General features: G+C 58.7%; 104 protein-coding genes and 1 riboswitch (1 of these 105 running past the window's edge). Of the genes, 57 read left to right on the forward strand and 47 right to left on the reverse strand.

Annotation, left to right across the window (positions count from 1 at the left end):
• Positions 1-223 precede the first annotated feature (223 nt).
• The 9 genes from FHT85_RS19880 to FHT85_RS19920 form a co-directional block, all read right to left on the reverse strand.
• A complete protein-coding gene (locus FHT85_RS19880) occupies positions 224-1,093 on the reverse strand; it encodes a shikimate dehydrogenase (protein WP_112339738.1) in 870 nt (289 codons plus the stop codon).
• A 142-nt stretch (positions 1,094-1,235) separates the two neighbouring features.
• Positions 1,236-1,907: a TetR family transcriptional regulator gene (locus FHT85_RS19885; RefSeq protein ID WP_112339739.1), complete on the reverse strand. Its 672-nt coding sequence runs from the start codon at positions 1,905-1,907 to the stop codon at positions 1,236-1,238.
• An 83-nt stretch (positions 1,908-1,990) separates the two neighbouring features.
• A complete protein-coding gene (locus tag FHT85_RS19890) occupies positions 1,991-3,877 on the reverse strand; it encodes a bifunctional sugar phosphate isomerase/epimerase/4-hydroxyphenylpyruvate dioxygenase family protein (protein WP_112413211.1) in 1,887 nt (628 codons plus the stop codon).
• An 82-nt stretch (positions 3,878-3,959) separates the two neighbouring features.
• Positions 3,960-5,300, reverse strand: a complete 1,341-nt coding sequence (locus tag FHT85_RS19895; protein ID WP_112413210.1) for an MFS transporter — start codon at positions 5,298-5,300, stop codon at positions 3,960-3,962.
• Between the two features lie 227 nt (positions 5,301-5,527).
• Positions 5,528-6,832 carry a hemolysin family protein gene (locus FHT85_RS19900; protein WP_183774244.1) on the reverse strand — a complete coding sequence of 435 codons (1,305 nt, stop codon included), beginning with the start codon at positions 6,830-6,832 and terminating at the stop codon, positions 5,528-5,530.
• A 108-nt stretch (positions 6,833-6,940) separates the two neighbouring features.
• Positions 6,941-7,849 carry a TIGR03571 family LLM class oxidoreductase gene (locus FHT85_RS19905; RefSeq protein WP_112413208.1) on the reverse strand — a complete coding sequence of 303 codons (909 nt, stop codon included), beginning with the start codon at positions 7,847-7,849 and terminating at the stop codon, positions 6,941-6,943.
• A gap of 169 nt (positions 7,850-8,018) precedes the next feature.
• Positions 8,019-8,381 carry a PsiF family protein gene (locus FHT85_RS19910; RefSeq protein WP_112413212.1) on the reverse strand — a complete coding sequence of 121 codons (363 nt, stop codon included), beginning with the start codon at positions 8,379-8,381 and terminating at the stop codon, positions 8,019-8,021.
• Positions 8,382-8,521: 140 nt separating this feature from the next.
• The gene (locus FHT85_RS19915; RefSeq protein WP_183774247.1) at positions 8,522-9,649 is read right to left on the reverse strand and encodes an S-(hydroxymethyl)glutathione dehydrogenase/class III alcohol dehydrogenase; all 1,128 of its coding nucleotides are present in this window, start codon (positions 9,647-9,649) and stop codon (positions 8,522-8,524) included.
• Between the two features lie 51 nt (positions 9,650-9,700).
• The gene (locus tag FHT85_RS19920; protein ID WP_112411404.1) at positions 9,701-10,534 is read right to left on the reverse strand and encodes a sugar phosphate isomerase/epimerase family protein; all 834 of its coding nucleotides are present in this window, start codon (positions 10,532-10,534) and stop codon (positions 9,701-9,703) included.
• A gap of 300 nt (positions 10,535-10,834) precedes the next feature.
• Between FHT85_RS19920 and FHT85_RS19925 the strand changes: the two genes are divergently transcribed.
• The 4 genes from FHT85_RS19925 (at position 10,835) to FHT85_RS19940 (ending at position 14,404) form a co-directional block, all read left to right on the forward strand.
• A complete protein-coding gene (locus tag FHT85_RS19925) occupies positions 10,835-11,869 on the forward strand; it encodes a sterol desaturase family protein (protein WP_112411403.1) in 1,035 nt (344 codons plus the stop codon).
• A gap of 357 nt (positions 11,870-12,226) precedes the next feature.
• Complete coding sequence (locus FHT85_RS19930) at positions 12,227-12,544, forward strand: MocE family 2Fe-2S type ferredoxin (protein WP_112339297.1); 318 nt, start codon at positions 12,227-12,229, stop codon at positions 12,542-12,544.
• The gene (locus FHT85_RS19935) at positions 12,541-13,782 is read left to right on the forward strand and encodes an NAD(P)/FAD-dependent oxidoreductase (protein ID WP_183774250.1); all 1,242 of its coding nucleotides are present in this window, start codon (positions 12,541-12,543) and stop codon (positions 13,780-13,782) included. The genes FHT85_RS19930 and FHT85_RS19935 overlap by 4 nt, the downstream gene beginning before the upstream one ends.
• 235 nt (positions 13,783-14,017) lie before the next feature.
• Positions 14,018-14,404, forward strand: a complete 387-nt coding sequence (locus tag FHT85_RS19940) for a hypothetical protein (protein WP_112411402.1) — start codon at positions 14,018-14,020, stop codon at positions 14,402-14,404.
• Between the two features lie 247 nt (positions 14,405-14,651).
• Here FHT85_RS19940 and FHT85_RS19945 read toward each other — a convergent pair whose 3' ends face one another.
• Complete coding sequence (locus FHT85_RS19945) at positions 14,652-15,572, reverse strand: sugar-binding transcriptional regulator (RefSeq protein ID WP_183774253.1); 921 nt, start codon at positions 15,570-15,572, stop codon at positions 14,652-14,654.
• A gap of 228 nt (positions 15,573-15,800) precedes the next feature.
• Here FHT85_RS19945 and FHT85_RS19950 point away from each other — a divergent pair, with 228 nt between their 5' ends.
• From FHT85_RS19950 to FHT85_RS19985, 8 genes are all read left to right on the forward strand, one after another.
• Positions 15,801-16,742, forward strand: a complete 942-nt coding sequence (locus tag FHT85_RS19950; protein ID WP_112411401.1) for a tagatose-bisphosphate aldolase — start codon at positions 15,801-15,803, stop codon at positions 16,740-16,742.
• Positions 16,735-18,162 carry an ROK family protein gene (locus FHT85_RS19955; protein WP_112411400.1) on the forward strand — a complete coding sequence of 476 codons (1,428 nt, stop codon included), beginning with the start codon at positions 16,735-16,737 and terminating at the stop codon, positions 18,160-18,162. Before FHT85_RS19950 ends, FHT85_RS19955 begins: the two co-directional genes overlap by 8 nt.
• Before the next feature lie 227 nt (positions 18,163-18,389).
• The gene (locus FHT85_RS19960) at positions 18,390-19,379 is read left to right on the forward strand and encodes a substrate-binding domain-containing protein (protein WP_112411399.1); all 990 of its coding nucleotides are present in this window, start codon (positions 18,390-18,392) and stop codon (positions 19,377-19,379) included.
• A gap of 109 nt (positions 19,380-19,488) precedes the next feature.
• Positions 19,489-20,553: an ABC transporter permease subunit gene (locus FHT85_RS19965; RefSeq protein WP_112339292.1), complete on the forward strand. Its 1,065-nt coding sequence runs from the start codon at positions 19,489-19,491 to the stop codon at positions 20,551-20,553.
• Entirely contained in the window at positions 20,546-21,292 is a 747-nt protein-coding gene (locus tag FHT85_RS19970; RefSeq protein WP_112339291.1) for an ATP-binding cassette domain-containing protein, read from the forward strand. The genes FHT85_RS19965 and FHT85_RS19970 overlap by 8 nt, the downstream gene beginning before the upstream one ends.
• 293 nt (positions 21,293-21,585) lie before the next feature.
• Positions 21,586-23,115 (forward strand): histidine ammonia-lyase, encoded by a 1,530-nt coding sequence (gene hutH, locus FHT85_RS19975; RefSeq protein ID WP_112411398.1) that lies wholly within the window; start codon positions 21,586-21,588, stop codon positions 23,113-23,115.
• Positions 23,115-24,119 carry an ornithine cyclodeaminase family protein gene (locus FHT85_RS19980; protein ID WP_112339289.1) on the forward strand — a complete coding sequence of 335 codons (1,005 nt, stop codon included), beginning with the start codon at positions 23,115-23,117 and terminating at the stop codon, positions 24,117-24,119. Before hutH ends, FHT85_RS19980 begins: the two co-directional genes overlap by 1 nt.
• Positions 24,120-24,125: 6 nt before the next feature.
• Positions 24,126-24,935, forward strand: coding sequence for a phosphate/phosphite/phosphonate ABC transporter substrate-binding protein (locus tag FHT85_RS19985; protein WP_246780039.1), 810 nt, complete (start codon positions 24,126-24,128; stop codon positions 24,933-24,935).
• Between the two features lie 26 nt (positions 24,936-24,961).
• Here FHT85_RS19985 and FHT85_RS19990 read toward each other — a convergent pair whose 3' ends face one another.
• The gene (locus FHT85_RS19990; RefSeq protein WP_112339287.1) at positions 24,962-25,546 is read right to left on the reverse strand and encodes a nucleoside 2-deoxyribosyltransferase; all 585 of its coding nucleotides are present in this window, start codon (positions 25,544-25,546) and stop codon (positions 24,962-24,964) included.
• Between the two features lie 222 nt (positions 25,547-25,768).
• Between FHT85_RS19990 and FHT85_RS19995 the strand changes: the two genes are divergently transcribed.
• The 4 genes from FHT85_RS19995 (at position 25,769) to FHT85_RS20010 (ending at position 30,340) form a co-directional block, all read left to right on the forward strand.
• Positions 25,769-27,031: an adenylate/guanylate cyclase domain-containing protein gene (locus FHT85_RS19995; RefSeq protein ID WP_112339286.1), complete on the forward strand. Its 1,263-nt coding sequence runs from the start codon at positions 25,769-25,771 to the stop codon at positions 27,029-27,031.
• 237 nt (positions 27,032-27,268) lie between these two features.
• Positions 27,269-27,790 carry a DUF992 domain-containing protein gene (locus tag FHT85_RS20000; RefSeq protein WP_015343059.1) on the forward strand — a complete coding sequence of 174 codons (522 nt, stop codon included), beginning with the start codon at positions 27,269-27,271 and terminating at the stop codon, positions 27,788-27,790.
• A 185-nt stretch (positions 27,791-27,975) separates the two neighbouring features.
• Positions 27,976-29,208, forward strand: coding sequence for a peptidase T (gene pepT, locus FHT85_RS20005; RefSeq protein WP_183774256.1), 1,233 nt, complete (start codon positions 27,976-27,978; stop codon positions 29,206-29,208).
• A 274-nt stretch (positions 29,209-29,482) separates the two neighbouring features.
• Positions 29,483-30,340 (forward strand): hypothetical protein, encoded by an 858-nt coding sequence (locus FHT85_RS20010; protein WP_112411396.1) that lies wholly within the window; start codon positions 29,483-29,485, stop codon positions 30,338-30,340.
• A 100-nt stretch (positions 30,341-30,440) separates the two neighbouring features.
• Here the strand turns inward: FHT85_RS20010 and FHT85_RS20015 are convergent, their stop codons facing one another.
• On the reverse strand, positions 30,441-31,055 hold the full coding sequence (locus FHT85_RS20015) for a hypothetical protein (RefSeq protein ID WP_112411395.1): 615 nt from the start codon (positions 31,053-31,055) through the stop codon (positions 30,441-30,443).
• A gap of 371 nt (positions 31,056-31,426) precedes the next feature.
• On the opposite strand from FHT85_RS20015, the gene FHT85_RS20020 reads away from it, so the two are divergent.
• The 7 genes from FHT85_RS20020 (at position 31,427) to FHT85_RS20050 (ending at position 38,656) form a co-directional block, all read left to right on the forward strand.
• On the forward strand, positions 31,427-31,924 hold the full coding sequence (locus FHT85_RS20020) for a spore coat U domain-containing protein (protein WP_112339282.1): 498 nt from the start codon (positions 31,427-31,429) through the stop codon (positions 31,922-31,924).
• A 25-nt stretch (positions 31,925-31,949) separates the two neighbouring features.
• Positions 31,950-32,669 carry a molecular chaperone gene (locus FHT85_RS20025; RefSeq protein WP_112411394.1) on the forward strand — a complete coding sequence of 240 codons (720 nt, stop codon included), beginning with the start codon at positions 31,950-31,952 and terminating at the stop codon, positions 32,667-32,669.
• A gap of 22 nt (positions 32,670-32,691) precedes the next feature.
• A complete protein-coding gene (locus tag FHT85_RS20030; protein ID WP_112411393.1) occupies positions 32,692-35,052 on the forward strand; it encodes a fimbria/pilus outer membrane usher protein in 2,361 nt (786 codons plus the stop codon).
• A 14-nt stretch (positions 35,053-35,066) separates the two neighbouring features.
• Complete coding sequence (locus FHT85_RS20035) at positions 35,067-36,026, forward strand: spore coat protein U domain-containing protein (RefSeq protein ID WP_112400358.1); 960 nt, start codon at positions 35,067-35,069, stop codon at positions 36,024-36,026.
• 261 nt (positions 36,027-36,287) lie between these two features.
• Complete coding sequence (locus tag FHT85_RS20040) at positions 36,288-36,887, forward strand: GNAT family N-acetyltransferase (RefSeq protein ID WP_246780040.1); 600 nt, start codon at positions 36,288-36,290, stop codon at positions 36,885-36,887.
• Between the two features lie 84 nt (positions 36,888-36,971).
• Positions 36,972-37,931, forward strand: a complete 960-nt coding sequence (locus tag FHT85_RS20045) for an acetylxylan esterase (RefSeq protein ID WP_112411391.1) — start codon at positions 36,972-36,974, stop codon at positions 37,929-37,931.
• Positions 37,928-38,656, forward strand: a complete 729-nt coding sequence (locus FHT85_RS20050) for an esterase family protein (protein ID WP_112411390.1) — start codon at positions 37,928-37,930, stop codon at positions 38,654-38,656. Before FHT85_RS20045 ends, FHT85_RS20050 begins: the two co-directional genes overlap by 4 nt.
• Before the next feature lie 24 nt (positions 38,657-38,680).
• Here FHT85_RS20050 and FHT85_RS20055 read toward each other — a convergent pair whose 3' ends face one another.
• Complete coding sequence (locus tag FHT85_RS20055) at positions 38,681-38,869, reverse strand: hypothetical protein (RefSeq protein ID WP_112339276.1); 189 nt, start codon at positions 38,867-38,869, stop codon at positions 38,681-38,683.
• Between the two features lie 357 nt (positions 38,870-39,226).
• Here FHT85_RS20055 and FHT85_RS20060 point away from each other — a divergent pair, with 357 nt between their 5' ends.
• Positions 39,227-41,563: a glucose/quinate/shikimate family membrane-bound PQQ-dependent dehydrogenase gene (locus tag FHT85_RS20060; protein ID WP_183774259.1), complete on the forward strand. Its 2,337-nt coding sequence runs from the start codon at positions 39,227-39,229 to the stop codon at positions 41,561-41,563.
• Positions 41,564-41,610: 47 nt separating this feature from the next.
• Here the strand turns inward: FHT85_RS20060 and FHT85_RS20065 are convergent, their stop codons facing one another.
• The 6 genes from FHT85_RS20065 to FHT85_RS20090 all read right to left on the reverse strand — a co-directional run bounded on the left by FHT85_RS20065 (position 41,611) and on the right by FHT85_RS20090 (position 47,974).
• Positions 41,611-42,897 (reverse strand): DUF763 domain-containing protein, encoded by a 1,287-nt coding sequence (locus FHT85_RS20065; protein ID WP_112411388.1) that lies wholly within the window; start codon positions 42,895-42,897, stop codon positions 41,611-41,613.
• A gap of 108 nt (positions 42,898-43,005) precedes the next feature.
• Positions 43,006-43,749, reverse strand: coding sequence for an aspartate/glutamate racemase family protein (locus FHT85_RS20070; RefSeq protein ID WP_112411387.1), 744 nt, complete (start codon positions 43,747-43,749; stop codon positions 43,006-43,008).
• A gap of 4 nt (positions 43,750-43,753) precedes the next feature.
• A complete protein-coding gene (locus FHT85_RS20075; RefSeq protein ID WP_112400363.1) occupies positions 43,754-44,575 on the reverse strand; it encodes an ABC transporter permease in 822 nt (273 codons plus the stop codon).
• Between the two features lies 1 nt (position 44,576).
• Complete coding sequence (locus FHT85_RS20080) at positions 44,577-45,488, reverse strand: ABC transporter permease (RefSeq protein WP_112400364.1); 912 nt, start codon at positions 45,486-45,488, stop codon at positions 44,577-44,579.
• 69 nt (positions 45,489-45,557) lie between these two features.
• Positions 45,558-46,856, reverse strand: coding sequence for a PotD/PotF family extracellular solute-binding protein (locus FHT85_RS20085; RefSeq protein ID WP_112400365.1), 1,299 nt, complete (start codon positions 46,854-46,856; stop codon positions 45,558-45,560).
• A 29-nt stretch (positions 46,857-46,885) separates the two neighbouring features.
• The gene (locus FHT85_RS20090; protein ID WP_112400366.1) at positions 46,886-47,974 is read right to left on the reverse strand and encodes an ABC transporter ATP-binding protein; all 1,089 of its coding nucleotides are present in this window, start codon (positions 47,972-47,974) and stop codon (positions 46,886-46,888) included.
• A gap of 266 nt (positions 47,975-48,240) precedes the next feature.
• On the opposite strand from FHT85_RS20090, the gene FHT85_RS20095 reads away from it, so the two are divergent.
• A complete protein-coding gene (locus FHT85_RS20095; RefSeq protein WP_112411386.1) occupies positions 48,241-48,954 on the forward strand; it encodes a GntR family transcriptional regulator in 714 nt (237 codons plus the stop codon).
• 60 nt (positions 48,955-49,014) lie between these two features.
• A complete protein-coding gene (locus tag FHT85_RS20100; protein ID WP_112411385.1) occupies positions 49,015-50,217 on the forward strand; it encodes an amidohydrolase family protein in 1,203 nt (400 codons plus the stop codon).
• Between the two features lie 33 nt (positions 50,218-50,250).
• Here FHT85_RS20100 and FHT85_RS30845 read toward each other — a convergent pair whose 3' ends face one another.
• Positions 50,251-50,385 (reverse strand): hypothetical protein, encoded by a 135-nt coding sequence (locus tag FHT85_RS30845; RefSeq protein WP_015343038.1) that lies wholly within the window; start codon positions 50,383-50,385, stop codon positions 50,251-50,253.
• A 370-nt stretch (positions 50,386-50,755) separates the two neighbouring features.
• Positions 50,756-51,010 (reverse strand): hypothetical protein, encoded by a 255-nt coding sequence (locus FHT85_RS20105; RefSeq protein ID WP_112339266.1) that lies wholly within the window; start codon positions 51,008-51,010, stop codon positions 50,756-50,758.
• A 193-nt stretch (positions 51,011-51,203) separates the two neighbouring features.
• Here FHT85_RS20105 and FHT85_RS20110 point away from each other — a divergent pair, with 193 nt between their 5' ends.
• From FHT85_RS20110 to FHT85_RS20135, 6 genes are all read left to right on the forward strand, one after another.
• Positions 51,204-51,899: a FadR/GntR family transcriptional regulator gene (locus FHT85_RS20110; RefSeq protein ID WP_112411428.1), complete on the forward strand. Its 696-nt coding sequence runs from the start codon at positions 51,204-51,206 to the stop codon at positions 51,897-51,899.
• Positions 51,896-53,062 carry a PLP-dependent transferase gene (locus FHT85_RS20115; protein ID WP_112411384.1) on the forward strand — a complete coding sequence of 389 codons (1,167 nt, stop codon included), beginning with the start codon at positions 51,896-51,898 and terminating at the stop codon, positions 53,060-53,062. Before FHT85_RS20110 ends, FHT85_RS20115 begins: the two co-directional genes overlap by 4 nt.
• Before the next feature lie 41 nt (positions 53,063-53,103).
• On the forward strand, positions 53,104-54,363 hold the full coding sequence (locus FHT85_RS20120; protein ID WP_112339263.1) for an ABC transporter substrate-binding protein: 1,260 nt from the start codon (positions 53,104-53,106) through the stop codon (positions 54,361-54,363).
• Between the two features lie 90 nt (positions 54,364-54,453).
• Positions 54,454-55,389: a carbohydrate ABC transporter permease gene (locus tag FHT85_RS20125; RefSeq protein WP_112411427.1), complete on the forward strand. Its 936-nt coding sequence runs from the start codon at positions 54,454-54,456 to the stop codon at positions 55,387-55,389.
• 3 nt (positions 55,390-55,392) lie between these two features.
• Entirely contained in the window at positions 55,393-56,223 is an 831-nt protein-coding gene (locus tag FHT85_RS20130) for a carbohydrate ABC transporter permease (RefSeq protein WP_112411383.1), read from the forward strand.
• A 4-nt stretch (positions 56,224-56,227) separates the two neighbouring features.
• On the forward strand, positions 56,228-57,286 hold the full coding sequence (locus tag FHT85_RS20135; protein WP_112411382.1) for an ABC transporter ATP-binding protein: 1,059 nt from the start codon (positions 56,228-56,230) through the stop codon (positions 57,284-57,286).
• 19 nt (positions 57,287-57,305) lie between these two features.
• On the opposite strand, the gene FHT85_RS20140 is transcribed toward FHT85_RS20135, so the two are convergent.
• Positions 57,306-58,451: a M24 family metallopeptidase gene (locus FHT85_RS20140; RefSeq protein ID WP_112411381.1), complete on the reverse strand. Its 1,146-nt coding sequence runs from the start codon at positions 58,449-58,451 to the stop codon at positions 57,306-57,308.
• Between the two features lie 219 nt (positions 58,452-58,670).
• Between FHT85_RS20140 and FHT85_RS20145 the strand changes: the two genes are divergently transcribed.
• The 4 genes from FHT85_RS20145 (at position 58,671) to FHT85_RS20160 (ending at position 60,940) form a co-directional block, all read left to right on the forward strand.
• On the forward strand, positions 58,671-58,898 hold the full coding sequence (locus FHT85_RS20145; protein WP_112411380.1) for a DUF1127 domain-containing protein: 228 nt from the start codon (positions 58,671-58,673) through the stop codon (positions 58,896-58,898).
• A 70-nt stretch (positions 58,899-58,968) separates the two neighbouring features.
• Positions 58,969-59,820 carry a helix-turn-helix transcriptional regulator gene (locus FHT85_RS20150; protein ID WP_112411379.1) on the forward strand — a complete coding sequence of 284 codons (852 nt, stop codon included), beginning with the start codon at positions 58,969-58,971 and terminating at the stop codon, positions 59,818-59,820.
• A gap of 82 nt (positions 59,821-59,902) precedes the next feature.
• The gene (locus FHT85_RS20155; protein ID WP_181476469.1) at positions 59,903-60,064 is read left to right on the forward strand and encodes a hypothetical protein; all 162 of its coding nucleotides are present in this window, start codon (positions 59,903-59,905) and stop codon (positions 60,062-60,064) included.
• Positions 60,065-60,325: 261 nt separating this feature from the next.
• A complete protein-coding gene (locus FHT85_RS20160) occupies positions 60,326-60,940 on the forward strand; it encodes a hypothetical protein (RefSeq protein ID WP_112411378.1) in 615 nt (204 codons plus the stop codon).
• A gap of 771 nt (positions 60,941-61,711) precedes the next feature.
• Here the strand turns inward: FHT85_RS20160 and FHT85_RS20165 are convergent.
• The 9 genes from FHT85_RS20165 to FHT85_RS20205 form a co-directional block, all read right to left on the reverse strand.
• Entirely contained in the window at positions 61,712-62,977 is a 1,266-nt protein-coding gene (locus FHT85_RS20165) for an ATP-binding protein (RefSeq protein WP_112414975.1), read from the reverse strand.
• Positions 62,974-63,705, reverse strand: coding sequence for a response regulator (locus FHT85_RS20170; protein ID WP_112411426.1), 732 nt, complete (start codon positions 63,703-63,705; stop codon positions 62,974-62,976). The genes FHT85_RS20165 and FHT85_RS20170 overlap by 4 nt, the downstream gene beginning before the upstream one ends.
• A 225-nt stretch (positions 63,706-63,930) precedes the next feature.
• The gene (locus FHT85_RS20175; protein WP_112337150.1) at positions 63,931-64,980 is read right to left on the reverse strand and encodes a hypothetical protein; all 1,050 of its coding nucleotides are present in this window, start codon (positions 64,978-64,980) and stop codon (positions 63,931-63,933) included.
• 18 nt (positions 64,981-64,998) lie between these two features.
• The gene (locus FHT85_RS20180) at positions 64,999-66,324 is read right to left on the reverse strand and encodes a glycosyltransferase family 4 protein (RefSeq protein WP_112337151.1); all 1,326 of its coding nucleotides are present in this window, start codon (positions 66,322-66,324) and stop codon (positions 64,999-65,001) included.
• A gap of 43 nt (positions 66,325-66,367) precedes the next feature.
• Entirely contained in the window at positions 66,368-67,231 is an 864-nt protein-coding gene (locus FHT85_RS20185; RefSeq protein WP_246780041.1) for an FkbM family methyltransferase, read from the reverse strand.
• Between the two features lie 122 nt (positions 67,232-67,353).
• Complete coding sequence (locus FHT85_RS20190; RefSeq protein ID WP_112411375.1) at positions 67,354-68,526, reverse strand: polysaccharide biosynthesis/export family protein; 1,173 nt, start codon at positions 68,524-68,526, stop codon at positions 67,354-67,356.
• Positions 68,527-68,583: 57 nt separating this feature from the next.
• Positions 68,584-69,597, reverse strand: a complete 1,014-nt coding sequence (locus tag FHT85_RS20195; RefSeq protein WP_183774265.1) for a helix-turn-helix transcriptional regulator — start codon at positions 69,595-69,597, stop codon at positions 68,584-68,586.
• A 651-nt stretch (positions 69,598-70,248) separates the two neighbouring features.
• Positions 70,249-70,983 (reverse strand): ABC transporter ATP-binding protein, encoded by a 735-nt coding sequence (locus FHT85_RS20200; RefSeq protein ID WP_112411374.1) that lies wholly within the window; start codon positions 70,981-70,983, stop codon positions 70,249-70,251.
• The gene (locus FHT85_RS20205; RefSeq protein WP_112411373.1) at positions 70,980-72,185 is read right to left on the reverse strand and encodes a capsule biosynthesis protein; all 1,206 of its coding nucleotides are present in this window, start codon (positions 72,183-72,185) and stop codon (positions 70,980-70,982) included. The genes FHT85_RS20200 and FHT85_RS20205 overlap by 4 nt, the downstream gene beginning before the upstream one ends.
• Positions 72,186-72,539: 354 nt before the next feature.
• Here FHT85_RS20205 and FHT85_RS20210 point away from each other — a divergent pair, with 354 nt between their 5' ends.
• The 5 genes from FHT85_RS20210 to FHT85_RS20230 all read left to right on the forward strand — a co-directional run bounded on the left by FHT85_RS20210 (position 72,540) and on the right by FHT85_RS20230 (position 78,618).
• Positions 72,540-72,800: a hypothetical protein gene (locus FHT85_RS20210; RefSeq protein ID WP_112411372.1), complete on the forward strand. Its 261-nt coding sequence runs from the start codon at positions 72,540-72,542 to the stop codon at positions 72,798-72,800.
• A gap of 21 nt (positions 72,801-72,821) precedes the next feature.
• Complete coding sequence (locus tag FHT85_RS20215; RefSeq protein WP_112411371.1) at positions 72,822-74,942, forward strand: capsular polysaccharide biosynthesis protein; 2,121 nt, start codon at positions 72,822-72,824, stop codon at positions 74,940-74,942.
• Positions 74,939-76,306, forward strand: a complete 1,368-nt coding sequence (locus FHT85_RS20220; RefSeq protein WP_112411370.1) for a glycosyltransferase family 4 protein — start codon at positions 74,939-74,941, stop codon at positions 76,304-76,306. Before FHT85_RS20215 ends, FHT85_RS20220 begins: the two co-directional genes overlap by 4 nt.
• A gap of 69 nt (positions 76,307-76,375) precedes the next feature.
• Positions 76,376-77,428, forward strand: a complete 1,053-nt coding sequence (locus tag FHT85_RS20225) for an FkbM family methyltransferase (RefSeq protein WP_112411369.1) — start codon at positions 76,376-76,378, stop codon at positions 77,426-77,428.
• 71 nt (positions 77,429-77,499) lie between these two features.
• A complete protein-coding gene (locus FHT85_RS20230) occupies positions 77,500-78,618 on the forward strand; it encodes a DUF6270 domain-containing protein (protein WP_112337161.1) in 1,119 nt (372 codons plus the stop codon).
• Positions 78,619-78,646: 28 nt separating this feature from the next.
• On the opposite strand, the gene FHT85_RS20235 is transcribed toward FHT85_RS20230, so the two are convergent.
• Entirely contained in the window at positions 78,647-79,456 is an 810-nt protein-coding gene (locus tag FHT85_RS20235; protein WP_112337162.1) for an ABC transporter permease, read from the reverse strand.
• Positions 79,457-79,755: 299 nt separating this feature from the next.
• Here FHT85_RS20235 and FHT85_RS20240 point away from each other — a divergent pair, with 299 nt between their 5' ends.
• Positions 79,756-80,832, forward strand: a complete 1,077-nt coding sequence (locus FHT85_RS20240) for a capsule biosynthesis protein (RefSeq protein ID WP_246780042.1) — start codon at positions 79,756-79,758, stop codon at positions 80,830-80,832.
• An 8-nt stretch (positions 80,833-80,840) separates the two neighbouring features.
• Here the strand turns inward: FHT85_RS20240 and FHT85_RS20245 are convergent, their stop codons facing one another.
• From FHT85_RS20245 to FHT85_RS20285, 9 genes are all read right to left on the reverse strand, one after another.
• Positions 80,841-81,686 carry a tetratricopeptide repeat protein gene (locus FHT85_RS20245; protein ID WP_112411367.1) on the reverse strand — a complete coding sequence of 282 codons (846 nt, stop codon included), beginning with the start codon at positions 81,684-81,686 and terminating at the stop codon, positions 80,841-80,843.
• Positions 81,683-82,474, reverse strand: coding sequence for a hypothetical protein (locus FHT85_RS20250; protein WP_310234364.1), 792 nt, complete (start codon positions 82,472-82,474; stop codon positions 81,683-81,685). Before FHT85_RS20250 ends, FHT85_RS20245 begins: the two co-directional genes overlap by 4 nt.
• 163 nt (positions 82,475-82,637) lie before the next feature.
• Positions 82,638-84,956 (reverse strand): glycosyltransferase family 4 protein, encoded by a 2,319-nt coding sequence (locus tag FHT85_RS20255; protein ID WP_112411366.1) that lies wholly within the window; start codon positions 84,954-84,956, stop codon positions 82,638-82,640.
• A gap of 161 nt (positions 84,957-85,117) precedes the next feature.
• The gene (locus tag FHT85_RS20260; RefSeq protein WP_112337167.1) at positions 85,118-86,308 is read right to left on the reverse strand and encodes a Hint domain-containing protein; all 1,191 of its coding nucleotides are present in this window, start codon (positions 86,306-86,308) and stop codon (positions 85,118-85,120) included.
• Between the two features lie 53 nt (positions 86,309-86,361).
• Positions 86,362-87,054: an outer membrane protein gene (locus tag FHT85_RS20265; protein ID WP_112411365.1), complete on the reverse strand. Its 693-nt coding sequence runs from the start codon at positions 87,052-87,054 to the stop codon at positions 86,362-86,364.
• Between the two features lie 899 nt (positions 87,055-87,953).
• A complete protein-coding gene (locus FHT85_RS30570) occupies positions 87,954-88,541 on the reverse strand; it encodes a DUF982 domain-containing protein (protein ID WP_246780044.1) in 588 nt (195 codons plus the stop codon).
• A 347-nt stretch (positions 88,542-88,888) separates the two neighbouring features.
• Positions 88,889-89,134: a helix-turn-helix domain-containing protein gene (locus FHT85_RS20275; protein ID WP_112411363.1), complete on the reverse strand. Its 246-nt coding sequence runs from the start codon at positions 89,132-89,134 to the stop codon at positions 88,889-88,891.
• Positions 89,135-89,437: 303 nt separating this feature from the next.
• Positions 89,438-89,971 carry an NUDIX hydrolase gene (locus FHT85_RS20280; protein ID WP_112337171.1) on the reverse strand — a complete coding sequence of 178 codons (534 nt, stop codon included), beginning with the start codon at positions 89,969-89,971 and terminating at the stop codon, positions 89,438-89,440.
• A gap of 297 nt (positions 89,972-90,268) precedes the next feature.
• A complete protein-coding gene (locus tag FHT85_RS20285) occupies positions 90,269-91,597 on the reverse strand; it encodes a dicarboxylate/amino acid:cation symporter (RefSeq protein ID WP_112337172.1) in 1,329 nt (442 codons plus the stop codon).
• 218 nt (positions 91,598-91,815) lie between these two features.
• Here FHT85_RS20285 and FHT85_RS20290 point away from each other — a divergent pair, with 218 nt between their 5' ends.
• Positions 91,816-93,693: a sensor histidine kinase gene (locus FHT85_RS20290; protein WP_162709684.1), complete on the forward strand. Its 1,878-nt coding sequence runs from the start codon at positions 91,816-91,818 to the stop codon at positions 93,691-93,693.
• On the forward strand, positions 93,690-95,066 hold the full coding sequence (locus FHT85_RS20295; RefSeq protein ID WP_112411362.1) for a sigma-54-dependent transcriptional regulator: 1,377 nt from the start codon (positions 93,690-93,692) through the stop codon (positions 95,064-95,066). The genes FHT85_RS20290 and FHT85_RS20295 overlap by 4 nt, the downstream gene beginning before the upstream one ends.
• A gap of 47 nt (positions 95,067-95,113) precedes the next feature.
• Here FHT85_RS20295 and FHT85_RS20300 read toward each other — a convergent pair whose 3' ends face one another.
• The 3 genes from FHT85_RS20300 to FHT85_RS20310 all read right to left on the reverse strand — a co-directional run bounded on the left by FHT85_RS20300 (position 95,114) and on the right by FHT85_RS20310 (position 98,536).
• Positions 95,114-96,721 (reverse strand): hypothetical protein, encoded by a 1,608-nt coding sequence (locus tag FHT85_RS20300; RefSeq protein ID WP_112411361.1) that lies wholly within the window; start codon positions 96,719-96,721, stop codon positions 95,114-95,116.
• A 212-nt stretch (positions 96,722-96,933) separates the two neighbouring features.
• Positions 96,934-97,809, reverse strand: coding sequence for a glutathione-dependent disulfide-bond oxidoreductase (gene yghU, locus FHT85_RS20305; protein WP_112411360.1), 876 nt, complete (start codon positions 97,807-97,809; stop codon positions 96,934-96,936).
• Positions 97,810-98,389: 580 nt separating this feature from the next.
• Complete coding sequence (locus FHT85_RS20310; RefSeq protein ID WP_015342994.1) at positions 98,390-98,536, reverse strand: DUF1127 domain-containing protein; 147 nt, start codon at positions 98,534-98,536, stop codon at positions 98,390-98,392.
• Between the two features lie 233 nt (positions 98,537-98,769).
• Positions 98,770-98,866: riboswitch (TPP riboswitch) on the forward strand.
• 50 nt (positions 98,867-98,916) lie between these two features.
• Between FHT85_RS20310 and thiM the strand changes: the two genes are divergently transcribed.
• From thiM to thiD, 3 genes are read left to right on the forward strand one after another with little or no spacing between them, the layout of a single operon-like run.
• Positions 98,917-99,720 (forward strand): hydroxyethylthiazole kinase, encoded by an 804-nt coding sequence (thiM, locus tag FHT85_RS20315; RefSeq protein ID WP_112411359.1) that lies wholly within the window; start codon positions 98,917-98,919, stop codon positions 99,718-99,720.
• Positions 99,717-100,355, forward strand: coding sequence for a thiamine phosphate synthase (gene thiE / locus FHT85_RS20320; RefSeq protein ID WP_183774268.1), 639 nt, complete (start codon positions 99,717-99,719; stop codon positions 100,353-100,355). Before thiM ends, thiE begins: the two co-directional genes overlap by 4 nt.
• Positions 100,352-101,164, forward strand: a complete 813-nt coding sequence (gene thiD, locus FHT85_RS20325) for a bifunctional hydroxymethylpyrimidine kinase/phosphomethylpyrimidine kinase (protein WP_112411357.1) — start codon at positions 100,352-100,354, stop codon at positions 101,162-101,164. The genes thiE and thiD overlap by 4 nt, the downstream gene beginning before the upstream one ends.
• Before the next feature lie 125 nt (positions 101,165-101,289).
• On the opposite strand, the gene FHT85_RS20330 is transcribed toward thiD, so the two are convergent.
• The 3 genes from FHT85_RS20330 to FHT85_RS20340 form a co-directional block, all read right to left on the reverse strand.
• Complete coding sequence (locus FHT85_RS20330; RefSeq protein ID WP_112411356.1) at positions 101,290-102,162, reverse strand: undecaprenyl-diphosphate phosphatase; 873 nt, start codon at positions 102,160-102,162, stop codon at positions 101,290-101,292.
• A gap of 199 nt (positions 102,163-102,361) precedes the next feature.
• Positions 102,362-102,574, reverse strand: a complete 213-nt coding sequence (locus FHT85_RS20335) for a hypothetical protein (RefSeq protein ID WP_112337180.1) — start codon at positions 102,572-102,574, stop codon at positions 102,362-102,364.
• Positions 102,575-102,677: 103 nt separating this feature from the next.
• Positions 102,678-103,382, reverse strand: coding sequence for a transcriptional regulator NanR (locus FHT85_RS20340; protein ID WP_015342988.1), 705 nt, complete (start codon positions 103,380-103,382; stop codon positions 102,678-102,680).
• Between the two features lie 177 nt (positions 103,383-103,559).
• On the opposite strand from FHT85_RS20340, the gene oiaX reads away from it, so the two are divergent.
• The 10 genes from oiaX to FHT85_RS20390 form a co-directional block, all read left to right on the forward strand.
• On the forward strand, positions 103,560-104,819 hold the full coding sequence (gene oiaX / locus FHT85_RS20345) for a 3-oxo-isoapionate-4-phosphate decarboxylase OiaX (RefSeq protein WP_112411355.1): 1,260 nt from the start codon (positions 103,560-103,562) through the stop codon (positions 104,817-104,819).
• 23 nt (positions 104,820-104,842) lie between these two features.
• Positions 104,843-106,177, forward strand: coding sequence for a four-carbon acid sugar kinase family protein (locus FHT85_RS20350; RefSeq protein ID WP_112411354.1), 1,335 nt, complete (start codon positions 104,843-104,845; stop codon positions 106,175-106,177).
• Between the two features lie 89 nt (positions 106,178-106,266).
• Positions 106,267-107,094 (forward strand): phosphogluconate dehydrogenase C-terminal domain-containing protein, encoded by an 828-nt coding sequence (locus FHT85_RS20355; protein ID WP_112398559.1) that lies wholly within the window; start codon positions 106,267-106,269, stop codon positions 107,092-107,094.
• A gap of 79 nt (positions 107,095-107,173) precedes the next feature.
• On the forward strand, positions 107,174-108,115 hold the full coding sequence (locus FHT85_RS20360) for a D-ribose ABC transporter substrate-binding protein (RefSeq protein WP_112337184.1): 942 nt from the start codon (positions 107,174-107,176) through the stop codon (positions 108,113-108,115).
• A gap of 76 nt (positions 108,116-108,191) precedes the next feature.
• A complete protein-coding gene (locus FHT85_RS20365; protein ID WP_112337377.1) occupies positions 108,192-108,836 on the forward strand; it encodes a DUF2291 family protein in 645 nt (214 codons plus the stop codon).
• On the forward strand, positions 108,833-110,386 hold the full coding sequence (locus FHT85_RS20370) for a sugar ABC transporter ATP-binding protein (RefSeq protein ID WP_112398558.1): 1,554 nt from the start codon (positions 108,833-108,835) through the stop codon (positions 110,384-110,386). The genes FHT85_RS20365 and FHT85_RS20370 overlap by 4 nt, the downstream gene beginning before the upstream one ends.
• Positions 110,383-111,447, forward strand: a complete 1,065-nt coding sequence (locus FHT85_RS20375; RefSeq protein ID WP_112337186.1) for an ABC transporter permease — start codon at positions 110,383-110,385, stop codon at positions 111,445-111,447. Before FHT85_RS20370 ends, FHT85_RS20375 begins: the two co-directional genes overlap by 4 nt.
• Position 111,448: 1 nt before the next feature.
• Positions 111,449-112,483, forward strand: coding sequence for a Gfo/Idh/MocA family protein (locus FHT85_RS20380; protein WP_112411353.1), 1,035 nt, complete (start codon positions 111,449-111,451; stop codon positions 112,481-112,483).
• Entirely contained in the window at positions 112,480-114,363 is a 1,884-nt protein-coding gene (locus tag FHT85_RS20385; protein WP_112411352.1) for a hypothetical protein, read from the forward strand. The genes FHT85_RS20380 and FHT85_RS20385 overlap by 4 nt, the downstream gene beginning before the upstream one ends.
• Positions 114,364-114,420: 57 nt before the next feature.
• Positions 114,421-115,343: the 5' portion of a dihydroxyacetone kinase subunit DhaK gene (locus FHT85_RS20390; RefSeq protein WP_112411351.1), read on the forward strand. Its footprint extends 97 nt past the window's final position; 923 of the gene's 1,020 nt are visible here — the first part of the coding sequence; its start codon is at positions 114,421-114,423; its stop codon lies beyond the right edge, outside the window.

The following is a 115,343-nucleotide window of genomic DNA, read 5'->3' on the forward strand; positions in this document are numbered from 1 at the left end:
GCTCCCCAATGCTGACGTTCGACCAGCATCCCGAGAGGCGACGACTGTCGCATCTCTAACTGGCCTATGTGTCGCATCTCTAAAATGCCGCTACAGGTAGATATCAGATAATCTATCTTATGGAACTTAAAGTCGCAGTCATTTGCATGATCTCCATGCTCTGAAATGCAAATGATGATCCATCGGTGCGAAAAGCAGCTTGATGCGGATAAACGGGCTTTTCTCAGGAGCGCAGCGAATTGAAGTGCTGCATCATACGGTTCGCATCCGGACGCATGCCCGTGAATAGTTCGAAAGCCTTTACGGCCTGAAATACCGCCATGCCACCGCCGTCGAGTACGCGGCATCCTGCCTGCTTGGCGCGCTTCACCAATTCGGTTTCTATCGGGAAGTAAACGATTTCGGCAACCCAAAGGCGCTCCGTTAAAAGCCGTCCGTCGAGCGGCAGGCCCGGATGCGCATCCATACCGGTTGGGGTTGCGTGGACCAGGCCATCCGCGGCATCAAGCGCGGCGACAAGAGCATGACCGATCGAGAAACGACAGGCATCGTGTGCCGGCTGAAGCTGCTCCACGAGAGCCTGTGCACGCTTGGGATCCAGATCGAATATCTCTATGGAGCGCGCGCCCATCTCGGCCGTTGCATGCGCGACGGCAACACCTGCGCCACCTGCTCCTAGCTGTACGACATGACCAAGCGCAACGCCGGCCAGCCCGCGGCGGAAGCTTTCAGCAAAGCCCCACCAATCGGTGTTATGGCCGATCCTGCTCTTTCCATGAAAGGTGATCGTATTGATGGATCCCAGCGTCTGGGCATCAGGCGATAGCTCATCCACGAGTGCAACAGCCGCCTGTTTGCAAGGATGCGTGATATTAAGACCGGCAAAACCCAGCGCTTCGGCTTCATCAATAAGTGCAGGCAAATCCGAGACCGATAGACCGCGGGCATCCAGGTCGATGAGATCGTAGCGATAGGACAGTCCGCAATGCTCGCCTTCGCGCATATGCATGGCCGGCGTGAGCGACCGGCCAATGCCGGCGCCGATTAATCCGACGCGAAGCTGACGCGGAACGATTGCGGTTTGGGTGTTCAATTCTTCCTCCCGAGCAGCGAAATAAGGTTATGCCACGTGGCTTTGCGACAAAATGTACGAACTAGTACGTAAAGTCAACGTAAGGCGCAGTTTTGCATGCCGGCTGGAGCCGCCGACGGAACTCAAACAGTTTGACGCGAGTTCAGATCAAGTCGGGAGACGGATTTTTCAGAAAGGCAAGAATGGCATCTATTATCAAAGATTTGTGCCGTTTCTTCAATTCTTCTGATGAAAGGTCGCGCTCGAAGATCGCTCCGAAAGTATGCCGATTGGAAACGCGAAAAAAGCACTGCGCGCTGATCATCATGTGTAAATCGACGGGATCGACGCGGCGCACGAAGCTGCCATCGGCATAACCCCTTTCGAGAATTTGTGAGATGATGTCGATGACTGCGATATTCATTTGCGACAGGACGACCGAACGTTTCATATGCTCCGCGCGATGAATGTTCTCGATGCTGACCAGGCGGACGAAATCCGGATTTTGATCATCGTGATCAAAGGTGCTTGCAATCAATTGCGCCATGGCCTGAACGGGCGGCATGTTTTCGAGATCGAGTTCGCTCTCGAGCGTGCGGATCTTCGTGTAAGCCTGCTCCAGGACAGCGAGATAGAGCCCTTCCTTGCTACCGAAATAGTAGTAAATCATGCGCTTGGACGTCTTGGTGCGCTCGGCAATCTCGTCGACGCGCGCCCCGGAAAAGCCGGCCGCGACGAATTCCTCGGTTGCGATCTTGAGGATATTTTCTTTGGTCGCGTCTGGATCGTTCTTTCGCGCAATACGCTCTATCTTCGCCGCTTGCGATTTGGTCATGCCCTCTGCCCGTCTTCCTGGGCGCTCCGGCCCATCATTGAAGATCAAAGCTTTAACATAGGCTTCGCGCTGATGGGGAGAGCCTAAAGTTTCGGTACACCAATTGGCCGCAGATGCCGCCGGAGCGCCGCAATGCGAAAGATGGCGTTTGCCGCACCATAGCCGCGATAGCCGCTGCGCTGAACAATTTCGAAGAAGAAACCTTCGCCATAGGTCGGGCTATAGAGCTGGAAATATTCGCCGTAATCGTCTCGATCGTAGAGAATATTATGTGCCTTCAGACGATCGGTGAAGGTCGGCTCCAGGCCGAATCTCGCCTCGAGATCGTCGTAATAATTGGGCGAGATCATCAACGTCGCAAAACCATTTTTCGATAAAGCTACCGCTGTCGCGAAAATATCGTCGGTAGAAAAGGCCAGGTGTTGAATCCCGGAGCCGAAAGTCTCGGCAATGAAATGCCCCGCTAAGGTATTGCGATTTTCCGCACCGTTCAAAGTAATACGCAGAGTTCCCGGCTCGTTTTCGACCACCTGGCTGCGGACGACTCCAGCGGGATCGATAATGTCGACCATTGGTGTCTTATGCGCCTTCAAGATCGCGGTGTAAAAGAGCAGCCAAGTCAGCAATTCCTCGTATTTCATCGTTTGCGCGACGTGATCGATTCCAGTCAATCCGACGGGACCCAGATCGGTATCGTCGTCGATCGGATCGAATTCGGTCTCCCATATGCGAGCGAGCGCGCTCCCCCGATCCAGGAAATAAAGGATGCCGCCGCCGACGCCTCTTATGGCCGGCATTTTTATTTCACCAGGCTTCAGGGGCTGCTCAAAGCGTTCGGCGCCGAGGGCGACAGCCCGTGCGACCGCAGCCTCAGCATCATCCACCCACAATCCCATCGCATAGGCCGACTGCCCATGCAGGGCATAGGACACGCCGGCAAACCCATCCGGATCGGTATTGACGACGAGATTGATATTGCCTTGCCGGAAGACGTCGACACGCTTGCTCTTATGGTGCCCGACATGGCGAAAGCCCAGGGCACGCAACCGATCCGAGAGGGCGGATGTCTCCGCTTCATCGACGGTAAATTCGATAAAGGCAACGCCCTCCACCTCGGCACGCGCCGGCATCGGCGGCAGGGTAAGGCTGCTGCTTTCCGCGCGGCGCACCTGGTCGCCGAGATAAATGAGCGAACGCCGGCCATCGACGGCAATGGCGGTCGGCGAGCCGCCACGAAACTGGTCGTTGAAAATTTCGAGAGAGAGATAGCCGTCATAGCCTGTCGCCGCGACGGCTTTCATGAAGTCAAGCACGGGAAGGTCGCCCTCGCCCGGCATATTGCGGAAATGACGGCTCCAATAGAGGAGATCCATGTCGATCAACGGCGCATCGGCAAGCTGGATGATGAAGATCTTCTCTTTCGGTATTGACCGGATCGAATTGACATCGATCTTGCGCGAGAGCGTATGGAAGCTGTCGAGAATGAGGCCGATATTCGGATGATCGGCCCGACGGACGATTTCCCAGGCGTCGCGATGGTCGTGAATGTGCCGGCCCCAGGCAAGTGCTTCATAGCCAACGCGCAAGCCGCGCTTAGCCGCCCTCTCCCCGAGTTCGTAGAAGTCGGCCGCTGCTCGATCGATACCCCCCATCGCGACCGACGAAACATTCGAGCAGACAAGCACGAGATCCGTGCCCATCTCCTGCATCAGATCGAACTTGCGTTCGGCGCGGTCGAAGGTCCGGCTGCGCAAGGGCTCCGGCATGCCTTCAAAATCTCTGAAGGGCTGAAAGAGCGTGATCTCCAGCCCATGGTCGCGGACCATTTGACCGACCTGGCGTGGCGATTCATCGAAAGCGAGGAAATCGTTCTCGAAGATCTCGACACCATCGAAACCAGCCTTGGCGATGGCGTGAAGCTTTTCCTTTAGGTCTCCGCTGATCGAAACGGTCGCAATCGAGGTTTTCATTGTTTCATCCCATTCACGTGGTGGTTTTCAACAAGCTTGTCCGCGATCGCGACACGTCATCGTCCAGATCGGATTCTGACGTCTAGACCGTCCGATCGGCGTGGTTCATCGAGCCTGCGAAGCGCCGCGCATCCTTGCCGAGTTGATCGATCGGCGTTTTATAAGTCTCCGTCGCGGTTGCGGCGGAAATGGCGGCAATCAAGGCTGTGATCGAGGTAAACAAGGCAACCGGCACCCATCCCATGGGACCGCTGCCCATAAGGGCGGCGCTGATCGTCGGAGCAAAGCCGCCAAGCGCAAAACCGATCTGGGTGCCGACGGCCATGCCGGACAGACGCACGCGGGTGTCGAACATTTCCGCATAGAGCGCCGGCCAGATGCCGTTGGATGCGCTGTAAACAACACCCGAGAGCAGAATGCCGAGGATGAAGATGAGCGCGAGGTTATTCTGGCTGATTGCCCAGATATAGGGCCATATCAAAAGCGCGCAGCCGATGGCACCGAAGATGAAGACCGGTTTGCGGCCGATCCGATCCGCCAGAATGGCCCAAGCCGGAATGGCGCCAAGCGCCACGATGTTGGCGAGCACCAGAACGGTCAGCATCGTCGAGCGATCGATATGCATGGTGTTGACAGCATAGGAGAGCGTGAAGACGCTGAAAATCGTGCTGACGACGGAAATCAAGGCGGCAAAGATGATGCGCAGCACATCGGCCCAATAGTTGGCAAACAGCGAGACCAGCGGCAGCCTGACCACATCGCCTTTCTTCGTCTCCTCAATGAAAGCGGGCGTTTCCGCGAGCGTTCGACGAACCCAGAAGCCGACGATAACGACAGCGAAACTCAGGAAAAATGGGATGCGCCAGCCCCATGAGAGCAAAGCGGCTTCGTCCAGCGTTCCCAACGGAATGAAGACGAGGGTCGCAAGGATCAGGCCCGCTTGTGTCCCGCTCAGCGTAAAGCTTGTAAAGAAGGCCCGGCGGTTCTCGGGAGCATGCTCGAGGGTCATCGAGCTTGCTCCGGCCTGCTCTCCCGCAGCCGAAATGCCCTGCAGCAATCGCGCGAAAACCAGGAGGATCGGAGCCAGGATGCCAGCCTGGCCATAGGTCGGCAGGCAACCGATAATAAAGGTCGAGAATCCCATGAGAAGCAGCGTGAAGGTCAGCACTTTTTTGCGACCGAACTTGTCGCCGATGTGACCCAGGATCACCGCACCCAATGGCCGCATGATGTAGGCCACGCCGAAGGTCGCAAAAGAAGCGATTGCCGCTGTCTGTGGATCTTCCGCTGAAAAGAATATTTTCGGAAAGATCAGCGCCGCGGCCGTTCCATAGACAAAGAAATCGTAATATTCGACGGCACTTCCCAGCCAGCTGGCAAAAGCGGCGCGCCTAGGCGTCTTATGATCAGTTGATATCGTCATCGTTGTTCCTCCCCAGACAATTCCAATTTCAAGGAAATGCAGCGAGCGGCAACGCCGAATCTACCTTCCGCGCGCCCTTCGCATGGCATTCAAGCCGATCTTGGCAGTCACCGTGCAGCTTCGGGCAGCAGGTACTCCTCCTCTGAGGAAATAATGTACGAACTAGTTCGTTTTGTAAAGAGACGTGCTTAGATGATCATGGCGTGTCATGCATCTCAATCCAGCTGTCAAAGGCTACTATCGCTGCTGCCGTTTTCCGAGCTCACCAGCAGCTTGTCGATCCGGCGGCCGTCGAGATCCACGACCTCGAAGCGCCAGCCGTTTTTCGTGAAGCTTTCGCCCACATCCGGAAGATGGCGCAGCTCCTGCAGCACGAAGCCTGCAACCGTTTGGTAGTCGCGATCGTCTTCGATCTGGAGGTTCATGAAATCGGCGAACTCGTCGATGGGCATCCAACCGGACACGAGATAGCTGCCGTCGTGGCGACGGACGATTGCCTGTTCGCCGCCGGCGTCGGCTTCTTCCTGAACGGCTCCCAAGATGGCCTCCAGGATATCGCCCGAGGTAATGACGCCTTCGAAGTGCCCATATTCGTCATAGACGAGCACCATGTGCCAAGAGGAGCGACGCAAAGCCTTGACGACATCAAGGGCGCTTGAAAGATCCGAAACGATCGGCACCTGCTTGGCGAGCTTCAGAATGTCAGGCTGACCGCCGGAAGCCAGTGCGTCGAAGAAATCCCTTGTTGTCAGCACCCCAACGATCTCGTCGGAGCTGTCCTTGCGTAACGGCAAACGCGCTTTTTCGGTGCGGCGAATCTGCTCGCGAACCTCGCCGAAGCTATCTTCGATATCGATAACCTCCACGTCGCGGCGCGGCGTCATCAATGCCCTTGCGGTTCGGTCGGCCAATCGCATGACGCCCGAGATCATCGCCTGCTCTTCTGTTGCGATGACGCCGGCGCTCTGTGCCTCCGCCAGAACCGTCTTGATTTCCTCGTCGCTGACGCCATCGGCAACCTTGCCGGATTGACCAAGCGCCCTCAGAACCAGCCGTCCCGAGAGGTCGAGCAACCAGACGAGAGGGGCTGCAGCTCGGGAAAGGAACACCATGGCCGGCGCGACTTTGCTGGCGACCAATTCCGGCGCGCGGAGAGCAACCTGCTTCGGTACGAGTTCGCCGATAATCAACGATAGATAGGTGATGGCCATTACAACGGAACCAACGCCGATGGCATCGGCGGCTGCGACCGAAAGACCTTGCGCGGCAAGCCAGCCCGACAGCCGAGCGCCGAGTGTGGCGCCCGAAAAGGCGCCCGACAGGACGCCGACGAGCGTGATGCCGATCTGTACCGTTGAGAGGAAGCGGCCCGGTTCCTCGGCCAACCTTATCGCCATGGCCGCGCCTCTGCTGCCTTGATCCGATAGCACTTTCAGACGGGCAGGACGGGATGAGACGATCGCCAATTCCGACATGGCAAGCACGCCGTTCAGGAGGATGAGGACGATGACGATAGAAATTTCGAGAAGCAAAATCGGCCCTTTGTGGTTGCAGCGGAAAGATAGGTGGCAAGGGCTGCAAAAGCCAGGGTCACAGGGATAGGATTTCCACGACGCTACCATCGAGGGCAATTGGCGAGGCTACCGCATAGCCGGCAAAATATCCGCTGCGATCTCTTCCAAGACATCGCCGGCCGGTCTGCCCTGGGTAACCAGATTGAAGGCGACGTGAAGAATGCCGGCTTCACGCATTGCCGACAAGGCGTCGATAAGCCCTCGCCTGCCGGTTCTGCCGCCAAGATTGAGCTCCTCATAAGAGGCCTGCGGGTTGTCGAGCAATTCCAGCACCATGGACTGGCCGAAGCCGCGAAAATCCGTGTTTACCTTGGCTTGGGCATTATGCCAAAGCGCCAACCGGTCTTTCTGAACGGGTAGCGGCCGGTAATAAGTCATCCAGGCTGTTGCGTGGCGGGCAATCCATTCGAGCGATTGCGACGATGAACCGACCGCCACCAGGGGAATGGAGGGTTGTTGCAGCGCGGGCCTGATGGCGAACTCGTTTCGCACGCGACCGCCTTCATCGACGACCTTCTGATCCGGGCTAAGTGCAACGGCGAGCCGCTCCCAATGCGATTGAAAGAGCACCTTACGGTTCTCGATATCCTCTCCGAAAACGTCATATTCGCTCGGCCGGTCTCCAGAGCCGAGACCGAGGACGAGCCGGCCTTTCGAAAGGGAGGCGACGGACAGCGCGGCCTTGGCGATATGGAGCGGATGCCGCAAAGGCAGGACGATTGCGCCGGTCGCCAGATGGATATTAGAGGTGACAGCCGCCAAAGCTCCCAGAAAAACCCAGGGATCGGCATGTCCGATCGGGTCGGGGTAGCTTTCGCTATTGAGGGGAACATCCCTCACCCACAGCGCATCGAGACCCAATTTGTCGGCTTGGATTGCTATGCTGAGCTGAGTAGCGAACTGAATGTCGGCCGCAGTTCGCGGCTGCGCCGGCAGCACTATGCCGAATGAAAGTCGGTCTGTATGGAAAAGCACGCCACGCCCTGAAGTTTATGTCCTCGCGTAAGGAGATAAGAAGGCTTGCCCACGGGGAAAAGGGGCGATGTATCATGTGCGATGGTTGCGCGAGGTAGTCGTCCGCCCCCGTGAAGCGGACTGTTACGATGAGCAGTTCCGGCGAGAGGCCGCGATTGCAGATCGCTGTTCAGCTCGCGGTAATGCACTGCTTGACGTAATCGTGCAGCGCCTTCTTCTGCAAGCCTTTACCCGTACCTTCGTCATGGCAGGTCTTGCGTTTTGCCAGGACTGGATACTTTTGCTGCAGGCAGCTTTTGACTGCGTCCTTGCGTGCCTGACCCTTGAGGCCCTGCCCTGTCGCATCCTGCCGGCAGGCTTGCCGCGCCGTCTTGATCTCATCCTTCGAGGGCATGGTGGACGATGGCGCCGATGTGGAAGACGTCGTGGCGGGAGCTGGCGTCGCAGGTGCCGTCGTTTGGGCGAAGACGACGGTTGCGGAAGATAGAGCGAAGAGAGCGGCGGCGGTCGCACCTAGCAACTTGCTGGTCATGGGCATATCCTTTTGCCTGAAGGTCATTCATGTTCAAACCGCCGACCCCATCACGAAGGCCGGCGTTCTTCTTGAACGATGGCGATCGGCTTATCCGTCGCTTGGATCGCCAGAAACTTCCGGCGAGGGCGCCTGTGCCGTCAGTAGATGACGACGCCGCGAACACTCTTTCCCGAATGCATGAGCTCGAAGCCCTTGTTGATGTCGTCGAGCGGCATGGTGTGGGTGATCATCGGATCGATCTGGATCTTGCCCTCCATGTACCAGTCGACGATCTTCGGGACATCGGTGCGGCCGCGCGCGCCGCCGAAGGCCGTGCCCATCCACGAGCGGCCCGTCACCAGCTGGAACGGACGCGTCGAGATCTCCTGGCCGGCGCCGGCAACGCCGATGACCACCGACTTGCCCCAGCCGCGATGGCTGGCTTCCAGCGCCTGGCGCATCACCTTGGTGTTGCCGGTGCAGTCGAAGGTATAGTCGGCACCGCCGATCTGGTCGGCCCCGCGCTTCGTCATGTTGACGAGATAGGGCACGATGTCGTCGCCGACTTCCTTCGGATTGACGAAATGCGTCATGCCGAAGCGCTCGCCCCAGGCCTTCTTGTCATTGTTGAGATCGACACCGATGATCATGTCGGCACCGGCAAGCCTCAAGCCCTGGATGACATTGAGGCCGATGCCACCGAGACCGAAGACGATCGCCGTTGCCCCCATCTCCACCTTGGCGGTGTTAATGACCGCACCGATGCCTGTGGTCACGCCGCAGCCGATATAGCAGATCTTGTCGAAGGGAGCGTCGGGATTGACCTTGGCGACGGCAATCTCCGGCAGCACGGTGTAATTGGCGAAGGTCGAGCAGCCCATATAGTGATGGATCTTGTCCTTGCCGATCGAGAAGCGCGAGGTGCCGTCCGGCATCAGACCCTGGCCCTGGGTCGAGCGGATCGCCGTGCACAGATTGGTCTTGCGGGAAAGGCACGATGGGCATTCGCGGCATTCGGGCGTATAGAGCGGAATGACGTGATCGCCCTTCCTGACCGAGGTCACACCCGGACCGACATCGACGACGATGCCGGCACCCTCATGGCCGAGGATCGCCGGAAACAGGCCTTCCGGATCGGCACCCGACAGGGTGAAATCATCGGTATGGCAGATGCCGGTCGCCTTGACCTCGATCAGCACTTCGCCGGCTCTCGGCCCCTCAAGCTGAACCGTCATCACCTCAAGCGGCTTGCCTGCCGCAACCGCGACCGCTGCTCTTACGTCCATCGAAAATTCCTCCAAAATCAATAGCCTATGATCGATATCTAATTCGACTTATCAGCCGGCCACCTTTGCCCATAAATCGAATATTTCTTGCCGCATAAGCAGCGATTCCTCCCAGCGGTCGGTGGTATCTTCACCGTCCCTGCCGGTGATCGCATAGGGCTTGGGTCCGAGCTCGCAGGTGAAGGCGAGCGTTGCGTCCTCGTTGGCGCGCTTCTTCCAGCTTTTGAAGCCATATTCCCACCAGCCGAGGAAAAGGTCGACCCAGGGCCTGTGATGCGGGAAGGAAATCTCGATCTGGACCTGTTCGCGCGAGGCAACGCGGCCATGGAAAGCCCAGGAGCTATCCAGTATCCGATGGATGAGCGCATGGTTCTCGTCGGATACCGGCCAGGCAAATTCGCGCCCGACAAGGAAATGGGAGATATCCCCCAACAGCCGCAGATCCGGCAGCCGATCGAGGAGATCGAGCGTGAAGAATAGATCCGTCGTCATCCGGTCGCGATGCGTCTCGATCCAGACGTCGATGCCGGCTTCTTCCGCCAGCCGCTGCCAACCCTCCAGCAATGGAATACAGTCCTCCAGCCGACGTAGCCGCACGTCCGGCTGCAGACAGATATGATGAACATTGTATTCGGCCGCGATTTCCAGCACCGGCTTCAGATCGTCGACAGTCTTGGGAAAGCACTGACCTTCCGCCTGCAAGCCATGCTGCTTGAGCAGCCCTGCGACGCGGGAAACGACCTTGCGGTCGTACCAGTGGGTACTGATGCCATCGAAGCCCGCAGACGCGATCTTTTCGATGTTTTCTTCCAGAGAAAGCTCCGGATATTGCGCGCTGCGTCGCTCCATGGACCAGAGCGACTGGAATATGAGCAAGTTCTGCATGGTTCCTCCCCTGCCAGTGCGCTGCTCAGATCATGAATCCGAGATCTTCGCCAGCCGGCGCGATGATGGCTTTTGATCATCGGCGCGTTTCATTGCAAAGCGGATGTATTCGCGAGCCGGGCGCCGGTGTCGTGAGGGTTTTTCATCAAGACGCTCTGGATGCCAAATTGCCACCTTCCCTCCCCGATTGCGGCTCAGCAAAGTTCCAGTGCCGTGAGCAAATTTCATCAAATCAATGCTGTCGTTTCCAGCCGACGTCGCTGACACTGACCGCATAGTTCATCCACCGGGAGGCACATTATGGACGACACGCTCTATGGCACCCGCGACAAACGCGGCGATTGGAAACCCAACAAGCTTCTGCACTATCCGCCCGTCTTCATCTGGCCGGCCAAACCGATCGCTTTCCTGAAATGGTTCTTTGGATACCCCGGCTATCTGATGCCCTGGAATGCCGTCTATGCCGCCGTTGCAACGTTGCTGTGGCTCTACGCGACACCTTCCATAGAAACGATGAAGACACTGGCGCCGGGCTGGATCGCCTATCTTCTCCTGCGCAATGCCGCGCTGGTTTTCCTGTTCTTCGGCGCCTTTCATCTCCGCCTCTACATGCAGAAGAAGCAGGGCACGCGCTTCAAATATAATAGCAAGTGGCCGTCGAAGGATAACTCGGCCTTCCTTTTCAAAAACCAGACCGTCGACAACGTGATCTGGACCTTTGCAAGCGCCGTACCCCTCTGGACGGCATTCGAAGTTCTGACGCTATGGGCCTTTGCGAACGGCATCATTCCCTATGTCGACTTTGCCGAGCACCCCATCTATTGCATCATCATCATGCTGTTGATCCCGGCATTCCGTGATCTGCACTTCTATCTCGTGCATCGTCTGATCCACTGGCCGCCGCTCTATCATGCGGTCCACAAGCTGCATCACAACAACGTCAATCCCGGTCCTTGGTCAGGCCTCGCCATGCATCCCGTCGAGCATCTTTTATATTTCTCGGGCGTTCTCATCCATTGGATCTTGCCCTCCAATCCCATCCACGCCCTGTTCCATCTGACGCACGCCGCTCTTGCGCCGGCGCCAGGCCATGCCGGCTTCGACAAGATCGTGATCGGCGAGGAAGCCGGGATCGATACCCACGCCTATGACCATTATCTCCACCACAAGTTCTTCGAATGCAATTATGCCGATGGCGTCATCCCGCTCGACCAGTGGTTCGGCACTTTCCATGACGGCTCGAAGGAGGCCGAGGACCGCATGAACAAGCGCTTTATGGAGCGCGCCAAGAAATATGCCGAAAAGCAGGCGCGCCGCTCCGGCACACCGAGCTAAAGCGGATCGAAGGCCCGGCTGGGCTGCTGGGACCGTAATCTCACGACCGGCGATGGCGGCAAATGCCGGAGCCTGCGGCCTCCTTCCGCAGGCTCCGGCTTAATTGTCTATCGATATGTGGATGTGAAGCCGACGTTTTCGGCCCTATAGCCTAGCCGCCCCAGCGACGTGTCTTCTCCATGCAGCTCTTCCATGATGAAAAATGATCACAATCGACGTGGAATGCGAGGGGTTATTTCGCGCATGCTGGGAACCACTCGGGAGGAAAAACGATGCGCGCTCAAAGCGTAATGTCGACCTGTTCCCAAGACTCGATAACGCCTTTCACGCCTTGGCGATTGCAATGAGGAGGAAGAAATGACGAACTGGGTTGATGCCTGTGCTGCCGACGAAATCGATCAGGAAGATGTGGTTCGTTTCGATCACGCCGGGCGAACCTTCGCGATCTACCGCAGCCCCGACGACGAGTATTTCGCCACAGATGGGCTGTGCACCCATGAGAAAATCCATCTGGCCGACGGGCTCGTGATGGACGACACCATCGAGTGTCCGAAGCACAATGGCCGCTTCAGCTACAAGACCGGAGAAGCACGGGGCGCGCCCGTCTGCATCAATCTGAAGACCTATCCGGTCAAAGTGGAAGGCGATCGCGTGATGATCGGGATCGGCGCATGAGCGGCGATGCGGGCATCATCATCGTCGGTGCCGGCGAATGTGGCGCACGCGCCGCATTGAGCCTGCGGGAGAACGGCTATCGGCGGGAGATCACCCTTATCGGCGAAGAGCTTCATCTTCCCTACGAGCGACCGCCTCTTTCCAAGCAGGTCCTGCTCGATCACGCGGAGCCTCGGCTGCCCGCCGTTCTCAATGATGTCGCACTGGCTGAAAAGGCTATCCGGCATATCGGCGGCGTATCGGCTGACGCCATCGACGCAGCTGGAAAACGGCTCATCCTCTCGGATGATCGGGCCTTGTCTTACGACAAGTTGCTGCTGACGACGGGGGCTGCACCCCGGCGGCTGGCGAACACGCCCGCCAGTTCCCGGATCCTCTATCTGCGGACGATGGACGATGCGATTGCGCTTCGCTCCCATATCCGGGCAAATATGCATGTAGCCGTGCTTGGCGGCGGCTTTATCGGGCTGGAGGTTGCCGCATCGGCGCGCAGCCGAGGCGCGAAGGTAACTGTCATCGAGTCTCAGGAACGTATTCTTAAGCGCGGCGTACCCGAGCTGATCGCGGAAACGATCACAGCCCTGCACCAGCGCAACGGCGTCACCGTAAAATGCGGCATGGCGGTTCTCGGGATCGAAGCGGATGAACGACATGTCGGCATTTCCCTTTCTGACGGAAAGGTGATCGCTGCCGATGTGCTTGTTGTCGGGATCGGCGCGCAGCCACGCACCGAACTTGCTGCAAAATCGGGCATTGCGATCGATAATGGCATTGCAGTCAACGAGCACCTGGAAACCTCGATCGCCGACATCTTTGCCGCCGGCGATTGCTGTTCGTTTCCGCATCCGCTCTACGGCGGACGTCGGCTGCGTCTTGAAGCCTGGCGCAATGCGCAGGATCAGGGCATTCTCGCGGCGGCCAATTTGATGGGTGCGGCTCGCTGCTATCAGGCCGTCCCCTATTTTTGGTCCGACCAGTTTGATCATACGCTGCAAATCGCCGGCCTCGTCGACGAGGGGCGCACGGTCATCAGACGCGATCTGGATGACGGCGCCGTCATCCTGTTCCATCTCGACGCAGAACAAAGGCTGGTCGCTGCGAGCGGTGTGGGGCCTGGCAACAAGATCGCCAAGGATATCAAACTGAGCGAGATGCTGATTGCCAAGCGCATCATGCCGCCGATCGAAGCTTTAACGGATGGCGTGAACCTGAAATCGCTCTTGCCGAAGGCAGCGTAAGAGATTGCTGCCTGGTCAACTCATGAGCAGACACACAGTGCTTGCCGTTTCTAAGCGATAATCGCGCGGCTTCGCACCTCACCGCCATCAATCAAAGGTTGTTGTTAACGTTACAGCGAGAATCGCCTTTCCCCTAATGATGAAATGGAGGATGACCAAAAAAATTGAAACGCCAGCCGGTTGACTAAACCCAGGATGCCGGAGGCTAAAATCAACAAACTATTCCGGATGTTCGATGTTCAGGATTCTCTTCCTTACTGCCGCGATCGTTACCTGCTCAAACGCCCTTGCCGCTGACGACAAGACCGCAAATCCTTTCTCGAATTACCGAGCCAATGAAAAAAGAGAAAGACAAGAGAACTTGTTCCGATGCGCGGCTGCGTATGGCATCTGGATGAAGATAGCTGAGGAAAGAAACGACGCCGATAATGCTCAAAGATACAACGCTAGATTCGAGAAGCTATCTAAAGACGCCCAGAACTCATTTGAGGCCGTAGGCAAGGGCGAGGATGAGGCGGACAATCATCTTCAAAAACACGTCGACACCCTAGTCAAACTCGCCACGAGCGACGGGCACGTCCTCCCGGCCCTAAAGACGTTTTGCGACAAGGAATTGCCTTAATTCACGCAGCCAAAACCGGCTGCTTGCATAAAGTTGCCATAGGGATAGGGTCGATCCCTGAAAGCCCAAGGAAGTCGATCGTCTCGATCGCATTAGGACGATGAACGGTCGCCAGCAGGTTGACCGCGTCGACGCCGCGTCTCTCCGCCCACGCGGTCCAGACCGGTTCGGTTGACCTCAATCGAATTTTGGAGGGTTTCGTCCATGTCGAACAGGAAAGCGTCAAACGAGCAGCCATGGAAGAGCATCAGGATCGATCCTCGGCTTTCTGATGGGACGACAGGCGATCGAGAATGGCCTGCGCGGTATTGGCGTCCGTGACCAGCGCATTGATCATTCCCGATCGTGCCGCGCCGATAATGCCGCTTGCCTTGCCGGGAGTAGCGGCAACGGCGATGCAGAGCGGCACCTTGCGCAACTGTTGGGGAGAGGCTGCAATCATCCTCTCCTCTCCATCCCAGTGCAGGATCTCGCCCTCCTCGGTGACGTAGTGGCGCAGCACATCGCCGGCCGCGTGGCTCAGCGCCTTTTCGCCGGGTAACGCCGTTTCCGAGGGGTTTGCCGCATGTGTCAGTCCGACACCGACGATTGCCGCGTCCAGCCTGTCCCAGAGAGACGTCACCTGCTGGACCGTGGGATCTCCGAGAAATGCATCCCGGAGTTCGGTCGAAGAAATATAAGGCGCATGCAGGAAATGCGGCACGCCGCCCATCTGGACTGCCGCCTGGCGCACGAATTCATTGATCTGGAAGTGAGGCGCTGCATGCTGCATGCCGCCGTTCAGCGCGACCGTGACGATACCGGGCAACTGCGGCAGACCAGCCAATGTCACCTCGCGCACCGCCCGCCCCCAGCCGATGCCGAGCGTCGAACCCGAACGCAGGCCCGCCTGCTGCAGAAGCGAGCCGACAGGCGCGGCAAGCGCGCTCAGCACGTTTGATGACGGCGTATCGATCACTGCAGCGGTGCGCAGCTTCAGGCCGTCGATCAGCGCAGCACTTAGATCCTCGGCAGGTGAGAGATCGATGACTTCGATCCGGACGATTCCGACTGCCCGGGCTCGCTGCAGCAACCGCGAAACAGTCGCCGTCGACAGGCCAAGCTTCCTGGCAATATCCACCTGCGCCATATCGGATTGGTAGTGCAATTTGGCGACCGTGTGCAGCAACGCGCGATTTGCCGCAGCCTCCTGCGATTGAGATGAATTCAGGTTGAAATTCCTTTCTGCAATGTGTTACATGTATGGCACTTGAGGAGTTATCGCTTAAAATGCCCGGTTTCGCAACGTTTATACCGCGCATGAGAGTCCTCAATTTCAGGAGCATTGCCCTGTTCGAGGAGTGGGGAAGGCGTGCTCGTATGGGTGCCGTTTCGCAACGGTTGGAGGAAGGATCACATGACGAAATTGACGACAGCGGAGATGCGCGGCTACCAGCAGATTTGCGGCAGCAACGGTGCCATGATGGTGATTGCCTGCGACCAGCGCGGCGGCATGCGCAGCCTTCTGGCTAAGGACCCGGCCGAGCAGGCGGCGATCTCCGACAAGGTGCTGGGGGATACGAAGGCTGATATCGCTCGCTTCCTGGCAAGCAAGGCGTCCTGTGTTCTCGTCGATCCCATCTGTGCGGTGCCGGCGCTGGTCGATGACCGTGTCCTTCAGCGAGATACAGCACTGCTGATCGGCCTCGATGCTTCCGGCTGGGATACATCGGTGGAAGGCTATCGTCTGTCGAAGTTGGTTCCCGGCATTTCCGCGCGCCGCGTGCGCCAGTTGGGAGCAACCGGCGGCAAGATCATGGTCTATCTGCGCTCGGATCGGGATGCGGCGAATGCCCATAATATCCAGATCCTGAAGCAGTGCATCGAAGACTTCGCATATGAAGATCTTCTGCTGGTCGTTGAATTCCTGACCTACAAGTTCGAAGACGAGGATGAGGCCGAGTACAAGGAGAAGCTGTCATCTCTGATCGTCGGCGGCAGCAGGATCTGCCTCGATCTCGGCGCGAAAGTCTTGAAAATCCCTTATCCGGGCTCGTCGGAAGCCTGTGCCGAAGTCACGCGTCTTTCGGGCGACGTGCCGTGGGCGGTGCTCTCGGCCGGCGTCGACCATGCGACCTTCCTCACCCAGGTCGAGGATGCCATGCGCAACGGCGCTTCGGGCGTCATCGCCGGCCGCTCGCTCTGGAAAGACTGCATCTCGCTCGATCGTTCGGTAACGAAGGATCGGCTGGAGACGGTCGCAGTGCCGAGGCTTCGCGAAATCCAGGCCGTCATCGCGACGCACTTCAAGGGCACAGGCTCGCTCGGCGCTGATCAAAGGCAGCGCGCCCATGGCTGACATCGCCATCGGCGTCGATATTGGCGGCACGAATATTCGTGCGGCCCTCGTCTCCGTTCAGGGCGAGATCCTTGCCAAGCTGTCGGAAAGAACTCCGACCGATCCGCTGTTGGCATTGGAGCGCGTCATCGCGATGGCGCGCGCGCTCGACATTCCTGACGTTCTGGGGATCGGTGTCGGCATACCAGGGCGTGTCGATGTCGACAGTCGCGAAATCCTGTCTGGCGGCATTCTTAATCTCTCTGGCCTCGATTTCGCGCGGCGGATTGAGGCGGCACTTGGAAAGCCTGTCGCCATCGAGAATGATTGCAGCATGGCACTCATCGCCGAAATGCGGATCGGCGGCGCCAAGGGCTATCAAAATGTTGCGATGCTGACGATCGGAACGGGCATTGGCGGCGCGGTCGCCCATGCCGGGCGCATCTATCACGGACACAAGGCGGCCGGACAACTCGGCCACATTTGTGTGTCGCAGGACGGTCCACCCTGCACCTGCGGCAGGCGCGGTTGCGTGGAAACCTTCAGTTCGGGAACCGCTTTGCGCCGACACATCGCTGAAGCGGGATTGTCGGTCGTAACAATCAAGGAGGTGTTCGACATGGCTGCCGACGGAGATGATGCGGCCGTGCGCGTCTTGCGCCAATGGGCAGTCCCTTTACGAGCGGCACTCGATAATATCGCGGCGACGATGGATCCCGAAGTCATCCTGCTTGGCGGCGGGCTCGGCTGCGACGCCGCGCGTGCGCTTGCAGACCTGCCGGCGGTAGCGCCATGGTTCTGCCCCGCAATATTGCCGGCCAAACTCGCCGATGACGCCGGCGTCATCGGCGCGGGCCTGTCGATTTTCACTGCCGATGCGCCGTCACAGGAAAAGCGGGCACAGGGAAAGCGAGTTGTCATGGTCAACGGTGTGCCGGCTTCCGGCAAAAGCAGGCTGGCCAAGGCTTTGTCGCTGCGGACCGGCTGGCCGATCCTGTCTATCGACGGCATCAAGAATCCGTTCCTGCAGCATATCGGACCAGTCGATCGCGACTTCAACCGGACTTTGGGAAAGGCGAGCTACCAGGCGATCTGGTCCATTATCGCGGACGCTCCGGCCGGCTCGACATTCATCATCGACGCCTGGTTCGGCTTCCAGCCGAAAGCGCAGCTCGAAAACTATATCGAGGCTGCGAAAGTCGGGGATGTCGCGGAGCTGTGGTGCAAGGTGCCTGGAACGGTCGCGGGCGAGCGTTATGCCAGCCGACTGAAGGAGCGGTTGCCTGGGCATCCGGGCGCCGAATATGTGCCGGAATTGATAACGCTGGCGGATCGGGCTGAGCCTATGGGCTGCGGTGCAGTCATGACTGTCGAGCAGACCAAAGAGCCGGACATGGAGGTAATTCTGGCTTGGGTTTGGCAGGTATTCGACCGCCAATAATATCGGTCGCCGTCCGAATGGTCGGAACAAATTCACAATAGTGCCGAACGCCGTGCGACGCTATGTCTTCGGCGGATTGCGATATTGCGGTTGTAGTCGAATTGCTCAATTATATCAATTGGATGTAAGAAATTCTTTGCAGAAAAAAATTACTTGACGTGCCGCAGTAACCCACTGATTATCGCGTTGCCGGACAGGGGAGGTTCGGTTTCAAGAGGAGGAAAATCATGGAGCGCCGCACATTTCTGAAGGCTTCGGCCGTGGCATCGCTCGCGACCGGTGTTGCGGCTGTCGCCGGCACCACCAAAGCTGCGGATAAGAAATTTACGATTGCCCTTATTCCGGGCCTGACGACCGATGCCTTTTACATCACCATGCGCAAAGGCGCCGAGGCAGCGGCCAAGGCCATCGGTGCGACGCTGGTGTTCCAGGGCGGCCCCGATTTCAACCCGGTAACGCAAGTTCCTGTTCTTGATGCGGTGATCGCCAAGAAGCCCGATGCGATCCTCATCGCACCGACCGACAAGGATCAGCTGATCCAGCCGCTGAAAAAGGCAAATGATGCCGGCATCCCGATCATCACTGTCGATACATTCATCGGCACCGGTGTCTACCAGACCGGCAAGGGCGATGCCGATTTTCCGCTGGCTTACATCGCTTCCGACAACCTGCTCGGCGGTGCGATTGCCGCGCGCGCACTGGCAAAGGCTGTCGGAGAAAAGGGCAAGGTTTACGTTTCCAACGTCAAGCCCGGCATCTCGACCACCGATCAGCGCGAGCAAGGCTTCAAGGAGGAGATGAAGAAGTATCCGAACATCACTGTTCTGGAGACGCAATATAACGACGACGACGCCAACAAGGCGGCATCGCAGCTGCAGGCGGTTTTTGCCCGCAACTCCGATCTAGACGGCGTTTTCGGGGCCAATCTGTTCTCTGCTCTCGGTGCCGCCAACGGCGTGCAGCAGGCCGGCCAGACAGGGAAGATCCGCGTGGTTGCCTTCGATGCGCCGACATCGATCGTCGACAATATCAACTCCGGTCTCGTCGATCTGGCGATCGCACAGCACCCGGCGGAAATCGGCTATTTCGGCGTGATGGCAGCCTATGCGCACCTGACCGGCAATTCGATCCCGACGGCGATCGGCACCGGCTTCACGGTCATCGATAAATCGAACGTGACGGATAAGAACGTCGCGAAGTTCATCTACTCCGATTGATACGGAGATAGTCTGTGCCTCGCCGATGGGCGAGGCACATCATCCAACGATGATAGAGCGAACGGCGCCGTGATCTTCGCGCCTTCAACGCTTCAGTTTGGACCAGTCCATGACAATCGACAATGCAGAGGTCCGCAAGGCGGATCAGCACGTGGCGCCGCAGGCGGACCATGGCGACCAAGCAAAAACCATCCTAAACCGCATCGCGCAATTGCGTGCATGGCTCTTTCTTGCCGCACTTATCGTGAGTTTCGAGATCTGGGCGCGGATCGATTTTGGTGGCACGTTCGTCGGCTCAAGCTTCAACTGGCAGTCCGTCGCGATCTTCGCGGTGGCGCCGCTGCTGCTGGCGATCGGGCAGACCTTCGTCATCATTTCCGGCGGCATCGATCTGTCGACCGGCTTCATCATGGGCCTTGCGGCCGTCGTCGCTGCACATATTGCCAATATTGCCGGGCTCTACATGCCGCTGCCGGTCGCGATGGTATTCGGCATTCTCGTTGCCATGCTGGCTGCCGCGGTGCCTGGCTTCATCAACGGTCTCCTGATCTCCCGTCTCAAGGTTCCGCCATTCATCGGCACGCTTGGCATGTTCGGCGTCGCCCGCGGCACGGCCTTCCTGATTGCCGGCGGCACCACCGTGCCGGTCAAGAATTCCTATTTCGCCGAGCTCGGCAACGGCCGGTTCTACGGTATCCCCTATCTGGTCATCGTCACGCTCGTCTTCGTGATTATCATGCATTACCTCTTGAGCCAGACACGCTTCGGCCAACATAACTACGCCATAGGCGCCAATGCCCAGGCCGCCCGCCGCGCCGGCATCGACATCAAGTCCCATCTCTTGCGGCTCTATATTCTATCGGCCGTCTGCGCAGGCTTGGGCGGCGCGCTCTATGCAGCCCGTTTTACCGCAGGCGCGGCCCAAGCCGGCGAACCGCTGTTGCTTGATAGCGTGGCTGCCGTCGTCATCGGCGGTGCGAGCCTGTTTGGCGGCTCCGGCACGATCATCGGCACCGTTGCCGGCGCTCTCGTTATCGCCGTCATCCAATACGGTCTCGTTTTCATGAACGTGGAACCGTTCTGGCAGTTCATCGCGGTCGGCATCGTCATCATCATTTCGGTGCTCATCGACCAGGCGCAGCGCCGGTTCAGCGGAGCAAAACAGGATGAATAGTGCAACTCCCCTCCTCGAGGTCCGCAATCTCTCACGTTATTTCGGCGCGGTGCGTGCCCTCGACAATTGCTCCATGGTCGTCCGGCCCGGTGAAGTCGTAGCACTTGCGGGTGATAATGGTGCGGGCAAGACGACGATGATCAAGGCGATCTCCGGCGTCTATCCGCCGACTGCGGGCGAAATCCTGATCGAAGGCAAGCCTGTCACCTTCTCCTCGCCGCAGGATGCGCGGGAGAAAGGCATCGAGACGATTTACCAGGATCTGGCGCTTGCCGACAATCTGACGATCGGCTCCAACATCTTCCTCGGGCGCGAACCGATGAAGAAGCTTTTCGGCTTCCTGCCGGTGCTCGACCGGAAGGCAATGGCCGAAGCAGCGCGCAAGACGATGGCGGAGCTGGATTTCCATGTGAAGCGGCTCGATGCGCCGGTCAGCAACTTCTCCGGCGGCCAGCGTCAGGCGGTCGCGATCGGGCGTGCGGTTTATTGGAATGCCCGCATTCTGGTCATGGACGAGCCGACCGCTGCGCTCGGCGTGCCCGAACAGCGCAAGGTCGTGGCCCTCATCAAATCGCTGAAGGCACAGGGACGCGGTGTTATCTTCATCTCGCACAATCTGCAGGACATCTTCGCGGTCTCCGACCGCATCGTCGTCCTGCGGCGCGGGATTGTGGCAGGCGAGCGCAACATCGCCGACACCAATCACGAGGAAGTCGTCAAGCTCATGATCGGCGGCTGATCCCTCACCCGCTACAACTTTTTAACAAGGGCGATCGCGATAGGTGTCATCGCGATCGCATTGTTTGTTTGCTTCAAGATCTCGGATGACCATCTGGTGCTGATTGAGCTTTTCTCAGCATCGCTTATTGCCGCACAATGAGATAGCGGTGTTCTTCAATCGATATGACCGTGGCTGGCCACGTGCCGTGCTATGGGGGATATCGATCTATTCCAGCGACTCCAGTGTCGCCTGGAAGAGCATTTATCCAGAGATCGCGGAAAGCCGAGCGCACGTCTTTGAGGCAAGCAGGAATGAGCAAAGCGGACAATATCGTGTCCTTTATCGATGCGCCTCCGACAGTGAGCGATATCGCCGCAATCGCACGGCGCAACGCCACAATAGTGATTTCGCCAAACGTCAAAGACAGAATCAACGCTGCGCGCGCCGTGGTTGAACGCTACCTGGCGGCCGACCAGCCAGTTTATGGTTTGACGACAGCGTTAGGCGCGGGCGTCGATACTCGCCTTGCCACGGACGACCTGATCGCCTTTCAGTTACGTGTACCACAAGCCCGCGCAGTCGGAGTTGGGCCTGCCCTTCCCCGCGAAGCCGTCAGGGCGATGATGGCGGCTCGCATCGCCGGCATGGCGGCCGGCGGCTCCGGCGTGTCGCTACCGGTTTTCGTCGGCCTCGTTGAGGCACTTAATGCGGGCTTTCATCCGGTCGTGCCATCGCTCGGTTCGATCGGCGCTGCCGATCTCGCGCCTTTGGCGCACATGGCACGAGCCTTGTTGGGCGATGGCGAGGCCGAAGTGGATGGCACCGTCATGCAGGCATTAGACGCTCTCTTGGAGGCCGACCTGAAGCCTCTGCCGATCGCTCCGAAGGATGGTCATGTCCTCGTGGTCGCCAATAGCCTGTCGGTTGGCAAGGCCTGCCTCTGCATCGAGGATATCGAACGGCTGTTCGATTGGTCGCTTGCTGCCGTCGCGCTGAACTTCGAGGCATTCCGGGCCAACGTCTCGGCTTTCGATGACCGGGCACTAGCAGCAAGACCGGCCTTCGGCCAGTGCGAGGCGGCGGCGAGACTTCGCGAGCTGCTTTCCGGAAGTTCTCTTTTTATTGATGGTGCCGCCCGGCGCTTGCAGGATCCTCTGAGCTATCGCTGCGTCCCGCAGGTGTGGGGCGCCCTACTCCATGCGATCGGCGAAGCCCGCGCGGCAACCGAGATCGAACTTGCGAGTTCCGGCGACAATCCCATCGTACTGGCCGACGAAGGGCTTATCTTGTCACATGGCAATTTCGACATGACGGCCTTCGTTCTCGCATGGGAGCGGCTCGGCCAGGCAATCGCCCATTGTGCGGCGGCGACCGCCTATAGAACGATGAAAATCATGTCTCCGGGCATGTCGGAGCTACCACGCTTCCTGACCCCGCGCGCGCAGAGCAGAACGGGTTTTGCCACCGCGCAGAAAACGGTCTCGGCGCTTGAAGCCGAGATACGCCATCTGGCCAATCCCGTGTCGCTCACGCCGATCGCGGTCGCCGATGGTGTCGAAGATCAGGCGTCGATGGCGCCGAGCGTCCTGAGCAAGATCGAAGCAATGATCGAGCGAATGCGTTATCTCGTGGCGATCGAGCTTGTCGCGTCAGCCCAGGCAGTCGAGTTGCGCGGTGTGGCGAGCGAGCTCGGCAGCGGGACGCTGGGCACCTATCGACAGGTGCGCCAGCTGGTGGCACCGCTCGAGGAAGACCGTGCGCAAGGTCCTGATTTTCAAAGAGTGTCGGAATTTATCGCAGAGACCGCGGCGAAAGCCGGTGACATGCCTGGAGAACGGTAATGCAGGAAATCTGGATCGACTATCTCAATGCCATCGACGCCAAGGCGCTGGCGCTTTCCAACGACGAAATCCTCGACGCCGTGACCAAGGCGCTCGATGCACAGGGGCGCGGCGAAACCGTCATCGAGCCTCGCGTTCATCTCGTCCCCGAGAGTTCCGACAAGGGTCATTTCAACGTGCTGCGCGGTTATGTGAAGCCTCTCGACTATGCCGGCGTCAAGGTCGTGGGCGATTTCGTCGACAACTACAAGCAGGGCTTGCCCTCGGAACTGGCGGTTCTCAATCTCTTCGATCCGCGCACCGGCGTACCGAAGGCGATCATCGATGCGACTGCCATCACCGACATGCGCACCGGTGCCGTCACCGCTATCGGCGCGCGCCATCTCGCCCGCAAGGATAGCAAGATCCTCGGCCATATCGGCGCACGCGGCACTTCCTACTGGAACGTGCGATTGCTCGACCACATCTTCGATTTCGACGAAATCCGCGTGCATTCGCGCCGTCCGGAAAGCCGCGACGCCTTCGCCGCACGGCTGGAAAAGGATCTCGGCAAGAGAATCATCGTGACGGACAATTGGGAGGATTGCCTGAAGGGCGCCGATATCATGATCGAGGCAAGCCGGCTGCCGGAGCCGACGCCACTCTTCAAGACCGCCTGGGTCAAGAAGGGCGCTTTTGTCGTGCCTTACGGCACCATGAGCGCGCTCGAATTCGACCTGACCGACATCATGGACAAGGTCGTCGTCGATGACTGGGGGCAATGCGGACCGGGGCGTCCCTTCGGTGCCCTTCGCCGCCATGTCGACGAGGGCAAGGTGACGGCCGAGACGCTCCATGCTGAAATCGGCCAGATCGTCTGCGGCGCCAAGCCGGGCCGCGAAAGCGATGACGAAACCATCCTCTTCTGGCATCGCGGCCTGAGCACCACCGACGTCGCGCTCGGCGCAGCAATGGTCGAAAAGGCAAAACGCATGAATATCGGCCAACGACTTCGGTTTGCGTGACGCGCTATGACGACTTCGAGCGCTATCGCCTGCTCGCGAATGTATAATCTCAGCCCCAGAATATCTGCTCTCTGGGATCAGCTCTTTCATTGGCTTGCCGACCGATCGGGCGTCGAACTCGAAGTCATTGCCCATGCCGCTCCGGCACCTTTGTCCGAGCTTTGGGCACGTCCGGACATGGGCGCCGTTTTCATGTGCAGCTTTCCCTTCTCCCAGCTATCGCCGGCGGAGCGCCCGCAACCATTGGCCGCACCGGTTTCGCTGGCCGACTGGGCAAACGGGCAGCCAGTCTATGCGAGCCACATCGTCGCCGCGCGCGATAAACAGCTTACGGAAGCTGATCTTGCAGGCGCGCGCTGGGGCTGGACGGTGCGGGACTCTCAGTCCGGCTACAATGCACCGCGTGAACTCTTTGCCATGCTTGCGAATAGGCCTTCAGCAGCTCAAACCGTCGGCTCGCTCCTCAATCCGCGTGGCGTAGTCGACGCCATTCGTTCAGACACCATAGATGTCGGCGCCATCGACGCCTACGCGTTTCAGCTGATGGCAATGCACGAGCCGGACATGATCGCGCCACTGCGCATTGTTGCTACGACAAAACCGGCCCCCTTCCCTTTGCTGGTGGCCGCGCGGCAGCAGTCGGCGGATATCGTCGATGCGTTACGCGCCGCTCTTCTCGGCGCGCACCAGGATCCAGAGGGGAGCGATATCCTCGCATCGCTTGGCCTTAGCGCCTTTGCCAAACCGGATGTTGCCGCCTATGACCAGCTTCCCATACGAGCGCGGGCGATCGATGCGGCTCTCGGAGCGTGGTGACGCTCGAACGCGCACAATAGCCGAGCCTATTGTGCGCTGGCGGTCTGTTTCAACAATTGCTCCGCCGCGAAGCTCAGGCATTCTTCGAAGGCCGTCAGATCGAGAAAGAGCTGCTCCGGCGCGACCTGGCGCGTGACGATGACACCGCCGCGTGCCGTAATGCCGCCGTCGAGCATCAGATTGTCAGCCATGTCGAAGTTTTCCAGCGCCATTCCGTCGGGACCACGGTGGCGTCCGTCTTCACCGAGAAGTACCTCGCCGCCATAGAGCCTGCTCACGCGCTCGAAGTGATTATCGAGGCAGTTGGAAAAAGCGAATGCCGGGCAGCCGCGGGCGCACATGAAGCCTAGTTCGAAGGCTGTGCCGATATCGGCCGCTATGCCGCGAAACGGCGTGAGATTGGCGATGATGAGGTCGGCGCTCGTCATCAGCTTTTCATTGATGGCGCTGATGGCAAGGCCACGCTGGCGACGTGTCTCGGTTTCCGGCACCACCAAATCACCCGGTGAAACGGGCGTGAAGCCGTAGCTGCGTGCCATTGCGATCTTGCGATCGAGGATTTCCCTTGCGTTCGGAAGGAAAACTTCCGGCCCTGCCAGATATGCTCTCAATGCTTTGCCTCTTTGACCGAATATTGCAACGCGGGAGTCGCGGAACCATATGAAGCCTATGGCCGATTCAGGGCTCTTCTGCCATACCCGGCACATAATTTACGAAGTCGCGAATTAAAAGTGATTGCCGTTCCAGGTCACTGGCGAGACGCGTATAGTTCTATTCGGATCGAATAGCGCTCACGATCCAGGACGGATGACGGAACCTGTGGGGTATAGAAAATGCAATCTTCCATTGAGGCCGTTGCCGCCTCGACCCAGGACGACCAGGGCAACTGGCCGACAAAACAAAGCAAGATCCTCGATTGGCTTATGAATGATGTCCGCGACCAGCGGTTCATCGACAATATACTCGTGGAACTTTGTGAGAAAATGCAGGCAATCGGAGTTCCGGTCGCAAGAGCGACGATGCACTTCCGAACGCTGCATCCGCAATGGCTAGGGGCGAGAATTCTTTGGCGCACCGGCATGAAGGAGGCAGATATTGCGACCTTCAGCTATGGGGTCGAGAATACGCCTCAATTTCTGGCAAGCCCCATCAATGAGATATTCAACGGCGCGACCGAAGTCCGGAAAAATCTTGAGGTCTGCGAGAAGGCGGAACTGAACTATCCGCTTTATAAGGAAATGTATGCGGAAGGACTGACCGACTATATCGCCTGGCCAATTTATCACACGCTCGGCAAGCGCCACATCGTGACCTTTGCCTCGGACGCGCCTGGCGGCTTCACCGATGAGCATATCACCTTCCTGAAAGACCTGCTGCCCGCTTTGACGATGGTGACCGAAATCCGTTTGAAGAACATCATGGCCCGCACGCTGCTGCGGACCTATGTCGGGCCGCATGCCAGCGAGAAGATCCTGGCCGGCGCCACGACGCGCGGCAGCGGCACCACCGTCGGGGCCGCAATCCTCATCTGCGACCTGCGTGATTTCACCACCATCTCGGACATGTGGCCGCGCGACGATGTCATCGAATTGCTGAACAGTTATTTCGACGCGATGGTCGAACCCATCGAAAAACACGGCGGTGAGATCCTCAAATTCATGGGCGACGGACTGTTGGCCATTTTCCCGTTGAGTGATCCGAATGCCTGCCACAATCTTCTCGTTGCCATCACCGAGGCGCAGGCGGCCGTTGCAACGCTCAATGAGGAAAACCGCGCGCAGGGACGCGAAGTGCTGCGCTATGGCGTCGGGGTGCATGTCGGCGACGTGATGTATGGTAACATTGGCTCGCGGACGCGCCTTGACTTCACGGTCATCGGCCCGGCTGTCAATATCGCCTCACGGCTTGAATCGCTAACAAAAGAAGTAAAGCGGCCTGTGCTTCTTTCCAAGGCTTTTGTCGACATGGCTGGTTGCCGACGCGATATGGAAAGCCTGGGCTCCTTTCCTCTAAAAGGTCTCGGCGAACCCGTCGACGTCTTTGCTTTCGCTGCAAAAGACAAACTGCCGCAGAAAGCGGAGCCAACCGCCGGGTGAAGATTGGGTCCGACGGGGCGTAAATTCGGTACGGCGCGATTCAGTCGGTAGTAAAACGTGAAATGGCAAAGGGGTGTCCCGGTATATAGATCTTCCTATATTGTGAGGTGGATCATGACGGTAGCTGCCTTAATTTTGGGATCGTTCTGCGCGTACGAACATTAACTAAGGGTTGATTCTATCGGCTCGACCACGAGGGTGCCAGTCACCCATAATACTCTGACAAGGAGAAAACAGATGAGAAAAATCCTGACCCTGGCGTTTTCAGCGGCATCGTTGATCGTTGCGGGCACCGCTGCGGCACGTGCAGCCGACATGCCGGCGACCTATAGCGAGGAACCCGATGAGCGCAATGGCGTAAAGATCGGCTATCTCGAGTGCGATATCGGCGGCGGCGTTGGTTATGTGCTCGGTTCGGCCAAGGAAATGGATTGCACTTTCCATTCAACGGTCGGGCGCGCTCGCGTTGATCACTATACCGGCGCGATCAGAAAGATGGGTGTCGACCTCGGGTTTACGACCCGCAGCCGGCTTGTCTGGCTGGTTTTCGCGCCGACAGCCGGCTATCATCGTGGTTCTCTGGGCGGCCTTTATCAGGGCGCTACCGTTGAAGCCACTGTCGGTGCCGGCGTCGGCACGAATATTCTCGTTGGTGGCACCTCCGGCTCCATCCAGCTGCAGACCGTGAGCGTTACGGGTCAGCTCGGCTTGAATGTTGCGGCTACCGGTACATCGGTGACGCTGACGTCTGCCGATTGAGTATTCGGTTAAAGTCCTGACCAATATGATATGGCCGCTCCTGCCTGGCGCTGGAGCGGCCTTTTCCGTCGTGGCGGCGACAGCCAGCTTTGCACACCAGCGTCTTCAGCGCGAAATCGGTTTATCCATGCACCCTCGCAGCGCTATAGCTATGTAAACCCTAGCGATTCTTCGGAGCCAGAATCATGACCGATACCGTCACCGATCGTTTTCTTCGTTATGTTGTTGTCGATACGCAATCGGACCCGTCTTCGGTTACGCAGCCTTCCACTGCGAAGCAGAAGAATCTCGGGCGCATGCTGGTTGAGGAATTGCTGGCGATCGGGCTTGCCGATGCCCATCTGGACGAACACGGCTATGTCTATGCCACCATTCCATCGAATGTCGACAAGCCGGTCCCCGTCATCTGCTTCTGCTCGCATATGGACACAGCGCCCGATTTCACCGGAACGAACGTCAAGCCGCAAATCCTGCGGAACTACGCCGGCGGCGATATTCGCCTTAGCGCCGATGCGCAGCAGGTCATTCGGGTTGACGAACACCCTGCCCTGCAAGATCAGATCGGCAACGACATCATCACGTCGGATGGCACGACACTCCTTGGCGCCGACGACAAGGCCGGTCTCGCCGAAATTGTCGCAGCCGCCCAATATCTCGTCGACAATCCCGATATCCGCCACGGCACCATCAAGCTGCTGTTCACGACGGACGAAGAGATCGGGCGTGGGGTCGACAAGGTCGATCTGAAGACGTTGGGAGCACAATTTGCCTATACGGTCGATGGCGAAACGGCGGGTCATATAGAAGACGAGACTTTCTCCGCCGATAGCGTCGAGATCGTCATCCAGGGCGTCGCCATTCATCCGGGCTTCGCCAAAGGCAAAATGGAAAACGCCATCAAGATAGCCGGCGCGATCATCGACAGGCTGCCGAAGGACATGGCGCCGGAAACGACGGACGGACGCGACGGCTTTATCCATCCCACCGGGATCAGCGGCTTGATGGAAAAGGCTTCGCTCGGTTTCATCATCCGCGATTTCGAGGAAGCCGGCCTTGCTGACAAGGAGGCTATGCTGGAAGCGATCGTCAAGGACGTCATGGCCGCCTATCCCGGCTCCTCGCATAAGTTTACCGTCAGACATCAGTACCGCAACATGAAGGTGATCCTCGATCGCCATCCGGAAATCGTTGAAAACGCTGTGGAGGCTATCCGTCGTGCCGGCATGGCACCGGTGCGAGGCAGTATTCGCGGCGGCACGGATGGCTCCAGGCTCTCTTTCATAGGCCTGCCTTGCGCCAATATCTTTGCCGGCGGTCATGCCTTTCATTCACCGCTGGAATGGGTGAGCCGACAGGACATGGAAAAGGCCGTCAAGACGCTCGTGGAGTTGGCGAAGGTCTGGGAAGAACGTTCCTGAATTCTTGCCAGAATAGGCCTTGCTTCCTCCATGGAAACCAGCAACCCCGTCGTGAAATAGCGCATTTTCTCCTGCACGAAATTTAATCTCGTTGTCATTATGCAAGTCATCCGTGAATTTTTATATTGAAGCATTACTAAATTAGATTATTCTGTAATTTAGTCTTGGGAGGAAAGGAGAATAGGTAAACCCCTTTATTCCAACTCTACGGTGCGCGCGCTCCGGCAATCAGAAACAGACTGTCACAAAGTCTAAGCTGAAACGGAGTTTAGTCATGAGAATACAATCTTCACGGATGGCAATTGCTGCATCCGCACTTCTTTTATTGGCCTCGACGAGCTATGCGGAACCCGGTGGCGGGACGGATCACGGCGGCAGCCAGTCCGGAAGCGGCGGACTGGGCGCTGGCGTCGGCGTATCGGTCGGAGGCATCAATGCCGGCTTAGGTGCCGGGCTGGGTTCAAATGGGCTTGGTGCCGGCCTCGGCGCTTCCATAGGCGGAAAGAACGGCGTCAATGCCGGAGCGGGTACTTCGGTATCCGGAACGAGCGGCGTTAACGCAGGTGTCGGGGCTTCCGTTGGTGGCTCCAATGGCATCAATGCCGGAGCGGGTGCTTCCGTATCCGGAACGAGCGGCATTAATGCCGGTGCTGGCGCCTCCGTTGGCGGCTCAAATGGCGTTAATGCCGGCTTGGGAGCGTCGGTTAACGGTTCCGGGGTCAATGCTGGCCTTGGCGCTTCGGTTGGCGGTTCGGGTGGCATTAATGCCGGTGGGGGCGTTTCCCTCGGAGGATCCGGAGCGGGTGTCGGCGTTGGTGTCGGCATTGGCGGATCCGGAGGCACAGGTTCCGGCGGCAGTGGCACCGGCAGCGGGTCCGGAGGCAAGGGCTCGGGCGGCATTGGCACAACAATCGGCGGCCTGGGCGGTACGGGCGGTACAGGACTTGGGTCGGGACGTTCCGGCACAGGATCGAGCACCCGCACACTCGCCGCCTTCCGTACCATGTCGAGTGCCGAGCAGAAACGTATGCTGATTGCCTGTCGTCAGGTGACGGCATCCGGCAATTTCGATGCAGGCCTTGTCAGCCTTTGCCGGCTGCTGCGCAGCACAGCTAGCGCCGGTGGCCTGTAGGTGGCCGGCGTCAAGGGGGCTTGATGTCCCTCTTTCGCTTCGGTTCTAAGGTCCGCGCCCTGGCTGCTATATCGCCAATGGGCGCGGACGCCTGTTCAGCCTACCAATCCGCGCGGGTCACATTGTCGATCACCTGCCGGCTGCGGCGCAGCATCATGCCTGGCGCATCCACCGCTTTGCTCAAAAGGTTTCGTGCGTCTGCAAGGGGATGAAATCCGGCCCTTTCTTCCATCACGGGAGACGGAGCATCGTCTGCAACAGGCAGAGCAGCCTCTGCATAGTCCGGATTGCTTGTTATCAGCGGATCCCGCGTTTCACATTGCGGCATGCAGCGGTCAAAATGCTCCACCTCCGCGGATGACGCGACCTTCGTATTCCCCGCATCGGCGCGAACAACACGCTTTGCCGGCGCGCTGCTCTTGATCATGGCTGCAAGCGGCGAAGGCTGCGGAATTGGCACCGACACCAGCGATCTTGTAGGGCTTGTGTCGACTGCCAACTGTAATCTGTTCATTGCGAATTGTTGTGCGGATGCCGCGCCATTGATCGCGATGCGGCCACCCTCGTCGATGAGCCGGATCGAGCGGTCGGCAGGGCCGGTTTGGACGATCAGATAGAGGGCGCCGACAACAGTGCCGCAAACCGCGAGCCCGCAACCCAGCCTGCGAGTCGTTTCGCTTTGACCATTCCACCATTTCACGGGCTGCATATCCATCGACCGCTCCTTTGGGAAAATCTCGAATAGCCATTCTCATGAAAACTGTGGCGCGGCTTTTACCGAAACGTGGCCAATTGCAGGCTTTTCGCAAAGAAATGTTGATGAATGCGTTTCGCACATCGGGTCGTGGCTAACACGGTCGATCAGATCGGAGCGCTGCCACTGAAAGACAATATTAACCATGTTTCTCAAAAGTCCCGCTCATCCATAAGTATTAACTAAATAAATTGAAGTTCTACTTTGGAGGTATTCTGTCGAGACTATCGCCGCCGCCGCCGCGGTTCCGACCTGCATTGCCAGCGAATCATATATGTGCTTATTTTATTATATTCTGATATTTTTTGGGGCTTATGCGAAGGGGAATGTGAATGCTGAGAATGCTCCGCGGCGCCAGCCTTATCGGTATCGCAATGACCGTAGCAGCGCCATCCGCAATTGCCGCCACCACAAGCGCCAACATGACGGTTACCATTACTATCCAGGCGCAATGCACGATCCAGAGTGCCAATAATCTCAACTTCGGCACCAACGGCGTCATCACCAGCAATATCGATCAAGCAACCACCATCGGTGTGCAATGCACGTCCGGGCAGACCTATAATGTCGGCCTGAGCGCCGGCGCTGGAGCTGGCGCGACAACGGCCGTCCGTGTCATGACAGGACCAGCAAGTGCGACGATCAATTATGCGATCTATACCGACTCCAATCGAACGCAGACCTGGGGCACGACCATAGGGACGGACACCGTCTCGGGGACAGGAAACGGCGCGGTCCAGAACATAAATGTCTATGGCCGAGTACCTCCGCAAACCACACCGGCTGCGGGCGTCTACACAGATACCGTAGCGGTTACCGTCACCTACTGAAAACTCACAAATCTGGGAGGCCGTCATGCAACGCATGTTGCCATGCATTGCCGCGACTATGCTTTTGCTGTTCAGTGCTTACGAAATAAACGCAGCCTCGCTGCGGGTAGCGCCCACAAGCCTGGAGCTTGTAGCGCCGGCTGCTGCCACCGTCTTGAATCTGGCTAATGACGGAGACCATCCAATCAACGTCCAGATACGTGTCTTCAAGTGGAGCCAGGCGGGCGGGATAGAGACCTTGGAACCGACCAGGGATGTCGTTGCCAGTCCTCCCGCGACGCGGATGAATCCGAACGCACAGTATGTGGTCAGAGTGGTTCGTACGAGCAAGGCGCCCGTCAAGGCGGAGGAGACCTATCGGGTCATCGTTGATGAACTCCCCGACCCTGCCCGTGCGCGCGCCGGCACGGTCACGCTCATCATGCGTCAGTCCATTCCGGTCTTCTTCAAGCGGCCGGACGTAAAGCCCGCCGATATCGTCTGGAGCCTCAAACGACAGGGCAACAGCCTCTCTCTGACCGGCAAGAACAATGGCGGCAGCCGCTTCCGTCTGTCGAACGTAACTCTGATACAAGGCCCAACGAAGATCAGCAGCCGTAACGGGCTGGTCGGATACGTACTTGCTGGCGCGACGATGCAATGGCTGATGGGAACCGCAAAGTCCCTCACCGGCAGCGTCGTAACACTCCATGGCCAGAGCGATCTTGGGCCGTTCGATGCTGAAGTTGCCGTTAATCAACGGTAGTGCCAGCGCCGTTTGCATATGCATGCTTTTCTCAGTTTCGGCGCTGCGTGCTCAGGAAGTGCCCGATTTGCCGGCAAGCACAGCCATGGCAGGCCAACCGGTGGCCACGCTGGACGTCTACCTCGAAGTATTCATCAACAACGCGTCGATGAAGATGATCGGCAATTTCAAACAGCGTCCGAATGGCTCGCTCGCTGCAACCGCAGAAGAGCTGCGCGAAGTCGGCATTAAGCCGCCGGCCGGCGCTGACGATAAGCTGATCGAGCTCAGCACCTTGCCCGGCCTGTCATATCAGGTCGACATAGAGACGCAGCGTCTTTACGTGCAGACGACCGACGAAGGGCGCGCAGCTCGCGTCATCAATGTCAGGCAACAGCAGGACAATGCAGTCCCTGCACCCCAGTCCGGCTATGGCGCCGTCCTCAACTATTCCCTCTACGCAAGTTCCAACGGTCTCTTTCAAGGCAATTCGAACATGTTCCAGGGAATATCCGGATCTTTCGATGCACGCCTCTTCAGCCCCTATGGCACGCTCAGCCAGTCCTTCCTCGCCGGATATTCCGAAGGCAGTCTTGACGGCATAACCCGCCTCAACACGACCTGGAGCTACTCCGATCCGAAGAACCTTGTTACCTATCGCGCCGGTGACCTGACCACCGGCGGCCTGTCATGGACTCGGCCAGTCTATTTCGGCGGTATTCAGTTTCAGCGCAATTTTGCGCTGCGCTCGGACCTGGTGACGGAACCGCTGCCCTCATTTGCCGGGACGGCCGCGGTTCCTTCGACGCTCGATATCTATACGCAGAACGTGCGCACCTATTCCAGCGATGTTCCCGCCGGGCCTTTCCAGGTGACCAACCTTCCTGTCTTTTCCGGAGGTGGGCAAGCAACCATCGTGCTGCGCGACAGCCTCGGGCGCGAAACCACGCAGACCTTGCCGTTTTATTCCTCCAATTGGCTTCTGCGTCAGGGCCTTTTGGACTTTTCCGCCGAACTCGGCACTCCGCGTCTCAATTTCGGAACTGATTCCAATGACTACGACGGTCGTATCATGGGCGCCGCCACCGCTAGGTACGGCCTGACCGATTGGCTGACACTGGAAGGCCACTTCGAAGGCGGCGCCGATCTTTTGAATGGCGGCGCTGGGACCGCTTTTCCGGTCGGCTCATTCGGCGTCGCTTCCATAGCGGGCGCAGCAAGCAAAAGCGGGTCGCGTTCCGGCGCGCTGATGAACGCCGCATTCGAGCTCAGCTATGACAGATGGGCCCTCTATGCCCGGGTGCAACGGACCTTTGGCGATTATGACGACATCGCTTCGGTTTCCGCGCGGCCCACAACCAGCATTGCCGGAGATGTAAGCATTCTCAGCGCCGGTGTGCCGCGCGCCATCGATCAGGTTACGCTCAGCGTACCAACGCCGCTCGATCTTTCCAGTCTCAACCTGTCTTACACGAACCTCGAAAGCGCGGACGGCACCAGGAACAAGATCGCGGGTCTTTCCTACAGTCAGACGTTCAAGCATGCGACAGTCTATGCGAGCGCCTTCACCGACCTCGACAACCGAAGCAATTTCGGGTTCTTTGCCGGCCTTTCCATTCCCTTCGGTGGCAATATCACGGCCAATACCGGCGTACAGGGCGGGCCTAACGGCCTCGACGTCGTCGCCGACGTTTCCAAGTCGATGCAGCAGGAGGATGGCAGTTTCGGCTGGCGGCTGCGCACCTCCGAAGGCGAAGACACCAATCGCGAGGCGGCAATCCGCTATCGGGCGCCCTTTGCCCAGGTCGAAGCTGGCCTCCAGCAGCAGGATCATCAGACCAGCGCCACCGCCCGGCTCGATGGTGCCATTGCCGTTGCGGGCGGCGGCGTCTTTGCCACCAATCGGATCGACGATGCATTTGCCGTCGTCGATGTCGGCGCTCCCGATGTCGAGGTTCAGCAGCAGAACCGGCCGGCCGGCAAGACCAATTCGAGCGGCCGCATTCTGGTGCCCAATCTCAACTCCTATGAACCGAACACCGTCTCCATCGATCCCAAGAACCTGCCCGTCGATGCCGATGTGCCCGCGACGAAGGAAATCGTTGTGCCGGCAGACCGCAGCGGCGTAGTCGTCAAGTTCGGCGTGTCCGAAGCACCGCAAGCAGCCCTGGTTACGATCAAGGACAAGAACGGGGCGCCACTGCGTGCCGGGCTCGGCGGCACCTTACAAGGATCGAACGAAGACTTCGTGGTCGGCTATGACGGTCAGACTTATATTCGCGGGTTGCATGCGAGGAATGCGATCGATGTCTCGCTGGAGGATGGAACGAAATGCCATGCCGAATTCGCCTATAGGCCGCAGCGGGGTGAGCAGGTTGTCATCGACGACGTCAGGTGCTTCTGAAGAGAGGTGAAAGGATGCTGCGTTCGATCATTGTTTTGCTCGTATTGCTGCTGCCTTCGCTTTGCCTGGCGCAAAGCTGTAGCTTCAGTGCCACCAATATGAACTTCGGGGCAGTTGATATCTTGTCCGCTACCCCGGTCACTTCGACATCCACGATAAGTGTAAATTGTTCCGGGGGAGTCCTGGACCTGGGGAAGCGGCTGCTCATTTGCCCGGATATCGGCGCCGGCAGTGGTGGCGCATCTTCGGCTGCGGCACGTCAGATGCTGAACGGTGCCAGTTCTTTGAACTATCAGCTTTATTCCGATAATGGCCGGAGTGTGGTGTGGGGATCGAGCAGCTGGCCCTATCCATCGCGGGCACCGGTCTATGCGCTGACAATGTCCCTATTGAATGGCTCGCTGGTGGGCGCAACCGGTAACCTGACGGTCTACGGCACGGCGCTTGGAACGCCATCGACGGCGCTGCCCGGGTCGTATACCTCCAGCTTCGCATCCGGCACATCATTCTATTACAGCTACAGCAGCGCAACGAACTGTAATGCACCCACCGGAACGACAGGAACCGCGCCGTTTACCGTCAACGCAAGCGTTGCCGCCAATTGCCTGGTGAGCGTCCAAAACATCAATTTCGGAACGCAGGGTGTTCTGAGTGCGAATACCGATGCCTCCGGATCGGTGACGGCAACCTGTACGCCAGGTACGACCTACACGATCTCGTTGAATGGCGGCACAACGAACGCGGCACCGACGGCGCGAAAGATGACGAAGGGATCGGAGACGGTGACCTACGGTCTTTACAAGGATATCAACCGGTCGCAGCCCTGGGGCGATGTCAACACACCGGGCAGCACGGTTGCTGGAACGGGAACGGGCACGGCGCAGCTTTTGACGGTCTATGGCCGCGTCCCGCCACAGACGACGCCCTCTCCAGGCACTTACGTGGATACGGTCGTTGTGACGCTCACCTACTGACTTCGAATTTCAAGCTGCCGCGTGATGCTCTGGCTGACTGGACGGCGCGTCAGACCGCCGCCTGTTTCGACCCGCGGGTCTTGCTGGCGCCAAATTTAGTTTGGCAGAAGGTGACAGCGGTTCGCAACAAACCAAGTCTATGCGCCTCATCTTTTCTGCTGTGCGGCAGAAATCACAGAGGCTAATATTGGCCGGTAACCGTGGACTTTCATGGCGAATTCATGGAGGGAGATCTGGCGTGGCCTGCCGCCCCGCCAGAGATTGCACGCCATCGAGATCAACCCGTTTGCCCTAAGGAGTAGGATGCCTATTCTCGAAACCTCCCGGCTCGTTCTCAGGCCTTGGCAGAATAGCGACCGTGTTCCGTTTGCCGTCGTAAATGCAGATGCGCAGGTTCGCAAATATTACTATCCGAGCCTGCTCACGGCGGCTGAGACGAACGAACTGATCGATGAAGCCAACGAGCAGTTCGCCAAGGAAGGTTTCGGCTTCCTGGCCGTGGAGCGGAAAGCTGATGGCGCGCTGATTGGCGGCGCGGGCCTTTCACGACCAGGGCCGGAAGTTCCGGGTGAATTTCCATTGGAGATCGGTTGGATTCTAGGGCGTGCCTATTGGCGGCAGGGCTATGCGACGGAAATTAGCCAACACTGCCTGGATTTCGCGTGGCAGGAGCTACGGACTCATTGCGTGATCGGTTATACCTCAGCGATCAACACTCCTTCCCGCCGCGTGATGGAGAAGATCGGCATGATCCACGTCGACGGTGGCGATTTCGATGATATCACCGTGCCGCCAGGCAATATTCTGCGGCCGCACGTACTCTATCGCATCGATCGTCCCAAACAAGAAATTCATGAATGAAAAGGGAGTAAGCCGCGACGAGAGCCCAGTGGATCGGTAATCTTGCTTCTTGCCTTAGGCGTGCTTTCACGCGAAAAACTTGCCATGAGTATCCCGACATCTCACCCCTTCGACTTCGATCCGACCTATGGCATGCAGCTCGCGCAATTGCAGGCGATAGAGACACCGGAAGCTCCGGCGGGCTTCGACGACTTCTGGCAGCAGCGCTACAGAGCAGCCCTGGCCATCAATCCGCAACCCAAGCTTCGCCACAGCAAGCAGCCTCACGACAACTGGCACGTCTTCGATGTCAGCTACATGTCGACAGGGTCGTTTCAGATCAATGGCTGGCTGCTTATCCCCCGTAGCGGACAGGTGCGGCGCGGCCTGGTCGTCGGACACGGATATGGCGGAAGAGACCAACCGGAATTCGATTGGCCGGTAGAAGAGACGGCTATCCTTTTTCCCTGCTGCCGCGGGCTCTCCCTCAGCGCCAGCCCCAAAATCCCTTCGGATGCATCGGGCCATGTCCTTTGCGGTATCGAAAGCCGCGATACCTATGTCATCGGCGGCTGTGTGGAAGACATCTGGCTTGCCGTCTCGACATTGGAGACCCTCTATCCGTGGCTTGCTGGCCATATCGGCTATAGCGGCATCAGTTTCGGCGGCGGCATTGGCGCCCTGGCAATTCCTTTTGATGCGCGGATCAGGCGCGGCCACCTCATCGTTCCGACTTTCGGCCACCGGCAACTATGGCTGACACTGCCAACCGGCGGCAGCGCCCAATCGGTGCAGGCTTATCAAGAAAAGCACGGTAGTGTTCTCGAAACACTGCGGTACTTCGATGCTGCGATCGCCGCGCAGCGCATCACCGTGCCGATGCTTGTCGCACCCGCGCTTTTTGATCCCGCCGTCGCACCACCCTGCCAGTTCGCTGTCGCAAATGCGCTGCAGAAAATTAACGAAATCTTCATTCTGGATGCCGGTCACTTCGATTATGCTGGCAGCGAGCAGCAGAATGCGATTCTGCGAGACAAGGTCGGGCAATTCTTCAAGGTGCTATGAACCGCGAATATCTATGCTGGTACAGTCCTCGGCTGCATCGAGACATGGAATTGCTGGTGTTCGGCCATGCCGGCGCCAAGGTATTAGTATTTCCCACCCGCGACGGTCGCTTCTGGGAGTATGAGCAGGTCGGCATCGTCGCCAGCCTCGCGGACAAGCTGAATGCCGGACAGCTTCAGCTCTATTGCATCGAGGGACTGGCAGCCGAAACCTTCTATGCTTTCCATCGCCATCCGGCCGAGCGCATTCGCAGGCACAATGCTTTCGAGGAATATATTCTCAAGGAAGTCCTGCCGCTGATGGCGCAGAATAACGGGCATGAGTGCACCATAGTTCACGGCTGCAGCCTCGGCGCCTTCCAGGCGGCGAGCCTGGTTTTCCGCCACCCTCACCTCTTCCGCAAGCTGGTCGTCTTTTCCGGCCGCTACGACCTGACGATGAAGGTCGAATCCTTCACGGATCTATTCGATGGCTATTACGACGACGAGATCTATTTTCACATCCCGACGCATTTTCTGCCGGGACTTGTCTGCGAGTGGCATTTGGAGAGGCTGCGTCAGATCGATATCGTCATGACGATCGGAGACGCCGATCCCTTCTTCGACAATAATCGCCATCTGAGCCGACTGCTCGCCGACAAGCGGATCGATCATCGGCTGCATGTGTGGGATGGGCGCGCCCATCAGGCAGGTGCATGGCGGCGAATGGCGCCGCTGTACATCTGACGAAGGCAGTAAGTTTCGGGCCGTTCAGGCAAGTCCGGCTGGTATGGGTCGGAGCACCTTGTGTGCGCCATAATCACGCTCGTGGGATTTGCGGTGTTGCCGCTCGGAGCTTGCGGAAAACTCGATAAGAATACGCTCCATCATGCCATCCGGATAGGTTCCGGTGTCGTTCGTTTCGACTTCCGACTGAGCGGTAACGATCTTCATATTCATCTCTAGTCCTCCGGCTCTGCACGGAAACCCTTGATTCCAATATCTGTTCCATTAGTATTCCGGAAAATTGTTAAAAAATTAACTACGTCCGTTAATCAAATCGGGCGCCACGGCATCGAACTTGAATGGCTGGCCGGATTGGAACATTCTTGCAATCATGACGTTCAGTCTCTGATTTGATTGGGGGGCTTGATGTATCGATCCAAATCGCCCAGGGCGCGGTTCTTCTCGTTGCCGGCGAAGCAACTGATATCGGTTTAGACTTTAACTTCGACGTTGAGGTCCGAAGGGATCTTGGCCGGGTTCGCATGCCTTCGATCAATCACTGTCCAATCAGCGGATAGACTGGAGCAGATCATGGCCGTCATCATCACATCGATCATCCTTGCACTCATCGGTCTGGCGCTTGGCGGCGGTGGCCTTTGGCTTGTGCTACTTGGCGGAAGCCCCTTCTATCTTTTGGCCGGCATCGCCTTCCTCCTAACGGCGATCCTGCTTTATATGCGCAAAGAGGCCGCGCTCTGGCTCTACGCGATCTTCGTGCTGGCAGCGCTTGGATGGGCGATATGGGAGGTCGGTTTCGACTGGTGGCAACTCGGTCCGCGCGGCGGGTTGATCATTCTGATCGGTCTCTGGCTATTGACGCCGTGGGTCCGGCGGCCGCTGGGCTTTCGAAGCCTCGACGGTGTTCACTATGGAGCCAATCCATGGCCGCTCGCGATCCCATTGATCATCGCCATTCTCGTTGCCGTCTATTCGATGACGACCGATCCGCACGATCTCTCCGGCGATTTGCCGACGACAATGGCTGCGAATGCCCCGATGGGCGGCGATGTGCCCGATGGTGAGTGGCATCAATATGGTCGAACCTCGTTTGGTCAGCGTTACTCGCCTCTCGACCAGATCAATGCGCAGAACGTCGCGAACCTGAAGGAGGCCTGGCGATATCAGACAGGTGATGTGAAGCGCCCCGATGACATCGGCGAGACGACTTATCAGGTTACGCCGCTCAAGATCGGCGACACGCTTTATATCTGCACGCCCCATAGCCTGGCGATCGCCATCGGTGCGACGGACGGCAAGGAAAAATGGCGTTACGATGCCAATGCCGGCATGAACCCCAACCGACAGCATCAGACCTGCCGCGGCGTCTCTTATTATCATGACAAGGCGGCTGCCGCCGGGGTATCGTGCGCCGATCGTGTCTATCTGCCGACCTCGGATGCCCGGCTGATCGCGCTCGATGCTGCCAACGGCAAGGTTTGTCCGAGCTTTGCCGACCAGGGCATCCTGCATCTTGAAACCGGGATGAAATACAATCCGGCTGGCTATTATTATTCGACCTCGCCGCCCGTCATCGTCGCCGACAAGATCATCATCGGCGGCGCGGTGAACGACAATTATTCCACGCAGGAGCAATCCGGCGTCATCCGCGCGTTCGACGCCCGGACCGGCGCGCTGCTCTGGAACTGGGATTCGGGCAATCCCGATCAGACAGCGCCGCTGCCCGCCGGGCAGACCTATACGACCAACTCACCGAACAGCTGGTCGGTTTCCAGCGCCGACGAAAAGCTCGGCATGGTTTACGTTCCGCTTGGCAACCAGACGCCAGACCAGCTTGGCATGGGCCGCAGCGCCAATGTCGAACGCTTCTCCTCCTCTGTGGTCGCGCTCGACATCAATACCGGCCAGCTCAAATGGGTGCAGCAATTCGTCCATCACGATCTCTGGGATATGGACGTGCCGGCCCAACCCGTGCTGGTCGATCTGACAAAGGCCGACGGCAGCACGGTTCCCGCATTGGTCGCTTCCACCAAGCAGGGCGACATATACGTGCTCGATCGCCGCACGGGTGCGCCCATCATTCCTTTCAAGGAAATACCGGCGCCGAGCGGCACCATTCCCGAGGACCACGCCTCCCCGACCCAGCCCATCTCCGATTTGACCTTCTCGCCGCCGCCCTTGCAGGAAAAGGACATGTGGGGCGTCTCGCTGTTCGATCAGCTCGCCTGCCGTATCTCTTTTCACCAGCATCAATATGAAGGCCGCTACACGCCACCATCGCTGCGCGGCTCCATCATCTTTCCCGGCAATTTCGGCACCTTCAACTGGGGCAGCGTCGCCGTCGACCCCGAACGGCAGATCATGTTCGGCATGCCGACCTATCTCGCCTTTACCTCCCGACTGGTGCCGCGCGCCGAGATCGCCCCAAAGGGAGCCGGCGACAAGGGCAGCGAACAGGGACTCAACCGAAATGAAGGCTCACCCTATGGCGTCTATATGGGTCCATTCGTCAGCCCGCTCGGCATTCCCTGCCAGGCACCGCCTTGGGGCTATGTCGCCGGTGTCGATCTGAAGACCGGCAAGATCGCCTACAAGCACAAGAACGGTACCGTCCACGACATGACGCCCCTGCCCCTTCCCTTCAAGGTCGGGGTTCCCGGCATCGGCGGCCCGATCATCACCAAGGGCGGAGTGGCGTTCCTGGGGGCAGCCGTGGACGATTATCTCAGGGCCTATGACGTGACGACAGGCAGGCAGCTTTGGCAGGCACGCCTACCGGCAGGCGGTCAAGCGACGCCGATGACCTATACGGCCAGCGACAACAAGCAATATGTCGTGATGGTGGCCGGTGGTCACGGTTCCGTGGGAACGAAACCGGGCGACTATGTGATCGGCTATACGCTACCATGACCCGATGATGGAGCGGCGCTAAGCCGATCCCTTCTGCCACACGCAGTCTAGCTCTTTGAAGAGCGGCGGTTACCCTCGGCGACGTTGCTTTCGGAATCCGTTGCAGGTTCCCAACCAAACACGCTGCGGCCGCCATAGGAGAAGGAGCGGTCGAACTCGCCGGCAACGATTTCCTTGAGATCGGGGCCTGTCACGTAACGTTCCAGCATTCTCGACTGGTCATCCAGGCGCTTCAGCGCCGACAATTCCTCGTCACGACCGAGACGCCCCTTCCTGACGGCGGATTTCATCACGTTGATCGTCTCGTCATAGACCTTCAGCGGCACCGGAAAAGGATGCCGGTCCTTGCCACCATGGGCGAGCGAGAAGCGCGCGGGGTCGGAGAAGCGGCAAGGTGCGCCGTGAACCACTTCGGCGACCATCGCCAAAGCCTTCACCGTGCGCGCGCCAACCCCAGGCGTCAGCAGCAGCTCCTCGAAATCCACCGGACCGCGCTCGACCGCGGCGGCAAGATTTCCATGCAGGCGCCGCATGTTCACGTCTTCCTGGCGCACATCATGATGTGCCGGCATGACGAGGTATGGCAGCATCGGCTGTGCTTCTTGTTTGTCAATTACTGGAGATTTCCCTTCCAGTGCATTGAATTCACGAATGATTTTATCTGGTCCTAATGAGGCAAGCAGATCCAGCTGACCGTCGCGGGAACGCTCGGCACGCCGATCGGCAAGATTGACGATCTCGCCCTGCTCGCGCCCCTCGATAGCCGCGTGCGGCGAATCCAGGAAGCTCGTCAAACCCTCCGATAGCCAGTGATATCGGCGTGCTTGCCGGCGTTCGTCGTTCATGCCCTGCTGGATGACGACCCACTTGCCGTCGTCGGCGACGATGAAGCCATGCAGGTAGAGGTCGAAGCCATCTTGCACGGCTGCGCTGTCCACCTTCGCGATCAGCCGGCTCTTCATGGCAAGGGACGCGCCGTCGATACCGACGCGATCGCCGATATCAAGCAGTTCGCCCGGCGTCTTGCGCGATTGCGCGCCGCGGCCGCCGCAGACATGGATGCCAAGTTCGCCGGATAGCGGCGTCAGGCCGCGCTTCAGGGCGCCAAGGACACTCGTCGTGATCCCCGAGGAATGCCAATCCATGCCCATGACGGCGCCGAAAGACTGGAACCAGAAGGGATTGGCGAGGCGGCGAAAGAGCTCGTCGCGACCGTAATGCTGCACGATCGCCTCGGTGATGACGGCGCCCAGGCGCGTCATGCGGTCCCCAAGCCAGCGCGGCACGCGACCGCCATGCAGGGGAAGATCAGCTTTGCCGGCTCTCTGTGCCAAATCCACAACTCTCGTACTTTACCGCGGCATTATAGTCCCGGTAGCCGAGATATGCCATTCGCAAGGTGCAGCGATCAGCAGAGGCACGAAATATGAATTGTGATGAGGTTAAGCCGACGCCGCAGCCGGCGCAAAATCCTGCATCGCACCTGAAAAAGACTTGGGCAATGGGGAGGCGTAGGAACTGCGCTTGCTGGTGGATAGGCCCAGCGACACCAAAGCTTCGGCCTGTTTGACCGCTGCGGCGACACCATCCACGACCGGGATGCCGTAGATCGATTGCAGCTGTCTTGCGAGATCCGTCATGCCGGCGCAGCCGAGGACAATGGCCTCCGCCCCGTCTTCAGCGAGCGCTCGCTCGATTTCCGCCCGCAGCTTTCCGATTGCACTCGAAGACGAATCTTCAAGCTCGAGCACGGGGATATCGGAGGCGCGAACCTTCGCCCGCGCGCCCATGCCATAACGATGGACAAGATTGTCGATGAGGATGCGCGAGCGTTCGAGCGTCGTCACCACGCTGAAGCGCTGTGCCAGGAAGCCGGCCGTGGCTACGGCTGCTTCACACAGACCGACGACAGGTACATCGCAGAACATGCGTGCGGCTTCCAGACCGGTGTCGTCGAAACAGCAGATGATCGCGGCGTCATAGCCTTCGGCCTGCCTCTCCTTCAGCTCGCGCAGCATGCCCGGCACGGCTATCGCACCGTCGTAATAGCCCTCGATCGAAGCCGGTCCCATCTGCGATGTGGCGGCGATGATCTCCGTGCCGGGACCTGCCACCGCGCGTGCAGCTATTGCCGCCTTTTCCGTCATGGAAACGGTCGTATTCGGATTGATAAGCAGCAGGCGCATGATCTCAACTTTTCTTGGCTTGGCGGCGGCCGAGCATGGTCATGATCGCAAGCGCCAACAGGATAATTGTAAAGGAAAAGAGCGTGGTCACTGTTCCAAGCGCATAAAGCACCGGCGTCGTGACATTCGTCGTCATGCCGTAGATTTCGAGCGGCAGGGTATTGTAGGTGCCTGATGTCATTAGGGTGCGGGCAAACTCGTCATAGGATAGCGTGAAGCCGAAGAGGCCGACGCCGATCAGGCTCGGAGCAATCATCGGCAACACCACATGGCGGAAGGTTTGCCAAGAGCTGGCGCCAAGATCGCGGGCTGCCTCCTCATAGGCCGGCGAAAACCGGTTGAAGACGGCAAACATAATCAGCACGCCGAACGGCAAGGTCCAGGTGAGATGCGCGCCGAAGGCGGAGGAATACCACGCCGGCGCGATGCCACCCTGCTGAAAGACGACGCCGATCCCAAGCGAGATGATGATCGACGGCACGACGAGGCTGGCGACAGTCGCATAGAACAGGAATGTAGAGCCGCGAAAACGGCGACGGAAGGCAAGCCCGGCAAGCAGCGAGACGACGACGGTTACGATCATGACCATCACGCCGAGGATCAAGGAACGCTGGAACGATGCGCCGAAGTCTCCGACCGCCTGCTTCTCGAAGAGGTTGGCGAACCAATGCAGCGAGACGCCATTCAACGGGAAGGTCAGGCCGCCGTCAGGCCCCTGGAAAGACAGAATGATGACCGCCGAGAGCGGACCATAGAGAAACAGCACGAAAATCGTGAAGAAGATTGCGAGAAGATAGAATTCCAGGCCGCGCTTTTCACTGTTCATCTTAGAGTTCCTTGCGGATGTCGACGATGCGCAGGATGGCAGCGACCATCAGCAATACGACAATCAGAAGCACGACCGCATTGGCGGCGGCGGCGGGATATTGCAGCAGCGACATCTGGTTCTTCATCATCAGCGCAATGGATGCGCTCTGGCCACCCGACATCACCTGCACGGTGGAGAAATCCGCCATGACGAGCGTGACGACGAAGATGCTGCCGATCGCCATGCCCGGCTTGGCAAGCGGGATGACGACATTCCACAGCACCTGCCATCCGCTGGCGCCGGCATCCCGCGCCGCTTCGAACAGAGAACGGTCGATACGCATCAGCGTGTTGAAGATCGGTGTCACCATAAACAGCGTGTAGAGATGCACCATAGCAAGTACGACAGCGAAATCGGAATAAAGCAGCCATTCTATCGGCTTTGGGATCAGGCCCATTTCGATCAGCGTCGAATTGACAAGTCCGTTGCGCCCGAGGACGGGTATCCACGAGATCATGCGAATGATGTTGGAGGTCATGAAAGGCACGGTGCAGACGAGGAAAAGGATCATCTGGGTCGAGGTGCGCCGAATATGGAAAGCCAGAAAATAGGCGACCCAGAAGCCGATGAAGAGCGTCAGCGCCCAGACAATTGCTGTGAATTTCAATGTGTTGAGGTAGGTTTTCCATGTAACCCACGAACCGAGCGTATCGGTGTAATTGGCGGTCAGGAATGCCGGATAGAGGCCAGCGAAATCATAATCCCAGAAACTGACGATGCCGATCATGGCGATCGGCAACAGGAAGAAGAAGCCGAGAATGAGAAACAGCGGCGTTGCCTGCAGATAGGCGACGGCCCAGCCGGGCACGGCAAATCCACGCCCGGGCTTCTGAGTTTCCTGCTCCGCATCCGAGGAAGCGATTGTCGCCATAGTCCGGCCTCTCCATTGCAAGGATCCTCTCCCCGTTTTTGAAGGGGAGAGGAAATGATCGATCGCAGCTTAGGCAGCGATGAATTCGTTCCAGCGACGAACCATGTAGCGGTCCTCGTCCATGACCGAGTTCCAGCAGGCGACGGCACCCATGCGGGTTTCGAAGGAGCCGCCATCGCGAACGGCACCCGCCTTCTCCATCACCTTGCCTTCCGGAGAGAGGATATCGCCCTGCGCCGGTTTGCCTTCGATCCAGTAGCCCCATTCGTCGGCCGACATGAAGTTCTTGGCCGTTTCCATGCAGGCGGAGTAATAGCCCTGACGGTTGAGGTAGCCGCCGACCCAGCCGGAGGTGTACCAATTGATATATTCATAAGCCGCATCGAGCTGTGCGCCCTTGAGATGCGAGGCGAGGCCGAGGCCGCCGCCCCAGGCACGATAGCCTTCCTTAAGCGGCTGGAAGGTGCAGGCAATACCCTTGGAGCGGACTGCGGCAACCGCCGGCGACCACATGGACTGGATGACCACTTCGCCCGATGCCATCAGATTGACGCTCTCGTCGAAGGACTTCCAGAAAGCGCGGAACTGGCCATCGCCCTTGGTCTTGATCAGGAAGTCGATGGTCTTGTCGATTTCCGCCTTCGTCATGTTGCCCTTGTCGGCATATTTGATCTTGCCGGCAGCTTCCATGATCATCGCGGCGTCCATGATGCCGATGGACGGGATATTGAGGATCGCGGTCTTGCCCTTGAAGGCCGGATCGAGAATGTCGGCCCAGCTGGTGATCGGACGACCGGTGAGATCGGGACGGATACCGAGCGTGTCGGCGTTATAGATGGTCGGAACCATCGTCATCCACTGCGTCGGCTCCTTGGCGAATTTCTTCGAGCCCTGCCCTTCGACAAAGCCCACCGTGTGCGGCGCCGTGCCCTGCGCGATGACGCTGTCGGGCTTCAGCTTGCCGTTGATGAAGAGCGGCACGATCTTGTCGTAATATTTGAGCTTCTTGACGTCCATCGGCTGCATGACGCCGGTCGGGAAAACCTTCTTGGCGATCCAGTATTCGATGTCGGCGATATCGTAGCTGTTCGGCTGCGTCACGGCTCGCTGTGCCGCGGCATCCGAATCGGTCGCCGTCATCTCGAGCGTAATGCCGAGATCGGCCTTGCACTTCTCCGCAATGGCATTGATGTTCGAAACGCCGGTACCGAACTGGCGCAACGTGATGTTCGATTGCGCCCAGATGGTCGGAAAGCCGGTGATGGCGCCGGAGCCGGCCATGGCGCCGAGAGCGGCAGCGCCGGTCTTCAGCAGCGAGCGGCGGGAAATGCCTTTCGTCGTCTTGGTAGTCTTGGTTTCAGTCGTCATGTCAGTTCCCCTTTTTTGATAGTTTGGATTCATGCGGATACACGGCCGAGAAGGATTGCATCCTCCTGAGCCCAACTCAGTGAGACGGCGTCGCCGACGGCGATCGATCTGGCGGCAGCATCGTCGTTGCTTGCGATGACGGTGAAATCGTCGCTACCGGCGCCGATGACGGTGATCTTCAGCGTTGCGCCGCGATATTCGACATTGGAGACGACGCCGTTGAAGCCCAGCCCTTTTTCCGATGGCTGCGAAAGCCGAACGCGGTCGGTGCGCACGGCGATGTCTACGGCTTCGCCGACGGCGCGACCTGCCCCTTTCACCGAGAAGCCCTGCCCTTCCGGCGCGGTCATGGTGATCACGCCGTCTTCGCTCGACGTTATGCGACCGGACAAGACGTTATGGTCACCCATGAAGCGGGCAACGAAAGCCGTCGCGGGATGTTCGAAAACCTCCCGTGGCGATCCCGCCTGCTCGATCCGGCCGTCATTCATGATGACCATGATATCGGCGAGCGCCATGGCCTCTTCCTGACTGTGCGTGACATGGACGAAAGTTATACCGAGCGACTTCTGCAGCTTCTTCAGTTCTGCTCGCATGCGGATCTTCAGGAAGGGATCGAGCGCTGACAGCGGCTCGTCCAACAGCAGAGCTTCCGGATCGGTGATCAGGGCGCGGGCCAGCGCGACACGCTGTTGCTGTCCGCCTGAGAGCTGAGCCGGACGGCGGGTCGCATAGGCTTCCATCTGCATGAGCTTCAGCATGTCGAGCGCCTTCGCGCGGCGCTCCTCCTTGTCGACACCCTTCATCTTCAGGCTGAAGGCGACATTGTCGATAAGGTCCAGATGGGGAAACAGCGCATAGGACTGGAACATCATCGCCGTGCCACGTCTGGCGGGCGGGAAGTCGGTGACGACGGTATTGCCAAGCCTGATGTCGCCCGAGGAAATCCCCTCGTGACCCGCAATCATGCGCAAGGTCGATGTCTTGCCGCAACCGGATGGGCCGAGGAAACAGCAATAGGAGCCCGCCGGTATCTTCAGACTGATCGCATGGACTGCCGTAGTCGTGCCGTAGACCTTCGAAACGGACACTATATCGATCTCTGCCGCTTTCGACATCATCTTCCCCTGTGGTTTGGGAAAGACATTGCATCAATCGTGCCAGTTTTGCGGAGAATGACTAACAGACTGAATTTACTTAATTTTAGCCCGAGAGAGAAATTGTGCTTCCCAATAGGCAGTCATGAATCTGCACAGGAAATAGGCTATTGTGCGCGATTTATGCAAAATATCGTATACAATTTTGGCTCCGTTTGCATCAGATTTCGTTTAACTTCCGCGCGAAACCTGTCTATCATTGCAGCCAGTTACTCAGGCTACCGATCATGAATTCTTCAGCAGATGCGCTTTTGACGCCCGGCGACGCTACCGACAGCGGCGCGCAACAGATCCGCGAGGCCATTCGCGACGCGATCGTCGAGCGCCGGCTCGCACCCGGAACGAAACTGTCCGAAAGCGATGTCGGCGCTCTCTTCAGCGTCAGCCGGACTCTGGCACGTGCCGCCCTGCAGGCTCTTTCCTATGAAGGACTCGTCAGCGTCGAAAAGAACCGAGGCGCTTTCGTCGCCTATCCATCGCCCGAGGAGGCGCGACAGATATTCGCTGCGCGTCGCCTGGTCGAGCCGGGGATACTGAGATCGGCAGCCGAACGTATCACCGCACCTCAGCTCGCACAGCTCCGGCAGCTCCTCGTGGAAGAAGGCCGCTTGATGGGAGAGCGCGGTCAACCCGCGCGCCGGGCCGAGATCAAGGCCTCGGGCGACTTTCATCTCATGCTCGCGTCGATATCGGGCAATCTTATCATGCAGCGCTTCATGGAGGAGCTTGTCGCCCGCTCCTCGCTGGTAATCGCGCTCTACGGACAATCAAGCGCCTCCAGTTGCGGCCATGCCGAGCATGGCGATATCATCACCGCACTGGAGCGCAAGGATGTCGACACAGCCTGTAACCTAATGCTTCATCATATCGCCCATATCGAGGCCGATCTCGACCTACGTGAGCGCAAGAGCTTCGGCCTGAAAGAAGCGTTCGAGCGGTAAGATATCCGTCATCCAGACGGTTCGCGCCCGACCGGTAGCCATGGATTCAAGGAGAAAAAATTGAGCACGATCGAAACGCTCTTCACCCGGGCCAAGCTTGCCGATGGCACTATCAAGGATATCGGCGTCACGGGCGGGCGGATCGTGTCGATCACGGAGACCGGAGCGCCGATCTCTGCCTCCGAGCTCATCGACCTCGAAGGCGCCCTCGTGGTGCCGGGCTTCGTCGAAGGGCACATTCATCTCGACACCAGCTTCTACGGTGACGCCTGGATACCGCACAAGCCCTGCACCAACGGCTTCGATGTCCACGAGCGCGTCGCCTTCCAGGCGCAAAACATGGCGCAGGCCGCACCGATGGACGAAAGGGCCAGAAACCAGCTCGACCTCTGCATCGCCAATGGCAGCACATATATGCGCAGCCATGTCATGGTGGACGGTTCCGTTGGATTGAAGTCGCTGGAGACTGTGCTTGCCGTACGCGAAGAATACCGCGGATTGATCGACATCCAGCTCGTTGCCTTTCCGCAAAGCGGCATTTTGAAAAGCCCCGGCACGCCCGAGCTTCTGGATCAGGCGATCGCCATGGGTGCCGATCTCGTCGGTGGGCTCGATCCTGCAAGCTTCGATCGTGATGTCGAAAAACATCTCGATGTCGTTTTCGGCGTCGCCGAGAAGCATGGCGTCGATGTCGACATCCATCTTCATGACGGCGGCACGCTCGGGCTCTTCACCATCGAGCAGATCTGCGCTCGCACCCGCGCGCTCTCCATGGGCGGACATGTCGCGATCAGCCACGCCTATGGTCTTGGCGATCTCTCGATCGAGGCGGCTAAGCGTGCCGCGGCTCTCATCGCCGAGAGCGGTGTCTCCATCATGACCAACGCACCCGGCGCCCACACCTTCCCGCCCGTCGCCCCGCTTCGGACTGCCGGTGCCACCGTTTTCAGCGGCAGCGACAATATCCGCGATTCATGGTGGCCCTATGGCGATGGCGACATGCTGGGCCGCGCCATGATGATTGGCTATCGGTCCGGCTTCTATACCGACGACGAATTGAAGACCGCCTTCGATGTGGTGACGGAAGGCGGCGCCAAGGCCTTGCGCCTGGAGGGCTATGGCTTGAAAATCGGTGCCAAAGCCGATTTCGTTACCCTGAAGGCAGACCACGTTCCGGAGGCCGTCGTTGCTGTGCCGAAAGGACGCGCTGTCTACAAGGCGGGCAAGCTCGTCGCCAGAGACGGGGCCGTCCTGCGGCGCTGACCGAGCACTAGTGCTACGAATCGGCAAGCGCTGCTAGCGCTTCAACTCACGTTCGAATTTTTCGATCTGCTGCAGGACCCACGGATCATCGGCGGAGTGCTGGAGCGTTTCCTGTTCCGGCTGCCGCTTCCGGCAAATCCAATCGATGAAGGCACGAAGCAGGCGCATGTGGGTATCCAAGGTTCTCAGTGTCTGCGAGGCCCGGCAACTTGGCCCGAAAACCAATGGAAGCCGGGCCTCGACGACCGCAAGGCGTTGCGGTCATTGCTTTTTGCCCGCGTGAAAATGAATGCCAGCTGAACAGATTGCACGGCACGATGGTTCGGCCATGGCTTTGCAGCCAGTGAGGGAAGTCTGCAAACTGACCGCGCTTTACAAATAAATGCTTTTTTCCTTGAGCGTACCGCTATCGCCAAAACTGACCTAGTCGGGAGAGAAGGCGCCCGTTAGACAATGCCGCGTCGCTTCCGATTTCCCCGGAGCGGCACAAGCTTAGCCTCGCCTGTGCGGGGCTTTTTTCTTTTCTGGATACGCTTACTCAGCGCCGCGGCTCGCCGCCCGGTGCATAGACCGTGTCCTGCTCGAAAGGAAACACCGAGCCGCATCGGCAGCGGACCATATGCTTGCGCGGATCGGTCGACGGCCGTTCCGTGGAAAAGCCGCGCGGCATCTCGTCTATCTTGAAATCGCGGCTCATCGCCCGACGATCGTCAGTTTCGGAGACTTCGGCAAAGCCGGTATGGTCGCATTTCGCGCATTCCAGCTTCCGTGAATATCGATCTCTTGCGGCCATTCTCTTCCAGCCCGGGACTCACAACACGTTCCTTCTATCAGCGCTGTCGGCAGTCTTGAAGGTCGCAAACAACCTTCGTTGCCGCTCACATTGCGCCCTTAAAAATTTAAGGGCCGGAAAAATGACCGGGCCGAGAAAAAGGGATTGACCAGATGGCAGATGTCAGACCAATTTACCATCCATGACGAAACCCATGCTTAGCCCTCTTCCTTCCATCGACCGGACGCAGCAAGTCATCGAGGCGCTGTCGACCTTCATCGAATCGTCCAAGCTACAGGCCGGCGACCGGCTTCCGACCGAGCGCGAGCTGATGGCCGCCCTTTCGGTAGGACGCTCCACCATTCGCGAGGTAATCACCTACTTCCAGGCGCTCGGCGTCATGGAAACGCGCAAAGGCAGCGGCACCTACCTGCTGAAGCCGGTTTCGAAGGCGACGATCCATATGCCGCTTTCCTTCAACCCGTCACACCTGCGCGATGCGCTGTTGCAGACGCTGGAGGTCCGCCGCGGCATCGAATGTGAAGCCGGCATGGTGGCTGCGAGAAAGCGAACCGACGAAGACCTCGTCATCATCGAAGAGAAGCTCAACGAGATGGAGCGCGTGCACATGGCCAAGGGCACATCCGGGCCTGAGGACCTCGCCTTCCATCTTGCCGTCTATGACGCCACCCACAATCCGCTGTTCCGGCAACTTCTCGAACAGATGCGCGAAACCTTCGAGCGCTTCTGGGAGCATCCTTTCGACCGGCAGGATTTTGCCCGCCGGTCCTTCCCCTATCATCGCACGCTGTTCAACGCGATCGCCGACCAGGATCCCGAGGCTGCGCGCGTCGAAACATTGAAAATTCTCGACGTGGTCGAGGAAGACATCAAGGAAATGTCCAAATGACTGACGGGTTAGAGCCGTTCGAACTTGCCTCCCTTATCACTGCCCATGACGACGGCAACTTCGCCGATGCCGTAGTGCCGCCGATCTTCCAGACCTCGCTTTTCACCTTTTCCAGCTATGACGAGATGATCGCCTCCTATCGCGGCGAAAAGGTGCGACCGACCTATACGCGTGGCCTCAACCCGACGGTGCGTCTGTTCGAGGAAATGCTGGCAAAGCTCGAGGGTGCCGAGGATGCGCTCGGTTTTGCCAGCGGCATGGCCGCGATATCGTCGGCCGTTTTAAGCTTTGTCGAGCCGGGCGACCGTATCGTTGCAGTCAAGCACGTCTATCCCGATGCCTTCCGCCTCTTCGGCACGGTTCTGAAACGCATGAAGGTCGAGGTGACCTATGTCGATGGCCGCGATGAGGAGGCTGTCGCCAAGGCGCTTCCCGGCGCCAAGGTTTTCTACATGGAAAGCCCGACGAGCTGGGTCATGGAAGCGCATGATGTCGGTGCACTTGCCGCACTCGCCAAACAGCACGGCGTCGTCTCGATGATCGACAACAGCTGGGCAACCCCCTTTTTCCAGCAGCCTTTGAAACTCGGTGTCGATCTCGTCATCCATTCCGCCTCGAAATATCTCGGTGGGCACAGCGACGTGGTCGCCGGTGTCGTCGCCGGTTCGAAGGAGATGATCGCGCGGCTGAGAGCCGAAGCCTATCCTTATCTCGGCGGCAAGCTTTCGCCCTTCGACGCATGGCTCCTGATCCGCGGCCTGCGCACGCTGCCGATCCGCATGAAGGCGCATGAGGCGGCGGCGATGACGATCGCCAAGCGGCTGCAGGAGCTCGATGTCGTCGAGCAGGTCTGCCATCCGGGTCTCGCCAACCGGCTGCCTGCCGGCCTGAACGGCACTTCGGGCCTGTTTTCATTCATCTTCCGCGAAGGCGTGGACGTGCGCGCATTCGCGGATCACCTCACGCTCTTCAAGCTGGGGGTGAGCTGGGGCGGGCATGAGAGCTTGATCGTGCCAGGCGAAGTCGTGCTGCAGCAAAAGGCACAGCCGAATTCTGCGCATACCTTCGGCATCAACCCGCGCTCCGTACGTCTGCATGTCGGTCTCGAAGGAACCGAGGCTTTGTGGAAGGAACTCGAGGAGGCAATCGCCGCCGCCTCGTGACATCGTCAATCTGAGAGGAAAACCTAAAAAGGGGAACCAACATGAAAAGACTGATAACAGCAGTACTCTTTACCGCCTTGATGGGCGGCACAGCCTTCGCCGATACGACGCTGAAACTCGTGGAAGTCATCACAAGCCCGGAGCGTACCGAGACGCTGAAGTCGATCGTTGCCAAATTCGAGGCCGCGAATCCCGGTACCAAGGTCGACATCATCTCCCTGCCCTGGAACGAAGCCTTCCAAAAGTTCGCCACCATGGTTTCGGCCGGCGATACGCCCGACGTGATGGAAATGCCTGATACCTGGCTGTCGCTCTACGGCAATAACGGCATGCTCGAAAGCCTCGAGCCCTACCTCGCGAAGTGGGAGCATACGAGTGAACTGACGCCGCGCGCGCTTCAACTCGGTCGCGATGTCAAGAACACCGCCTATATGCTGCCCTACGGCTTCTATCTGCGCGCCATGTTCTACAACAAGAAGATCTTGAAGGATGCCGGCGTCGCCGAACCGCCAAAGACGTTGGACGAATTCGTCAAGGCATCCGAGGCCATCTCGAAATTGCCCGGCAAATACGGCTACTGCATGCGCGGCGGTCCGGGCGGTCTCAACGGCTGGATGATCTTTGCTGCCTCCATGGCCGGCGACAACAAATACTTCAAGGATGACGGCACGTCGACGATGAACAGCCCGGGCTGGGCGAAGGGCATCGAGTGGATGGTCGATCTCTACAAGAAGGGCTATGCGCCGAAGGATAGCGTCAACTGGGGCTTCAACGAAGTCGTCGCCGGCTTCTATTCCGGCACCTGTGCCTTCCTCGACCAGGATCCGGATGCTCTGATCGCCGTTGCGGAACGCATGAAAAAGGATGATTTCGGCGTTGCACCGCTGCCGAAGGGTCCGGATGGCAAGTCCTTCCCGACTATTGGCTATGCCGGCTGGTCGATGTTCTCGACGAGCCAGAACAAGGATCTGTCCTGGAAGCTGATTGCAACCCTTGAAGGCAAGGAAGGCAATCTCGAGTGGAACAAGAAGATCGGTGCGCTCCCGGCCTACACGGCGGCGGAAAAGGACCCCTTCTATGCCGGCGATCAGTTCAAGGGCTGGTTCCAAGAACTGGCCGACAAGGACACGGTGCCAACCGTAATGCCGACCTATCTTGAGGAATTCGCCTTCTTCAAGGATTCGCTGGCGATCAAGACGTCGCAGCAGGCGCTGCTCGGCGATATCTCGGCTAAGGATCTGGCCGATCAATGGGCCGATTACCTGACCAAGGCCCAGCAGAAATTCCTCGCGAAGAAATAGAACGTACATGCGGCGGCGGAGCGATCCGCCGCCATCTCTGCCCACTTGAAACAGATGGCGTTCGAACGCCGCGAATGGGAACTCTTGCAGATGACTTCGATCACCGACACGCTCGACAGGCGTCACGACCGTAGGCCGTGGCTGAAGCGCCTCGCCGACGCCTCGGAACCCTATCTCTACAGCGCCCCTGCCCTCATTCTGATCATCGCCGTGATGTTGGTGCCGCTGGCGATCGGCATATCCTACGCCTTTCGCGATATTCAGCTGCTCAATCCATTTTCCGGCGGCTTTATCGGCCTCGAGCACTTTCGCGATCTGTCCAAGGATAAGGCCTTCTACTGGGCGCTGAAGAATACACTTTGGTGGACCGGCGCCTCCGTGGTGCTGCAGTTCATCTTTGGGCTGATCCTGGCACTTCTGTTGGACAAGCCCTTTTTCGGCAGATCGATCGTTCAGGCGCTGGTGTTCCTGCCTTGGGCTGTTCCTTCTTTCCTCGCCGGCCTCAACTGGTCGTGGCTCTTCAATCCGGTTATAGGCCCGATACCGCATTGGCTCTATGGTATGGGCCTGACGAGCGAGCCGGGCAACATTCTCTCCGATCCGAACTATGCGATGTGGGGGCCGATCATCGCCAATGTCTGGTGGGGTATTCCCTTCTTCGCGATCACGCTTCTGGCGGCCCTTCAGGCGATCCCGCGCGATCTCTATGAGGCCGCTTCGATCGACGGCGCCGGCTGGTTCGAGCGCTTCCGCTCGATCACGCTTCCCTTCCTCGCACCGACCATCGCCATCACGGTCCTCCTGCGCACTGTCTGGGTGTCCAACTTCGCCGATCTGATTGTCGTCATGACGGGCGGCGGACCCGCGGACCGCACGCAGATCGTTGCCAGCTACATCTTCACGCAGGCATTCAAACGGCTGGATTTCGGCTATGCCTCGGCCATCGCCCTGGTTCTGCTGGTTCTCCTTCTCAGCTATTCGATGCTGATCATCCTGCTGCGGCAGACCCTGCTGAACAAGGATTGAGCCATGAGACGATCCGTCCTCCCAACCGTCGCGCATCGCCTGGCAATTCTTTGCTACGTCGCCTTCGCGCTCTTCCCGCTCTTCTGGCTGCTGAAAGTGTCGGTGACGCCGAACGATCTGCTCTATACCGAAGGCGTGCGCATGTGGCCGTCGCGCACGACCTGGGAACACTATGCCTTCGTGCTGCAGCACAGCGACTTCCCGACCTTCTTCAAGAACAGCCTCATCGTCTCCGGCTCGACGGCAATTGCCGTGACCATCTGTGCGTCGCTCTCCGGCTATGCTCTCTCGCGCTTCAATTTCCGCGCCAAATACTGGATCGTGGCGCTGATGCTGCTGACGCAGATGTTTCCGCTGGTCATGCTTGTGGCACCGATCTTCAAGATCCTGACGCCGCTGCATCTGACCAACAGCCTAACCGGCCTCGTCATCGTCTACACGGCCTTCAACGTGCCCTTCGCCACCTTCCTGATGCAGTCCTTCTTCGACGGTATTCCGAAGGATCTGGAAGAGGCAGCCATGATCGACGGCGCAACGCAGTTCACGGCTTTCCGGCAAATCATCCTGCCGCTGACGCTGCCCGGTATCGCAGCCACCCTCGGCTTCGTCTTCACGGCGGCATGGAGCGAGCTTCTCTTTGCGCTGATGCTCATCAACGGCAATCAGGCTGCGACCTTCCCGGTCGGGCTTCTCACCTTCGTCTCGAAATTCTCGGTGGATTTCGGACAGATGATGGCGGCGGGCGTCATGGCGCTCATTCCCGCGGCCCTCTTCTTCCTGCTCATCCAACGCTATCTCGTGCAGGGCCTGACGGCCGGCGCGGTCAAGGGTTAGTCACATGGCATCGATCGATATTCAGAACGTCAAGAAAGCCTACGGCCACGTGCAGGTGCTGCATGACATCGATCTCAGGATCAAGGACGGCGAGTTTGTCGTCCTCGTCGGTCCTTCCGGATGTGGCAAATCTACGCTTCTCAGGATGATTGCCGGCCTTGAGGACATCAGCGGCGGCGAAATCCGCATTGCCGACAATCGTGTCAACGAGCTGCATCCGAAAGACCGCGACATTGCCATGGTCTTCCAGTCCTATGCGCTCTATCCGCATATGAATGTCGCCGGCAATATGAGCTACAGCCTGCGGTTGCGGAAGGTGGCCAAGGATGGCATTGCCAAGGCTGTCGCCGGCGCGGCATCCAAGCTCGGTCTCGATCCGCTATTGGAGCGCCGGCCGAAGGCCCTCTCCGGTGGCCAACGCCAGCGCGTCGCCATGGGCCGCGCCATCGTTCGCCAGCCGAAGGCCTTTCTCTTCGATGAGCCGCTATCGAATCTCGATGCGCGCCTGCGCGAGCAGATGCGCGCTGAAATCAAGAAGTTGCATGGCGATCTTAAAGCGACGTCGATCTATGTCACTCACGATCAGATCGAGGCGATGACGCTGGCGGATCGCATCGTCGCTATGCATGGCGGGGTCGTTCAGCAGGTCGGCAGCCCGCTCGAACTCTACGACCGCCCCGCCAATCTCTTCGTGGCCGGCTTCATTGGTTCACCCGGCATGAACTTCCTTGATGCGACTTACGAGGGCAATGCTGTCCAGCTCAAGGATGGCACACTCGTTTCGCTTCCGGAGCCGCTAAAATTGGCAACCGCTGCGAAGGTCACGCTCGGCATTCGGCCGGAGCATGTCGTGCTGTCGTCCAACCCGTCCGACATGGCCGCCAATGTCGAGCTGATTGAGCCTACCGGCTTCGGCATCATCCTGCATCTTTCGCTGCACGGCCTGCCGTTCAAGGTGTTCACCTTGGATCGCACCGCTTTGAGCGCGGGCACGCAGGTCCACGTCGCCTTCCCGGCGCAGCATCTGCATGTCTTCGATGAGGATGGAAAAAGGGCGGCTTGACGGCCGCCCGACTAAGACTTCAGCTCGCAAACGGTTCGGTCGGCCCGCTGGACGGCTGCGTGAACCAGTGCGGCCCATCCGACGCCATATAGATGTGGTCCTCCAGTCGGATGCCGAATTTCTTCGGAAAGACGATCATCGGCTCGTTTGAGAAGCACATGCCGGCCTCAAGCACCGTCGCGTTGCCGCGCACGATGTAGGGCTCCTCATGAATCTCCAAACCAAGGCCGTGACCGGCACGATGCGGCAGTCCCGGCAGCTTGTAGTCGGGGCCAAGCGAATGCCTGGCAAGCACCGCGCGGGCCGCATCATCCAGGCTGGAGCAGGCAGCGCCCAGCTTTGCCGCGTCGAAAACGGCCTGCTGCGCCTCCCGCTCGATCGCCCACGCATCTTCGAAGGCGCTGTCGCCGCTCTTCAGCTTGTATGTCCGCGTCAAGTCGGAATGATAGCCGTCGATGCGAGCGCCCGTATCCACGAGAATGACGTCGTCTTCGCCAAGCGTCTGGTCGCCATCCGCGCCGTGCGGCAGGGACGTGGCTTCGCCGAAGGATACGATGCAGAAGGTCGAGCCGCCATCGGCGCCTGCCTCGCGATGACGCCGGTCGATGAATTCGACCACTTCCGATGCGAGAATCCCTGGCTTGAGCAGGGCATGCGCCTGCTTATGCACGTCTAGTGTCAGGTTCATGGCATATTGAATGAGCGCGATTTCGGCTGGGGACTTGATCCGGCGCAGGCCATTGATGATCGGCCCGCCGTTCACAAGCCTTTCAGCTCCAAGCTCGGCGGCCAGCGCGTTGTAGAAGTAAAGCGGCATGTTGTCGTCGAGCGCCAAGATGCCCTTATCTCCCAGCACGCGGGCTATGAATGCCGCGCTGCTCTCTTCCTCCTGCCATTCAAGAATTTCGGCGGGCAGATGCGGCAGGGTTTCAACCCTGCTGCGCTCGAAGCCCGGCACAATGTAGTAGAGGTCTGTCGGCGTCACCAATGCGCCGAGAAACCGCTCGCTTGCATGCCAGACTAGGCCGGTGAAATAGCGGAGGCTTTCGGTCGGCCCGAGCAGCATGCCGGCCCATCCATTCGCATCAAGCAGCTTTCGAAGCCTTGAAAGGCGCTGTTGTCTTTCCTCCGCTGAAATCCGGGGTACTGGGTGTTGCCACGACATTCCTACTCTCCTCAATACTCTTCGCCCTGCACAGCTTATCGTCCCGCCATGTGGAGCGGTACCGACACTATCGCTCCTGCAAGACGTATGTCGACAAGGAAAATACAACTACTGCCTTTCCGAAGGTCGCCGCCCCGTTCGATAGCTAAATTATTTGACAGCGCGAATACGGCTCCAGTGGTTCACTGCTCTCATCGAAGCAACCGATGGAGTATCACCATGCAAGCCACAAGCATCATCACTTCTTCCGAACAGGCCAGCACCTTCCGCAAGACTCGACTCGCGTCTTTCTCGACCTTGCTGGACCTTGTACGTATGCTCGTACGCAAAATGGTCGAGCGCAGGAACCGCAATGCGCTTCTCGGGCTGTCGGACGATCAATTGAAAGATATTGGCCTTTCCCGCGGCCAGAATGGAAGCGATGTCCATATTTATAGCCGCTACTAAAAAGATGGCGCAGGATGTGTTAGGCTTCACTGGTGTGGCGGGCGTCAACGCCGGGATGGGGAAGTTCGGCATGTCAGAAATTACGACCGCCTTGCTGCTGAAGACGAAAACCGTCCTCATCCGCGATATCGTCTGCAATGGCGAATGCCGACATAAGAGCGGTGAGGAATGCGCCCACAAGACAAGCCTCGTCTATCCCTATCGTGGCGTTTTCAAGCGCCACGTCGACCAGAGTGATACCGTTGCGGAAGCAAATCAGGTATTATTCTTCAATAAGGGACAGGGATATCGGATCAGTCATCCCGTTGATGGTGGCGATTCCTGTCTCGATTTCAGTATAGATGAGAGCGTCCTTCACGAGCTCGCGCCGAAAGAGCAGGTTCAGTCCGGCGAAAGCGTCATCTTCCGTCGGCAGCGCCGACGCATAGATCCACGTGCGCAGGCACTCGTGGCGATGCTTCGCCATGGGCTCAGCCGCAATATAGCCGAGAGCCTTGAAGCCGAAACGCTGGCGTTGACCCTGGTGCGCCGTTCTCTCGGCGAGCGGACGTCGCATGCGGCGGGCGCAAGTTACGGTCGGCAGAAGCTTGTCGACCGGGCAAAGCTCGTTCTGTCCTCCGATCTTGCCCGCCGCTGGACGCTTGCAGAGATCGCAAAAGAAGTCGGCGTCTCGCCCGTCTATCTGACGCAAGTCTTCCAACAGGTAGAAGCCATTCCGCTTTATCGCTATCAGCTGCGCCTGCGGCTGGCACGCGCGCTCGATCTCCTCGGCGCCTATGACGACCTGACCATGCTCGGGCTCGATCTCGGCTTTTCCAGCCACAGCCATTTCAGTGCTGCGTTTAAACAGACCTACGCGCAGACACCGGCGGAATTTCAGCGTTCGGCGCAGCTGAAGCCGAAGCGCTACGCGGTTCGCTAAAGATTCCGACAGCGCCGACATAATGATCGGTGCTCTTATGATCCTACCCCGGCAAGGGGATCGATCAGGAAAGGATCATGATATGAAGAAAACAACATGTGCTGCCTGTGATTGTGAACTCGGCGCAGATACGATCAAGGTCAACCTTGGCGGCAAATCGGTCGAGGTATGCTGCGAGGAATGTGCGGCTGCCTTGAAGGAAGCCGGGCAATCGACGTCAGCAACTTCCGGAGCCAAGGAATAAGACACCAGGGGAGAGCTTCTAATCAAAAGGAGGCCCTCCCCATCTGCAAGCTGCAAATGGCTGCGCCTGTTCGTCATGACATCGGGACGTGAAATTAAGGCGAGAATAGAGGAAATTGTAATAAAGTATTGCTGTTGACCCATCAGCAAAATTCATTCGCAACATTCCTTTCGCGGGAAAAACTCAGAAATATAGCGACGTATTGCATTCATACGAGCGCCCTAGCTTTCGCAGCAGTTGCTCATAGCGAAGGCATTGATCATGAGGAAACGACTTATCGCTGCTGCATTGGTTGCAACGGCAATTGGCGGTACTGCCGCTTCGGCTTATGCCGCAGGTCCGGATATCGCATGCGACCAGCAAAAGCCTGTGGACGTCCAGATCGCTCAGCCGGATCCAGCTGGCCCGCCACCGGACGGCCGGGATTTCTGGGGCCGTCATCCCGAAGGGCCAATGATCGGCTTCGGCGGCGGCATGCCAATGCCGCCCGGTTTCCCGCATGGGCCGAATCCCGCCGTGATGATTGCCGGTGAGTTATCAGCGCTCGAAACGCTCATCGGTGTCCGCGGCAACCAGCTCGACGCATGGAGGGATTATACCGGTGCTCTGATCGATCTTCTCACCCCTCCGAAGCATGAGCCGCCCGAGCAGCGGGCTGCGGATGGGGCTGCGGCTCCCCCGACGGCCGGTGGCGGCGACGGCCAAGTTCTGCTTTTCGGAGAGCGCCTAGCCGATCACATGCTGGATCGCGCTACCAAAGCCAAGGCTCTGAAGGACAAGGCTGCTGCTCTGCGCAACGTGCTGAATGCCGATCAGCTCGCCAAGCTGGAAGATGCTGAGCGATCACTCGTCGCAGGTCCGCATCCATTCCATTGATCGATGAGGAGATGGGGCGAAAAGCCCCCCTCGCCTTGCTACGGCGGACTATGTCCTCTCCGCTTCCATCCAATTGAGATCCCCCCGGACGCCTCAGCTGGCTGGAAGGAGCGGCCCGACAATGGGCCGAACGGTCCGGGAACGCCCCGCCCGGCGCTCCCGGACCAATGGCGTGTGAGCACTGTGGTCGTTCTTCGAGGGAAGAAACGATGGCTTCGATAGATCCCCATCAACGGGCCGGAACTTGCCTCCACGCTCAATAAGGCTGGGATCGCCCGCTTCCTGAGAACAGGATGCCGAACACTATGGCATCTCAATGTTCCCGCACCTGCGGGTCCACAACGCGTCTTGCTGGACTTCGCAGCGACATTATCAAGAAACTGATATTTTCGAGAAAAATTGATGACCGTGGCCGAGAGCGAATCCGGCTTCGCCATTCGTGTTGGGGGCGTAATGGCGAAGCCGGGTATGCGGGGCGACCAAAGCTTGCTCGAGTCAAGCGGCTGATCGGCTGCAATTTTACATCAGTTGCCGGCCAGAACATTTCGGAAGATTGCTGAAATGAGGCATTTCTACGAAATTTAATGTCTTGGCTTTTCCACTGCGGCAAATTATTTGATAAGTTCTGTAACCTTATTTTCAATATTGCTTCAAGTAAAGTTCCCGGGTGTTTTACCCAAGTAAAACCTTGTGATAGCGCGAATGTACCGCCAGCTGCTCGCGGCTTCGCAAAAGATGGCGCTGCAACAATGAATCGGCTCGAGCCGCGCGCTAGCTGACGACCTTGGCCTCGGCGTTTTTGAACGATACGACCTGCTCCAAGCCGCGTGGCTGGCGGTTGCGTACCTTGATCTCGCCTCCGAACCGGTTGATGATTTCGCGCGCAATAGCCATCCCGAGACCGGCCCCCGGAAAAGACCTTTGTCTTGCGATATCGATCCTGAAGAAGGGTTCGAACACCTGGTTCAGCCGGTCCTCCGGAATGCCGGGGCCGGTATCGACAATGCGCACAACGGCTCTATCGCCAAGATGCGTCACCGTCACCATGGCCGACTGGCCGTGGGTCGCGGCATTGATGAGCAAGTTTCGCAGGGCTCTTGTGATGGCGAGCGGGCCGGCGCAGATCGTTGCCTGCTCCAGTTCGCCGCTCGCGACATTCATATCGATCGCCTTCAGCTCGGTAACGATATCGTCGACGATCTGGTCAAGCCTGACCTGCTCCGAGCTGTCCCTGGAGATCTCTTCTCGGACCAGCCCGATTGCGCTGTCGGCGATCCTGTCGAGCTCCGCGAGATCGGCAAGCCATTTGCGACGCTCTTCGTCGTCCCGGATGAATTCTGCCCGCAGGCGCATGCGGGTCATTGGCGTCCGCAGATCGTGTCCGGCGGCAGCAACAAGGCGCATGCGGCTTTCCGTTGCCGCCTTCACCCGGGCCGACAGGCCGTTAAGCGCCTGGGCCGTCGCGCGAATTTCACCTGGCCCGCTTTCCGCTATATGAGGCAGGGTGCCGTCGGGATTGACCGCCGCAATGGCCTCCTCCAGCAGACGTAGCGGCTTCATGATTTTCGAGGCGGCAAAGATGGAAACCAGCACGCTGCCGACTATGATGAGACCGAGCCAGCCTACCAGGATCTTCCATCCGCCCGGCGGGGGTCCATGCTCCGGCAGCGGCATGATCAGCCAATTACCGTCGGAGAGCTTCAGGGACGCAATCATCTCGCCTGTCGATTGGCGCACTATGGTGGCTTCGCGCATGCCCGCTATTCGAAGCAGCGCCTCCATCAGAAAGCGCGACAGCTCTTCGTCGCGCTGGCCTTCAGCCGGCTTGTGAGCAACGACCAACCCCGCCGATGCCGTTGTGGTTCTGTCCTTCTCGGCAAAGGTGGCGAGAATGGAAAGCTGCCGCGCCATCCGTTCGACGGTCATATCCGGACGTGGCCCGCGCATGACAAGGCTTGCCACGAAGGACGAGGAAATGACAACCAGCACAATCGCCGTCATTAAAAGCAGCGCCAGCCGCGCACCAAGCGACCTCATGAATCGCCTTTACTGGCCATCACCGGGACAACCAGCTGATAACCACCGTTGCGGATCGTTCTGAAGATCGGATCTCCCGCTGTCTCGCCGAGCTTGCGGCGCAGTCGGCTCATCAGGACATCGATGGAACGGTCGGCGGGGTCGCGATCACGCCCTTGCGTGAGATCAAGCAATTGATCGCGCGACAGGAGCCGGCCTGCACGCTCCAGAAACGCCTTGAGAAGATCGAATTCGGCGCCAGTCAGCGAAATCGCCTCGCCGCTGTCTCTACTAACCCTGCGAAGCTGTGGATCGAGCATCATGTTCGCAAATCGATAGCGCCTCTGTTCGGGCTCCGAGGACGAATCCTCATTCGTCCGACGCAGGACGGCGCGGATGCGCGCAGCCAATTCGCGTGGATTGAAAGGCTTGCCGAGGTAGTCGTCAGCACCGATCTCCAGGCCAAGAATGCGATCGATGTCCTCCTTCAAGGCGGTCAGCAGAATGACGGGCACGCGAGGGCGCCGGTTTCGCAGATCGCGGCAAAGATCGAGACCCGACCCATCCGGCAGCATAACGTCAAGAACGAGAAGATCGGGGTTCCGCCGGTTGAGCGCGTCGTTGCACCAGCGAAGATCGCTCGCCGTCGATACGCGAAAGCCCTGTTCCTCGAGATATCGGCTCAGGAGCGAGCGTATTTCATGATCGTCATCGACTATCAGAATATCCGGTGCGGCGCTCGCGTTCATAGGCTTCATTCCGTTTTCTCAATCCTTATACAAACTATGACTTCCCAGAAAAGAAGGACTTTGCGGCACCAATACGGAAATTTCCGCCGCGAAACATTGGTTTACAAAATTCCGGGCGTCAGAAACGCTGAGCAACAAAATAACGGGTGATAAAGTGAATCCATTGGCCCGCGGGCGGCGCAGCAGCCCTGCTCGCATGCAGCTGTCAACGACGAGAGCCGATTGTCAGGCCGCTCGCAGCCACTCGACGCTCCAGGCGGAAAGACGCCCCTCGATGGCGCCGCTATCCATCATCAATCGGATTTCGATCGGCGCACGCGGATCGACAACATCGATCGGCACTGCCGCTTCGAATGAGCCGGTGCCTTGCGGGCACACACGCAGGCGACCGAGCAATTCGGCAGCATGTACCTCTACGGTGAAGATCTGCCCCTGGCAATCTTCGTCGACATCGAAAATGAATTTCGCATTCCAGCGCCCCGTCGGCAGGTGAAGATAGGGGCCATAGATGAGGCAGCGAGCGCCACCGGTGAGATCGACAAGATCGTCCAGAGCCTGCCCCAAACTATCGCCTGATAGGAACGCTTCTTGCGGCCAGAAGACGGTGCTCGGAACTTTACGGCGGTCGAATTCAAGGGGACGGAGAACCTTCCTTGCCGTCTCGCGCAGTCCCTCGCTGACCTCCGGAACCGCCTCCTGCGGTGTCAGATAGCCCGCAATGACAGCCGCGGCGGCTTCCTCCAGTTTCGGTGCTTTATGCGGTGGTTGTCCGGCAGGCGCCATGCCGACATGCAGCAGCGCGTTGGCTATCTGCTCCAGTTTAAGATCGGTGCTGAAATGCCGGTCTATGGTCTTCAGCAATAGATCTATGCTGCCCTTTTGATCGACATCGCCGCGACGTAAGACCAACGCCCCGGAAGCGCCCGCAAGCGGCTCGAGGCAGGCAAGGCTTGCCGAAACAGCCCTGACCAAACCGATATCTCGCTGCCCGGTCGCACGAGCGAGGTAGGAAACAGCGTCGAGGGGATCTTCGAGAAATAACAGAAACGGCACGTTGACCCTGAGGATCAGTTCCGATAGCCGTGCTTCGGGAAACTGCGAGACGAGAACGGCATGCGCGCCCGATCGCGCGAGGACGTGCTGCTTGAGATCCTCCACAGTATCGGTGGCAATGACCGCATAATCGCCGAAGGCTTCGCGGGCCAGGGCGTGAACCGCTGCAACGCCCCAGGAGGACATGACCCCCGGCATTCCGAATGCAAAGAGGATGGTCACGACGCACTCCTCGTTTGATTATCCGTTGAAGAGGCTGTCATAAAGCGAGCCAACCTTCTGTTGATATCGATCCGGCGAAAAACGCGCTGCCTGCCTGGGCCCGGATTTGGCAAATGAGGCGCACAACCCGTCGTCCTGATCCAGGCTGACGATCGCCTTGCGCATCTCTTCCGTATCATAGGGATCGACCAGCAGCGCCGCATTCCCGGCTATCTCGGGAATTGATCCCTCCGTGGAACTCAGAACAGGCGTTCCAAGCTGCATGGATTCAAGTACGGGCAGCCCGAAGCCTTCATAAAGCGAAGGAAATAGCACCGCACGCGCTCCCCTGATCAGGCTGATCAGCAAGGGATAGGACACGAAGTCGAAACGCTGGATCTGTCGTTGAGGCAGGATGCGGTCCTCCGCGCGAAGATAGAAGCGGAAGCGGTCGTCATCGATCAGCTGCTGCGTCTCGGCACCCTTCCAGCCGGGGGCACCGACAATGATGAGCGGCTTGTCCGTCTTTGCGGCAAGATAGGCTTCGATCAACCGAGAGATGTTCTTTTTCGGCTCGAAGGCACCGAAGAAAAGGAAATAGCCCTTCCAATCGAGATGGAAGATGCCGGCAACCTCGTCCGCCACAACATCGTCCGGCTTCTCGCGAAGCCGCTCCGGCACCTGAACGGCCTGGTAGGTATTGCTGACCCGCGCCTCGTCGACGCCGAGAACCTTGATGATATCGGCCCGCGACGTTTCCGATACCGTCACGATGTGATCCGCTCGCCGGACCAGAGAGCGCAGCATCTTGTAGTGATAGCGCTTGTTGTCCTCAGTCAGATAAGGCAGCCGCAAGGGGACCAAATCGTGGATCGTGTAGACATTCAATGCCCGTTTTGCCGCGATCGGCATCGGATAGGTGCAATGAAGAAGATCGGGCTGCGTCTCGAACTTCATGGTCAGATTGTTGCCGTAACGCTTGAAATGATAGCGCGCGAGCTGGAACAAATCGTTGGCGGCATAAATGGTGTCGGCCGCACCAAGTTGCGATTGAAGGGATTTCACAATGACGGTGCCGCTCAAAGGGATCGGAACCGGAGTGATGCCGAACGGGGCGGCGATGCGGCGCCGCAGCCAGCGCTTTGCTACCGAAATCGTTCCGGGGACTTGAGCACTGGCGTCATCGAAGAGGAGCACTTCCCGCAAAACTGGGTCCGTCGGAACGTTTCCGGGAATTCCATGGACCACGCCCGTCCGATAGCCGAGGGACTGTGCCGTCGCCATCAGACCACGGGTATAGGTCGCAACCCCGGTGCCCTTCTTGAGGGAAAGATTGAGACCGTCGTAAAGGATCGTCTGGCTCATTCCTATCTCTCCCTCAGCATTTGGGAACTCTCACCACTCTCGATCAAGCCGGCTTGTCGCGCGAAAGAACGAGCAGCGAATCGTCGGCCCCGTATTTCGAAAGCAGGTCTTGGCTGGTGATGGGAACTGCCTCGCCGCTGAAATCGAGACGCCGCATTGCTCCGTAGATGCCAGCAAGCCGTTCGAGAAAACCGGATGCGTCGGCATAGCGGGCAGGATTGAATTCGACCACGAGCATTGGCTTATGGCGGGCAATGGTCTCGGCCATTCCTTCGAGTATCACCTCCTCCGCCCCCTCCGCGTCGATCTTGATGAAATCGACACGCGAGCAGGCTGCGCTCATCCCGTCGAGGGTTGTCACGGGGACCTTGATGACAACGCCGTCTTGTGGGCGAGGTTGAAACATTTCCGAAACGATCTGCGCATTCTTCGGCTCGCTATGGGGAACATATAAAGAGGCTTCTCCCGATATTGTTGCACCGAGCGCCGATGTTTCGATCCTCGTCCGTCCGAGCAGCCCGTTGAGCTCGACGCTGCGACGCAGGAAATCGGCGGCATGGGGATTGGGTTCGACGGCGATCAGTTCGCCCCTTGTGCCGACGAGTTCGGCAAGCAGAAGGGAGTAATAGCCAAAATTCGCGCCGACATCGATCGCGGTCATGCCGCGCTTGACGTTGCGCGCACAAAACAACGTCAGCCAGATTTCCCAAAAGCCGTCCAGAAGAACATGAGATCCGAAACCTCTATCTCGGGTGTCCACATAGAGCTTGTAGCGACCGAGTACGCGCACCAAAGCGGTGTGGTTTCCAAGGTAGGCGCTGTTCACGCGCTGCAAGATGGCCGTTTCGGCCTGATGCCGATCGAACGCCATCAATTCATGAAGATGTAGCAGTGCAGAAGAACTCATCGTACCTCTCTCGTTCCAGCATGCCCGTAACGCATTCCGCAAGCCGGGCAGCATCAGGAAGCTCCCTCGATCGCAGCGAGATCATCCGCCTCCGGCCGTTCCAGGCACTTGCTCCGTCGTCTTCAGTTTGCTGCCGACGCGGAGATGCCGACCGATGCCGCCGACAGAGCCGTCCCGGTAACCCCCTGGAAGAGGCCCATGAACTTCTGAATATCGACCGACGAGGCATTGGAGATATAAATTATATCTCGCGGCTGAACCTCGAAGTTCTGCATTGCAAGCAGCGTCGAGCCGTTCTTCAGGTTGAACCGGTAGACGATCGGGACAGGTCCACCACGGCGCAGCAACGGATTGCTCGGCGCAACGATGCGGCGGGCAACCTCAATCGGCTCGTAGCGGAAAAGGAAGACGCCAGAAGCATCGGCGCGGCTATCCTGCAAGCCTCCCGCACGTGCAACGGCGTTCGCCATGGTCAAATGCTGAACACTGAAGGGGACTTCGCCACTCTGACCTGAGGCGCCAAGAATCGTGTAGGTAACCGGCTCGCGCACCACCGTAACGACGTCTTCGGGCCGCAATCTCACGTTTTCGCGCGGATTTTGAACAATCGCGGTAAAAGGCAGATGCATGGTTCGTCCGCCGCGCGTCAGGTAGACGACGCTATCGTTGACGCCGGCGCGCAATCCTCCCGCCGCGGCAATAGCATCGAGCACCCGGCTGCCGGCGGGCGAAAGTGCGACGCGTGCACCGCCGGCCACCTCGCCCGTAACCGTGACGGTGTTCGATGAGCTTTGCTGGACGGTCACCAATGCCTGTGGCTGCACCGCCTTGCCCGTCAGGCCGGAAACCACCGCCTTTTCCACCGAAGCTGGCGTGCGGCCGGCAGCCGTGATCCGGCCCACATAGGGAATACTGATCGTGCCATCGCTGTTGATGGTTTGCGGCGGGATCGTCACCGAACTGCCGGTCGCCTGTTGCTGACCCGAAGCGCTCGAGGCCATCCCGAACAAACTTCCGGGTGGTGCTTCCCAGAGGCTGACCGAGACAACGTCCCCCACCGCGATCCTTAAGCCAGGATCACGTGCGCCCTGGCCGAAATAGGCGGCAAAGCTGGCTTCAGGTCGTGCAACGCTCTTGACCATCGCCGTCGATGCCACATCGACCACCGCGAATGGCGGCATGGCGCGCGCAGCTGCCTCCTCCAATATGCGGGAGGCCTTGGGGCCGGCCTCCGGTAATCCACAGCCCGTAAGAACGCAGGCAAGAACGCACAATAATCCGAACTTCAACGGCATCGATGATCCTGATTGGCATGGAGGCAGTTTTGACGAGGCAACATCGTGCCAAGCAGGCTAGGCCGTTCCGGCATTGTCGCTACGCTCCCGGGAAAAACGAAGGATCGACGATGGGCTGGAGCCGTAGGCGTGTTTGTAGAGCACGGAGAATCGCCCGGGATTGGAGAATTGCAGGCTCATGGCAAGATCGGTGATGCTTTCGGCCTGACCACCCTTGATGGCGCCATGTGCCGCGGCCAGCCGGTAATTGCAAAGGATTCCCATCGGCGTATCGCCGCGATAGGTCTTGAACATGCGTTGCAGCGCTCGCGGGCTGCAGCTCGCGGCGTGCGCGAGATCCTCCAGCATGATGGCATTATGCAGATTGTCGCGCATGAACGCCTCTGCCCTCAGGAGCTGTCGCGGCGCGTTATCCAAGGTGCCGCGATTGAAGGCATCGGACAGATTGTGCGGCAACTTGGCAAACAGCTTCACCAGCAGGAGCTCGCCGTAGGCCTTGGCGAGCATCATTCGCTCCGTCTGGCGCGCAGTCGTCAGATCCTTTTCGGCCTGGCGCAATGTCTGATAGAGCCCCTGCGCACCACCTTGGCGGAAGCTTACCGGTGCCAGCGCGAATTCCTGCACGTAGGGCTTGCCGGTCAACTCTTCAAAGTGCTGCCGAATAACCGCTTCCGGGATCTGAAACAGCAGCCAGGAGCTGCGCGGCTTGATTTCGATGCGCTTGCCGGCACGATCACTGATGCTCGCGACATAGTTGGCGGGAATGCGCAGTGATTTATGCATTCGCCGGTGATTGATCTCTATTTCTCCGGCGAGAACGAAGACGATGCCGACGCGCGGCAAATCCTGTTTGGCGATACCTTCCAGGCCCGCCGAATGCTCGGCGCTTATGATCGATGCTGACTGAAGGGGTTGCTTGCTGAATTTGAAGGAATAGTCGCCAGAAGTTTCTGAGGGAACAGACCATTTCCAGTTTGGCTCAAGCATGTCGAGATTACGAATGATTGCATCACGGGAATACACCTCGAAAGTACCCACGCATTGCTCGACAACTCTTTCCAACATCGCCATCCGCTATTCCTACTCAAAATCTCAAGTTGCATATTAGCAATTGCTAACACGTGATTTCTATCTAGGCTACACTTTTTCCAGCGTTCGTTATGACGACTCCATCATCCCGTTCCCGCGGCTACGAAGTTGCGGGATCGTTTAGCGCAAGTTGCATTATCTGTCTTTAAATTAGCACGACGAATTTTAGCGCAACAGTACAGATAGTGACGATGTTATACAGAATCCTACCAGTTCACAGCTCGACTGAACGTTGAATTCCCAAAGCGACGAGATCGGACAAAATACAGCCCTACCGAACAATATAACCGGAGCCCTACGGTTTTAGGTTGCAAAGGTAGCCACCTGCTTCTACGAATAGACTTGCCGTAAGACAGTTAACTCGGCCTTGTCCTTTGGATTGCAGGGGGCGATGGAACTTGATGGTGCCGTGGCCGATGGGTCGATTGCTTCATCACGGTATTTTCAATTATCCTAATTTATCTAGAGGTTTAGATGTGCAAGCCTCTGACGACACGCGAAGCTCTCGCCTCTCCTTTGGCGGAGCACGCAAAGGTAGCGAAATGCCGCCGGCTGCCGTCCGTTATTGTGTCAATTTGCAATGGTCGCATGCACTATTGTTGCCAATCAACGCAACCAAGACACCGATCCAGCCTACAATGTGGAGTAGATGCGAAACGCTGCCTCAATATCGTTGAACACGCGACCGCGACCGTTCTTCAACACAAGCGCCGACGTGCATAAATCACCGATCACGTTGAGATTATGTCCCACAATGATCATCGAGCGATCCTTGCGCTTGACGAAAAGCTCCTCGAAGCTACGCGTTTGGAAGCGTTTGTCCCCGACGGCCAGCACCTCATCGATGAGATAGCAATCAAAATCGATGGCAAGCGACATTCCAAACGCCAGCCGGGCCCGCATGCCCGAGGAATAGGTTCTGAGAGGCATGCGCAGATAGCGGCCAAGTTCGCTGAAATCCTCTACCAGATCACGAATTTCGTTGAATGGCTTATCATAGATGCGCGACAGGAAGCGCATGCAGTCGAATCCGGTCATCGAACCGCCGAAGCCACCGCTCAGGGCGATTGGCCACGACATCGACATGTTGCGCACGACCTTACCCGAGGTCGGCTCCTCTATCCCCGCAATCATGCGCACCAGGGTCGATTTGCCGGCGCCATTGTTCCCAAGCACGGCGATCTTCTCGCCTCGGCCGATCTTGAATGACACACCATCAACTACGCGGCGCATCCGGCCATTTACTTCATACTCTTTGACGAGATCGAATACCCCGACGATGCCATCTTCATGCCAGGGAATTTCTGCCTTCGACCCCGGCGCGTCTGACGGCGCGATTCGCGCAAGACTGGAAGGAAGAATAGTCATTGCTGGGCCGCATGCTCGTAGACCTGGATCACGAAAAAGCGCACGATCCAGAAGGTTGCAAAGCAAACCGCAACCAGAAGCAGAAACGAAGTCAGCCGTTTTGGGTACAATGCATGGTCGGGCAAATTCGGGTCAGCGATTCGTTCGAGATACAGTTGCTGGCGTTGCGCATCGATCCTGGCGTTTTCCAGGGAGGTGGTCGCCGATGTCAGCATCTTCGCAGCCATTTCCCGCTCCAGCAGCAATTGTTCATATTGTGCGATGCGGGGCGCCATTGATCCGTCGCTGCCGACGATCCTTGTCCGCTCATCGCTGATCTGCCGTTCCATCGCCGCCACCCGCGCCCTCAGCGCCTCACCCTGCGGGCTTTGCGGCGCTTGCTCCTCAAGCGCTGAAAGCCGTGCCTTGTTGTCGGCGAGACCGTCCGAGAGCCTGGCGATCATATCCAGAGCGGCCGCTGATTGCTTGTTCGGGTCGACGAGCGCCTCGCGATTGCGAAAATCGGTCAGGCTTGTCTGCATCTTGGACAGTCTCGTTTGGCTGTCATTTACCTCGATCTGAGCATAGCGAATGGCATCCTCACGGGCGCGATCGTTGAGCCGGTTGATGAGCTCTTCCGCATGCTGCACCAGGGCATTGGCGAGGCGATAAGCATCGTCAGCGCGAAATGCACGCACATCCAGCGTGGTCACGCCGCTGCCGCTGTCGGTGTGCACATTGATGAAACGAAGATAATGCTGATACAGCTCCTCATTATTGGCCTCAGCCCAGGGTAGCGGATAGCGGCTGAGGAAGTCGCCTTCCGGTCGGGAAAGAATCGCTTTCAGATCGTCCCTGCTCGCCAGCGCGTCGGCGGCTGCGCGCGACTTGATGAACTCGGTGACGATGTAGCTATCGTCCTGTGCGCGAACGAACCCAGTGCTCTGAAGGAACCCGCTGAGCAGGCCGGCAGCATTTCTATTAGGGCTGCGCACGACAAATTGCGTTTCCGAGGCATATTGATCGGCGCAGATGAAACCATAATAGATCGCCCCGAACACGCCGGGGAAGACGACGATCAGCAATAGCAGCAGCTGCGATCGAACCCACCGCACAACGGAATAGGGCCAGGAAACCGGTTGGCCTATGATGACGCCGGACGAACGAGCATCCACCAGTGTAATGAAGTCGGTAAATTCCTTATTATTCTCGATGCGGCTCATCTGGGACCATCAAATCTCTCTCGGAATTGCCAAGACCATTCCACTGGCTGCCTCTCCGAAATTCCATCGGCTCTCGTGAATCTCGCGGCTTGCGCCGTTCAGCATCGCCTTCTGCGACAATGCGCGGGGACGATTTAGGCGGAAATTTACTCGCAAGAGATTCCCATATATCCTTCAAAAGTCAAATATAATTCCGACGTTTGAAAATTTTTACATGGGTATGCAAGAATAATTTCCCTTCTGTCGCAATTAATACTTTGACGACGCGATCCGTATGGCGAGGCGAGATTGCGACGGCAATAACTGCCATTCGATTAGCTGTTTTTCCCTCATTGCTGGTTCAAGGAATTCGGAATGGGAAAGCTCGGAGGCACCTTGAGGCAAGTCGGCAGTAACGTTGCGACGCATGGTCATGAAGACCTGCTGTTCGGCCGGCTTCAGCGAAGCCTCCTGAAATTTCTCGCCCGCCGCCGGCGCAAATCAGCAAGCGGAATATTTGCGGATGTCATCCGGCTGCAACTGCTTTTCGTGCCCCCGAAAGCGGTTCCGCTCATACAGCTGGCCGTGGTCGGATATCGCAGGCCCCGCCGCTCCGGCACGGGTGATTGCTCCTAGCGGCATCTCGGGGGGATTTATATGTACAGGGATTCGACGGTCTTTCCCGAAGGAGCGCAATCTTCGGTCGTAAAACCAAATGAGCAGCCGTCCTGGTTACCGCCAATCAACGCGCGGCTGCTTGCTTTCCTTCCGACGCGTCAGCGCTTTCCCCTTATCGGTCCCGCCTTTTCCGCATCCCTCAGGCCGATCGAATTGACGATGGGTGCGGCAGATGGCGTCGTCAGCTGGGGAAACGGTCCGCTTTCCCGCCTGGCGCGCCTCTATGCGCAGGTGCTGCGCCTGCCTTTCTGGACGGTGGAAGGTGGCTTCCTGCAATCGACCGACCCGGACGCTGCTTCACCGATCTCCGTTATCGCCGACGACCTCGGCATTCATTTTTCCGCACGCCAACCTTCGCGGCTCGAGGCACTGCTTCAAGACGCGTCCTCCGATGCGGATGTTCGGCGAGCGCGGGACCTGCGGCGCTGGATCAACCGCGAGAGACTTTCCCAAGATGGCCACGTCCCCGAAGGAACGTTTCGTCTTCGCCGAAGCCATCGCAGGCGCATCCTGCTCGTCGACGAAGTGGTCGGAAATAGCGCCGTCGAAAGCGCCGGCGCCAATGCAGAGACCTTCGCGAGAATGTGGACGGCGGCTCTGGCGGAGGCAAATGCCGACATCATCGTAAAATGCCATCCCGACGTCGTCGCTGGCCGCGCGCGAGGTTTTCTTCAGCCTCTTGCGCAAACCGTGGATGTGCAATTCGTGGACAAGGCGATTTCAACGCACTCTCTTCTGGATATGGTGGATGAGGTCTGGACGGTATCAAGCCAGCTCGGCCTCGAAGCTCTCCTGCGGGAAATACCCGTCGTTACCTTCGGCATGCCCGCCTATGCCGGCTGGGGACTGACCGCAGACCGTGCCGAAGGCACGGTAGCGGCTACGGCACGCTCCCGTCGAGGGCGCCATGTCAGCATAGACGAGTTTGCCGCGGCTTCATTTTTTCAATACTCGCGCTATGTTGATCCCGTCTCACGCAGTCCGATCACGGCCGAGCAGGCGGTGGAACGGCTCCTTGAATGGCGCGCTCGCGCCCGCTCGCTCACGGGCCGTTACCTTTGCGTCAATTTCTCGCTTCATAAACGCGCGGTCATGCGCCGATATCTGAGCAGTCCCCGGTCGCAAGTTCATTTCGCCAACAATCCGAGCGCTTCGGAAATCCAAAGCGCCGACACGATCGTTCTTTGGGGCAATGCTCCCGCTCCCGAGGAAGGAGTTCTATGGAAGCATGGCAAGAGATTGCCGGTCATGCGGGTTGAAGACGGGTTTATCCGCTCTTCCGGCCTTGGCAGCTCGCTCGTGCCGCCATCCTCGCTCTGCTTCGATGAGGAAGGCATCTATTTTGATGCCTCCGCGCCGAGCCAGCTCGAAACAATCCTGAACAGGACGAATTTCGATGATGCACTTCTCGAGCGGGCGCAACGCTTGCGGCAAGCCATCGTTTCCATGGGCATCACCAAATACAATCTGCCGCCGCAGCCTGCACCGGATTATCGTGCACTGGCCGAAGGCCGCACCATCGTTTTGGTGGCCGGCCAAGTTCCGAACGACGCCTCATTGCGCTTCGGCATGGCAAGCCATTCCTCCGATATCGAACTGCTGAGGGCCGTCCGACGCGCCAGGCCCAAGGCGTTCATCGTCTATAAGCAGCATCCGGATCTTCTAGCGAAGGCGACCGGCCGTTACCCAACTCCATCCCCGCCAGCGGAGGCCGCCGATCTGGTGATCGGCAATGTCGATCTGGGCAACCTTCTGAGTGTGGTCGACGAAGTTCATGTCGCGACCTCGCAGATCGGATTCGAGGCGCTGCTGCGCGAAAGACCGGTATGGTGCCATGGTCTCCCCTTTTACGCGGGCTGGGGTCTTACGCATGATGCGGTCGTCTCCTTGCGGCGAAAGCGGGTGCTAACGCTTGATGCACTGGTTGCAGGCACGCTCATCCTCTATCCCCGATACTGGTCGAATATCACCAATCTTCCATGCGAGGCGGAAGACGTCGTCGCCGAACTCTATCGCTCCCGCCAGGGCATTGCTCCAAATCCATCGCGGCGGCGCTGGCTGGCGCAGGCTATCCATATGCTTGAGGCCAGAAAATTATGACCAAGCCCGTCGTCATGGATATTTCTCGATTGATGGAACGGGCGCATTGCTCGACGCCCACCGGTATCGATCGCTATGAGCTTCATTACGCCAACTGGCTGAACGAACGCCGCAAACGGACTGCCTTGACAGATTTCGATGCGTTTTCGCAGCCGTCCTGGTTTGTAGAGACCGGTCGCAACAGCGCCGTTGCCATTCCGTCCGAACGGGCGGACAGGCTGGTCTCCATCCTCAATAGTCGCTGGTCGGCGACAGATATATCGCCAACGCAGGCCGCTCTTCTCGAACGGATTTTCGCCGCTATCGACGGCAAGATCAGGTGGCAGGCCACAGCGGAAGTAAGGGCAGGCGAAGCCCATACGCAAAAGCTGCGCAAGATCGCGCATGCTGTCGCCAGCCATTTCACGCATGGCCTGCTGCTGCCGCCCAGGGCTTCCTTTGTCCACGTGTCGCACAGCCGGCTGGATCGAACATCCGCCTTCTCCTGGCTTGGAGAAACCGGTCGCAACGGCGTCTTTTACGTCCACGACCTTATCCCGCTATCGCATCCGGAATTCGTCCGACCGGAGGAGCCTGAGCGGCATCGCCGCAGGATGGAGACGGTGCTGAAACATGCATCGCTGGTGCTTTGCAATTCGCAGGTAACCGCACGGGCCCTGCGCACGTTTGCTCAGCAGAGCGACAGGACACCCCCCTCGATCGCAGTCCTGCCTCCAGGCATCGAGCGTTGCTTCCTCTCTCCGCCAAACGACATGCCGCGCCCCCGGATGCCTTACTTCGTGACGCTCGGAACGATCGAACCGCGCAAGAACCACATGCTATTGCTGCATCTGTGGCAATATCTGGCCGAACGTGATGGGGCGATGGCCCCGCGGCTCGTAATTGTCGGCAAGAGAGGGTGGGAAAACAGTCACATCCTAGCAATGCTGGAGCGGTGCCCTGCCCTGCCCGGGCTCGTCATCGAGGTGCCGGGGCTCGAGGATGCGGCTTTGGCGCGGTTGGTCGCCGGCGCAGCTGGTCTTTTGGCACCATCCTTTACCGAGGGTTACGGCATGCCCGTCGCCGAGGCGATCGCGCTCGGCACACCGGTCATCGCCTCCAACATCAGTGCCCATCGTGAAGCCGCCGCCGGACAGCCCGCCATCTTCCTCGACCCGCTTGATGGGCTGAGTTGGAGAGCCGCGCTCGACATGATCGCCGCCTCGCCACAACGCCGAATGAAACCCGGCCTATCGAGCGGGTGGGACACGCATTTCGATGATTTGGAGACGCTGATCGAAGCCGATTTTTCGGCGCGACACCACGCTGCCCAACGGGCTCCGCGGCGCATCGAGAGAATATCGACCTCGCCGGTTTTGCAGTGAGAGGCAACAGTGCAGGCAAAAGACAGTAACAACACAAATACGGTTGATCAAAGATCTGGGAGCAGCAAAGTGACAAGCTTTTACGACATCGAGAACTGCTACAAATTCATCCTCGGCCGCGCAATGAACGAGGATGAACGTAACGTCATCGGACAGAATCTATTGCAGCTGACGGATGTTTCTCTTGAGGAGCATCGTCGGCGTTTCCTCAGCTCATACGAATTCCATCACCGCCATAGCGAGCTTCTTTTCAACAATTTCGTGCCGAAATCGATTTTCGTTCTGTTCGAGACCAAATACAATTTTAAATTGTATCTCGATCTGCGCCAGTATCACATATCTTTTGGCATCATGAGCGGCGAATATGAGAAATTCGATGTCGATCTCGTCAAGGCCATTCTGCCCGAGACCGGGCAGTTCATCGATGTCGGTGGCAATGTCGGATACTACTCACTCTCCATTGCGGCCCATCCGACATTCAAAGGAACGGTCCTTGCCTTCGAGCCGCTACCGAAGCTCTGGGATCTGTTCAACCGGTCAATCCTGGAGAACGGCTTTGAAGATCGCGTTAGCGTTCGCCAGCTCGCGCTTGCCGATGTGCCAGGCGAGCTACAACTCAATAATGCCGAGGATACCGTCAACGCCGGGGCGACGCGGCTAGTCACGAATTCGACCGACACCAAGGTCGGGCGCATGACCAAGGTCGAGACACTCGACCGCGTCGTCGGTGACCTGCGGCCCGATGTTATGAAGGTCGATATCGAGGGTGCGGAAGGCTTGTTCCTGAAAGGCGCGAAAAAAACGCTCTCGGCACATAAGCCCTCGCTCTTGATGGAGATCAACCGCGACATGCTCTCCGTCCTGTCGAAAACGACGCCCGGTGCAATCCATCAGCAACTCACCGAACGCGGCTACCGCATCTGGAACAGCGCACAAAATAAATTGACCCGGATGACCTCACCCGAGGAACTCGATTTGAATTTTCAGATCGGCGCGGTCGCGAACATCCTGGCCGTCCACGACGATCGCGCCGAGAACGTCAACGAAAGCCTTCAGCGGCTTGAGCTGACACTTGGGTCGACGAAGGTAAAGAAACAACGTCAGCGGGAACCGGCGCTTTAGCCCCATCAGTGCCCGATTGTGCGATGTCGGTGCGAAACACCGGCATGTCCGCATCCTATACGGAGACATGATTGCGCAAGCAGATCGATGACATAGCTGAGGTCGCCTACTACGGCTCGTGCCCGAGCGAGGAGTTCGTTCGCCATGCCTTTCCGAATAGCAGAATCCCGTTCTTCTGCTACGGCATCAATGTCGCCAGCTTCATGGACGAGCGGAAAGCAAACCTCAGAGCGATCGAGGCGTGGCCGGAGCCGATCAAGAAAAGGCTGCACTTCGAAGCACGTAAGGGTTTCCGAGAGCGACTGAGGCAGGCAGCCCCGAAAATGCTTGTCGTCGATTTCAGCCGCATCACGCGCGCCTCGCTCATGCGCTACAGGAACACCTTGCTGACAGTACCCTATGAGCTACTGGAGGCGGGACCGGATTTGCAGCGGGAAGCTTTCGGTATCTTCAAGATCATCCCCTTCGGCTGTCGTGAATTTTGGACGCACGTGATCGCGGCAATGAAGGCATTTTGCGATTTCGTGAACACAGAAATTCCCGATACGAGGCTGATTCTGCTCGACGTTCCGCCCACCGCCGATTATCGCGGCACGCTCATCGACAGCAATACCTACATGATCGACTTCTGCCGCTGGCAGATGCGCTATCCGATGTCGCGCATGCTCGTCGACTTTTGCCTGGAGCATATCGAAAACAGTCGGGTGCTAACGCCGCGCACCGACCTCTATTCTGACGACACCGCCCTCTATGGACCTGCGCCGATGCACTATTCTGCCGAGGTCTGGAAAGAGATGGCGGGGCGCTTCCATGCGGATGGCGGTTTCGAAGGCCTGCCTCGCTCCAGCGACCTGCTCTCGATCCTCACTAATTATTCCGGCCTTATGGATGCGTTCACCAGGACCGCGTTGTCGAACCAGAACCTTCACCGGTTCAGCCTCGATATTCTGCATGGGGCACTACCCTATCTTTTCGCCAAAATCAGCAGTCCCGCTCACAGCCATTTCGGCGATCCAATCGATTCCCACGATGTCGTTGCCGCCTTTCGTTGGATTCTTGGCCGTGAGCCGGAATCCGCAGAAACCTTTCTCAACCACTACGCACTACCCAATCGCGGCGAGTTGCGTGAAACGCTGCTGCGTTCCTTCGAATTCCAGAGCCAGGTGCCTCACTATGCCAAGCAGCAGTAGCGTGGCGGGAAACCGGACGATCATCGCATCATTCGAACTTGATGTGGCTGCGTGCTATGTTGACCAGAAAGAGGCCGACGGCGGTGGTGAACAGGCAGCATTTCAAAAGATAGCTGACGTCGTAGAAGGTCTGCACCGTGTCGCCAAATACGCCGGCGCGGAAAAGCTCAAAGCAGTGGACGGTTGGGACATAAAGCGCCAGCTTCTGGGCGCCACTGGGAAGCCAGGCCACCATGAAGAACATGCCGCAGATCGGCAGCGTCAGATACTGGAACGGCGGTATGAACTTCTCGACGAACTCGAATCGCTCGGAACTCGCGGCAAAGATAAGCCCTACTCCGAACGAAAACCAGGCCATGAACAGCCAGCCCGTCAAAAGCAGGCCGAGATCCTGGAACGGCGGTATGATGCCAGCCAAACGCGCAACCGTATAGACGATGATGAGCGCTGCGGTCGTGCCGGCAATCTCCAGAAGCGCACGAGCAATCAGCGCATCCGCGAAGCGGATCTGACGATGATACATCAGAGGCATATTCTGACGAAGACAAGAGACCGCGTGACCACTTATGTGGCGCCAGAGTGTCAGCGGCATGTAGCCGCTCAAAACGAAGGCCGCGACCGTCAATCCGTGCGCCTCGTGATTGAGCACCGTCCACATGATCATGACGCCCGTGGTCAGGATCATCGGTTCCAGCGCAAGCCAGAGAAATCCGATGTTTTCCCGCCCGTAGCGTATGAGCATTTCGCGCATGATCAGCGCACCGAGGACGCGTCCCTGAATCTTCAATCCGGTAATGAACTGCGAATTCCCACGCGTGCCTGCCGATACCTGATGCACTCGAAGCCCTCCTGGTCGCTACGCCGTCTCCATCAGACGGTCGGTCAACGATACCGGCGGAGTGCGACCGCTCAACCTTCATTGCGCCGGACTTGGACAATTACCGTCCATAGGGTCCGCTTGCGGATATCCAACGACAGGCGATCATCAGAAAGGGCATGGCCATGGCTCTGATAAACTCCGAGAACGAAAATAAGAAAGTGGATACTGAGCAGCGCTCGCAATCTTTACGTCAAATGGTCGCAAAATCGATCAGCGGACCGACAAAAGCCCGCAGGCATCGCAAGCGCCTTGGCCGTATGCGCGTTTATTTACTGGCAGTTGTCGCCCCTACCCTTGCCGTCAGCGCCTATTACGCGTTTATCGCCGCCCCAATCTATGTATCGGAATCCTCCTTCGTCGTTCGTATGGCGGCGCCACCATCATCCAGCGTCTTCGGCTCTCTGTTGCAGAACAGCGGGATTACGCGCTCGCAGGACGATACTTTTTCCGTGCAGGAATATATCCACTCGCGTCAGGCGCTGAAGGAACTTGCCGAACGGCTTCCCGTACGTGCTATTTTCGGTAGCCCGCAGGCGGACTGGCTGACGCGCTTTCCACGCTTCTGGGAAACCAATAGTGAGGAGCAACTCTATAACTATTATTCAAACCGGGTGTCCGTCATTCACAACGACACCACGGGTATCACCGTCCTGCGGACGACGGCCTTTCACGCGCAGGATGCCGCGGACATGAACGCCTCACTCCTGGCGCTCGGCGGCGACCTTCTCGACCGGCTCAACAATCGCGCTCGCGGCGATGCGGTTCGCTTTGCCGATGGCGAGGTGCAGCAGGCGCAGCAGCGGGTCATCGATGCGCAGAAAAGCATAACCACATTTAGGAACAAGGAGCTGATGATCGACCCGAATGCCAGCTCCATGTCGATGATCGATCTCATCAGCAATCTGACGTCGGCTCTCGCCAACACGCGGGCACGCCTTGCAGAAACACGCAAGACTGCGCCGGACAGTAACTCCATCCCGTTTTTGACGAGTCAGGCTGCTGCACTGGAACAGCAAATCGAGAGTGAACGAGCCAAAATGGTCGGATCGGATAAATCCGTCGCGCCCAGAATTGCCGATTACGAAAGTCTCGTCCTGATGCGGGAGTTTGCCAACAAGGCGCTCGTTGCCTCACTCGATGCACTCGAAGCAGCCAGGGCTGATGCGCGCCGCCAGCAGCTGTATCTCGAGGTCGTCGTTCCACCGCAGATGCCCGACGAGGCAGAGATGCCTTATGAGCTCAAGAACATTGCAGTCGTTTTTCTGTCCTTGAGCCTTTGCTACCTGTTGGGCTGGCTCATGGTCACCGCCATCAGGGATCACGAAAGCGGCTGATCCAGAAATCAATCAGGATGCCAGAAGCAGGTATAAATCTCCGCCATGCAGGCGCGGATTTCTCGGCTGGCGATCGAATCCGGCGTAACATGGCCATAGAGACTGAATTCCGCATCGCGTGCGCGAATGTAATATCGCAAGGCAGCATCGATATCCCGCATGGCCTTGTATAGATGCGCAGTCTGGATTTCGACGTCGATCACTGAGGCTGCATCGAGGTTTTGTGCGTATTCACGATAGACATCGTAGAGCCTCAGCGCTTCGTCGAAATCGCCGGCTTCCTTGGTCGCGTTAGCGTAAACGGCAATCAAATCGATTTCGCCATCCGTCTCCACCAGATCGTACAATTGCGCCCGTGCCTGATGCCAGCGCCGTGATTGAAGCAATTCCATCGCGTTCTGGCGTTTGCGCTCTATATCGATGCGCGAAAATCGAAGACGTGCCGACTCCAGATGAGCGGCGATGTCAGCATTATCGGGCGCGAGAACATGGGCTTGCTCGTACCATTGAAGTGCGGATTCCCACTCATTCATCCGATTGTAGAGGTGCCCGAGCTGGAGGTAAATGTCGACATCGTCGGGCTCTTCCGCGAGGAAGTGCTGGTACGCCTCAAGCGCCGCATCGAAATCGCCATTCTCCTTGTGAGCATGCCCAAGCTGAACGAATAGCGATACTCGCGCGGGATTTTGCTTCAGCGCTTGCTGATAATAGAAGGCGGCCGCCGCCCAATCGCGCCGATCGCGCGCGGCATCCGCCGCGGCGAGAGCATTGACTGGCGTATCGGCTTCGGCTGCCTCTTTCTCCGCCTGGCCGACGCGCAGGAGCGTCGATGCAAATCTCAGTTCTCGTCTCATGATACGCGCCGCATCGAAATGTTTCGGGGACGCAGCCAGCGGTCTTCGGGAGAGCGCTCGTGAATGCGAACACGCAATTCGATGAAACGATGCTCCCGCTTGATGGCCATACACACGGTTCCGGAGAACGAACCGACCAGCGTCATGACCTGTAGAAAATCGAGACCTGAATTGGCGACGATCTCGATATCGAGCTTGGCCGTTTGCGGTTGGATAATGTCGAGATCCAGCAACCAGTCGCCTTCCGCCATACTGCGCTTGGGACCTGTCAACAGCCAGCCCGATTGCACCGTCCAGTTGCCGTCATTGATCTGCAGCGGCTGGCACAGGAGATCTGGAGCGATCATCCAGCCGACGTTTTCGACCTCACGCACAAGGACGAGCATCGCCTGACCATCCGGATTGACCAGCAGCCCCGACGGCGTGATGTTTGCGTTGGAGGCATCGGGCAGATCATGCGTGTCATCGTCATCTTCAGGCAGCAGCGTATCCCAATACGCTGTCTTGCCATCCCGGCGCGCAATGGCGACAATCCGCTTCACCACGTCTCTTCGCTTAAGGACGCCGCGCCTAAGGTCGAACTCCATCCCTAACCGCTCGGCGGATGTCGGATCGCGGCCGCAGATCCGCGAAAATGCATGGCGCAGGAAAGCCGGGTCATCGTCTTTCGCGAATCGAACGAAATTCTCCACCATGGCGAACTGGTCCGGTTCCCGACGCAATGCATGCAGGCCGGACAGGCCGTTCAATGATTGTGGGACGGGACGGCGAGCCTTCAGCGCGTCCACCACACGCAGCCGACTGGTGCCGCCGCGAATGGCGTTTGCAAGCGAAAGACGATCGTCCGCTGTCAGATCGACCTCCGTCAGGTCCAATGCCTTTGCCCAGGCGTCGATGAAGGATTCCGCGGGCAAGGAGAACACGTCTTTCGGCAGCGAGCTCAAAGGCTGCCTATGCAACTCGGCGATGGTCAATATTTTCCCCCAACATCTTCTCGATGGCTGTGACATGCCGCGCGGCAGTGCGCGGATAGGAATACCAGTGGGCGGCCTGGCTGCGGTCTCGATCCAACATCGAGAGCAGCGAGGGATTTTGAGCAAGGCTGAGAAGCGCTTCCGCGATGCACTCTATCTCGGTACTCCTCACGACGTGACTGAACGGCCACAAGTCGCGCAGAACTGGCGAGCGAGAGCAAAGCAGCGGGCGGTCAACGCTCATTGCGATACGCGCTGCCCCGGTCGCCGTTTCGGTCGAGTGGCCATACAGGAAGGAAAGCACGTCGCAGGTCATAAGTTCGCGACGCAGCTCTCTTTCCGGAATGAAGTCGAAACGTGCGGTGATCTTGTCGGATAGTCCGAGATAGGCGATCAGATTTTCGATCATGGCGCGTGCCGCACGCGATTCGTCGTTGGGCACCGTGCAGTTGAACAACTTGAGGCGCAGTCTCGGCTCGTAGTTCAATGCCTCCGCAAAGGCCAATACCAGACGGTCGATATTCTTGTGTGGCATCAGGAACCCAAAGGAACCGATGGTGAAATGCGACGGGTCCGGTGCGGGTGCATCTTCCGGCACCAAGAGGACACCGTGCGGTATGACGATCGGGTTCGGGTGGCCGGCAGCCGAAACGGCTGCCGCATCCTCTGCCGAATGTAAGAAGATGATGTCGAATGCGCGTGTCCAGTCGAGTGACCCACCGCGCAGCGCCTCTTTCACGCTATGCATGGTCAGCACGCGCAGCCGATGACTGGTTGCTGCGATCGGCTGGGCCAGTAATTCCATATCCGGTGTTGAGAAATGCCCCGGATGATGTTGCATCCATAAGACATCGCCGCGTGCCTGCTCCAGCCGTCCAGCCAGGCGTTTCAGCGAAGCAAGATCATAGCCCCACAGCCTCGACATGCTGCGCGGTGTTGCCTCGATCATATCAACGGGCGCTTCGGGCAGCGCATCGTCCATGATCCGCCGGGCAAAGATATGCTCGATCCTGCCCTCGAATGCGGGCGTGCTATAGAGGTGCTGCGAATAGGTGGCGATACCGCACTGCTGTTGCCAGGAGGAGATGAGATCGATGGTCCAATCCTGCCGTGGTTGAGCCGCTGTCCGCACGGATTTTGCAAGAGCGCTCAGGGTACGGATAGCGACCGATCTCCAGCTGAAATGCGCTTTCAACAGTGATTTCGCCTTTTGCGTTCGGCTTTGAGCCTCGTCGGGATGGTCGAGCACGGCGCGCATCTGCGTTCCCAGATGCTGCACAGAGGGTTCGGCCCAAAGACTATGAGAGCCGGCCACATGAGCCTGAGATGCCGACATATGGCAATCGACCAGCCAAGCCGTGTCGGGACGGCAGAAATCGAGCTGGCCGCTGTAATTCGTGGTGACAACGGGAACATCGAGCAGCATAGCTTCCGCCAACGGCAAGCCGAAACCCTCGCCCCTGCTCGGCGCCACTAACATCGCGGCCGATCGATAGAGCGCGCGGAGCTGGCTCGGATTGTAATGCTTGTCGATGATGGTGATGGGGGGAGCATCGGCGAGTCTGTCACGCCTGTCGGCCAGAACAGATGCCGAGATATTATTCGGATTCGGAAAAGTCTTGATTACCAGTTCGACCGGATCATCCGCACGGAAGCTGTCCAGGAACGCATCGATCAGGACGTCGACACCCTTGCGCGGAAAGCAGGAAGAGACATGCAGAATGCGTCTGCGTCTGCTTTCGGGTAATGGGGATGGCACGTCATCAGCAAGCGCCGAGAGATGATCACAGCCATTTCCGGTGACTTCCACCGGTATTGTAACGCCGGACCGGGCGAAACTGTCGCGAACGAAATTCGAAATGACAGTTACAAGGTCGAGATCGCGGTTAAAGCGATCCACCAGGTATTGCGGAAATTCGAGCTCCTCCCAGGCAAAGGCAACATAGGCATTCTGCCGTCCGACCATGTTATGGGTCACCGGGGGCCAGGTATTGCGAAGATGGATGTCAAAGGTCTCTTTGAACGGGTAGTCATCGCGCATTCGGCGGATGACATCCGGTGCTGTCGCCAGATTGACATCGCTCTGCCAATCGTCCTCGGCCGTATGACAAGTGAGATTGATGCCCAAATCGATGAGCGCCTGCGCAAGGTGGCGATTGACGATCGCCAGGCTGTAATCGCCTTTGAACACTCCGTCGAAGAAAACTGTCTTGCCGGCGAATTCTTCGATCAGCGATCGCTCATTGATGCGGTCTGCATCGAGCAAGTAGGGCGAGACAGCATCGTCATGGCGCATTCAGTACTCCCAAGCGCTGAAAACAAAAAAATGAACGATATTTTTTGGGGCTAAGAGTTTCTCGGCCAAACGAAAGTCGAGACGGGACCGACACCTCAACATCTCGCTTCAATCGCCTGCGGGCGGTCTTAACCGCCCGCAGTTCGTTTTGCATTCGAGTGTCAGGATGCTTGCGCATCCTGAACGATGTAACCCAATTCCTCGGCTCGTTGTTCAAGGATCGCGCGGGCTTGCTCCAGCACCTTGCCGGCATAGACCGGAGGATAGCACCAGTCGTTCCAACCGCGCGTCGCCGTGCCCGACATCGCGCCGAACCGCAGCACGCCCGGTTCAAGGAAGGACAAGCGGCCACCGAGATCCAGGTAGGTTTCCGTTGGAGCGCCTTCGGCGAGAATGATCGAGTGCTGCTCCAGTTCGATATGGAAATATTCGAAAGGTGCTAGCGTCGCCTCTTGGGTAACGGTGGTGCCGTTGACGAGGAACTTGGCGGGGATCAGGGACTCCTCCAGGAACATGCAGTGATCCGGAGAGACATAGAGATCCTGCGAGGGGACGTTTTCGGCAAATGCCCCGGCCTGGATACGGATAGGAAGGGTATCGCGCGGCTTGTCGATGGCTTTCGGATCAAGGCGCCGACGACCGACCCATTTGATTTCCGCGACGCCCTTGTGCGTGACCACGAGATCGCCGACTCGCAAATCCTCGATCGGCGTATCTCCCTCCGGCGTACGAATAAGCGTGCCGCGCAGGAAGCAGCTCGTGAAGGTCAGCGTGTCGGTGTTTCCGTCATAGGTATACGTGACGCCGGCCGGGATCGTATAGGAGCCAAGCGAGATGAGATGAAGCGCATCGGTATAGAAGGTGACGGTATTTCCCGACTGGCCGACAAAGTTCGAACCGACGATCTCGATTTTGTCGCCGGACTGAACGTTTGTCACGTTCGGTGGCGTCGAAATGTTCAAATTGACGAGACCGGGATTGTATGAGAACAAGCCAGTGCCATTGGCATTGGCAAAATCCACGGTGACGCCGTTCAGCAAACCGACATTGACCGCGCTAGCATCGATATTGATGCTGGAGCCCGCCCCGATCGCATAAGTATAGGTCGAGCCCGCGCCGATGTTCGCAAGACCTGCATTGATCGTCACGTTCGCGCCGTTGATCGCCTCGATCGTCGTGCTCGAAAGCGCACCCGTACCGACGAAACTGCTGATATCGACATTAACACCGTCCACTATGACCGTGCCGTTGGAAACCAGGTTCAGCTGGAGCGTGTCTGACGGGCCGCCGGCATTGCTACTGTTGATAGTGGTTGTACCGCCGTTGACTAGATTTACGTCAATCAAAGCCATGTTATTACCCTCTCCATTGGATTAACACGTTGTCTTTCAAGGCAAATCTGCTGTCAGAATTTGTAGTTCAGACCTACTCGGACAGCATGAAAATCAAGGCTGGCCTTGGAGTTGAGGAGATCCCCACCCATGTTGCTGCTGCCGAAATCAACATACTGATATTCGAGTTTTGCCGTCAGATGGTCGGTGAAAGCATGTTCGACACCGGCACCGATAGTCCAGCCGGCCTCGGTCTTGTCATCGTCGAAGCTTACGCCGGCCAACGCGCCCTTGTATTTAACGTGTCCATAGGCGAAGCCGCCGGTTCCGTAGAACAAGGTGTTGTCATAGGCATAACCGATGCGAGGACGAACGGTGCCGTACCAATCGATCTTGGAAGATGCGCTTGCGATGTCGGTTCTGAAGGAATCGCTGATGTCAGCACCCTGGAAATCAGCTTCAAGGCCGACTACCCAGTTAGGATCGAACTGATAGTTGTAGCCGATTTGACCACCACCGAGAAAACCGGATCCCTCAAGCTTGCCAAACCTGCCAAGATAATCTCCGAACGAATGGAAACCGACAGTGTCGTTGCCGCCGAAACCGCCGCCGGCGTTCACACCCACATAGAAGCCGGTCCACGAAAATACCGGCGCCGCTTCAACAGGAGCTTGAGGCGGTGTGGAAACCGCAAGATCCGCTGCATAAACGGTACTCCCCGCAACCGCCGCCATCAGAAAAACGGTGGATCCCAAAAACTTGCGCATTCGAAAATTCTCCTTAAAGGAATTCACGAGATTCAACATGTAACTTGTGAAAGTTCACGTTGAAGCCATAATATCGGCGTGATTATAGCTGTAAATACGTGATCGCTAATAAATATTTTCATAAACTATACATTATTTGTATAACGCTGTCGCAATATGTATTGAGGTAATGGTGATTCTATACTTTTGGATCACCCAAATATTCCGGAATCTACCGTTGTTGATCAACACGGTTTAGAATCGGAAGGCGGGCTTCGCGTCGCTGCATGCGAATAACTTGTTTCGTCGGCAAAAGGCCGCTGTCAATTTCCGCTGACGTAATTGGATGCAACCTGTCGCTTTCGATATAGACAGTCCACGCACCGTTCTGCAGGTTTCGAGCGCTACCGCAGATACCAATCTGCTGCGCCGGGAGGCCTGACGGGGCGGACCCTTTGAAGTAACGTCTGGCCTCCCAACTGCGCTCAATGCCCTGCCCCAACATCCCTTTCGGAAAGAACCTGCCGGCAGCGCATGCGCGAAAACAGACGTATATGGTCTGTGCTTGCCATAGCATTCAAACGGGAGAAGAACTGGGCATCTCGGGCTGCAGCATTGCGAGACAAGCGGCGTGTCGGTGTTAGGTATCGGCTTACTTTAAAACCGGCTTTCCAACGTCAGGCGCAATCGGACCTCCGCTGTCGCTTTGCGTATGGACGACAGGACGGTGAAAAGCCACATCTTTGTAGCTATCGCAACCGCCAATTTGCGATGGACGGGAGGCCCGGTCGCCTTGCTTCAAGCACCGGTCGGGCCTCCTCGTTTGCACCATGCGCGGCTCACGTGCAGTTGCGTCTTTTCTTGCACACGCGATGGTGCTCTGTGATTTCAGGGGACGGGAAGGTTTAACAGACCGGGCTTTAATCGCCGGAGATAACAACGCGTATACTCACCGCATCTGCGGCCTTCAGGAAAGCAGAGCGAACCTGCTCAGGTGAGGCTCTGCCTTTGACGCCGTCGATACAGGCTTGCAGCGCTTCTTCGAAGGCATCCCCGCTGCGGATCGGCCATTGCCTGGTAAGATACTCGATCGCCTGGCCAATTGAAGCGATGAATTGAAGCTCGTCACCATCACGCGATGCAATGCCGATAGGCGCGAACGCCAGTTCTTCCGGATCGCTGGAGGCGTCAAATGGCGGCGCCTGATCTTGATCCCCGGCGTTTTCGGATTTCGCGTGTCGCCGCCTCGTCACGAGCGTAGCGAGCAATGTCATGTCCCGAGCGATCTGGTCCAGGGCTGCTAGTTTGTCCTCTTTAGCTGGCGCTCGATCCAAACTACTCCCTTCAGCTTGCGTTCGCTCCTGGGGTAATGGCGTGCGGTCATCCGCGTTCGTCTGAGGACTGGGAATTTCAACAGGGATTGAATTAACGAGCTGCTCACCATGATCGAGGTCGGCGCCGCCATTCTCATCATTCCGCCGCATGTTGTACGTCCCAATGAGCGTCATCGAATACATCTCACTTACGGCAGGCGTGCCGTATCATGCTGCTTCGATAAAAGTACGACTAATAAAACGTATTTGATTGGTACAGGTTAAAGCTTTGAAACGATTTTGACCAGTATCGCGACAGGAAAAAGAGCGAATACTCATAAAATCACGCGAATATTGGCTTATTTTCGATGTATAATTATGGGAGTTTTCGCTTAAAAAGCCGATAGACATGCATGAGCGCAACCGGCGCTCTTCGGAAATCGTCGCGCCGACCCGGTGCATGTCGCGTCAAGATCTGCGGTGTTTTGCGACGAAAAGTGCCGTCGGAACGTTGAAGGGGCGCACCGAAGTGCGCCGCCTGCTCAGACGATGAAGAAAGTCGATGGCGGAACCTGTAATGCGGTGGCAATACGGCGAAGTTTTGCCGGATCGGCCTCGGCTCCAGCCTCAATTTCAATGATTTCCTCACTGGTGAGGCCGCAGGTCTCCGAGAGGTCGTCAACGGTGTAGCCAATGGCTTCACGCGCCTGCCGCACAGCAGCAGCAATCTCACCATCAGGAACCGTAAAAACCTTTGAATTATCGATATTATTCGGAGTAATGGACATGAAATTTCTCCTTCCAAAGTCCGCCGGCCAAATCGTTGCCGGGTGAAGGCAGCTATTGCAGCCATGAGGCATATCGACCTAAACAGACACGGCCGAACGCTGCGTCAATATAGGCATCAATGCGGCGAGGGCAAGCACGGAAGCGCATAGCTGCCAATCGCCTGGCTCTCGGCTCATTTCGCGATTTAATATTCTGTGATAGCGACAACACGTCACGGTTACAGAGGAACGAGCGCTGCAGCGCGCGCCGTCTTGCGACGACAGCCGCCGGCCGGCTGCGAACCCACTCAGTAACGATGAAGATCATTTCTTGCCTTTTGCCTTGCGCACCTTCCGCTCGGCCGCAAGCAAAAGTCCCTTGAGTTCCGGTTCACGCACACGGTTGGCTGCTTCGACGAAGGAAACCCACTCGACACGGCGCTGGCCTCGCTCCGGGAAGTCCTGAAAGGTCTGATCAACCTCAAGCAGATGTAATCCGACAATGCAGGGAACGCGATTGCCGTCGGCAAGCTGCTTTAAATAGGTGAAATAGCCGAACGGCTTTTTCTTAACCTTGCCGCGTACGCCGGCTTCTTCGTAAGCCTCGATGGCAGCAACCTCATGCGGCTTCTTGCCCTTGATCGGCCAGCCCTTGGGCACGACCCATCGGCCGCTTTCCCGGCTGGTGACGACGAGCATCTCGGCTTCATCGCAGTCGGGCGTCTTCCTATAACAGATGGCGGCATATTGCTCATGGACCTGGCCGTGCAGCAACTCGTCCGCATGAGAGGCAAGCTCGGACAGAAAGCTCTCCGACCGTCGCAAGGCTTTTTGCTGCGCTGAGAGTGAGGAAGCCATGTGCGCTACTCGCGACATGGTCGATCGACGCACATGCTCCTCGAAGCTGGCTGGCTTGTGCTCACAAAAATCGTCTGTGACACGCTGCCCTCCTGTCCGCTTGGGTTTCGTCGAAATTCACAACTGTCAGCATGATGCTGTGAGCTGTTGCAGTGACAGTTTTATGAAGGCGGCTGTTGATGATGCTGGAGGGAGTAGCCGCCTCGCGGTGCTACACGAAACTGTGATCGAACGGAACGGAAGTGGAAAAACGGCCCTCGAAAGGGCCGTTTCATCCTTGGGAGGATAATGCGAAGTTTACTCGGCGGCCTGCAGGGCAGGCATCTCGATTTCTTCGCTCAATTGCCCCGCCATGGCGGCGGCAAACTTGGTTTGGTCGAGTTCGTTTTCCCAGCGGGCGACGACGACCGTGGCTACCGCATTGCCGACGAAATTGGTCAAGGCGCGGCACTCCGACATGAAACGGTCGATGCCGAGGATCAGCGCCATGCCGGCGATCGGAACCGAAGGCACGACTGCGAGCGTCGCGGCAAGCGTGATGAAGCCTGCACCGGTGATGCCGGCAGCACCCTTGGAGCTCAACATGGCGACGAGCAGCAGCAGGATCTGGTCGCCGAAGGTCAGCGGCGTATCGGTTGCCTGAGCGATGAACAGCGCCGCCAGCGTCATATAGATATTAGTGCCGTCCAGGTTGAAGGAGTAACCCGTGGGGATGACGAGGCCGACGACGGAGCGTTTGCAGCCGGCACGCTCCATCTTATTCATCAGGCCCGGCAATGCAGCTTCGGACGACGAGGTGCCGAGAACGAGTAGCAGCTCTTCCTTGATGTAGCGGATCAGCGCCAGGATCGAGAAGCCGTTATAGCGAGCGACGGCGCCGAGCACGACGAGCACGAACAGCAGCGACGTGGCGTAGAAGGTGCCGATCAGGAAGGCCAGATTGGCGATCGTGCCGATACCATATTTGCCGATGGTAAACGCCATGGCGCCGAAGGCACCGATGGGAGCGAACTTCATCAGCAGGGCAACCATGCGGAAGATCGGCGTGGTCAGTGCCTGCAGGAAATCCGTCACCGGGCGGCCGCGTTCGCCGGCAGCGCCAAGCGCAATGCCGAAGACGACCGAGAAGAACAGCACCTGGAGAATATCGCCCTTGGCGAAGGCGCCGACGATCGTATCCGGAATGATGTTCATCAGGAAGCCGACGACCGACGCGTCATGGGCCTGTGCCGCATAGTTGTTGACGGCCTTCGTATCCAGCGTCGCCGGATTGATGTGCATGCCGGCACCCGGCTGCACGACGTTGGCAATGATGAGACCGACGATCAGCGCCAAAGTCGAGAAGGTCAGGAAGTAGATGAACGACTTGCCGACGACGCGACCGAATTTCTTCAAGTCCGACATGCCGGCGATGCCGGTCGTGACCGTCAGGAAGATGACGGGCGCGATGACCATGCGCACCAGCTTGATGAAGGCATCGCCGAGCGGCTGCAACGACGTGCCGAGCTGCGGATAATAGTGACCAAGCAGGATGCCGGCAGCGATGGCGGTGAGAACCTGCACATAGAGATGCCGGTAGAAGGGAACTTTGGCGCGCGTTTCCGCGGCAGCGATGGGAGCAATCATGATGTCCTCCGTTAAGCCCAACCGATCTCTCGGCCCTCCGGGCGACGACTAGAATTCAACAGCCTCCGACTGTTTCATCATCCGTTGCAATGACCGTGCCAAATGCGCGCCATGATTTTAACACATTGCTTTTGTTGAATTTTAATTTCCGACCCGGATCGAAGATCATCGATCTGTGCGATTATTCGCACAGATCGAATTGCGGCGCGCGCGAAATCATGCACAATGCGGCAATGCTGCAGCGCCCGGCCAACGAACGATTTCTAACGCCCGAGCAACTGGGCCGGCGCTCACGCCGGGTCTGGCTCGTGTTTGCGTTTCTAAGTGCGGCTGTCATTGCGGCTGGTCTTTATGGCGCGAATTTCTATGGTCGGCTCTCGGCAATAGAAACGCTGCAGAGGCAGGGGCACACGGATGCGAACCTCAAGGTTGCCCTGCTGCGCGCAGTCCTCGAACGTCCGCGCGCCCTGCCGCTCTTGCTGGCCGACGATCAGCAGGTGCGAGATGCGCTCGCCGAGAAGCACATCGACGATGTTGTCGCCCTGGACCGTAAGCTTGAAAGTCTCGTCTCGGGCACCAGCGCATCCGTCCTTTACGTCACCGGCAAGGACGGCGTTGCCATGGCTTCCAGCAACTGGCGAGAACCGTTGAGTTTCGTCGGCAACGACTATTCCTTTCGCGACTATTTCCGCAAAGCCATGGAAACGGGAACCGCTGAGCATTATGCACTCGGCACCGTCAGCAATCGCCCCGGCCTCTACATTTCCCGCCGTGTCGGCGATGTCGGCTCTGCGCTTGGTGTCGTTGTGGTGAAGATGGAGTTCGATCAGCTGGAGGCTGACTGGAGCGAGACCGGCCGCCCCGCTTACGTGACCGACGAACGCGGTGTCGTCCTCATCACCAGCCTGCCCTCATGGCGCTTCATGACGACCGCTCCGCTTGCGCGCGAGGAGGCCGACGCGATTCGAAAAAGTCTGCAATTCGGCGCAGCACCGCTTTCGCCCCTTCCGGTCAGCCATCCCGAAGAAATTGGCCCGGATGCAACCATCGTGCGTGCCATTCTGCCTGGAAGCAGCGCTGCGGAATATTTGCGGCTGGCGGTCGCGGTTCCATCGACGCCCTGGCAGCTCGGCTATCTGATCCCGACCGATCAGGCGATCGCCTCGTCCGTGCGCGAGACACGCTTCCTCGCCTTGACCATCCTTCTGCCGATCCTCGCATTCGCCGCTTTCCTGCTGCGCCGCCGCGATGTTTCCGCCATGCAGATCGCCGTGAGCAGGATCGCGCGTGATGAGCTGGAACGCCGGGTTCTTGAGCGCACGGAAGACTTAAGCCAGGCCCGCGACCGGCTGGAGGCGGAAATTGCAGACCACCGTGCGACGGAAGCCAAGCTGCAAGGTGTGCAGCAGGATCTCGTACAGGCCAATCGCCTTGCCATCCTGGGTCAGGTCGCCGCCGGCGTCGCCCATGAAATCAATCAGCCGGTGGCGACAATCCGTGCCTATGCTGAGAATGCCAATGTCTTCCTCGACAGGCATCAGACGGAGCCGGTGAAGGAAAACCTTTCGGCAATCGCGGCGCTGACGGAGCGTATCGGCACGATCACCGAAGAACTGAAAGCCTTCGCCCGTAAGGGAAGGACCGCACCGGAGCCGGTTGATCTCAGAAGCGTGATAGAGGGCGCCGTGGTCCTGCTGAGGAGCCGCTTTGCCGGCCGCCTGGATGCGCTGAAGATCGAGTTGCCACCAACGGGGCTCGGCGTTGTCGGGACCCGTATCCGGCTGGAGCAAGTGCTGATCAACCTCTTTCAAAATGCTCTGGAGGCCCTTGAAGGTCGCGATGAGGCCAAGGTGGAGGTGTCAGTGCGCGAAACTTCAGAGGAAGTCGAGATTGTGGTTTCTGACAACGGCCCCGGCATTCCCGCGGCGATCCTCGACTCGCTGTTTACACCCTTCAACACGTCCAAGGAAAAAGGCCTCGGCCTTGGTCTCGTCATTTCGAAGGATATCGTCGTCGATTATGGCGGCCGGATCGATGTCGAGAGCAATGACAGCGGCACCCGCTTCACCGTCCATTTGCGCAAGGCCATGCCATGAATGAGAGTTCCCCCGTTTTCCTAATCGACGACGACAAGGATCTGTTGAGAGCGACGAAGCAGACGCTTGAACTGGCTGGCTTTGGCGTCTCCGCCTTTTCTGCCGCAAGCGAAGCGCTCCATGCTCTCAAGGCCGATTTTGCCGGTGTCGTCGTTTCCGATATCCGCATGCCGCAGATGGACGGGCAGCAGCTCTTTGCCCGCATCAAGGCGCTCGACGCCGATCTGCCGGTCATTCTGGTGACGGGTCATGGTGATATTCCGATGGCAGTTCAGGCAATCCAGGATGGCGCCTATGATTTCATCGCGAAGCCCTTCGCCACGGACCGGCTGGTGCAAAGCGTGCGACGCGCGGCCGAGAAGCGACGCCTTGTGCTGGAAAATAGGGCGTTGCGGCAGGCGGCGGAGCAGGCGCAGGGCGATCTGCCGCTGATTGGACAGACCCCCGCGATCGAGCGGCTGCGCCATACATTGCGGCAGATCGCCGATACGGATGTCGATGTGCTTGTCACGGGCGAGACTGGCAGCGGCAAGGAAGTGGTGGCGAGCCTGCTGCATCGGTGGAGTCGGCGAGCGAAGGGCAATTTCGTTGCGTTGAATTGTGGTGCCCTGCCCGAAACCGTGATCGAGAGCGAGCTTTTCGGCCACGAACCGGGCGCTTTTACCGGCGCCCAGAAGAAGCGCGTTGGGCGCATCGAACATTCAAGCGCCGGCACCCTGTTTCTCGACGAGATCGAAAGCATGCCGCCGGCGATCCAGGTGCAGATGCTGCGCGTGCTGGAAATGCGCGAGGTGACGCCGCTCGGCACCAATGAAGTTCGTCCCGTCGATCTTCGCGTCGTCGCGGCAGCGAAGGTCGATCTTGCCGATCCTCGCCAACGCGGCGATTTTCGCGAGGATCTCTACTATCGCCTCAACGTCGTCACGCTTTCCATTCCGCCATTGCGTGAACGGCGCGATGACATTCCGTTGCTCTTCGGCCATTTCGCCGATCGCGCCGCCGGCCGCTTCAAACGCGAGGTGCCGGCCCTATCGACAACGGTGCGCCGCCATCTGCAGCAGCACGACTGGCCGGGCAACGTTCGCGAACTCTCGCATTTTGCCGAGCGCTTCGTGCTCGGTCTCGAATCGACGACAATGGCAAAATCCGACGAGGCGCCGGCGGCGGACGAAGGTTTGCCGTTGCCCGCTCGAGTAGAGCGCTACGAAGCCGAACTCATCCGCGAAACCCTGTCACAGCACAATGGAGATGTGCGCCGTACCATCGAAGCGCTCGGCATTCCCAGGAAGACCTTCTACGACAAGCTCCAGCGACACGGCATCGTCAGAGGCGATTTCGCCGGCTTTGATGGGGATGATCGCCGAGGCTCATGATCCGCTGCCGATGAGCCACCGCGCCAGCTGAAGCCGTCGTGTGAACTTCAGGCGCTGCGGCGCATGTCCCTGGCATTGCCTTGCCTTTGCCGGGCCGCTGCCTCGGCGGTGCGATCCAGAACCAGCATCGCTTGCGCAACCACCGCTGCGAGCGCTTCATCGCTCCTGGAAGCGGCCACGACCAGCGGCGCGCTCAGGCAAATTCTAAGAGCACTTGCCGGTACATCACCAAAATCGGCACAGCGAACGGGCTGGCCGAGACGCACCAGGGCAACTCCATCGCCTTCGACGGCCAGCTCCTTGTAGACCGCTGCCATTTCCGCTGCGGTCAGCATGGCGCCATCTGTGCAATTGCGCAGGTAAAACGAAAAGATGGAGGGAATTTCATCCCAGCGAAGAGCCGATGATGCGCCCCACAGCTCACGCCGCTCCAACGGCCGGCTCTGCAAAGGCTCGAAAGCCGGATCGTTCGCAAGACGATCGGAGACTGCCTCGGCAAAAATGGACAAGACCTTGACTACACGGTCTTCAGGAATATCGAGGAAGCATCCGAGTTCGAACAGCGCGGCTTTCCAGCGCAGCAGCAGGCCGAGATTGGCGCGGTCCGGCAAAATGTCGCGAGCGGCCCAGTCTTCCGGCCACTCTGCCTTCCCGCAATAGTCGGCCAAGGCTCCGGGCAGCGCACGCGATTTGAAGCGTTCCGACATTTGCGGCGGGCACAAAAGCGCGCCGCTGAAAATCGGCCCGGCAAGGAATTTCGAACCCGTGAGCGCGACCATGAAGCCATGGGCGAGATAGGCGCGGATCGTTGCCGCTGACAAGCGAAACTGGCAGGCATCGATCATGATATCCAGCACGGTGCCGAAACGCTCCTTCAGACGCATGACGGTCTCAAGGCTCGGCGCCAGCAGGCTGGTCTTCGATACGTCTGTTACGACGAGAAGGCACCTGAGGCCGGCTGCGCGGGCAAGCTCGATGAGGCCGCGCAGCTCCTCTTCCACCTCGCTATCGGCGCGAAGGGAACCATCCTTGTTGCGCACGGCAATGGTGGCGTTGCGTGTTGCGTCCCCTGGCCGCAATTCTTCGCCCTTGGCGACAGACCGTGCGCTGCTGACGCGGCTCATGAAATGCCGCCCGGCTGACGCCATCATGACGCCGCTGCCCGTTTCATTCCCCATCAGCGTGATGGTCATCAGGGCACGCTCGTCCTCGCCCGCCAGCAGTGCTGCCGAAAAGAGATGAATGTCCGTGCCCGATGTGGCCAGGATTACATCGATCCGGGGTGCCGACGCTTGGTTGAGGCCGAGCAAGCGCAACAGATCGTCACGCATGCGCCCGATTTCGCGGTCATAGACAGCCGACGGCGAGCTTGTTTCCATCTCCCGCCTCAGATCCGCGTAAAAGGATTCGACCGTGGCAAAGGCGGCGGCGGATATGGTCGATGCCGTCGACGAGCCGAAAGCGAGATCTTCGGGCCGGGGTGCCGGACCATAGCCATACATGTTGAGCCCGGTGAGCGGATCGCAATCCAGCCGTTCATCGCCACCCGACACCAGGTGTTTCAGCAGCGCATCCCTCGCCTCGCTTTGTTGCTTCGACAACGCACCCGTAGTCGCATTTTTATCCAGGGTACGGTCGTCAGCAACTTGCTGCATGGAGAAGCATTCCTCTTTCGCCAATGTCGACACGCTTTGCAGAATCGCGCTGCGGTCTACGCCGAGCGGGGGAGCCTCGGCAGCCGAACATTACGCTTCACAAGATGGAGCGAGGCTGACTTGCCGAGACCGACAGCACCCGCAGTAAGCGCAATAAAAGAGCTCGCGATCCGGAGGGCCGCGAGCTCATTTCTGCAAAGCGAATTGTTGGATCAGCCTGCAGCTTCCAGCTTATCCTGCGTCTTCGTCTCGAAGTCGCTGGCATCGTGGCGCTCACGCAGCTGCTCGGATGGATCGCCCGACATGCGGTTGACCATGCGGCCGCGCTTGACGGCAGGACGCGAGTAGATTTGCTCGGCCCAGCGCTGCACGTTCTTGTATTCCTGCACCTGCAGGAACTCGGCCGCGCCGTATTGCCACCCCTTGGCCAAACCGCCGTACCACGGCCAGATGGCGATATCGGCGATCGTATAGTCGCTGCCGGCGATATATTCGCTTTCGGCCAGGCGACGATCGAGAACATCGAGCTGACGCTTCACCTCCATGGCAAAGCGATCGATCGCATATTCGATCTTCGTCGGCGCATAGGCGTAGAAATGACCGAAACCGCCGCCGAGATAGGGCGCGCTGCCCATCTGCCAGAACAGCCAGGAGATGCATTCGGCCCGAGCCGGCTGCTCGGTCGGCAGGAAGGCGCCGAATTTTTCGGCGAGATACATCAAAATCGAGGCCGATTCGAAAACGCGAACCGGCTTCGGGCCACTGCGGTCGAGCAAAGCCGGGATCTTCGAATTCGGATTGATGTCAACGAAACCGCTGCCGAATTGATCGCCCTCACCGATTTTGATCAGCCAGGCATCATATTCCGCACCGCTGTGACCAAGCGCCAGCAGCTCTTCGAGCATAATCGTGACCTTCACGCCGTTGGGCGTTCCAAGCGAATAGAGCTGAAGGGGATGGCGTCCTACCGGCAGTTCCTTCTCGTGAGTCGGGCCGGCAATCGGGCGATTGATATTGGCGAACTGGCCGCCATTGGCCTTGTTCCAGGTCCAGATTTTCGGCGGGGTATATTCGGCAGGGCCGGTCATGGGCATCCTCCTTTTTCGGGAATCGAATTTGGGCGATCTTCGATGTAGCGCGCTACATAGATCGCACATAGAGGCCGCTCTTCATTTTTGCGAGAGGAGAATGCGCACTCTTTAACGCGGAAGCGCTCTTGCCGCCTGGGTTAGGGCGCGGACTCTTCGATCGCGTTAGGCCATTGGCAAATGCCTGGAGGTTCATGAAACGAAAAAGCCTGCCGCGGGAGGAGGAGCGGCAGGCTTTTTACAAGAACCGAACAGCGGATGGGAGGAGGAGTTCCGCTATTCCTGCAGCCGTCCCTGGGAGGAGGATAAGGACGTCTGCCAAGCGAAGGGATGCGGGAGGAGATGCATCGCTTCGATGAAGACGAACATACCAGTCTTTTGCTCAGTTCATAGGCATTTCTTTGCAAGGCAGTTATGCGCTATGCGAAAATCGGGCAGCTGGGTCGATCGTAATCTTCAGCCAGGGCGGTGAAGAATGAGCGGGATGCCTATAAAGCAAAAGCGCCTGCTCGGGGGAACAGGCGCTGGTATAATGCAGCTTTTATAAGGAGCCGTCGCGTATAAGGAGCCGTCGCGGCCGTTAGCGAGCGATCGCTGCACGGGCAACATTGCGGATCTCGCCGCGATCGATACCCAGGTCGTGCAGTTCGCGCGTGGACATACGGCCCAGTTCGGCGACCGTCTGACGATACTTGCGCCAGTTGTTGAAAGAGCGTGCTACGTTCATGATGATCCCCTTTCCTTGGGCTTTCGAAGCTGAGCAGCCGTGCTTGGCGCTCCCGTCGCTTCGATAAGAACTATATAGTCGAACCCATTGGCTTTTTGCAGAGCTAAGGAATCACCGCACCTATGCGTCTACTGCATGCGTCGCCCGAAAAGCAGGCGATCTTCATTCGTCGGTCGCGCCTACCTTGACGATTCGCTGATGACAGCGCCGCCTTTGTCTGCGAAAAGAAAAGAGATGAGAGACAGGGGCGTCCGCTATCCGGCGGGCTGAGAAGCACCCTTCGAACCTGAACCAGATCATGCTGGCGGAGGAAGTCGCTCGGGACCTCGCGAAGCTGAAGCACGTCGTCCCTACGCGTCTCGCCGCCTGAAAGGGGCGATATGCAAGACCAAATCACACCAGGCAATCTACTTCGCACCATGCGGGCGAACCCTCCCCTGGTGCAATGCATCACCAATTTCGTCGCCATGAATATCGCGGCCAATGTGATGCTTGCCGCCGGCGCATCGCCGGCAATGGTACATGCCGAAGAGGAGGCCGGTGAGTTTGCCGCTATCTCCGGCGCACTGACGATCAATATCGGTACGCTTTCCGCGGGTTGGCTTAGGGGCATGCTGAAGGCCGCACAGTCGGCAAACAATGCCGGCAAGCCCTGGGTCCTCGATCCCGTCGCCCATTATGCGACCGCGTTTCGTCGCGATGCCATCACGCGCTTGCTGGAACTAAAGCCGACAATCATTCGCGGCAACGCATCCGAGATCATCGCGCTTGCCGGCGGGACGAGCCGCGGCCAAGGCGTCGATAGCCGCGATGCCGTCGAGCAGGCGGAAGATTCCGCCCTTCAACTCGCGGAAAAGCACAGCTGCGTAGTGGCAGTCACAGGCGTTACGGATTTCGTGACGGATGGGCAGAAGGCGAAGCGCATTGCAGGCGGTTCGCCATTGATGCCGCAAGTAACCGCACTTGGATGCTCGCTAACCTGCCTCGTCGGTGCGTTTGCGGCGGTAGCTCCGGATGATCCGTTCCATGCGACCATAACGGCGCTTACGGTCTTTGCCGTTGCCGGCCAACAGGCAGGAGCGGCTGCAGAGGGGCCAGGCTCCTTCTCCTGGCGCTTCCTCGATGCCCTTGCCGCCCTAACCCCGGAAACACTGGATCACGACGCAAGGATATCGGCAGCATGAACACAGACTTCGATCTCTCGCTCTATCTCGTCCTCGATCCGCTGCTATGCCGTGATCTCGGTATGGTGGAGACAACGCGGGCGGCGGTGGCGGGCGGCGCCACCATGATCCAGCTTCGCGACAAGGAGGCTTCGATCCCCGCCATGATCGAAACCGGCCGTGCCCTCAAGCAAATCCTGCACGGAACGAATGTCCGGCTGATCGTCAACGACAATGTCGAGGCTGCCATCGCCATCGGCGCCGATGGCCTTCACATCGGCCAGGAAGATATGAATGCCGCCGACGCCCGCCGCCTGATCGGCCCGGACATGATCCTCGGCCTCTCGGTGGAAACGGAGGCTCTCGCCTCCTCCATAGATGCCGGAATCATCGACTATGCCGGGATCGGTCCGGTCTTTGCCACATCCACCAAGCCCGACCACAAGCAACCGATCGGCTTTGACGGGCTTGCCCGCATCGTCAGGCTTTGCCCGGTTCCTTCAGTGGCAATCGGCGGCCTGAAGGCTGTTCATACCGCCGATGTCCTTTCGTGCGGCGCAGATGGCCTCGCGGTCGTCTCGGCCATATGCGGACAACCGGACCCGCAAGCGGCGACAATCATCATCGCGAAAGCCATCAAGGAGGCTCGCCAATGATCCGCAACGTTCTATCTATCGCCGGCTCCGATCCCTCCGGCGGTGCTGGCATTCAAGCCGACCTGAAGGCTTTCTCCGCCCGCGGCGTTTATGGAATGGCGGCTCTGACCGCCTTAACCGCGCAAAACACTCAGGGCGTCTCCGGCGTCCATCCCGTGCCCCCTCATTTCGTGGCAGACCAGATCAATGCGATCTTTGCCGACATCCGTGTGGATGCCGTGAAGATCGGCATGATCGCTAATGCCGCCATCGCCAGTGCCGTCGCGGACATTCTGGCGCGACATCGCGATGTACCCGTCGTCCTCGACCCGGTCATGATCGCCAAGGGTGGCGCAGCCCTGCTGGCTGCCGATGCCGTTGACGTGCTGACCACGCGGCTGCTGCCGCTTGCGACCGTCATTACCCCGAACCTACCCGAGGCGGCTGCGCTGTTGCATGACGCCGAGGCGACGAACCGCGAAGACATGGCGCGCCAGGCGCGTGCGCTGGCAGCGCTCGGGCCTTCAGCAGTCCTCGTCAAGGGTGGTCATCTGGAGGGTGACGAAAGCCCGGATGTGCTCGCAAGCGGCGGTCATGTGGCCTGGTTCGAAGCTCAGCGGTTGCCGACCAAGAATACGCATGGAACGGGCTGCACGCTCTCCAGCGCTATCGCGGCAGAGATCGCCAAGGGCCTGCCGCTCCCCGAAGCTATCGCCGTCGGCAAGGCCTATCTCGCCGCCGCGGTTGCTGCCGCAGGCCAGCTTTCCGTCGGAAGCGGCCATGGGCCTGTTCAGCATTTCCATGCACTGTGGGCCACAAATAAGGAGTAGCGAGCCTGTTACTCAAGGGTCGCCGTTTCTGGTGCCGGCCGCGGCCTCGATCGGGCATAAGACAAAAAGCGCCGTCCTGATGGGCGGCGCCTCCTCTTCATTGGCGATCGAATGGTACGGGCGGCTCAGGCCCAGCCCATGGTCAACACGCCAAAAAGGATGACGGCGCCAAGACCGATACGGTAGATGACGAAAGGCCAGGTCGAAAAGCGTTCGAGAAAGCGCATCAGCCCCCAGATGGTGATGAAGGACGATATGCTGCCGACAATCAGGCCAACGAGCAGTACCGACCAGGCTTCCATCGGAAGATGCGCCTTGTGAAGCTCATAAAGCTCCTTCAAGCCGGCAAGAGCGATGGCCGGTAAGCCGAGCAGGAAGGAGAACCGTGCCGCCTCCTCTCTTTTTAAGCCGAGGAACAGTGCGCCGGTTAGGGTCGACCCCGAGCGCGAGACACCGGGGATAAGAGCACCGACCTGCGTGATGCCGACAAAAAGGGCATCCATCAGCGTCATCTGTCCGATATCCTTCCTATGGCGGCTGTAAAGCTCAGCGACCGCCAAGAGCAAGCCCATGACCACGCAGGCGATGCCGATGACCCAGAGGCTGCGGAAAGACGTGCCGCAAGCGTTCAGGGAGGATGACAGCAGCAGGCCGGCGATCACGATCGGTATGGTGGCAATCACGATGGCGATCGCAAGCCGGATGGAAGGAGAGTTCCAGTCCCTTTGCCTGATCGCATCGAGCGATCCAAAGGTGACGTAGCGGACGTCGCTCCAGAAATAGGAGACGATCGCTGCAAGTGCTGCAAGCTGCATCGTAGCCGAGAAGGCAGAACCAGGGTCCTGCCAGCCCAGCAAGGCGGGCACCACGCGCATATGGGCAGTGGACGAGACCGGCAGTAGCTCGGTCAATCCCTGCACGATGCCCAGAATTGCGATCTTGGCATAGCCCAGGGCAACAAAGCCCGTATCCACGCCTTGCGTACAAACATCAGCCACGTTTTGATATCCTCAGTTGTTCAGGGGGCTTTGCACCGAGTGGTGCGACGAACTAGCTGTGAAACTGGTTCCCAATTTGAAATCGACAACACCTGGCGAAGGTGTCGCCAATTTCACATCGGGGCAAGCTGAGGATATAGCCGCGCAGGCTGAACTCTATCTGAAATTGCCGGCTCGAATTTTGGAGTTTGGCGTATTTCTAGCCGTCATCCTCCGGCAACGCCTGCATGTAGCGGATCATGGTGTAGAAGCCGGCGAGGAGGACCAACGCGCCTGCCGCATGATGCAGATTGTGCAGCATCGTATGGTGATGCCTGAGCAGAAGGCAGCTTAAATTATAAAGGGTTATGGCCACCGCCGTCATGAGAGCGGCCAGGAATAGCGCCATGTTTCGCTGAAAGAAATCAATCATCACGCACACCTCTTTTGAGTGCCAACAGATTCCATAAGGATTGGGGAGGAATTACGACAAAGGCACAGAGCCGTGGCACCGTGGCGGGCGAATGCCGACGGGTTCATTTCGTATAGAGCGCACGCGATCTTTCCAGATGCTTGAGCATCGCCTGCTCGGCGCCATCTGCATCGTTTTCAGCCAGGCGCGCGAGGATTTCCTCATGTTCGACCAGCGTGAACTTTTCCTTGCCGGTCCAGATCAGCATGTCGGTATGATAGGCTTTCAGCCATGCGAGCATCGCTTCGCTGACGGCAGCAAAGATTGGATTGCCGGAAATCTGGGCGATGCGCGTATGGAACTGCATATCAGCAGAAATGAAGTCCTCGGCATGACCGAGAGATGCGCGCTGCCGGTCGATGATTTCACTGAGATCGGCAACATCTTTCTTGCTCGCGCGCTGTGCGGCCTCGCGTGCCATGCCGCGCTCGAAGAAGATGCGGGCGCTCTTCAGCTGCTCAAGGGAATCAGGTGATTGCGACAACATGATCTTTGCGGTCAGGTCGACCTGCCGAAAGATCGACTTCGCTGTGAGCTGAAGCACCTTGGCACGTTCGCCATGGGAAATGTTGACCAGCCCCATATTGGCAAGGGCCTGCATGGCCTCCCGGATCGCCGGACGTCCGACACCGAAGCGCTCCATGAGGACACGCTCGGACGGCATCTCATCACCCGGCTTGAGCTCTCCCGACGTGATCAACCGTTCCAGCCGATCGAATACTTCATCGGATAGCTTTCGGCGTACAATTTGTTCGACTGGCTCGCCCATGGAATCCCGCTTTCCCAAAGCTTTTACCCCTTATGCATTTTTGGCCGCCATGGCGGAAGCCCCACCCTACCGACAACCGGGCAAAAAATAGTTTGCAGAAGTTGGAATACTCATTATACCAGATCACCAGTTTGTGCCACGCGGAAAATCGTCGGCGAGAGGAGCATTCACCCACTCATGACTATTACCATCACCTACCGCATCGAAACGCCAGGCAGCGTCGAGGCGATGGCTCGCAAGATCGCCAGCGATCAGTCGACAGGCACCTTCGTCGCTGTGCCGGGCGAGACGGAAGAACTCAAGGCGCGTGTGGCCGCGCGTGTCGTCGCGATCCACCCTCTTGCTGACGCGGAGCGTGCGACTTGGCCGGAGGTGGCCGAGGGCTATGACCCGATCCATCGGGCCGATGTCGACATCGCCTTCCCGCTGGATGCGATCGGCACCGATCTTGCGGCGCTGATGACAATCGCGATCGGCGGCGTCTTCTCCATCAAGGGCATGACCGGCATCCGCATTGTCGATCTGAAGCTGCCCGAGGCCTTTCGCGACGCGCATCCCGGCCCGCAATTCGGCGTTGCTGGCAGCATGCGCCTGACCGGCGTCAGCGGTCGCCCGATCATCGGCACGATCGTCAAGCCGGCGCTCGGCCTTCGGCCGAAGGAAACGGCCGCCCTTGTCGGCGAGCTGATCGGCTCCGGTGTCGATTTCATCAAGGACGATGAGAAGCTGATGAGCCCGGCCTATTCGCCGCTCAAAGAGCGCGTCGAGGCCATCATGCCCCTGATCCTCGATCACGAACAGAAGACCGGCAAGAAGGTCATGTATGCCTTCGGCATCTCGCATGCCGACCCCGACGAGATGATGCGCAACCACGATCTGGTGCTGAAGGCCGGCGGCAATTGCGCCGTCGTCAACATCAATTCCATCGGCTTCGGCGGCATGAGCTTCCTGCGCAAGCGTTCCGGACTGGTGCTGCATGCGCATCGCAATGGCTGGGATATCCTGACCCGTCATCCCGGCGCCGGGATGGATTTCAAGGTGTATCAGCAATTCTGGCGCCTGCTCGGGGTCGACCAGTTCCAGATCAACGGCATCAGGGTCAAATATTGGGAACCAGATGACAGCTTCGTCGAATCCTTCAAGGCGATCCGCACACCGCTTTTCGATCCATCCGACTGTCCGCTTCCCGTTGCCGGTTCCGGTCAATGGGGCGGCCAGGCGCCCGAAACCTACCAGCGCACCGGCCGGACGACCGACCTTCTCTATCTCTGCGGCGGCGGCATCGTCAGCCACCCCTTCGGACCCGCTGCCGGCGTTCGTGCAATCCAGCAGGCCTGGCAAGCGGCGGTTTCGGACATACCGCTTGCCGACTATGCCAAGGACCATCCGGAGCTTGCCGCCTCGATCGCAAAATTCAGTGACGGCAAGGACGCCTAACAGCAATGTCCAGTCTTCCAGCAATGTCCAATCTTCTTCTCAGCTATTACGGCGATGATTTCACTGGCTCCACCGACGTCATGGAGGCGCTTGCCTCGAACGGCGTGCCGACGGCTCTCTTTCTCGGCGTTCCGAGCAAAACCATGCTGGAGCGGTTCAAGGATTGCCGCGCCATTGGCATTGCCGGCACCAGCCGCAGCGAAACACCGCAGTGGATGCATGAACATCTGACGCCCGCATTCGAATGGCTGAAGAGCCTCAATGCCGCGATATGCCATTACAAGGTCTGCTCGACCTTCGATTCCAGCCCCAGGATCGGCAACATCGGCAAGGCGATCGAGATCGGCAAGGCACTCTTTGAGCAATCCGTCGTCCCGGTCATGGTCGGTGCGCCGCAGCTCAAGCGCTATACCGCTTTCGGCCACCTTTTCGCGGCCTATCAGGGCCAGGTCTTCCGCATCGACCGGCACCCGGTCATGAGCCGGCATCCCGTCACCCCGATGGATGAGGCCGATCTGGCCGTGCATCTGAGCAGGCAGACGTCCCTTCCCGTCAGCCTCGCCGATCTCGTCGCACTCCGGGCAACCGATGCCGACGCACGGATCGATGCGCTGACGGGAGGCAATGAGGGTATCCTGCTGCTTGACGTCGACAGTGCGGAAACCCAGGCCGCCGCCGGTCACCAGCTATGGCGTCTCGCAAGCAAGGGCAACGCCTTCATCGCAGGTTCATCCGGTGTCGAATATGCCCTTCTCGATGCCTGGCGCAACGAAGGATTGATCGGAGAGAAGCCGGATTTCGCTCCTCCGGGTAGGGTCGATCGCCTGGCGGTCGTCTCCGGCAGCGTATCGCCTACGACCGAACGTCAAATCCGCCGGGCTGCGGCCGGCGGATTTGACGGCATCGATCTCGATCCATTGGCGCTTGTCGGAGAAAATGCCGAGCAGGCGCTGGAGACAGCGGTCGCCGCGGGCGTGGCCAGCCTCAAGGTCGGACGCAGCGTCATCCTTCACACAGCACTCGGCCCATCGGCGGATCGCGGCGGCGATATAGACCGTATTCCCGGCGCCCGCCATCGCCTGGGGCAGGCTCTCGGCACGATCCTGCGACGGTTGATCGAACAGGAAAATCTCGGCCGCGCCGTCATCGCCGGCGGCGACACGTCGAGCCACGCGCTCAAGGAATTGCGTGTCGAAGCGCTGACAACGCTTCTTCCATTGCCGCAAACCCCCGGCTCGCCGCTTTGCACGGCCCACGGCAGCTACGCGCCCACCAATGGTCTGCAGATCGCGCTGAAGGGCGGCCAGGTCGGCACCGATGATTATTTCACACAGATCCGCGACGGCAGGGGATCGTAGCGGCGTCATTCTTCAGCATTCATTGGCATACTCATTGACTCATTATACCACTTGCGATACCACATTCTGGAAGTGAACGAGGTACTAACATGACTGCAATTGCTCTTTTCGGCGCCGGAGGCAAAATGGGCTACCGGCTCGCCAAGAACCTGAAAGGCTCGCGCTTCGATGTGCGCCACGTCGAAGTCAGCGATGCCGGCAAGGCGCGCCTGAAGAATGATCTTTCTGTCGATTGCGTCCCGGTCGATGCCGCGCTGGATGGCGCGGACGTCGTGATCCTTGCAGTACCGGATACCGCTATCGGCAAGGTTGCCGCCGGCATCGTCGACGAGCTGAAGCCCGGCACGATGGTCGTCGCACTCGACGCCGCCGCCCCCTTCGCCGGCCATCTGCCGCACCGTGAAGATCTTACCTACTTCGTTACTCACCCCTGCCATCCGCCGATCTTCAACGACGAGACCGACATGCAGGCCAAGAAGGATCATTTCGGCGGTCTTTTTGCCAAGCAGCATATCGTTTCGGCACTGATGCAGGGTCCGGAAAGTGCCTATGCTCTCGGCGAGGAAATCGCCAAGGTCATCTGGGCGCCCGTCATGCGCTCGCACCGCGTCACCGTCGAGCAGATGGCAATGCTGGAGCCGGGTCTTTCAGAAACGGTCTGCGCCTCGCTGCTCGTCGTCATGCGTCAGGCCATGGATGAGTGCGTCGCCCGCGGCGTCCCGGCGGAAGCCGCCCGCGACTTCCTGCTCGGCCACATGAACGTGCTCGGCGCCGTCATCTTCAAGGAAGTCGATGGCGTGTTCTCCGATGCCTGCAACAAGGCGATCGAATTCGGCATCCCTGCCCTCATGCGCGACGACTGGAAGAAGGTCTTCGAGCCACAGGAGATCGCAGAAAGCATCCGTCGCATCACCTGATCGACGTCCCCGGGAGGGCGTCGCCCTCCCTTTGCCGCCCTGCCGGGAACAGGGCCTGTTTCATAACTGGGAGGAGACCATGAAACTGAGACGCAGACTGACACTTGCAGCCTTCACCGGCGCACTGGCGCTGGGCACGGCAATGCCGGCCTTCGCGGCTGACCTGATCGCCATCATCACGCCGGCCTTCGACAATCCTTTCTTCAAGGCGGAGGCCGTCGGCGCCGAGGCCAAGGCAAAGGAACTGGGCTACGAGACGCTCGTCATGACGCATGACGACGATGCCAACAAGCAATCGGAAGTCATCGACACCGCCATCGGACGTGGCGCCAAAGCCATCATCCTCGACAATGCCGGCGCGGATGCGACGGTCGCTGCCCTGAAGAAGGCCAAGGATGCGGGCATCCCTTCCTTCCTCATCGACCGCGAAATCAACGTCACCGGCATCGCCGTCGCCCAGATCGTTTCCAACAACTATCAGGGCGCACAGCTCGGCGCGCAGGAGTTTGTCAAACTGATGGGCGAGAAGGGCAATTATGCCGAACTCGTCGGCCGCGAAGCCGATACTAATGCCGGCATCCGTTCGCAAGGCTATCACGACGTCATCGACGACTATCCGGACCTGAAGCTGGTCGCCAAGCAATCGGCGAACTGGAGCCAGACTGAGGCCTATGCCAAGATGGAGACTATTCTTCAGGCAAATCCCGACATCAAGGGCGTGATCTCGGGCAACGACACCATGGCGATGGGTGCGATTGCCGCCCTGCAGGCCGCCGGTCGCAAGGACGTGATCGTCGTCGGCTTCGATGGTTCCAACGACGTGCGCGACTCGATCAAGGCGGGCGGCATCAAGGCGACGGTCATGCAGCCGGCCTACGCCCAGGCCCAGAAGGCGGTCGAACAGGCCGACGCCTATATCAAGAACAAGACGGCGCCTAAGGATGAGAAGCAATTGATGGATTGCGTCCTCATCAATGCCGACAACGCCGACAAGCTCGAGACTTTCGCACTGAAAAACTGATGGCGGGCCAGATACGTTGGAGGGCGTGGGAAAACCGCGCTCTCCGGAGCTTTTCTGCAAGATCGAGGTGCATTGCATGTTGAGGATCAGAGGCGCGCTCGTGGCCTTTGTATTGGCCGCGGCATTGCCCGGCTGCAAGATTATCAAGACACCAACGCCCGAGGAGAAGGCAGCGGCGGCGGCCAGGAGCGCCTTCGATCCAGCGGCAAAGGTCGAGGCGATTTGGCAATCGAAAGTGGTGCCCGGCGTCGAAAAGCGCGCGAGTGACCTCAAGACTGTGTTGCAGGCGGTAGCAACTAATCCCGATGATGCCGGCGCGAAATACGGAAATCCACGCAAGCAGAGCTCCTCGCCCTGGACCTATGCCGTCAAGCTGAGCGGTAAGATCGTGGCTGCCGATACAGCCTCCCGCGCGGGCACTCTCGACGTCGACGTGGATGGCGACGGCAAGGTGGATGCGAAGGTGCAGATCGGCCCGGCGGTCCGCGGCACGGCGCTGCGCGACGCGCTGGATTTCCTGGACTTCAACGAATTCAGGAACCAGATCGAGTGGGCCCAATTCGGCAAAGCCTTCAATGAAAAGGCAAACTCGTCCTTTCTGGCGGCACTACCCCGGGACGGGCTGATTGGAAAGACGATCACGGTGACCGGCGCGTTTCCGCTGCCTCCATCCGGCCAGCTTCCCTTAATCACCCCTTCGGCCCTGACATTGGGGCAATGACCATGAGCGAAACCCCAAGCAACGATATCATCCTGCGCCTGGAGGACGTTTCCAAGGTCTATTCCGGCATCGTTGCCGTCAAGCACGCCAACCTCGAGCTGCACCGCGGCGCGGTCAACGTGCTCGTCGGCGAAAACGGTGCCGGCAAGTCTACCTTGATGAAGATCATCGCCGGGGTCGAACGGCCAACCTCCGGCCGCATCCAGCTCGAGGGCGAGGAAGTCTCCTTCAGCAGCCCCGCCGACGCGCAGGCGCGCGGAATCGGCATGATCTTCCAGGAGCTCAATCTCTTTGCCAATATGACGGTGGCCGAAAACATCTTTGCGACGCGCGAAATCACCCGCGGCATCTTCGGCATCGATCACAAGGCACAGATCGCAAGGGCCAACGAGTTTCTGGATCGGCTCGATGCCGGCATAAGCGCCGAAACCATGGTGGAGGACCTGCCGATTGGGCAGCAGCAGCTTGTCGAGATCGCCAAGGCCATCTCACTTGATGCCCGCATCCTCATCATGGACGAGCCGACATCGGCGCTGTCTGCTGCGGAAGTCGACATTCTGTTCAAGGTGATTGCGGAACTGAAGGCTCAGGGTGTTGCGATCGTCTATATCTCGCACCGGCTGGAAGAGCTGATGCGTATCGGCGACTATATCACCGTACTGCGGGATGGGCAGATCACCGGCCAGGCCAGGGTTTGTAATATCGACACGAAATGGATCGTCCGGTCGATGATCGGATCGGATGCCAAGGATTTCGCAAGGGACGGAGGCCATGCCATCGGTAAGGAAGCCTTCCGCGCCGAGGAGATCAGCCTGCCGAGACGTACGGGCGGCCTTGCCGTCGATCATGTCTCGCTGTCGGTGCGCGCCGGCGAAATTCTCGGCATCTATGGCCTCATGGGTGCCGGGCGCAGCGAATTCTTCGAATGCGTGATGGGCCGGCATATGCATTCGACCGGGCGGATCTACATCGATGGCGTGGAGGTTCGCGCCCGCGACACCACCCGGCGCATCCGGCATGGCCTCGCCTTGATTCCAGAGGACCGTCAGCGCGAAGGATTGGTGCAGGTGCTGTCGATCGCCAGCAATTTGACGCTTGCGAGCCTCGGCCGCTTCGCCCGGCTGTTTTTCCATATCGATCCAGGTGCCGAAAAGAACGCCATTCGCGACATGATCCGTGATCTTTCCATTAAGGCGCCCAATCCGGACTTCGAGGTTACCTCCATGTCCGGCGGCAACCAGCAGAAGGTCGTCATCGGCAAGGCGCTGATGACCGATCCGAAGGTGCTTTTGATGGACGAGCCGAGCCGCGGCATCGATGTCGGCGCCAAGGCGGACGTTTTTCGCACCATGCGCAGGCTCGCCGGCAAGGGCCTGGCAATCTTGTTTTCAACATCGGACCTTGAAGAGGTCATGGCACTTTCGGACCGCATCGCAGTGCTCAGCAACGGCAAGCTCGTCACCGTTCTCGACCGAAGCGAAGCGACGGAAGAGGCCATCATCGCGGCATCCGCCAAGGGACACGGACATACAGGGAAACTCGCGTCATGACCGCAGATACGTCCTCCGCCTTTGCGACCAATCGCTCGAACGGCTCCGTTCTCCTGACGCTGATGAAGCTCAGGACCTTCATCGCGCTGTTCGCCGTCGTCATCTTCTTTGCGATCTTTGCACCGAACTTCACCTCGACCGCCAACATCATCCTGATGTCGAAGCATGTCGCGCTCAACGCCTTTCTCGCCATGGGGATGACCTTTGTGATCGTCACCGGCGGGATCGATCTATCGGTCGGTTCGATCGTCGGCCTTTGCGGCATGGTGGCCGGTGCCCTCATCCTGAACGGCGTCGAACTGCCGATCGGATATACGGTCTACTTCAACATCTACGAGATCATCCTCATCACACTGGCCGTCGGCCTGGGGATTGGACTCATCAACGGCCTGCTGATCACCAAGCTCAACGTCGCCCCCTTCATCGCCACGCTCGGAACGCTCTATATCGCCCGCGGCCTCGCACTCCTGTCTTCTGACGGTCAGACCTTCCCGAACCTGGTCGGGCGGCCGGAATATGACACGACGGGCTTCGACGTCTTCGGCGCCGGCCGTATGCTCGGTCTTCCGGTTTCCATCTGGATCCTGATCGTGTTGGCGCTGCTCGCCGCTTACGTCGCCCGCTCGACGCCGATTGGCCGGCACATCTTCGCTGTCGGCGGAAACGAGCGCGCCGCACGCATGTCCGGCATCCGTGTCGATGTGGTCAAGATCTTCGTCTATATGTTCTCAGGCCTCTGCGCCGCCATCGTCGGTATCGTCATATCGTCGGAGCTGATGGCGGCGCATCCGGCAACCGGCGAGAGCTTCGAGCTGAACGCCATTGCAGCAGCCGTGCTTGGCGGCACCTCCATGTCCGGCGGGCGCGGCACTATCGGCGGAACGATCATCGGCGCCTTCGTCATCGGCATTCTTTCGGACGGGCTCGTGATGATGGGCGTATCATCCTTCTGGCAGATGGTGATCAAGGGATGTGTCATTATCATCGCTGTGGTCGTGGATCAGGCGCAGCGGCGTCTCCAGCAGCGCGTAACTCTCATGCAAATGGCAAAGGCAGGCTGAAATGGCAGAACTCAAGGGCGCATTGATCGGTTGCGGCTTTTTCGCGATCAATCAGATGCATGCATGGCGAGACGTCAAAGGCGCCAGCATCGCTGCGATCTGCGACCGCGACCCGGAGCGGCTGAAGATCGTCGGCGACCAGTTCGGCATCGAGCGTCGCTATACGGATGCAGCCGCCATGTTCGCCGATGGTGGCTTCGATTTCGTCGACATCGCAACAACGGTGGCAAGCCATCGCGCCCTGGTGCAGATGGCCGCATCTCACAAGATCCCCGCAATCTGCCAGAAGCCTTTCGCAGAAACGCTGAGCGATGCCAAGGCCATGGTCGCGACCTGTGCCGCGGCCGGCGTGCAGCTGATGGTGCATGAGAATTTTCGCTGGCAGACACCTATTCAAGCCGTCAAGACTGCTCTGCAATCCGGCGCAATCGGCGAGCCCTTCTGGGGACGTTTCTCTTTCCGCTCGGGCTATGACGTCTTTTCCGGCCAGCCTTACCTGGCGGAAGGCGAACGGTTCATTATCGAGGACCTCGGTATCCACACGCTCGATATCGCCCGCTTCATCCTCGGCGACGTTTCTTCACTGACGGCCCGCACCAAACGGGTCAACCCGAAAATCAAGGGCGAGGATGTCGCAACCATCCTGCTCGATCATGAGAATGGCACGACATCGATCGTCGATGTCAGCTATGCCTCCAAGCTTGCGACCGAACCTTTCCCGGAGACCCTTATCGAGCTCGACGGTACGAAGGGTAGCATTCGGCTGTCGCAGGGGTATCGTCTCGAGGTAACCGGCCCCGAGGGCGTGCGCGTCTCCGATGCATCGCCGCGGCTTCTGTCCTGGGCTTCGCGTCCCTGGCACAATATCCAGGAAAGCGTTCTGGCGATCCAGCAGCATTGGATCGACCGTCTTGCCTATGGCGGCGAGACTTCCACGTCAGGTGCCGACAATCTCAAAACTCTGGCACTTGTCGAAGCCGCCTATGAGAGTGCCGCCAACGGGAATCCCATCGATATCGGAGCGACGCTGCAATGAAGACCGAGATCGATCCGTTTCAGCTTTACGGCACGCACGAGCTCGAAACGCCGCCGATGCGACTGACTGCGGGCAGGCTGGATGTCGATTTCAAGGACGGCAATCTCCGGACCATTCGCTATGATGGCATCGAGGTTCTGCGGGCTGTTTCTTATCTGATCCGCGATCGCGATTGGGGCACCTATTCGCCCGGTATCGACGATCTACGGATCGAGCAGCGTCACGATGGTTTTTTCGTCAGCTATCGAGCGCGCTGCGCCGGCCCCGAGAACACCGAGCTTACAGTCGACGTTCGGATAACGGCTCAAGTCGATGAGGCCCTGATCTTCGAAGCGACGGCGCTCTCGACGACCGGCTTCGAAACCAACCGCTGCGGCTTCTGTATCCTGCATCCGATCGTCGGCGTCGCCGGGATGCCCGTCTCGGTTGAGCATGTCGACGGCAGCCGCGAGAGCACGCATTTTCCCGACCTCATCGAACCCTGGCAGCCCTTCAAGGATATGCGGGCGATTACGCATAGCGTGGTGGCGAACGTGACAGCCGAATGCCGCATGGAAGGCGACACCTTCGAGATGGAAGATCAGCGCAACTGGTCTGATGCTTCCTACAAGACCTACGTTCGCCCGCTTGCCCTGCCCTGGCCTTATCGAATTCCGGCTGGAAAGCCGATGCGGCAGCGCATCGTTCTGACCATCGGGGATATGCGCCGCCTGCCTCCCGCCTCCACCTATGGTTCGGAAGAAGCGCCCCCGGTCGGGCTTAGCGCTGGAGCAAGGTCCGGAATCATGCCGTCCATCGGCCTTGTCATTACACCGGAGGAGGCGGATGCGACGCTAGCTGCGCGCGACCGGCTGGCTGAAATCGGACCGCAGGAGCTGCTGTTTCACTTCGATCCCGATGCCGGCCACGGTGCTGACGCCTTCAGGCGCTTCGCCGCCGTTGCCGCACTCCATCCAGGCAATTCGACGCTCGAAATCGCATTGCCCTGCCGCCAGGCACCTCCTGTCGAGACACAGCAAATAGCAGACTGGATGCAGGCGGCCGGCTTCAAACCCGATGCAATCATGATCTCGCCTTCCGTCGACCGGCAATCGACGCCGCCGGGCAGCAAATGGCCGGAATGTCCGCCGGTCGAGGAGGTCTACGCCGCCGCGCATGCGGCCTTCCCCGATATGCGTGTCGGCGGCGGCATGCTGAGCTATTTCACCGAACTCAATCGCAAACGGATTCCCGCCGACACTCTCGATTTCATCAGCCATTGCACCAATCCCATCGTGCATGCGGCTGACGATCTCAGCGTCATGCAGACGCTGGAAGCACTGCCGTTCATCACGCGCTCCGTGCGCGCCATCTACGGCGACAAACCCTATCATATTGGCCCATCGACCATTCCGATGCGGCAGAACCCCTATGGCAGCCGGACGATGGACAATCCTCACGGCGGTCGCATTGCCATGGCCAATATCGATCCACGGCACAACGCCCGCTTCGGCGAGGCCTTTGCGTTTGGCTATGCCGCCCGCGTCCTCGATGCCGGATTGGAGTGCCTGACGCTTTCGGCACTGACGGGGTCCTTCGGGCTGATCGCCGGAGCGAACGAGCCGGCGGCGGCAGGCGCCGAACGGCCATTGTTCAATACGATTGCGACGCTGTCACGCCTCGCCGGCCAGCAATGGCAAGAGTGCCTGTCGTCCGATCCGAGCGCCGTACTCAGCTTCATCACGGCACGATCCAACGGATTGCGTTCGCTCCAGCTGGTCAACATAACGCCCATTCCACAACTGGTGGAGCTGGGGGAGTTTCGGCTTAAGGAACAGAGCGGAAGCAAGAGGCTTATGCTTGATGCCTATAGCACTGTTTCGGCTGAGTTGATGGATTGACCTTCAATCGCAGACGCGCATGTTAGTCCCAATAATCGCAATGATTTGGAGGACTGCGTGAAGACGAAGAAGCTGATCAACGAAGGCGCGGCCGCCGTGGATGAGATGCTGGCCGGGATATTGGCGGCTCATCCGCGCCATCTCCGCGCCGTTGAAGGATCGCCACGCTCGATCGTGGCAAACCATGGCCCGCGAGCCGGCAAGGTCGGTCTGGTCATCGGCGGTGGTTCCGGGCACGAGCCGACATTTCTCGGCTTCGTCGGCAAGGGGCTGGCCGATGCCGCCGCGATCGGCAATGTCTTTGCCTCGCCGCCGCCCGATCCGATCATCGAATGCGCCAAGGCCGTCGATGGCGGTGCAGGCGTGCTGTTCATGTACGGCAACTATGCCGGCGACGTCATGAATTTCGACATGGCGGCGGAAATGCTGGCCATGGACGATATCGAGGTGCGTACCGTACTGACGACGGACGACATCGCTTCCGCGCCAGTCGATCAGAAGGAGCGCCGTCGCGGGGTTGCCGGCAACGTCTTCATCTTCAAGGCCGCCGGTGCCGCCTGTGATCTGATGTACAGTTTCGACGACGTGGAACGGCTGGCACGCTGGGCGAATGAGCGCACCTATACCATGGGGGTGGCGCTTTCGCCCTGCTCGCTGCCGCAGACACGCAAGCCGAATTTCGAGATCGGTCCCGACGAGATGGAGATCGGCATGGGTATCCATGGCGAGCCCGGCGTCGCACGCGGGCCGATGCGATCGGCGGATGAGGTGACGAGTGAGCTCGTCGGCAAAATTCTCGATGAGATGAAGCCGGCGCGCGGCGACCGGGTCGCCGTGCTTGTCAATTCACTTGGCTCGACGCCGCTCATGGAGCTCTACATCATGATGCGCAAACTCAAGAGTATGCTCGACGATGCCGGCCTTGTTATCCATCTGTCATTGGTCGGCAATTACTGCACGTCGCTGGAGATGGCCGGCGC

Origin of the sequence: Rhizobium sp. BK312 (genome assembly GCF_014193605.1) — a bacterium.
In the GTDB taxonomy this organism is placed as follows: domain Bacteria; phylum Pseudomonadota; class Alphaproteobacteria; order Rhizobiales; family Rhizobiaceae; genus Rhizobium.

Bases quoted from the DNA above. Each gene is read 5' to 3' on its own strand.
- FHT85_RS19885 (WP_112339739.1), bottom strand. From the start codon at position 1,907: ATGACCAAATCGCAAGCGGCGAAGATAGAGCGTATTGCGCGAAAGAAC.
- FHT85_RS19890 (WP_112413211.1), bottom strand. From the start codon at position 3,877: ATGAAAACCTCGATTGCGACCGTTTCGATCAGCGGAGACCTAAAGGAA.
- FHT85_RS19895 (WP_112413210.1), bottom strand. From the start codon at position 5,300: ATGACGATATCAACTGATCATAAGACGCCTAGGCGCGCCGCTTTTGCC.
- FHT85_RS19910 (WP_112413212.1), bottom strand. From the start codon at position 8,381: ATGACCAGCAAGTTGCTAGGTGCGACCGCCGCCGCTCTCTTCGCTCTA.
- FHT85_RS19915 (WP_183774247.1), bottom strand. From the start codon at position 9,649: ATGGACGTAAGAGCAGCGGTCGCGGTTGCGGCAGGCAAGCCGCTTGAG.
- FHT85_RS19920 (WP_112411404.1), bottom strand. From the start codon at position 10,534: ATGCAGAACTTGCTCATATTCCAGTCGCTCTGGTCCATGGAGCGACGC.
- FHT85_RS19925 (WP_112411403.1), top strand. From the start codon at position 10,835: ATGGACGACACGCTCTATGGCACCCGCGACAAACGCGGCGATTGGAAA.
- FHT85_RS19930 (WP_112339297.1), top strand. From the start codon at position 12,227: ATGACGAACTGGGTTGATGCCTGTGCTGCCGACGAAATCGATCAGGAA.
- FHT85_RS19935 (WP_183774250.1), top strand. From the start codon at position 12,541: ATGAGCGGCGATGCGGGCATCATCATCGTCGGTGCCGGCGAATGTGGC.
- FHT85_RS19940 (WP_112411402.1), top strand. From the start codon at position 14,018: ATGTTCAGGATTCTCTTCCTTACTGCCGCGATCGTTACCTGCTCAAAC.
- FHT85_RS19950 (WP_112411401.1), top strand. From the start codon at position 15,801: ATGACGAAATTGACGACAGCGGAGATGCGCGGCTACCAGCAGATTTGC.
- FHT85_RS19955 (WP_112411400.1), top strand. From the start codon at position 16,735: ATGGCTGACATCGCCATCGGCGTCGATATTGGCGGCACGAATATTCGT.
- FHT85_RS19960 (WP_112411399.1), top strand. From the start codon at position 18,390: ATGGAGCGCCGCACATTTCTGAAGGCTTCGGCCGTGGCATCGCTCGCG.
- FHT85_RS19965 (WP_112339292.1), top strand. From the start codon at position 19,489: ATGACAATCGACAATGCAGAGGTCCGCAAGGCGGATCAGCACGTGGCG.
- FHT85_RS19970 (WP_112339291.1), top strand. From the start codon at position 20,546: ATGAATAGTGCAACTCCCCTCCTCGAGGTCCGCAATCTCTCACGTTAT.
- hutH (WP_112411398.1), top strand. From the start codon at position 21,586: ATGAGCAAAGCGGACAATATCGTGTCCTTTATCGATGCGCCTCCGACA.
- FHT85_RS19980 (WP_112339289.1), top strand. From the start codon at position 23,115: ATGCAGGAAATCTGGATCGACTATCTCAATGCCATCGACGCCAAGGCG.
- FHT85_RS19985 (WP_246780039.1), top strand. From the start codon at position 24,126: ATGACGACTTCGAGCGCTATCGCCTGCTCGCGAATGTATAATCTCAGC.
- FHT85_RS19995 (WP_112339286.1), top strand. From the start codon at position 25,769: ATGCAATCTTCCATTGAGGCCGTTGCCGCCTCGACCCAGGACGACCAG.
- FHT85_RS20000 (WP_015343059.1), top strand. From the start codon at position 27,269: ATGAGAAAAATCCTGACCCTGGCGTTTTCAGCGGCATCGTTGATCGTT.
- pepT (WP_183774256.1), top strand. From the start codon at position 27,976: ATGACCGATACCGTCACCGATCGTTTTCTTCGTTATGTTGTTGTCGAT.
- FHT85_RS20010 (WP_112411396.1), top strand. From the start codon at position 29,483: ATGAGAATACAATCTTCACGGATGGCAATTGCTGCATCCGCACTTCTT.
- FHT85_RS20015 (WP_112411395.1), bottom strand. From the start codon at position 31,055: ATGGATATGCAGCCCGTGAAATGGTGGAATGGTCAAAGCGAAACGACT.
- FHT85_RS20020 (WP_112339282.1), top strand. From the start codon at position 31,427: ATGCTGAGAATGCTCCGCGGCGCCAGCCTTATCGGTATCGCAATGACC.
- FHT85_RS20025 (WP_112411394.1), top strand. From the start codon at position 31,950: ATGCAACGCATGTTGCCATGCATTGCCGCGACTATGCTTTTGCTGTTC.
- FHT85_RS20030 (WP_112411393.1), top strand. From the start codon at position 32,692: ATGCTTTTCTCAGTTTCGGCGCTGCGTGCTCAGGAAGTGCCCGATTTG.
- FHT85_RS20035 (WP_112400358.1), top strand. From the start codon at position 35,067: ATGCTGCGTTCGATCATTGTTTTGCTCGTATTGCTGCTGCCTTCGCTT.
- FHT85_RS20045 (WP_112411391.1), top strand. From the start codon at position 36,972: ATGAGTATCCCGACATCTCACCCCTTCGACTTCGATCCGACCTATGGC.
- FHT85_RS20050 (WP_112411390.1), top strand. From the start codon at position 37,928: ATGAACCGCGAATATCTATGCTGGTACAGTCCTCGGCTGCATCGAGAC.
- FHT85_RS20055 (WP_112339276.1), bottom strand. From the start codon at position 38,869: ATGAATATGAAGATCGTTACCGCTCAGTCGGAAGTCGAAACGAACGAC.
- FHT85_RS20060 (WP_183774259.1), top strand. From the start codon at position 39,227: ATGGCCGTCATCATCACATCGATCATCCTTGCACTCATCGGTCTGGCG.
- FHT85_RS20070 (WP_112411387.1), bottom strand. From the start codon at position 43,749: ATGCGCCTGCTGCTTATCAATCCGAATACGACCGTTTCCATGACGGAA.
- FHT85_RS20075 (WP_112400363.1), bottom strand. From the start codon at position 44,575: ATGAACAGTGAAAAGCGCGGCCTGGAATTCTATCTTCTCGCAATCTTC.
- FHT85_RS20080 (WP_112400364.1), bottom strand. From the start codon at position 45,488: ATGGCGACAATCGCTTCCTCGGATGCGGAGCAGGAAACTCAGAAGCCC.
- FHT85_RS20085 (WP_112400365.1), bottom strand. From the start codon at position 46,856: ATGACGACTGAAACCAAGACTACCAAGACGACGAAAGGCATTTCCCGC.
- FHT85_RS20090 (WP_112400366.1), bottom strand. From the start codon at position 47,974: ATGTCGAAAGCGGCAGAGATCGATATAGTGTCCGTTTCGAAGGTCTAC.
- FHT85_RS20095 (WP_112411386.1), top strand. From the start codon at position 48,241: ATGAATTCTTCAGCAGATGCGCTTTTGACGCCCGGCGACGCTACCGAC.
- FHT85_RS30845 (WP_015343038.1), bottom strand. From the start codon at position 50,385: ATGCGCCTGCTTCGTGCCTTCATCGATTGGATTTGCCGGAAGCGGCAG.
- FHT85_RS20105 (WP_112339266.1), bottom strand. From the start codon at position 51,010: ATGGCCGCAAGAGATCGATATTCACGGAAGCTGGAATGCGCGAAATGC.
- FHT85_RS20110 (WP_112411428.1), top strand. From the start codon at position 51,204: ATGCTTAGCCCTCTTCCTTCCATCGACCGGACGCAGCAAGTCATCGAG.
- FHT85_RS20115 (WP_112411384.1), top strand. From the start codon at position 51,896: ATGACTGACGGGTTAGAGCCGTTCGAACTTGCCTCCCTTATCACTGCC.
- FHT85_RS20120 (WP_112339263.1), top strand. From the start codon at position 53,104: ATGAAAAGACTGATAACAGCAGTACTCTTTACCGCCTTGATGGGCGGC.
- FHT85_RS20125 (WP_112411427.1), top strand. From the start codon at position 54,454: ATGACTTCGATCACCGACACGCTCGACAGGCGTCACGACCGTAGGCCG.
- FHT85_RS20130 (WP_112411383.1), top strand. From the start codon at position 55,393: ATGAGACGATCCGTCCTCCCAACCGTCGCGCATCGCCTGGCAATTCTT.
- FHT85_RS20135 (WP_112411382.1), top strand. From the start codon at position 56,228: ATGGCATCGATCGATATTCAGAACGTCAAGAAAGCCTACGGCCACGTG.
- FHT85_RS20140 (WP_112411381.1), bottom strand. From the start codon at position 58,451: ATGTCGTGGCAACACCCAGTACCCCGGATTTCAGCGGAGGAAAGACAA.
- FHT85_RS20145 (WP_112411380.1), top strand. From the start codon at position 58,671: ATGCAAGCCACAAGCATCATCACTTCTTCCGAACAGGCCAGCACCTTC.
- FHT85_RS20150 (WP_112411379.1), top strand. From the start codon at position 58,969: ATGTCAGAAATTACGACCGCCTTGCTGCTGAAGACGAAAACCGTCCTC.
- FHT85_RS20155 (WP_181476469.1), top strand. From the start codon at position 59,903: ATGAAGAAAACAACATGTGCTGCCTGTGATTGTGAACTCGGCGCAGAT.
- FHT85_RS20160 (WP_112411378.1), top strand. From the start codon at position 60,326: ATGAGGAAACGACTTATCGCTGCTGCATTGGTTGCAACGGCAATTGGC.
- FHT85_RS20165 (WP_112414975.1), bottom strand. From the start codon at position 62,977: ATGAGGTCGCTTGGTGCGCGGCTGGCGCTGCTTTTAATGACGGCGATT.
- FHT85_RS20170 (WP_112411426.1), bottom strand. From the start codon at position 63,705: ATGAACGCGAGCGCCGCACCGGATATTCTGATAGTCGATGACGATCAT.
- FHT85_RS20180 (WP_112337151.1), bottom strand. From the start codon at position 66,324: ATGAGCCAGACGATCCTTTACGACGGTCTCAATCTTTCCCTCAAGAAG.
- FHT85_RS20185 (WP_246780041.1), bottom strand. From the start codon at position 67,231: ATGAGTTCTTCTGCACTGCTACATCTTCATGAATTGATGGCGTTCGAT.
- FHT85_RS20190 (WP_112411375.1), bottom strand. From the start codon at position 68,526: ATGCCGTTGAAGTTCGGATTATTGTGCGTTCTTGCCTGCGTTCTTACG.
- FHT85_RS20195 (WP_183774265.1), bottom strand. From the start codon at position 69,597: ATGGCGATGTTGGAAAGAGTTGTCGAGCAATGCGTGGGTACTTTCGAG.
- FHT85_RS20200 (WP_112411374.1), bottom strand. From the start codon at position 70,983: ATGACTATTCTTCCTTCCAGTCTTGCGCGAATCGCGCCGTCAGACGCG.
- FHT85_RS20205 (WP_112411373.1), bottom strand. From the start codon at position 72,185: ATGAGCCGCATCGAGAATAATAAGGAATTTACCGACTTCATTACACTG.
- FHT85_RS20210 (WP_112411372.1), top strand. From the start codon at position 72,540: ATGGGAAAGCTCGGAGGCACCTTGAGGCAAGTCGGCAGTAACGTTGCG.
- FHT85_RS20215 (WP_112411371.1), top strand. From the start codon at position 72,822: ATGTACAGGGATTCGACGGTCTTTCCCGAAGGAGCGCAATCTTCGGTC.
- FHT85_RS20220 (WP_112411370.1), top strand. From the start codon at position 74,939: ATGACCAAGCCCGTCGTCATGGATATTTCTCGATTGATGGAACGGGCG.
- FHT85_RS20240 (WP_246780042.1), top strand. From the start codon at position 79,756: ATGCGCGTTTATTTACTGGCAGTTGTCGCCCCTACCCTTGCCGTCAGC.
- FHT85_RS20245 (WP_112411367.1), bottom strand. From the start codon at position 81,686: ATGAGACGAGAACTGAGATTTGCATCGACGCTCCTGCGCGTCGGCCAG.
- FHT85_RS20255 (WP_112411366.1), bottom strand. From the start codon at position 84,956: ATGCGCCATGACGATGCTGTCTCGCCCTACTTGCTCGATGCAGACCGC.
- FHT85_RS20260 (WP_112337167.1), bottom strand. From the start codon at position 86,308: ATGGCTTTGATTGACGTAAATCTAGTCAACGGCGGTACAACCACTATC.
- FHT85_RS20265 (WP_112411365.1), bottom strand. From the start codon at position 87,054: ATGCGCAAGTTTTTGGGATCCACCGTTTTTCTGATGGCGGCGGTTGCG.
- FHT85_RS30570 (WP_246780044.1), bottom strand. From the start codon at position 88,541: ATGACGCTCATTGGGACGTACAACATGCGGCGGAATGATGAGAATGGC.
- FHT85_RS20275 (WP_112411363.1), bottom strand. From the start codon at position 89,134: ATGTCCATTACTCCGAATAATATCGATAATTCAAAGGTTTTTACGGTT.
- FHT85_RS20280 (WP_112337171.1), bottom strand. From the start codon at position 89,971: ATGGCTTCCTCACTCTCAGCGCAGCAAAAAGCCTTGCGACGGTCGGAG.
- FHT85_RS20285 (WP_112337172.1), bottom strand. From the start codon at position 91,597: ATGATTGCTCCCATCGCTGCCGCGGAAACGCGCGCCAAAGTTCCCTTC.
- FHT85_RS20290 (WP_162709684.1), top strand. From the start codon at position 91,816: ATGCACAATGCGGCAATGCTGCAGCGCCCGGCCAACGAACGATTTCTA.
- FHT85_RS20295 (WP_112411362.1), top strand. From the start codon at position 93,690: ATGAATGAGAGTTCCCCCGTTTTCCTAATCGACGACGACAAGGATCTG.
- FHT85_RS20300 (WP_112411361.1), bottom strand. From the start codon at position 96,721: ATGCAGCAAGTTGCTGACGACCGTACCCTGGATAAAAATGCGACTACG.
- yghU (WP_112411360.1), bottom strand. From the start codon at position 97,809: ATGACCGGCCCTGCCGAATATACCCCGCCGAAAATCTGGACCTGGAAC.
- FHT85_RS20310 (WP_015342994.1), bottom strand. From the start codon at position 98,536: ATGAACGTAGCACGCTCTTTCAACAACTGGCGCAAGTATCGTCAGACG.
- thiM (WP_112411359.1), top strand. From the start codon at position 98,917: ATGCAAGACCAAATCACACCAGGCAATCTACTTCGCACCATGCGGGCG.
- thiE (WP_183774268.1), top strand. From the start codon at position 99,717: ATGAACACAGACTTCGATCTCTCGCTCTATCTCGTCCTCGATCCGCTG.
- thiD (WP_112411357.1), top strand. From the start codon at position 100,352: ATGATCCGCAACGTTCTATCTATCGCCGGCTCCGATCCCTCCGGCGGT.
- FHT85_RS20335 (WP_112337180.1), bottom strand. From the start codon at position 102,574: ATGATTGATTTCTTTCAGCGAAACATGGCGCTATTCCTGGCCGCTCTC.
- FHT85_RS20340 (WP_015342988.1), bottom strand. From the start codon at position 103,382: ATGGGCGAGCCAGTCGAACAAATTGTACGCCGAAAGCTATCCGATGAA.
- oiaX (WP_112411355.1), top strand. From the start codon at position 103,560: ATGACTATTACCATCACCTACCGCATCGAAACGCCAGGCAGCGTCGAG.
- FHT85_RS20350 (WP_112411354.1), top strand. From the start codon at position 104,843: ATGTCCAATCTTCTTCTCAGCTATTACGGCGATGATTTCACTGGCTCC.
- FHT85_RS20355 (WP_112398559.1), top strand. From the start codon at position 106,267: ATGACTGCAATTGCTCTTTTCGGCGCCGGAGGCAAAATGGGCTACCGG.
- FHT85_RS20360 (WP_112337184.1), top strand. From the start codon at position 107,174: ATGAAACTGAGACGCAGACTGACACTTGCAGCCTTCACCGGCGCACTG.
- FHT85_RS20365 (WP_112337377.1), top strand. From the start codon at position 108,192: ATGTTGAGGATCAGAGGCGCGCTCGTGGCCTTTGTATTGGCCGCGGCA.
- FHT85_RS20370 (WP_112398558.1), top strand. From the start codon at position 108,833: ATGACCATGAGCGAAACCCCAAGCAACGATATCATCCTGCGCCTGGAG.
- FHT85_RS20375 (WP_112337186.1), top strand. From the start codon at position 110,383: ATGACCGCAGATACGTCCTCCGCCTTTGCGACCAATCGCTCGAACGGC.
- FHT85_RS20380 (WP_112411353.1), top strand. From the start codon at position 111,449: ATGGCAGAACTCAAGGGCGCATTGATCGGTTGCGGCTTTTTCGCGATC.
- FHT85_RS20385 (WP_112411352.1), top strand. From the start codon at position 112,480: ATGAAGACCGAGATCGATCCGTTTCAGCTTTACGGCACGCACGAGCTC.